The sequence below is a fragment of the Janthinobacterium sp. GW823-FHT06H09 genome, assembly GCF_058794735.1.
Genome location: NZ_JBXAHC010000007.1, coordinates 225,775 through 335,979 on the forward strand (window position 1 = coordinate 225,775; position 110,205 = coordinate 335,979).

Sequence of the window (110,205 nt, forward strand, 5' to 3'; positions counted from 1 at the left end):
CGCGCCGACAGGTCGAGCATCTGGTCGTTGATGTAGGCGCTGCGCCCCACCTGGTCGTAGCTGAGGGGACCATGCTTGATGATGGTGGCGCCGCCGCCGGCGCCGCGGCGCGTCAGGGCGCGCACTCTTGCCTCCAGTTCCGACAGGGCGAACGGCTTGGCCATATAATCATCGGCACCGAGGTCGAGGCCATTCACGCGTTGTTCGATGGAATCGGCGGCCGTCAGGATCAGCACGGGCAGCAGCGAGGCGCGCGCGCGCAGGCGGCGCAGCACTTCCAGGCCGGACATCTTCGGCAGGCCCAGGTCGAGGATCAGCAGGTCGAATTCCTGGGTGGACAGGGCCGTATCGGCTTCCTGCCCATTTTTGACGCAGTCGATGGCATAGCCCGACTGGCGCAGCGAACGGGTCAGGCCATCGGCCAGTACGCTGTCATCTTCGGCAAGTAAAATACGCATGGTGAGACTTCCTCGGCTTGCGGCATAGAAGCTTGTATTGTGTTTCATTTCCCGCAAGGTGGCGAGTTTTTGTGAAAAACCAGGCTTGTATTGATCTGTTTCAAAACAAATCCACGTTCCGCTTGCATTGATCACTGTTTTTTTATACAGTACTGTCTGTGTAAAGAATTTAACCCACTGGCGCTATCGCAGGCTGCACGGTTCACGTAGATGCGTCACGTGAATCCGCAACTGTAGAACGGCTGAAAGAACATATGGACGATAAAAAAGCTGTAGTACCCGCATCGGAAAAAGCCAAGGCGCTCGCCGCCGCACTGGCGCAGATCGAGAAGCAGTTTGGCAAAGGTTCGGTCATGCGCATGGATGCCAGCGCACCGATCGAAGAAGTGCAAGTCGTGTCGACCGGTTCGCTCGGCCTCGATATCGCGCTGGGCGTGGGCGGCTTGCCGCGCGGCCGCGTGGTGGAAATCTACGGTCCGGAATCGTCGGGTAAAACCACGCTGACCCTGCAAACCATCGCCGAAATGCAAAAACTGGGCGGCACTTGCGCCTTTATCGATGCCGAGCACGCGCTCGACGTCGGTTACGCGCAAAAGCTGGGCGTGAACCTGCATGAATTGCTGATCTCGCAACCGGACACGGGCGAGCAGGCACTGGAAATCTGCGACGCCCTCGTGCGTTCGGGCAGCGTCGACCTCGTCGTCATCGACTCCGTGGCCGCACTGACGCCACGCGCCGAGATCGAAGGCGACATGGGCGATTCCCTGCCAGGTTTGCAGGCGCGCCTGATGTCGCAAGCGCTGCGCAAGCTGACCGGTTCCATCAACCGCACGAATACCCTGGTCATCTTCATCAACCAGATCCGCATGAAGATCGGCGTGATGTTCGGTAGCCCTGAAACGACCACGGGCGGCAATGCGCTGAAATTCTACGCCTCCGTGCGCCTGGACATCCGCCGCACCGGCTCGATCAAGTCCGGCGATGAAGTGATCGGCAACGAAACCAAGGTCAAGGTCGTCAAGAACAAGATCGCGCCGCCGTTCAAGGAAGCGCACTTCGACATTCTGTACGGCGCCGGCACCTCGCGCGAAGGCGAAATCCTGGACCTGGGCTCGGATGCCAAGATCGTGGAAAAATCCGGTTCGTGGTACAGCTACAACGGCGAACGCATCGGCCAGGGCAAGGACAACGCCCGTGCCTTCCTGCAAGAGCGTCCGGCGCTGGCCCGCGAAATCGAAAACAAGGTCCGCGCTTCGCTGGGCGTGCGCGAACTGCCGCCGCTGGCCGCTGAAAAGCCGGAAAAAGCGGATAAGGCCGCCGACAAGGCTGCCAAGGCTGCGGAAACCAAGGCAGAGTAGGTCGGATTAGCGCGGCAAAGCCGCGCGTAATCCGACAGCACCACAGACATCAACAATGTTGTCGGATCAGACGTCAACAATGTTGTCGGATTACGGCCCAAGGGGCCTAATCCGACCTACGCATGGCTTGTTGCAAGGTGTGACCATGATCGCCGTCCCGCGCTGTTGCGCCGGGCGGCGATTGTGTTTGGGTGATGTGATCGTGGAATGAAAGACAAGGTGGGTGTATGGCCGCAGTACAACTAAGCCTGAAGGGCAGGGCGCTACGCTTTCTGTCGATGCGCGAACACAGCCGCATGGAATTGCGGCGCAAGCTGCAGCGCCATGCGCAGGAAGGCGACGACGTGGAAGCCTTGCTCGACAGCCTGGAACAAGCCAACTGGCTGTCGCAGGAGCGCTTTTCCGAGTCGCTGATCCACCGCCGCTCGGCCCGTTTCGGCAACAGCCGCATCATGGCGGAACTGCAAAGCCATGGCATCGGGGGAGAAGCGTTGCAGGAACTCAAGGCGGGCCTGGCCGAAGGGGAAGTGGCGCGCGCCTGCGAGGTGTGGCGCCGCAAGTTTGGTCAGGTGGCGCAGGATGCCGAGCAGCGCAACAAGCAGATGCGTTTTTTGATGCAGCGCGGCTTTTCGCAGCGCGCCGTGCAGGTGGCCTTGAAGGGGCTGGATCCCGACGAGGAATAGCTCATCCAGGGCTGCCCGGCCGCCACGCCGTGCCGCCAAGAACTGCGCTTTCAAACGTCGTCTGATTCCAGTATGGTGACGCCGCGCGATCGGGTATGCTGGCGCTCGAACGCTGTGCGATGCGCGCAGCACCACTGATCGTGACAGGATGCAAGATGAGCAACTGGAATGCCGGCTATGTGGCCGAAATCGCCTATACCTATGGCTATTACGAAGAATTGAACCCTCTGCGCCTGCGCCTGCCCTTGCTGGCCGCCGGCCTGGCCTTGCCGGCCAGCGGCACGGCTTGCGAGCTGGGCTTTGGCCAGGGCATCAGCGCCAACATCCATGCGGCGGCGTCCGCCACGCGCTGGCATGGCAATGATTTCAATCCGTCCCAGGCCGCCTTTGCGCAGGAGCTGGCCAACGCGGCCGACGCTGGCGCGCAGTTCACGGATGAATCGTTCGCGCAGTTTTGTTGCCGCGACGACTTGCCCGATTTCGACTTTATCTGCCTGCACGGGATCTGGAGCTGGGTTTCGGCGGAAAATCGCGCGCTCATCGTCGACTTCCTGCGGCGCAAGCTGAAGGTGGGCGGTGTCGTCTTCATCAGCTACAACACGCAGCCAGGCTGGGCCGCAATGATGCCGATGCGCGACTTGCTGGCCGAACATAGCCGCGTCATGAGCGCCCCGGGCCAGGGCGTGCTGGCCAGAGTCGCTGGCGCCATCGATTTCGTCGACAGGATGATCGCCACGCAACCGCGCTACCTGGATGCCAACCCGCAACTGGCGGACCGCTTCGAAAAACTCAAGGCGATGGATGGACATTATCTTGCCCATGAGTATTTCAATGCCGATTGGCAGCCTATGGCCTTTTCCAGCGTCGCGGCCATGCTGGGCGAGGCCAAGCTCGAGTTCGCCGCGTCCGCCAACTATACCGCTCTGGTCGACATGCTGAACCTGACGGCTGAGCACCAGCAGTTCCTGGCCGAGATACCCGATCCTATTTTTCGCGAGACGACGCGCTCCTTCCTCGTCAACGAGCAATTCCGCAGGGATTACTGGGTCAAGGGCGCACGCAGGCTGACGCCGTTCGCCCAGGCCAGTGCCTTGCGGGCCGTGCGCGTGATGCTGGCCGTGCCCCGCGACGAAGTGGTGTTGAGCGTGCATGGCGTGCTGGGCGACGCCGATATGGACGAGCGCGTCTATGCGCCCGTGCTGGACGCCATGGCTGACCATCGCGTGTACACGATAGGCGAACTGGAGCAGCAACTGGCTGGCAGCGAAGCCAGTCTGGCGGCCTTGCTGCAGATCATGCTGGTACTGGCCAGCAAGGGCAGCGTGTCTGCCGTCCAGGACGAGGCCGGCATCGCCGCTGCGCGGCCGCAGACGGCGCGCCTGAATGCACACTTGCTGGAGCAGGCGCTGGCAAGAACCGATTTGCACATCCTCGCCAGCCCCCTGACGGGCGGCGGCGTGGTTGTATCGCATTTACAACAGCTCTTCCTGTGGGCGAAACTGCAAGGTTGTCCAACGCCGCAAGACTGGGTGCGCACGACGTGGCCCTTGCTGCTGCGCCTGAAGCAGCTGATGACGAAGGATGGGCAGCCCTTGTTGACGGAAGAGGAAAACCTGGCCGAATTGTTGGCGCAGGCACAGTATTTTTCCGCGCGCATCTTGCCTGTTTTACGCGCACTGGGTGTGACTGACTGAGGCACGGTGCCGGCCAGCCTGCCGGTGCCGGCAAGCCTGCTGCCAAGTTATTTGAATTGTGAATGATCGTCATTGATTTTGCGATTTTCGTTAATGATTTGCGGCGGGCGGCACAAGCAATAAAAAATTATGTTGCGGCGCAACTAGCGCCCTGTGTGCTACACTTTTAGGGTTTTTGCGGCGCCGCAGGTGCGGTTGCTGTTCGTAGAAGCTGCGAACAGAGTGCTTTAGGCACATGGCTGCTTACTAATTATGGCCGCGCAAGCGGCATCGGTCTTATGCCCCTGTCAACTCCCGTATCCCGGCGCGCCCTACGGCACTCCCGCGTTATCGACGTCCAAGCGTATATGCGCGACGACGGCCTGTGGGATATTGACGCCCATATCACCGATATCAAAAGCTATGACGCGACCCTGGCCTCCGGCCCCCGTCCCGCCGGCGCCCCTCTGCATGACCTCCATTTACGCATTACCGTCGATCGCGCACTGACCATTGTCGAGGCCGAAGCTGCCTCCGATGCCGTGCCCTATCCCGGTTTTTGCGATACCATCGGCCCCGCTTACAGGGCGCTGATCGGATTGAATTTATTGAAGAATTTCCGCCGCGACTTGAAACAGCGCCTGGCGGGAATCGCCGGCTGTACCCATTTGACCGAACTGGCGCAAGTCTTGCCGACTGCGACGGTTCAGGCATTTGCCGGCGATGTCTGGTCGACCCGTGACGGTGCGAATGCTGACTTATCGCATGAAAAGCCGTTTCAACTCGACAAATGCCACGCCCTGCGCACCGATGGCGGGGCGGTTGCACAGTATTACCCGCGCTGGGTAGCCAAAGCGTGACCCCGGCGCTGTATTTCCTGTTTTTTTGCACCACTAACCGTATTTTTACACATCAGTATCAGAAGGGAAGCCAGCATGAAAATCCATGAGTATCAAGCCAAAGAAATCCTCCGGCAGCACGGAGTGACGGTACCACGCGGTATTCCGTGCATGTCCGTCGAAGAAGCCGTCAAGGCTGCGGAAACCCTGGGCGGCCCGGTATGGGTTGTCAAGGCGCAGATCCACGCAGGTGGCCGCGGCAAGGGCGGCGGCGTGAAAGTGGCAAAATCGATGGAACAGGTCAAGGAATACGCTGACCAGATCATGGGCATGCAGCTGATCACGCACCAGACCAGCGCCGAAGGCCAGAAAGTCAACCGCCTGCTGGTGGAAGAGGGCGCCGACATCAAGCAAGAACTGTACGTTTCGCTGGTCACCGACCGCGTTACCCAGAAAATCGTCCTGATGGCATCGTCCGAAGGCGGCATGGACATCGAAGAAGTGGCCGAGAGCCACCCTGAGAAGATCCACCACGTCACCATCGATCCGGGCGTTGGCCTGACCGATGCCCAGGCAGACGACATCGCCGCCAAGATCGGCGTGCCTGCCGGTTCCATCGCCGACGCGCGCGCCAACCTGCAAGGCCTGTACAAAGCCTACTGGGAAACCGACTGCTCGCTGGCCGAAATCAACCCGCTGATCGTCACCGGCAGCGGCAAGGTCATCGCCCTGGACGCCAAGTTCAACTTTGACCCGAACGCCCTGTTCCGTCATCCGGAAATCGTCGCCCTGCGCGATCTGGACGAAGAAGATCCAGCTGAAATCGAAGCGTCGAAATTCGACCTGGCTTACATTTCGCTCGACGGCAACATCGGTTGCCTGGTGAATGGCGCCGGCCTGGCCATGGCCACCATGGACACGATTAAACTGTTCGGCGGCGAGCCAGCCAACTTCCTGGACGTCGGCGGCGGCGCCACGGCAGAAAAAGTGACCGAAGCGTTCAAGATCATGCTGAAAAACCCAGGCCTGAAAGCCATCCTGGTGAACATTTTCGGCGGCATCATGCGTTGCGACGTGATCGCTGAAGGCGTCATCGCCGCAGTGAAAGCTGTCTCGCTGAACGTACCGCTGGTCGTGCGCATGAAGGGCACCAACGAAGACCTGGGCAAAAAGATGCTGGCCGATTCCGGTCTGCCTATCATCGCAGCCGACACCATGGAAGATGCAGCCAAGAGCGTCGTTGCCGCTGCTGCCGGTCAAGCTTAATTAAGGAATCAACATGTCCATTCTGATCAATAAAGATACCAAAGTCGTTACCCAAGGGATCACCGGCAAGACCGGCCAGTTCCACACCCGCGGATGCCGCGACTACGCGAACGGCAAAGCTGCCTTCGTGGCAGGCGTGAACCCGAAGAAAGCCGGCGAAGATTTCGAAGGCATTCCTATTTTCGCTAACGTTACCGAAGCGAAAAAAGAAACCGGCGCCAACGTTTCCGTGATCTACGTGCCGCCAGCAGGCGCGGCAGCGGCGATCTGGGAAGCTGTCGAAGCTGAAATGGATCTGGCCATTTGCATCACCGAAGGCATTCCTGTCCGCGACATGATGGCCCTGAAAGACCGCATGGCTAAAGCCAACAGCAAAACCTTGCTGCTGGGCCCTAACTGCCCAGGCCTGATCACGCCAGACGAAATCAAGATCGGCATCATGCCAGGTCACATCCACAAGAAGGGCCGTATCGGCGTCGTTTCCCGTTCGGGCACCCTGACCTATGAAGCAGTGGGTCAGCTGACCGCACTGGGCCTGGGCCAATCGTCGGCAGTCGGCATCGGCGGCGACCCGATCAACGGTCTGAAGCACATCGACATCATGAAGATGTTCAATGATGATCCAGATACCGACGCGGTCATCATGATCGGCGAAATCGGCGGTCCGGACGAAGCCAACGCGGCTTATTGGATCAAAGACAACATGAAAAAACCGGTCGTCGGCTTCATCGCTGGCGTAACGGCTCCTCCAGGCAAGCGCATGGGCCACGCCGGCGCGCTGATCTCGGGCGGTGCCGATACGGCGCAAGCCAAGCTGGAAATCATGGAAGCTTGCGGCATCACCGTGACCAAAAACCCGTCGGAAATGGCGCGTCTGCTGAAAGCCATGCTGTAATTTCAGCCTGATTCATGCAGTATAAAAAAAAGGAGCTTCGGCTCCTTTTTTTTGTCCGCAAGACAGGCCGATTCCCGCCCTGGGGCGACGGCGCTGGTCCGAATCCGCCCAAATGCGTCGCTTTTCTTTCCATGCCTGCCAACGCCGCCCCGGGGCGCCGCTGGCACGGCGCTTGCACCATGCACGGCGTGACCAACTGCACTCCGGGAGGATGCGATGCGCGCGCAAAGCGGATTTACCCTGATAGAACTGATGATCGTGGTGGCCATCGCCAGCATCCTGGCGGCCGTGGCCATTCCCCAGTACGGCGACTATACGATGCGGGCCAAGGTCAGCAACGTGCTGGCCGCTGCCGCGCCCCTGAAGACGGCCGTGGCCCTGTGCGTGCAGGAAAATGGCGGCGAGGCGGCCGCCTGCAGCACCCCCACCGAAGCCGTGCCCAGCGCCATCCCCGTGTTCAGCCCGACGCGCGAAGTGGCAGGCGCCAAGGTCCACAAGGGCAATATCGAGCTGACCCTGGCGGGCGACCTGGGCAGCGGCTTGGGCGGTCAGAAGGTGAACATGGAGTTGCAGCTCGGCACCAGCAGCCTGAGCTGGTTTAACAGCACCACCGTGACGAATGCGGCAGCCAAGGAAGCGATTACCCGCACGAATATTCCCAAGGTGGTGGCGACGCAGTAAGCGACACCTGCCGCGCCCGTGTCAGACGATTTTTTGCCGGTCCGCGATCAGCGCTTCATAGGTGAGGTTTTGCAGCAGGGTGTAGTGGGTCGGTTCCAGGTCGATGAATTGCACGCCATACGTATAGATTTCGGCCACTCCGGCGGCGTGGCCATTGGACGGCTTGCCCACGCTGACGTTCTGGATGCGGGCGCGCGTGTTGACGCGCATCTGATGCTTGTTCGGCTGCACCAGCAGGGTAAAGCTCAGTGCCACGCCTTCTTCATCGGGCGTGAGCATGCTGGGTGCCTCGATCAGCGCGCCCGAGACGCTGAGGTTGACGATGAACACGGGCACGGCCGCCACGTCGCGGTAGCTCAGCTGCGCGGGAATCTCCACCTTGACGCGCATGGCCGTGCGCAGGCTGGTGCCCTGGATGGCGTCGGGAAAGCTCAGGTGCACATAGTTGAGCGGACGGCCGAAGAGGCGCAGCACGCTGCACGCAAACGAACAGACGGTGATGCCGGAAAACACGCGGATGGTCAGCTTGTCGCCTTCGTTGAGCACGATGGAGGCGCCGTTTTCCATGGGAATCTTGACGATCAGGTACTCGTCTTTCACATAGCCGATCACGGTCGAGAAATGCTGGATCGGTTTGATGGTGCGGTGCGTGATGAACTGGATGCGTCCCCCCACCTGCAGATTCATGGCCTCGAATTCGAAGTCCTGGAGCTTGCTTTCTGCGGCGGGCGTGTTGCTTGTCATGCGATGCTCATCTGTATATGGTCGACTCGCAGTATGCATGATTTCTTGATGAAAAAGCATTCCTATCAATGAAATTCACTTTCGCATCGAAAAATATCATGGGCACGTGCCGGTGCGCGGTGCAGGCTTTACAATTGCGTCAATATTGACGAATGTAAATCTTATGCCACGCAGCTACTTCTGGACCATGTTGTTCCTGATCCTGCATCAAATCGACGCTGCCTACTGGAAAGAGTGGGAGATGTTTCACGTGCCGGGCGGCGTGCAGGGTTTTCTCGTGTTTAACCTGGCGGCGATTGCCGTGGTGCTGGCCGGTTACCGGCACGTGCTGCTGGCCACCCCGCGAGCGCCCCTGTATGCTTGTGTCTGCGCCGCGCTGGGTGTGGGGACATGCCTGATCCATACCGGCTTTGCGCTGGCAGGACTGGAACAATTCCACTTGCCCCTGTCCGTGGCCATCATCGCGTTGTGCCTGGGCTGCGCCGTCTGGCTGCTGTGCGACTTGCGCCGCATCCGGGGCCGGCTGGCGCGCCAGGCGGCATAGTTACACTTCCGCGTGCCAATCGCCCGACTTGCCGCCATGCTTTTCCAGCACGCGCACGTTGGTCATGACCATGCCCCGGTCGACGGCCTTGCACATGTCGTAGATCGTCAGCAAGCCGATCTGCACGGACGTGAGCGCTTCCATTTCCACGCCCGTCTTGCCCGTGGTGTCGACCTGGGCGCGGCAATGCACGCTGTTGGCCGCTTCATCCACGTCGAAATCGACGGTGACGCGCGTGAGGGCCAGCGGGTGGCACAGGGGAATCAGGTCGCTGGTGCGCTTGGCGCCCATGATGGCGGCGATGCGGGCGATGCCCAGCACGTCGCCTTTCTTGGCGTTGCCGGAAATGATCAAGGCCAGGGTGGCCGGCTGCATGCGGATGGTGCCGGCGGCCACGGCGTTGCGGCGCGTGTCCTCCTTGCTGCCCACGTCGACCATATGGGCTTGGCCCGTAGCGTCGAAATGGGTCAGTTCCCCGGCGGGGGCTTGCTTGTCTGCTGTTGTCATGGCGTCAAAATAGGTGAGGAACGGGGGCGCGGCAGGCCGAATCACGGCCCCATGCCACTGGCATGGCGCGTGGGAATGGGCGCCGCTAACAAGGTATGATAGCACCCGTGAATTCAAAAACTCCCCTTCCGATCGTACTTGAAAACGCCGCTGCGGCATGGCTGCGCCGCTTGCGGCGCGCATCCGTGCTGGCTGCATTGTCGCTGGCGGCGCCCTGTGCGCTGGCGCAAACCTATACGTCCGCGCCAGCGGCGCCATCTGCCGGCGCGGCGGCCAAGCCGGGAAGCGGCTGGACGCCCCTGGCCGTGCCGCCGGCGCCGAACCTGCCGAACCTGGGCGATACCTCGCGCGAAGACCTGTCGCCGGCGATGGAGCGCAAGATCGGCGAGGAAATCATGCGCGGCATCCGCGGCGACCGCGACTATCTCGATGACGCGCCCTTGCTCGAATACCTGAATACCTTCGGCAACGCCCTCGTGGCGGCGCGCCCCAGCGTGCGCGGCGAAACGAATTACGACTATTTCTTCTTTGCCGTGCGCGATCCCCAATTGAACGCGTTTGCCTTGCCGGGCGGTTTCATCGGCGTGCACTCGGCCCTGGTGCTGGCGGCGCAAACGGAGGCGGAACTGGCTTCCGTGCTGTCGCACGAGATCGGCCACGTGGCGCAGCGCCATATCGCGCGCATGCTGGGCCAGCAGCGTCAGGATGCCCTGATGCCGCTGGCCGCCATGCTGCTGGCGGCGCTCGCGTCGCGCGCGGGCGGCGACGTGGCCATGGGCGTGTTTGCCGCCGGCCAGGGCCTGGCCATCCAGCGCCAGCTCAATTTCGGCCGCGACGCCGAACGCGAGGCGGACCGCATCGGTTTCCAGATCATGGGCGAAGCCGGTTTCGACACCACCGGCATGGTGGCCTTTTTCGGCCGCATGCAGGCGGCCAGCCGTTCGTACAGCGACCTGATGCCCGCCTATCTGCAGACCCACCCGCTGACGACGGAACGCATCGCCGACATCCAGGCGCGCATCCGCGAGCAGCCGTACAAGCAGCGTGCGGACAGCCTGAGTTTCCACCTGGCCCGCGCGCGCGCGCGCGTGCTGCAGGATGAAAGCGTGCAAGGCTTGCTGAACGCCAAGGCCGTCTTCAAGACGCAGCTGGAACAGCAAAGCCGCTTCCAGGTGACGGCCGCCCATTACGGCTTGTCCTTTGTCGCCGTCAAGCAGGGCAAGCCGGCGGAGGCGCAAAAGGAACTCGATGCGGCCAATGCCGCCCTGCACCAGCCGGCCGGGCCGAATGTGCTGACGTCGGGCGGCACGCAGGGCCCCAATTCGCTGCTGGCGGCGATGGGGCTGGAAGTGCTGTTGATGCCGGCGCAAAAGAAGGAAGTGGCGCAACAGGCTTTGAAGGCGGCCGATGCGGCGCGCCAGCAGTTTCCCCTCTCGCGCGGCATTGCCCACCAATATGCGGAAGCGCTGATGGCTGCCGGCAAGCTGGAGCAAGCCACCTTGTACCTGCGTGAGCAGGTGCAGCTCTACAAGGAAGAGCCGGAACTGTACGATTTACTGGCGAAAGCCTATGCGGATCAGGGCAAGATGACCTTGCAGCATATGGCGCTGGCCGAATCCTACGTGCTGCAGGGCGCCACCATGGCCGCGCTGGACCAGCTGACGATCGCCCGCAAATCGACGGACGCGACCTTTTATGACCAGGCCGTGATCGATGCGCGCGAGCGCGAATTGCAGGAAAAGCGCCGCGAGCAGATCAAGGACCAGAAGGGATAAGCCTTATTCGGCTTGCGGCATCGGCTGGAAGTCGAAGGTTTGCGGCACGGCGTCGTAGCGCAGCGGCTGCACGGCGATCTCCTTGCCGTTATGCAATAGGGTCAGCTTGCCCCGGCGCTCTTCCAGCCACGCCAGCAAGGCCTCGTCGCTGGCCACCTGACCATCGACGTGCAGGGCGTCCAGCACTTGCGCCATGTCGCGGTCATCGACCTGCGCCACGACCTCGCCCTGGCGCAAGATCAAGACGCCGTTGTCGCACCAATACACCTGCTCGATCTGTTCCAGCGGCGCGCCCGTCTGCAAGACAAAACCGTGCCGCGGGTCGCTGCGGGCGATGTAGGGTGTCGCTTCCAGATTTACATACACGCGCTGCGGGCCGTTCTGGAAGAACCAGCAGCCGCGTTCGTCATGGCCGTAATTGCGGTTGATAAATCCCAGTAGGGCTTCGTGGGCGATCTTGTCGCCAGGCAGTTGTCGCTGTTGCGCCTGCTGGTCGCGCATGCGCCAGTGGCCGCGCGCGTCCAGGCCCAGCCAGCCGTAGCAGTGCGGTACGTTCGGCCATTTGGCCAGGGCCTGTTTGACGAGTTCATCCATGTGTAGCGTTTTCCGTGTGCGTTTGCGAACTGCCAGCGTGACAGGTTTGCGGGGCCGGCGGCGCCATGTTGCCGCCCTCAAAAAAATGGAGCAGGCGCTGCGGCAGCCAGCGTGTGCTGCCCGGCAACTTGCCTGCCGCAAAGCCGACGTGGCCGCCGTGGCGCGGATACTCGAGCGTGACCGTCGGCGCGGCGCTGCGCGGCAGGAAGCGCCCGGGCAGGAAGGGGTCGTTTTGCGCGTTCAGCACCAGGGTCGGCACCGTGATGTCCTGCAAGACGTGCTTGGCGCTGGCGCGGTGCCAGTAATCGTCGGCGTCGCGGTAGCCGTGCAGGGGCGCCGTGACGACATTGTCGAAGGCGTGCAAGTCGCGCGCGGCCAGCATGGCCTCGCGCGCGAACAGGCCGGGAAACTGTTCCAGCTTGGCCAGGCATTTCGGTTTGAGCGTGTTCAGGAACATGCGCGTGTAGAGCCGGTTCGCTCCCGATGACAGGGCCTTGCCCCCTTGCGCCAGGTCCAGCGGGGCCGACACGGCCGCCGCCGCATCGATGAAATCGGCCTGGTGCTGCGACTGGCCCAGCCAGCACAGCAGGGCATTGCCGCCCAGCGAGACGCCGGCCGCGTAAAACTTGCCTGTCGCGCGCGGGCGCAGGCGCTGCACGATCCAGTCCACTTCCTGCGCATCGCCCGAATGGTAAAAGCGGGGCGCCAGGTTCGCTTCGCCCGAGCAGCCGCGAAAATGCGGCACGGCGCCCGACCAGCCGCGCGCGGCCACCTCGGCCATCAGGGCGCGCGCGTAATGGCTGTTCGACGAGCCTTCCAGGCCGTGGAACAGCAGCACGAAGGGCTGGCCCGGCTGACCGTCGACCAGGTCGACGTCGACGAAGTCGCCGTCGGGCGCTTGCCAGCGTTCGCGGCGGAAGGCCACGGCCGGCTTGGCGAGGCACACGGCAGGATAAATCGTCTGCGCGTGGCCGCCAGGCAGCCAGAGCGGGGCGGTGTAGGGGGCGTTGTCAATAAGCGGCAAGAACATCAGTGCAGGATCTGCGTTCCCGTGGCGTCGGCCGGCGCGCCGCCCGGGGCGATGGACGCGTGGTGCAGCACGATGCGCCAGCCGCGCGGCGTTTTCACATACACATTCGTCGCCAGCAGATGCGCCGGTGCGCCGTCTTCATTGGTGACGCCTTCGATGACCGTGTGCACCGAACTCATCAGATTGTGCGTTTCATGCAGCTGCGCGGGCACGATGTGCAGGCCGCCGCCGGCCAGGATGGTTTCCCACGAGGCGCGGATGGCGGCATGGCCGATCAGGCGCGCGCCGCCCGGGTGGATGCAGACGATTTCTTCATCGTCGGCCCATAGCGCCATCAGCGCTTCGAGGTCGGCGCGGTGCAAGGCATCGTAGAACGCCGCTTCGACTTCCGCGGCGCTGCCATTGAGTTCTTTCAGACGTTTCATGACGACTCCGGGCTGAACGGTATAACTTGATGCACATAAAAACGGCGCGCTGGGGGCGCGCCGCTGGGCAGTTTAATGATGGCCGGCGCTGGCGCCTTCCTTCAGGGTGTAGGCCGTGCCGCAGTACGGGCACTTGGCGATACCGTCCTTGTTGAATTCCAGAAACACGCGCGGATGCGATGACCACAGCGGCATGGCCGGGTTAGGGCAGTGGGCTGGCAAGTCTTTACCGTCGAGTTCGACCGCTGGCTGGGTGGTTTTTGTCATCTTGTCATGCTCCGTGAGGCTGTATGGATGGAAGTCGGCTGCTGCCAAAACCACGATTTTAACGGATTCAGGCAGACAGCAAAAATCATGGCTAAAATGGCGGCTTGATCATCTTCGGCTGCGGCGCGGGTTTTCGCGGAAATATGGCGGCTGCAGCGCCACACTGACTGGATTTGCCTTGCCGGTATCACCGTTGCCGCCCTTGTCGTCTTGCACCATTGTTGTGCAGTTACCACACTCAGCCTGCCGGGGGCTCGCATGAACACCCGCGTGAACGCCGTCCCGGCCAGCAGCGATGATGCCTTGCTGAAAGATGCCTGGCGTGCCGGCCTGAACCTGGGGGCGCCCACCCTGCTGGGCATCGCCGCCTGGGGCATGGTGGTGGGTGTGGCCATGGTGAAAAGCGGCCTGACCGTGGCGCAGGCGGGCGCCATGACCCTGTTTGTCTTTGCCGGCTCGGCCCAGCTTGCATCCTTGCCCCTGCTGGCCGCGCAAGCGCCCGTGTGGGTGATCTTCGCCACGGCCCTCGTCGTCAATTTGCGTTTTGTTATCTTTTCCGTGCTGCTGGCCCCCCATTTTTCCCATCTGCCGTGGCGCCAGCGCTTCGCGCTCGGCTATGTGGCCGGTGACATTACGGTGGGCCTGTTCCTGCAGCGCTATCCGCACGAAACGCCGGACCCGGCCAAGCTGCCTTTCCTGAAAGGCTTGATCTATCCCAACTGGCTGGCCTGGCAAACCGGTTCCTTCATCGGCATCGTGCTGGGCGCCATCGTGCCGGCCGAATGGGGGCTGGGTTTTGCGGGCACGCTGGCGATCCTGTGCGTGACGGTGCCGCTCATCCTCAGCCGCGCCGCCCTGTGCGGCGTGCTGGTGGCGGGCACGGTCGCCGTGCTGGCGTTCAGCCTGCCGTATAAGCTGGGCTTGCTTGTGGCTGTGGTGGTGGGCATGGTCAGCGCCATGGCCGTGGAAGAATTGACAGAAAAGTGGACAAAACGCCATGTTTGACGGCATCGATTGGGGCAGGAGCGACGTGTGGATCGCCATCGCCGTGCTGGTGGTGGCCACGGCCGCCACGCGCAGCACCTTCTGGCTGATCGGCCACCACATCACCATTCCGCGCCGCGTGGGCGAGATGCTGCGCTATGCGCCGGCCTGCGCGCTGGCGGCCATCATTGCGCCCGACATGCTGATGGAAGGGCCGCAAGTGCACTTTGACTTGTCGAATCTGAAACTCTTGTCGGGTATTGCCGCTACGCTCTTTTTCGTGATTCGCCGCAATATGCTGCAAACCATCGTGTTCGGCATGCTGGTTTTCACGGGCTTGCGACTGTTGCATGTTTTTCAGTAAAGCAGGACAAATCGGCGATTTGGTCTGGTCATTGCGGTAAAATAGCGCATTTCCTTCCACTCGTCATCTGGATCGCCATGTCAGCTGTTTTCAACTTCATCCGTCTGCAAGATTTGATCGCCCAAAATGCACTGCAAGGCAAGCGCGTATTCATCCGCGCCGACCTGAACGTTCCGCAAGATGACAGTGGCAAGATCACCGAAGATACGCGCATCCGCGCTTCGGTGCCGGCCATCCGTGCCGCCCTCGACGCTGGCGCCGCCGTCATGGTGACGTCGCACCTGGGCCGTCCGACGGAAGGCGAGTTCAAGCCGGCCGACAGCCTGGCGCCCGTGGCGGCCCGCCTGTCCGAGCTGCTGGGCCAGGAAGTTGCATTGAAACAAAACTGGGTCGACGGCGCCGGCCTGGAAAACCTGGCTGCCGGCCAGGTCGTCCTGCTGGAAAACGTGCGCGTCAACAAGGGCGAAAAGAAAAACAGCGATGAGCTGGCGCAAAAAATGGCCAAATTGTGCGATATCTACGTCAATGACGCGTTCGGCACGGCCCACCGCGCCGAAGCGTCCACGCACGGCATCGCCAAGTTCGCGCCCGTCGCCTGCGCCGGTCCGCTGCTGGCCGCCGAACTCGATGCGCTGGGCAAAGCGCTGCACGCGCCAGCCCGCCCGCTGCTGGCCATCGTTGCCGGTTCGAAAGTATCGAGCAAGCTGACCATTTTGAAAGCCCTGTCCGACAAGGTCGATAATCTGATCGTCGGCGGCGGCATCGCCAATACCTTCATGAAAGCCGTTGGCTTGAACGTCGGCAAGTCGCTGGTGGAAGCGGAGCTCGTCGACGAAGCGAAAGCCATCATCGACATCATGGCCAAGCGCGGCGCGCAAGTGCCGATTCCCGTCGATGTCGTGTGCGCCAAGGAGTTTTCGCCGACAGCCGCCGCCACCGTCAAGGACGTGGCCGACGTGGCGGATGACGACATGATCCTCGATATCGGCCCGAAAACGGCAGCCCTGCTGGCGCAGCAGATCGCCGCCGCCGGCACCATCGTGTGGAACGGCCCCGTGGGCGTGTTCGAATTCGACCAGTTCGGCAACGGCACCAAGACCCTGGCCCTGGCGATTGCCGAGTCGAAAGCATTTTCGATCGCCGGCGGTGGCGATACTCTGGCGGCGATTGCCAAATACGATATTACGGATAAAATCAGCTATATCTCGACGGGCGGCGGCGCTTTCCTGGAGTTCCTGGAGGGCAAGACATTGCCTGCCGTGGAAATGCTCATGCAACGCGCCGGCTAAGACGGAGCGTTCAGCAGTTCAGTACCAAGCGCAGCCTGACCGCTGCGCTTTTACCTTGCCGGCGGCTGTCTCAAACCGGCCTTGCTCACCTTCGCTCGCGCACAAGGATTCCTATGCCACGTGGTACAAAAATCGTAGCAACAATCGGCCCCGCCTCCACCGACTTCGATATCCTGGTCAAAATGATACGTGCGGGCGTCGACGTGGTGCGCTTGAATTTTTCCCACGGCAAGGCGCAGGACCATATCGACCGCGCCGCGCTGGTGCGTCTGGCGGCGGCCGAGTGTGGCCGCGAAGTGGCCATCATGGCCGATATGCAAGGGCCGAAGATTCGTGTCGGCAAGTTTGAAAACACGCGCATTCAGCTCGAAGCGGGCGAGCGCTTCATCCTCGACGCCAAGTGGGGAGAAAACGGCGAGCTGGGCAACCAGGAACGGGTCGGCCTCGACTACAAGGCCTTGCCGCGCGACTTGCACAAGGGCGACGTGCTGCTGCTGAACGATGGCCTCATCGTGCTGATCGTCGAGCGCATCCACGGCAGCGAAATCCACACCACCGTGAAAATCGGCGGCGAGTTGTCGAACAACAAGGGCATCAACCGCCAGGGCGGCGGCCTGTCCGCGCCGGCCCTGACGGCCAAGGATATGGAAGATATCAAGACGGCCATGAGTTTCCAGGCCGACTATCTCGCCATTTCCTTCCCGAAATGCGCGACCGACATGGAAATGGCGCGCCAGCTGGCCAATATCGCCGGCGAACCGTACCACCACAAGCCGATGATGATCGCCAAGATCGAGCGGGCGGAAGCCATTCCCGCGCTGCAGGAAATCCTGGACGCTTCCGACGGCATCATGGTGGCGCGCGGCGATTTGGCCGTCGAGGTGGGCAATGCGGCCGTGCCGGCCTTGCAGAAGCGCATGATCAAGATGGCGCGCGCGTCGAACAAATTAGCCATTACTGCCACGCAGATGATGGAATCGATGATCGTCAACGCCGTGCCCACGCGCGCCGAAGTGTCCGATGTGGCCAATGCCGTGTTGGACGGCACGGATGCCGTCATGACGTCGGCCGAGACGGCCTCGGGCAAGTACCCGATCGAGACGGTGGAAATGATGGCCGCCATCTGCGTCGAAGCGGAACAGTCCGAATACAACAAGCTCGATGCCGACTTCCTCAACGTCACGTTTACCCGCATCGACCAGTCGATCGCCTACGGCGCGCTGTTTACAGCCCACCACCTGCGCGTGAAAGCCATCGTGGCGCTGACGGAATCGGGTTCCACCGCCTTGTGGATGAGCCGCCACAGTATCGATACGCCGATCTATGCGCTCACGCCGAGCGTCACGACTTTGCGCAAAGCCGCGCTGTACCGCAATGTTCGGGCGTATCATCTGATGCAGAACGCTCCCAGCGCGCAGGTGCTGAAGCAGGCGGAAGAGCTGCTGGTGGCGCAGGGCATCGTCAAAAAGGGCGACATGATCGTCGTCACCTGGGGCGAGCCGATGGGCCAGGTGGGCGGTACGAATGCATTAAAGATTGTGACAGTCGGCGAATTTGAATAAGGCCCAAGAATTCAGGCGCCGGCGCGGTTATTGACCACCGCGAAGCGCCGCAACGGTTTCTATTGTTATCTGGAGTATTACCATGTCTCTCGTATCCATGCGTCAACTGCTGGACCATGCCGCCGAAAACGGCTATGGCATTCCTGCTTTCAACGTCAACAACCTGGAACAAGTGCAAGCCATCATGGCTGCCGCCGATGCGCTCAACAGCCCGGTGATCATGCAGGCGTCCGCCGGCGCGCGCAAGTACGCCGGTGAAGCGTTCCTGCGCCACCTGATCGACGCCGCCGTCGAAGCGTATCCGCACATCCCGGTCGTCATGCACCAGGATCACGGCCAGTCGCCGGCCGTCTGCATGGCCGCCATCCGCTCGGGTTTTACTTCCGTGATGATGGACGGTTCGCTGGAAGCGGACGGCAAGTCGGTCGCGTCGTACGAATACAACGTGGAAGTGTCGCGTGAAGTGGTGAAATTCTCGCACGCCATCGGCGTGACGGTGGAAGCGGAACTGGGCGTGCTCGGTTCGCTGGAAACCATGAAGGGCGACAAGGAAGACGGCCATGGCGCCGACGGCACCATGACGCGCGAGCAACTGCTGACGGACGTGGCGCAAGCGGCCGACTTCGTGCAGCGCACCCAGTGCGACGCCCTGGCGATCGCCATCGGCACCTCGCACGGCGCCTACAAATTCACGCGCAAGCCGACGGGCGACATCCTGGCCATCGACCGCATCAAGGAGATCCACGCGCGCATCCCGAACACCCACCTGGTGATGCACGGTTCCTCGTCGGTGCCGCAGGAATTGCTGGCCATCATCCGCGAATTTGGCGGCGACATGAAGGAAACCTACGGCGTGCCAGTCGAAGAAATCCAGGAAGGCATCCGTCACGGCGTGCGCAAGATTAACATCGACACCGATATCCGCCTGGCGATGACGGCCGCGATCCGCAAGTACCTGTTCGAGAACCCGTCGAAATTCGACCCGCGCGACTTCCTGAAGCCAGCCCGCACCGCCGCCGAGCAAATCGTGCGCGCGCGCATGCAGGCTTTCGGCTGCGAAGGCCAGGCGTCGAAAATCAAGGTCATCACGATGGAAAAAATGGCCGAGCGCTACAAGGCCGGCGAGCTGTCGCAAATTGTGAAGTAAAATTCTGTCTGGAACGGGCCGGAAGCAATGCTCCGTGCCCGATTTTCTCGACCGGCGGGCGCCTTCCCTGCCTGCCGGTTTCGTTTCATCCAACTATTCCCCCGCTATGAACAGCCTCTATCAGACTTCCATCCATTCCCTGCCATTGCTGGGCCACGGCAAGGTCCGCGACAATTACGCCGTTGGCGACGACAAGATCCTGATCGTCACCACGGACCGCCTGTCGGCCTTCGATGTCGTCATGAATGAGCCTATCCCCGGCAAGGGCAAGGTCCTCAACCAGATGAGCGATTTCTGGTTCGAGAAACTGGGCCATATCGTGCCGAACCACCTGACCGGCGTGGCGCCGGAGTCCGTGGTGGCGCCCGAGGAAGTAGAGCAAGTCAAGGGCCGCGCCGTCGTGGCCAAGCGCTTGAAGCCCATCATGGTCGAGGCAGTCGTGCGCGGCTACATCATCGGTTCGGGCTGGAAAGATTACCAGGACACGGGCAGCATCTGCGGCATCAAGCTGCCAGCTGGCTTGCAACAGGCGGAAAAGCTGCCGGAACCGATCTTCACCCCGGCGGCCAAGGCCGAACTGGGCGAGCATGACGAAAACATCAGCTTTGCGGAAATGGAAGAGCGCATCGGCGCGGAACTGGCCGCCAAGATGCGCGACGTCGCCATTGCCCTGTACAAGACGGCCGCCGAGTACGCGGCCACGCGCGGCATCATCATCGCCGACACCAAGTTCGAATTCGGCCTGGACGACAACGGCGTCATGCATCTGATGGATGAAGTGCTGACGGCCGACTCCTCGCGCTTCTGGCCAGCGGACTCGTATCAGCCTGGCATTTCGCCGCCGTCGTTCGACAAGCAATTCGTGCGCGACTACCTGGAAACACTGACCTGGGGCAAGACCGCACCGGCGCCCGCGTTGCCGGCCGACGTCATTGAAAAAACCCAGGCCAAGTACTTTGAAGCCATCGAACGCCTGACGGGCGAGAAGCTGAAGGCCTGAGATGAGCGAGCAGAATAAGCCGCTGGTCGGCGTCATCATGGGTTCGTCTTCGGACTGGGACGTGATGCAGAACGCGGTCGCCATCCTGAAACAGTTTGGCGTGCCGTACGAAGCGCAAGTCATTTCCGCGCACCGCATGCCCGACGAGATGTATGCGTATGCGAAAAGCGCACGCGCGCGCGGCTTGCGCGCCATCATCGCCGGCGCCGGCGGTGCGGCCCACCTGCCTGGCATGGTGGCCGCCATGACCATCGTGCCCGTGCTGGGCGTGCCCGTGCCATCGAAGTATTTGCGCGGCGAAGATTCCATGCTGTCGATCCTGCAAATGCCCAAGGGCGTGCCCGTGGCCACCTTCGCCATCGGCGAAGCGGGCGCGGCGAATGCGGCGCTGACGGCGGTGGCGATGCTTGCCGCCAACGACGACGCCCTGGCCGAGCAGCTGGAAGCCTTCCGTGCCACGCAAACGGCCGCCGCCAAGGCCATGGTCTTGCCTGAATAATGTGCTTGAAAAATAATGAATAGTAAATCGACTTCCCCATTGCTGCCCGCCGCCAATCCACCGGCATGGCTGGGCGTGATGGGCGGCGGCCAGCTCGGCCGCATGTTTGCCCAGGCCGCCCAGAGCATGGGCTACCAAGTGGCCGTGCTGGAACCATCGGACGCCTGCCCTGCGGGGCAGGTGGCGCAGCGCCTGGTCAATGCCGGCTACAGCGATGCGGCCGGCCTCGACGCCCTGGCCGCGCAGTGTCTGGCCGTCACCACGGAATTCGAGAACGTGCCGGCCGACAGCCTGTCGCGCCTGGCCGAACGCGTGTTTGTGGCGCCCAACGCCCACGGCGTGTCGGTGGCGCAAGATCGCATCGCGGAAAAGCGTTTCTTTGTCGCCTGCGCCCCGAAATCGGGCGTGCTGCCGGCGCCGCATACGGTGATCGCCACGCAGCTGGACATCGACGGCATCGCCGACGACTTGCTGCCAGGCATTTTGAAAACCGTGCGTATGGGCTATGACGGCAAGGGCCAGTTCCGCGTGCGCACGCGCGACGAGGTGCGCGCCGCCTTCGCGGAAATGGGCGAGGTAACTTGCCTGTTGGAAAAGATGCTGCCGCTGGCGTATGAAGTGTCCGTGCTGACGGCGCGCGGCGTGGACGGCGCATCGGTCGTGTATCCGATCGCCGAAAACGTGCACCGCGACGGCGTGCTGTTTACTACCACGGTGCCGGGCCCGAACGTGTCGGACGACTGCGCCGCCATGGCGCAGCGGGCGGCGCAGGCGATGGTTGCCGAACTCGGCTATGTCGGCGTGCTGTGCATCGAGTTTTTCGTGCTCACCGACGGCAGCCTGGTGGTCAACGAAATGGCGCCGCGCCCGCATAACAGCGGCCACTACACGATGGATGCCTGCGTCACCAGCCAGTTCGCGCAGCAGGTGCGGGCCATGGCGCGCCTGCCGCTGGGCGACGTGCGCCAGCATTCGCCGGCCGTGATGCTCAACCTCCTCGGCGACGCCTGGTTTGCCGACGGCAGCGATGTCGCCAGCGAGCCGGCCTGGGACCGCATCCTGACCTTGCCGGGCGCGTGTCTGCACCTGTACGGCAAGGACGATCCGCGCCGTGGCCGCAAGATGGGTCACCTGACCTTCATCGCCGCCACCTTGCAAGAGGCGCAGCAGCGCCTGCGCGATGCGTGCCTGATCCTGGGAATCGCGCCGTGAGCGTGCCCGCACACGACCTGGCGGCAGCCGCTGCCGTGCTGGAAGCGGGCGGCCTCGTCGCTTTCCCGACGGAAACCGTGTACGGCCTCGGTGCCGATGCGGAAAACCCGGCCGCCGTGGCGCGCATCTATGAAGCCAAGGGCCGTCCCTCGGACCACCCCGTGATCGTGCACGTGGCGCCGGGCGCCGACCTGGCGCACTGGTCCGATGATATTCCGGTCGAGGCGGAACAGCTGGTGGCCGCCTTCTGGCCCGGTCCGCTGACCCTGATCGTCAAGCGCGCCGCGCATATCCCCGACGCCGTTTCCGGCGGCCAGGATACGGTGGGCTTGCGCTGCCCCTCGCATCCGGTGGCTATCGAACTGCTACGCACTTTCAAGGGCGGCAACGGCGGCCTGGCGGCGCCGTCGGCAAACAAGTTCGGCAACGTCAGCCCCACCACGGCGCAGCACGTGCGCGATGAATTCGCGGCGGAGCTCGACAGCGGCTTGCTGGGCCTGGTGCTCGACGGCGGGCAGAGCGACGTGGGCATCGAGTCGACCATCGTCGACCTGTCGCGCCTGGCCACGCACGGTCCCGTGTTGTTGCGTCCCGGCCATATCAGCAGCGAGCAGATCGCCGCCGTCATTGGCCGCGCACCGGCCGTGGCCGACGCGGCCGCACCGCGTGCTTCGGGCACCCTGGAATCGCACTATGCGCCACACACGCCTGTTGCGATGCAGCACAGCGACGACGTGCGCGCCACCTTGAACCGCCTGCTCAATGACGGGCGCCGCGTGGCGCTGATCCACTACTCGGATCTGCCGCCGGCCAGCGCCAGCGTGCGCCTGGCCGCCAGCCCGGAAAACTACGCACATGCGCTGTATGCCTCGCTGCGCACGATGGACCAGGTCGGCGCCGAGCTGATCCTCGTCGAAGCGCCACCGACCGGCCCCGCGTGGCTCGGCGTCAACGACCGTTTGCGGCGTGCCGCGTTCGGCTCAAGTGGTATCTTGCAGCAATTCCTGTCCGTCTGAAAAAAGCCCCGCAAGGGGCTTTTTCTTGATGCAGCGCAATAGCAATGCTTGCCACGAAACATAGTAAATCCTCCATAATTCAGCAGATCGCCCGGCCATCACAGGGCGCAGGCGGTGTTGTTATTTCGTTGATTTTTAAAGCATATTTTCTATACAAGCCTCATGAACGATGGCATATTAGTTGGGTAACGAATAGCACGCCCGTTCGTTTAGAAACCATAAAAAAGACCGAGGAGACAAAATGCATCAAACAAAATTTGCGCTGGCCGTGCTGGCTGCGGCTGTCCTTGCAGGTTGCGGCGGCGCCAGTGGCGGTGATCAAACCTTGAAAGTCAAGTACACGGCGCAGGTGTCGTTCGGCGACAGCCTGTCCGATGTCGGTTCGTATGCCGTGGGCACAGTGCTGGCGAAAGGTGGCGGCAAGTTCACCATCAATGGCGACAATACCAAGATCAATCCTGAACTGACAGGCAAGAACTGGACCGAGCACCTGGCCGCGCAATTCGGCCTGGCCGCCCCATGCGCCGCCGAGACTGGCCTGGAAGGCAATGCGGCAAAAGGCTTGTCTGTTCCACGCGTCAAGCATCCGGGCTGCTACGGCTACGCCATGGGCGGTTCGCGCGTGACCAACCCCGTCGGTCCGAACAACAAGTTGACGGGCAGCGAGCTCGGTGCCCTGACCGTGCCCGTGGTGACGCAGATCGCGAACCACCTGGCTGCTTCCGGGGGCAAGTTCAGCGGCACGGAAGCCGTTTTCGTGATGGCGGGCGGCAATGACGTGCTGTTCCAGCTCGGCGCATTGCAGGTCGGTGCGACGGCGGCCGGCAAGACGGCGGGCGCCGATGCGGGCGCCAAGGCTTTTGCCACCAATTTAACCATGGCCCTGGCCGCCGGCGCGCCCAATCCCGCCACGGCCGCCGCCTCCATCGGCGCCGCCATCCAGACGGCCAGCGCGGCGCCTGGCGCCACCTCGGCGACCATCGTCGGTGCCGCCGTGCAAGCGGCCGTGATTGCCGGCAATACGGCGGTAGGCGCGCTGGAAGTGTATGGTCCGTTGGTCACCAAGGCGCAAGCCGATGCGACGGTCACCGGCAATGCTGCCGGCGCCAAGGCCGGCGCCGATTATGCGGCGGCCCAGGGGCCGTTGCTGATTGCCGCCATGAAACAAGCGGGTACTGAACTGGTGGCGCTGGTCAAGGATCAGATCATCGCCAAGGGCGCCAACTATGTCATCGTCAACAACTTGCCGGACGTGGCCGGTACGCCATCGGGCTTGAGCAAGGATGCCAATACCAAGACGCTCATCAATGCCATGGTCAGCGCCTTCAATGGCGAACTGAGCGGTGGCCTGAGCGGCAATGCGAAAGTCTTGCTGGTCGACGTGTTTGCCGTCAGCCATGACCAGGGCGTCAACCCTGGCCCGTATGGCTTGACCAATGTCAGCGAGACGGCGTGCGACCTGACCGCACCTGGCAATATCCTGGGCAGCTCGCTGGTGTGCAATGGCTCGAACCTGAAAGCGGGCGACGTCAGCCACTACGCGTATGCCGACGATGTGCACCCTACGCCGTTCAACAACCTGTTGCTGGCCCGTTATGTGGCCAAGGACATGGTCGTGCGGGGCTGGCTGTAAGGAATCGCCGCGCCAGCCGCGTCCCGGGGACGGGGCTGGCGCCGGCAGCGACAAGACTGGATAGCCCGGCTATCCGCACATAATGATCAGGAGACAAGATGAAAAATCGTTTGAATACCGCTGTACGCGTGCTGGCCGCCGCCGCCGCGATGGCCATGGCGACGGGCGCTTCGGCGCAAAGCGCAGGCACCTGGATGGCCAAGGTCGGCCTCAACAAAATCACGCCCCACGTCGATAGTGGCGACATTTCCGCGCCGGCACTGCCGGGCACGAAGGCCGACGTCAAGGCGGATACCAAGCCCATCCTGACCTTTGCCTACATGATCACGGACAATATTTCCGCTGAAATGATCCTGGGCGTGCCGTACAAGCATGACCTGATGGGCGATGGTGCCATCAAGGGCACGGGCAAGCTGGGGACGGCGGAAGCCTTGCCGCCGACGGCCTTCATCCAGTACCGTTTCTTCCAGCCCAATGCGATGATCCGTCCTTACGTGGGCGCGGGCTTGACGTATGCATATTTCCAGAAGGAAAAAGGCTCGGGCCAGATGACGGCCTTGCTGGATCCGGGTGGAGCGCCCGTCACTTACCGCATGGATAACAAACTGGCAGGCAGCCTGGTGGTCGGCAGCACCCTGTCCTTCAACGAGCGCTGGTTTGCCGACGTGGCCGTGGTCAAGACCTTCCTGAAGACCAAGGCGAAATTCTCGACGGGGCAGACGCAGGACATCAAGCTCGATCCGCTCGCCGTGAGTGTCAGCATCGGGTATAAATTTACCCTGTAAAACAAAAAATCCGCCTCGGCGGATTTTTTTTGTCCCGCTCAGGCTGGCGGTGTATTGAACTTACCATTGTGGAAGATCAAGGGCGGCTGCGCGGCAAACGCGCATTGTTCTACTTCGCCCACGAAAATGACGTGGTCGCCTTCTGGATAGCGGCTGCGGTTGTGGCATTCGAACCAGGCCGACGCGCCTTTCAGGATGGGCTGGCCCGTGCGCGACAGTTCGTATTCGACGTCGTCGAAGGGATTCGGCGTGCGGCGTGCAAAGCGCTGCGCCAGTTCAGCCTGCTCGGCGCCCAGCACATTGATGACGTAATGCGAGTTGCCGCTGAAAATCGGCATGCTGTTCGCCACCGTGCCCAGACTCCACAGCACCAGGGGCGGCGACAGCGAGACGGAATTGAAGGAACTGGCCGTCAGACCGCGGAAACTGCCGTCGGCCAGGCGCGTCGTAATGACCGTCACGCCGGTGGCAAACTGTGACAATGCCTGCCGGAAATGTGCCGTATCGAATTCTTGCGCTGGCGCGCGGGGAGAGCGTGTGTTCATGGGTGACCTGTCTATTTGCTGACATTATGCCAAAAATCGGCCACGCCAGCGCAATCGTGGCCGGCATGCCCCTTATGTGCGGTGCATCACGCGCCGTTTCAAGCGGCACTGCAGGCCATGGCGCTTTGCGTTACAGTAATGAAATGATACGTCGCACAGGCGTTGCGGGAGGACATCATGAACCAACAGACGGAAGTGGCGGTATTCGGCGGTGGCTGTTTCTGGTGCCTCGCTGCCGTGTATGGGGAAGTGCGCGGCGTGACGCGCGTCGAGTCCGGCTACACGGGCGGCACGGTGCCCAACCCCGGATATGATCAGGTGTGCTCGGGCGAGACGGGCCACGCGGAAGTGGTGCGGCTGGAATTCGATCCCGCCGTCATCCCTTACCACGACTTGCTGGAAATCTTTTTTACCTTGCACGACCCTACCACCCTGAACCGGCAGGGCAATGATGTCGGCACGCAATTTCGCTCCGTTATCCATTATCAGTCGGCGGAGCAGGAAACCGTGGCGCGCAAGGTGCTGGCCGAGATGGCCGGCGTGTGGGATGCACCGATCGTCACGCAGCTGGCGCCGGCATCGGTCTTTTATCCGGCCGAGGATTACCACCAGAATTATGTTGAGCAGCATCCCTTGCAGGGCTACTGCGCCCTCGTTGTCGTGCCCAAGGTGGAAAAATTCCGCGCCATGTACGCCGAGCGCCTGAAGTAAGCGCCCCGCGTGGGCATCAGGATCAGGTCGCCAGCAGGGGCGCCGGCCTGGCGTCCTGCGCATACATGTAGTTGCGCGACCAGGGCAGGGTGGAGGAGCGCCGGCCCGCCTTCACGCAGACGATCTGGTACAGGCTGATCAAATCTTGCTCGAAGGCATAGGCGCAGCCGGCCAGGTAGACGTGCCAGATGCGGAAGCGCCGCTCGCCCGCCAGTGGACGGATCTGCTCGGCGTTGGCTTCGAAATTTTCCGTCCACAGGGCGCAGGTGCGCGCATAGTGGCGCCGCAGGTTTTCCACGTCCAGCACTTCCAGCCCCCCTTGCTGCATGGTTTTCAGGACATTGCCGATATGGGCCAGTTCGCCGTGCGGAAACACATATTTTTCGATGAATTCGCCGCCGCCATACGGCGTTTCGCCATTCTCCGGGTCGGTCGAGGTGATGCCGTGGTTCATCGCCATGCCGTCCGGCGCCAGCAGCTTGTTGATGATGGAAAAATAATCGGGCAAATGTTTCAAGCCCACGTGCTCGAACATGCCCACGCTGGTGATGCGGTCGAACTGGCCCGTGACGTCGCGGTAGTCTTGCAGGCGGATGTCGATCAGGTGGGCCAGGCCGGCCGCCGCCACGCGCTCGCGCGCCAGCGCGTACTGGTTTTCCGACAGGGTCACGCCCACGCAGCGGGCGCCATATTGTTGGGCGGCACGCATGACGAGCGCGCCCCAGCCGCAGCCGATGTCGAGCAGGGTCTGGCCCGGTTGCAGCTGGATTTTCTTCAGGATATGGTCGATCTTCTTGACTTGCGCCTGCGCCAGCGTTTCATCGCCGTGTTCGAAATAGGCGCAGGAATACACGAGGGCGGGGTCGAGGAATTGCTCGTAGAAGGCATTCGACACGTCGTAGTGGTAGCGGATGGCTTCGGCGTCCTTGCTCTTGTCGTGCGTAAAGCTGCGCACGATGCGGGCCAGCTTGCCTTCCGGTTTCAAGGTGTTGCGCGCCAGGGCATTACAGATGGAAATCATGTCCTGGGCCGTGCCCTGGACTTCGATATTGCCTTCCACATAGGCCGAACCCAGGTTGGCCAGCGAGGGGTTCAGCAGATAGCGGGCCGAGGCGACGGTCGGCAGGCGGATGGTGACTGTGGGCGCTTCGCTGGACAGGTCGACATGCTGGCCGTTCCACAATTCTATGCGCAGCGGCAAGGCGGTCTTGCTGCGGATACCGGCAATCCAGGACTTGAGTTGGTTTTGTACAAACAAAATAGCCTCCAATGAAGCGGCCGCTGTTGCGGCCGCAAATTGAGAAACAATGTCATTTAGTAACTTCTACCCTCATAGCCTACACCGATATTGACCAGCTTGCTTTGCGCCGCCTTGACTGTCCTGCTTATGGTTGCAAGCGTTGCATGCTCCATTGCCCGTCAGCACCGCGTGTAAACACGATGCGGTCGTGGAAGCGCGAACGGCGCCCCTGCCAGAATTCGATGCGTTCCGGCTGCAGGCGGTAGCCGCCCCAGTGGGCCGGGCGCGGCGGTGGCGCGTCGCCGACGGCGGCCGCCACGGCCTCGTAATTGCTTTCCAGCGCGGCACGGTCGGCGATAGGGGCGCTTTGCTGCGAGGCAATCGCCGACAAGCGGCTTTGCACGGGGCGCACATTGAAATACTCGTCGCTCTCGGCGGCCGTGGTTTTCACCACCGTGCCCTCGATGCGCACTTGCCGCTCCAGCTCGCCCCAGAAGAACAGCAGGGCGGCGTGCGGGTTGTGTTCGAGCTGCTGGCCCTTGTCGCTCTGGTAATTCGTGTACCAGGTAAAGCCACGCTCGTCGAACTGCTTGATCAGCACGATGCGCGAGCTGGGCTTGCCGTCGGCACTGACGGTGGACAAGCTCATGGCGTTCGGCTCCAGCACCTGGGCTTTGACGGCCTCGGCAAACCATTTCTGGAACTGGGCGATGGGATCGGCCAGCACATCCGTCTCGCTCAGGCTCGATTGCACGTAATCGGTGCGCATGGCCGCCAGCATGGCGGCCGCGTCCGGCTGGGCTGCCGTTGCGGGCGCCTCGGGAGCGATGCCGCGGCGGCGCTGCATGGCTGTGCCCAGCTGCTCCATCTGTTGCGCACTGAACAGGCGTTTGGCCATCGGTGCCAGCTGGCCCTCTTCCTTGCTCATGTGGGCCTGATAGGCGGCCACATAGTCGCGCACGCCATGGGCGGACAGTTGCACGCCCGTGCCGGCCGCGATGGCGTCCAGTTCCGGGCGCAGGGTCAGCCAGGCCTGGTCCATGCGCTGGTGGTCGGCCAGGATTTCCGGCACCAGGGTCACCAGCAGGGCCGCATCGTCGCCCGTGGCCGTGGCCTGCAGCATGGGCATCAGGTCCTGCTCTTCATCGTCATGGTGCAGATGGGCGGCTTTATTGAAATATTGCAACACCGCCTTGGCCGCCTGCTGCGCGTCCGCCGTGTTGCCATGCTGCACCAGGTGGGCCAGCAGGTTTTGCAGGGTCGTCAGTTGCTTGCGGATCTTGTCGTGGCAATGCTTGAGCACGGCGATGGGCTGGTCAAAGCCGGGAACGGAGTCGAACAGGGGAGCGGTCATGGCGAGTTCTCGTGGTGAACGGTGTGGGGGCGCGGCGACAAACGGAGCTTGTCGCTGTGTCAATTCGGCTATTTTAGAATATCCGCCAGCGCAGTGTCCGTTAAAATGGCGCCATGCATACCTCCACCAATGAACTAATTTCCATGGACTTGACCGAGATCGATTTTGAACGGCGTTTCGGCGGCATAGCCCGCCTGTACGGCGCCCCCGCTTTGGCGCGTTTTCGCGCGGCCCACGTGTGTGTGATCGGCGTGGGCGGCGTCGGTTCCTGGATCGTCGAAGCGCTGGCGCGCAGCGCCGTCGGCCGCCTGACCCTGATCGACCTCGACAATGTTGCCGAATCGAACATTAACCGCCAGATCCAGGCCATGAGCGACACCATCGGCAAGGCCAAGATCACGGCCCTGGCCGAACGCATCGAACTGATCAACCCCTTGTGCCAGGTCACGCAGGTTGAGGATTTCATCACCCCCGATAACCTGGAGCAGTTGCTGGGCGGGCGCGATTTCGACTACCTGGTCGACGCCATCGACAATGCCAAGGCGAAAGCAGCCGTGATCGCGTATTGCCGCGCGCGCAACATTCCCATGCTGACCATCGGCAGCGCGGGCGGGCAGACGGATCCGACACTGATCGCCGTGCGCGATTTGTCGAAGACGGAGCAGGAACCGCTGCTCAAGAGAGTACGCAAACTGTTGCGCACCGAATATGGTTTCCCCCGTGGCGTGAAAAACAAATTCAATGTCGATGCCGTGTTTTCCATGGAGCCGTTGAGCACGCCAGAGAGCGCGGAAGCGTGCGCCATCGATGGCAGCACGCCTGCCGGCGTCACGGGCCTCAATTGCGCCGGCTTCGGCTCCAGCGTGGTGGTGACGGCCAGCTTCGGCATGGTGGCGGCCGCCCATGCGCTGAAAAGCTTGCGCCAGGACAAACTGGCCGCCGAGCCAGTGGCGGTGCCGGACGCCGCCTAAGCCACGCCGCTTAAACCAGTTTGCGGCTGGCCACGATGCGGTAGTCGCCGCTGCTTTTCAGCGATTCCACCAGCACCAGTTCATCCGCCTGCCAGGCGATGGGCGCAAAGTCCTGGCTAGCCGGCGGCGGCGCCTGGCGCGCCAGGGTCACGTGCGGCGTAAAGCGGTCGTGCTCGAAGCGGGGCGCCAGCCCCTGTTGCGCCAGCGCGCGCATGCAGGCCGCGCGCAAGTCCAGCAGGGCCGGCGAGGGCTGCGCCAGGGCGGCCCAGGCCAGCGCCAGCTGCGTGAAGTGGCTGGCGTGGTCGAACAGCAAGGGTATGGGGTGCGCCGGCAATTGTGCCAGGATAGCCAGCAGGGCCGGCAGGTCGCTGGCCGGGTGCTGGCCCAGGAAGGCCAGGGTCAGGTGCAGCTTGTCCACGCGCACGGGTTTGCCTTGCAGGCGCGCCTGCCAGGCGGCCAGCGCCGCGCGCGTGGCCGCGTCGGGCCACAGCGCGTAAAACAGGCGGGGGCAATGGGTATCGGGCGACAAGTTTTTCCTATCGTTGCGGCGGTTTGCTATGATTGGCGTTCCCTGCCTCTTGCATTGGCAGAGATCTCACCGAAACTCACTGAAAGAATACATCATGACGCGTAGCTCCGTTTTGTTTGCCCTGATCTGCTCCGTCGCCGCGTCGCTGGCGCAGGCACAGGCGCCGGCGCCTGTTCCCGCCTCGGCCGTCTCGCTGAGCCCTGGCCCTGTCGCCGATAAATTGATTCTGATCGACAACAAGGTCGGCACGGGCAAGGAAGCGTCCGCCGGCAGCAACGTCACCGTGCACTACACGGGCTGGCTGTATCGTCCCCTGGCGAAAGATTCGCGCGGCAAGAAGTTCGACAGCTCCGTGGGCCGTGGCCCGTTCGACTTCCCGCTGGGCAAGGGCATGGTCATCAAGGGCTGGGACCAGGGCGTGGCCGGCATGAAAGTGGGCGGCAAGCGCACCCTGATCATTCCAGGCGAACTGGCTTACGGCCCGCGCGGTGCCGGCAATGGCGACATTCCGCCGAACTCGGCACTGATCTTCGACGTGGAACTGCTGGACGTTAAGTAATTGTTCAGTTTGGCGGCGGCGCATGCTCGCGCTGCCGCCAAAACGCGGTAGACTGGATTCTTCTGTAATTGCTGTGGAGACTCCCATGAACATCGCCAACGACGTCACTGAACTGATCGGCAACACCCCCCTGGTGCGCATCAACCGCATCGCCGCCGGCAGTGGGGCCACCATCCTGGCCAAACTCGAATTCTACAATCCCGCGCACAGCGTCAAGGACCGCATCGGCCTGTCCATGATCGTCGCCGCCGAAGCGGCGGGCAAGATCCATCCCGATACCGTCATCGTCGAGCCCACCAGCGGCAACACGGGCATTGCGCTGGCCATGGTCTGCGCCGCGCGCGGCTACCGCTGCACCCTCGTCATGCCCGATACCATGAGCCGCGAACGGCGCATCCTGCTGCGCGCCTACGGCGCCGAGCTGGTCCTGACGCCCGGCAGCGAAGGCATGCTGGGCGCCATCCGCAAGGCCGAGGAAATGGTGGCGGCCGACCCGCGCTATTTGATGCTGCAGCAATTTAATAATCCCGCCAACCCCGCCATCCACCGCGCCACGACGGCCGAGGAAATCTGGCGCGACACGGATGGGCAAGTGGACATCGTCGTCGCCGGCGTAGGCACGGGCGGCACGATTACCGGCATCGGCGAAGTGCTGAAGGAACGCAAGCCCGGCCTGCAAATGATTGCCGTGGAACCGGAAGCGTCGCCGATGCTGTCGAAGGGTACCAAGGGACCGCACCCGATCCAGGGCATCGGCGCCGGTTTCGTGCCGCAGATACTCAACACGGCCATCTACGACGAAATCATCTGCGTGAAGAACGACGACGCCTTCGCCACGGCGCGCCTGGCCGCCAGCGATGAAGGCTTGCTGGTCGGCATTTCGTCGGGCGCCGCCCTGTGGGCCGCCCTGCAAGTGGCGCGCCGCCCGGAAAACGCGGGCAAGACCATCGTCACCATCATCCCGTCGTTCGGCGAACGCTACCTGAGCACGGCCTTGTACGCGGGCCTGGGCGACTGACCGTTCAACAGCAGCGGCAGGTCTATGCCTTCCGCCAGCGCCCGGTTGCCGGCGTCGCCCGGGTGCAGATGGTCGCCCGAGTCGTAGGCGGGCAGCAGGCGCAGCGGATGGGCGGGGTCGCGCGCCAGTGCGTCGAAGTCGAGCACGGCGTCGAACAGGCCGCTGGCGCGTATCCACGCGTTCAGTTGCTGGCGCAGCGCATCTTTTTCTTTTTGATAATAGTCGCTCAAGGGCGTGCCGGGCAGGGCGCCTTCGAACGGCGTCACAGTGGCGCCGATGACGCGCACGCCGCGGCTGCGCACCTGGGCCACCAGCTGCGCGTAGCCGCTGCTTAATTCTTCCAGTGTCGGTCTTTGTGCCCGAGGCGCGAACGCCGTGCCGGGCCAGCTGATGTCATTGATCCCCAACAAGACGACCACCGTGCGCACGCCGGGCTGCGCCAGCACGTCGCGCTCGAAGCGGGCCAGGGCGTTCTCACCCATGCCGTCGGACAACAGCCGTCCACCGGAAATGCCCGCATTGATCACGGCCACGCCGTGCGGCGCCAGGCGTTCGGCCAGGAAATCGGGCCAGCGCGCATCGATCCCCAGGCTGGCGCTGGCGCCATCGGTGATCGAGTCGCCGAGGATGGCCACCGCTTGCGCCCCCGGCGCCGCCTCCACCTCGATGGCACTGAGCAAGAGGCGCGCCGTGGTGGTCTGCACGCCGGGCGCGTCATCGATGCGGAGGGAGCGCGTCTGGTCCTGCGGCGCGATCCACGCCGTCTCGCGGCCATCCCAGTGAAACGTGGCAGTCGCGCTGGGCTGCGGCAGGTGGACGCTCACCGTCAGGCGCGCCAGGTCCGGCACGGACAGGTTGATGGGGTCGCTGACGAGCGGCGCGCCCGGTGCCATGGTGGCCGCCGGCTGGCCGGAAAACGTCAGCGTGCGCAGGCTGCCCGCTGCGATGGCCGAACCGGAAGCGGCCAGGGCCACGGTGGCCGCGCCGATGCGCAGCGGCACCTTGCCGTAGGCATTCGACAGCACGATGCGCACGCGCGGGCCGCCCACGCTGAGGCGCGCCACCTGGCGCACGGTCTGTCCGTGCAGCACGGCGGGCACGTTGGCGGGAAGCACAAAGTCGCTGCCCCACACGGCTTGCGGGCTGGCCGTCCAGCTGGCCAGCCAGCTGGTATCGGCGTTGGCGGCCTGGACAGATACTGTGCTCAGGGCCAGGCTCAGCAGGGCGGCGGGGAGGAGGGAATATCGTTGCATGGCGGCTCGCTTTATCAAGGGGAATGTGCGCATGATGAAAGCAAAGCCATTTGTGTACTAGACTATCCCATCGAAGAACATTTATGAGTTGAATTCACAATGGCCAGACTGGAAGTGAACCGTTCCGGCGAACTGGAAGTGTTTGTGCGCGTGGTCGAGTTGGGCGGCTTTTCCGCCGCCGCGCGCGCCTGCGGCATGACGCCGTCGGCCGTCAGCAAGCTCGTGTCTCGGCTGGAAGAGCGCCTGGGCGCGCGCCTGTTGAACCGCTCCACGCGCCAGCTGCAGCTGACGGCCGAAGGCTGCGGCCTGTATGAACGGGGGATGCAGGTGCTGGCGGCGCTGGACGAGGCCGAGCGCTGCGCGGGCGTGCAGGATGTGCCGCGCGGCAAGATCAGGGTGAATGCGAACGTGCCGTTCGGCCAGCATTTTTTGCTGCCGCTGGCGCCGCTGTTTCTCGAGCGCTATCCCGAGGTGACGCTCGACATCGTGCTCACCGATGAAGTCGTCGATATCCTCGAACAACGCACGGACGTGGCCGTGCGGGCCGGTCCCCTGAAAAGTTCCAACTTGCTGGCGCGCAAGCTGGGCCAGACGCGCATGGCGATCGTGGCGGCACCAAGCTACCTGGCGCGGCGCGGCACGCCGCAGGCAGCGGCCGAGCTGGCGTCGCACAATTTGCTCGACGCCAATTACGCGCGCGCCCGCTCGGGCTGGCCGCTGCGCCTGCCCGAGGGCGACATCGTCGTGCCCGTCGTTGGCAATGCGCAGGCCAGCGATGGCGAAGCCTTGCGGCAACTGGCGCTGGCGGGACTGGGACTGGCGCGCCTGGCGGCGTTCCAGGTGCGCGCCGATATCGCGGCGGGCCGATTGCAGGCCGTGCTGGAAGCGTTCAACCCCGGCGACAGCGAAGACGTGCATGCCGTCTTCGTGGGGCAGGGCGGGCACGTGCCGCTGCGCGTGCGCGTTTTTCTCGACTTTCTGGCGCAGCATGTCGACCTGGCTTGATGCGATAGGCTGCAGGCGGACACGGCCGCGCAGTACAATATCGGACGGGCCGCAATGGTTCGGCCCGTATTGTGCCTTTGAATGGAAATATGTTCCTGGTAAAACCTGAACGCCGCCGCCTGCTGCAGGTGGGCGCAACCGTGGCTGTCATCGCGCTGGGCCTGGCCTCGCGCGCCTATCCCCAATTCCTCCCCGCCGCGCTCGGCAAGTATCCGGGCGACGCCCTGTGGGCCATGATGATCGTCTTTGCGCTGGGTATCTTCGCCACGCGCATGCGCACGTGGCAGCTGGCGCTGACTGCGCTGCTGATCTGCTTTGCCGTGGAATTCGGCCAGCTGGTCCAGACGCCCTGGCTCGTGGCGCTGCGCGCGCATCCGCTGGGGCATCTGGTGCTCGGTTCCACCTTCGGCTGGGGCGATTTGATCGCCTACACGGCGGGCGTGGCGATCGCGGCGCTGGTGGATAAAGCGGCGCTGTTCAAGCGCCGCTAGTCCCGGTTACTTGACGTTCCCTTCCGCATCGCGCAGTTCCACGGGCGCCAGTTTCAGCTTGCTCAACTGCGGCGCGATCTTCGCCTGGTCGCCCACGCCGATGACGATCAGCTTTTCCGGCTGCAGGTATTTTTTCGCCACCTGCTGCACCTGCTTGTCCGTCACACCCGCAAAGCGCTGCGGCAAGGTCGCGTAATAGTCGAGGCCCAGGCCGTAGACATACGTGTTGGCCATGCTGCTGCTGATGCTGGCATTCGTCTCGAACTGGCCCGGCAGCGACAGCACCTGCGAATTGCGCGCATTCGACAATTCCTTGGCCGTCAAGGGTTTGGCGATTATGGCGCGGATTTCCTTGAAGGTTTCCGACACGGCCGCGCCCGTCACGTCGGTGCGCACGCCGGCCGCGATCGAGAACGGTCCCGGCTGGCTGCGGTACTGGAATTGCGAGCGCACGCCATAGGTGTAGCCCTTCTCTTCGCGCAGGTTATTGCTTAGCCGACTCGTAAACAAGCCGCCCAGCGCCGCGTTCATCACTTGCAGCGGCGCATAGTCGGGTGTCGCGCGGGCCACGGCGATGGTCGACAGGCGCACGGCCGTCTGCGGCGCGCCCGGCTTGTCGACGAGGATCAGCCTGGCTTTCGTCGTGGCCGGCGCCGCCGTCACGGACGGCGCCACCGCGCCCGCCTTCCAGCTGCCGAACTTGGCTTCGGCCAGTGCCTTCAATTGCGCCGCGCCGATGTCGCCCGAGACGATCAGCGCCGCATTGTTGGGCACATAATGCTGCTGCCAGAACGCCTGCAGGTCGGCGCGGCTGGTGGCTTTCAGGGCCGCTTCCGTGCCCAGTTGGATATAGCCGTACGGATGCTGCGGGCCGTACAGGGCGGCCGCTTCCACGCGGGCCGCCACGGCCCCCGCGTTTTCGCGCTGCTGCGCCAGTTCGCCGATGCGGCTGGCGCGCTGGCGCTCCACCTCTTCTTGCGGGAATTGCGGGTGCTGGACCACGTCGGCCAGCACGTCGAGCGCTTGCGGGAAGGTGGTTTTCAGCGACGTCAGCTGGGCGAACGAGGCATCCGCGCCGGAACCCGTGCCCAGAAAAGCACCGAGTTGCGCCACGTCATCGGCGATCTGCGGCGCGCTGCGCGTACTGGTGCCTTCCTGCAGCAATTGCGCCGTGAAGCCCGCCAAGCCCGGCTGCGCCAGCGGATTGGCGCCCGAACCGCTCTTGATGACCAGCTGGCTGGAAATCAGCGGCACGGCCGGGTTGTAGTTGTGAATCACCGTCAAGCCATTGCTCAGGGTGAAGGACGTCGCTTGCGGCAGCACAATCTTTGGTGCGGGACCGGCCTTCGGCACCGCGTTGCGCCATGGCTCGTCCGCGTTGATGGCCGTGCCTGGCGCCGGCTTGACCTTGCCCTGCGCCGGCGTCGCCACTTCCGGACCCAGGTCCGGCTTGCCCGGCACGCCGTAGACGACCACGCGCGCCTGATTTTTCAGGTAGGTGTCGACGGCGCGCTGCACGCCGGCCGCCGTCACCTGGCGGTAGCGCTCGATATCCTTGCCCAGGTAGCCGGGGTCGCCCAGGTACTGGTTGTACTGGTTCATCATGTTGGCGTTGCCGCCCACTTTTTCCACCTGGCTCAGCATGGCTGTTTCGATGCTGTTGCGGGCCCGTTCGATTTCCTTCTCGCTGGGCCCCTGGGCGCGCAATTGCTCCAGCTCCGCCTGCATGGCTTGCTCGATTTCCTCGGGCTGGTGGCCGGGGCGCGCCGTCACGTCGAGGGTAAATACGGAGGTGAGGGCATTCGAGCTCTGGTTGGCGCCCACGTCCTGCGCGATCTGCTTGTCGTACACCAGCGATTTATATAAACGGCTGGACTTGCCGCCGGCCAGTATCTGCGCGGCCATCGACAGTTCCGCATCGTCCTTGGCATAGGCGGACGGCGTCAGCCAGGCCATGAAGACGCGCGGCAACTCGACCCGGTCCTGCACCACGATGCGGCGCTCCTGCGTGATGGGCGGCGTCACGACATCGGGCTTGGCCACGGCGGGGCCGCTCTTGAAGCTGCCGAAGTATTTGTTGACCAGTTCCTTGGTCTTCGCCTTGTCGATGTCGCCCGCGATCACCAGGCTGGCATTGTTGGGACCATAGTATTTGGTGAAGAATTCCTTGATGTCGGCCAGTTTCGCGTTCTGGATGTCCGCGTGCGAACCGATGACGCTGGCGTAATACGGGTGGGTCTTCGGGAACAGCTGGTGGTACAGGGCTTCCTGCACGATGCCGTAGGGCGCGTTTTCTACGCTCTGGCGGCGCTCGTTGCGCACCACGTCCTGCTGGTTCGTCAGCGCCGTCTGGTCGAGCACGTCGAGCAGATAGCCCATGCGGTCGGAATGGGCCCACAGGGCCAGTTCCAGCTGGTTCGATGGCACCGTGTCGAAATAATTGGTGCGGTCGAAATCCGTGCTGCCGTTCGAATCGGTGGCGCCCGCGCCTTCGAGCAGCTGGTCGGCCATGCCGCGCGGCACGTGCTTGGTGGCGGCAAACATCATGTGCTCGAACAGATGCGCAAAGCCCGTCAGGCCCGGCGCTTCATTCGCCGGTCCCACGTGGTACCAGATGTTGACGGCCGTGACGGGCAATTTATGGTCTTCCACGAGGATCACGTCGAGGCCGTTCGGCAAGGTGTATTTTTCGTAGGCGACATTGGGCACGGCCGTGGCTGCCGTCGCGGCGGCGGCGCCGGCGGCGTGGGCGAGCGTGAGCGGGGCGCCGTACAGCGACAGCATCAGGGCGGGAATGGCCAGCAATTTGATCGGTTTCATGCATGCTTCCAGGCTAGGGTGGGGAAGACGCTGCGGCCCGCTCGTGGCTGGCCCAGCGCGATGGTGCTACGGTCGGTGCTACGGTTGATACAGCAGGGCCGCGCCGCCCAGCACCAGCAGCGCGCAGGCGAGCGAGACGATGGCCGCCGCGCCCAGCAAACGCCATTCGCGCGGCGTAAAAAGGGGGGCAGGCCCGGGCGCTTGCGGCACGGGCCGGGGTATGGCTGCGCCCGGTTCGGGCGGCAAGCCGCCCGCCGCGCGCGCCTGCGCGGCCAGCGCCTGCGTGGCGGCGTCCAGCAGGGCCAGCTGGCGCTCGACGGTGTCCGCCAGCACCGCTTCGTTCAGCGCCACGAGGGCGAATATCGGGTCGTCGACGTCGACCTTGATGCCCGTCTTGTCGAACACGTGGCTACGCAGAGTGTGCCGGTCCATCTACCACTGCACCTTGTCGAGCTGTTCGAAGATGTCGCGGTAGACGACCTTGATGCGCTGCTTTTCCATGATGTTGAACTTGTCGTTCTGCAGCACTTCCTGCATCGTCAGGCGCGCCGTGTTCATTTTTTTCACGTCGGCGCCGAAGGTGTCGGGGTTGCGCTGGCTCAAAGTGATGCTGCCTTTTACGCGCGCGCGGTTGTCGGCATACGACTGCGATTCGACGAATTGCTTGCCGGACGCCGATTGCAGCAGGCCGAAGTGTTCGTTTTGCCACAGCACCAGCGGCACCTTCGTCGCTTGGGCCGTGGCGACAAATCCCGTGGCCGTGTCGTGCAGGGTGTCGCCGCCGCCGACGATGGTGTGGATGTACACCTTGCGGCCCGATTCTTCCAGCAGCGAAAAACAGTCGTTTTCCAGCAGGTAGCCCATCAGCGGCGAAAACGTGTTCGCGCCATTGTCGATCACGCAGTTGCCGTCCGTGTCGAGGATGTCGATCATCAGCGCGTCGAAGCGTTTCGGATCGATGTTGCGCGCATCCGTCATCACGGGCACATGCTTGACGTTCATCGCCTTGTAGCGCGAGAACGTGGCGTTTTCCTGATCGGTGTCGTAGCAGCGCAGCGGCGTGTCGTCCTTGCCGCCTATCCACTGGGCCAGCAGGGTCGAGACGAGGGTCTTGCCGATGCCACCCTTGCCCTGCAGGATGAAATGTACCGTGTTTTGCATTGCGACTACTCCAAGTTGTTGCGTCAGTGACAATCAAAGATCCGTGACAGCGGCGCTGGCGTCCGGCCAGGCCACGACTGGCATTTTTACCACAATCCTTTGCAAAGATGCCATGCGCGTACGCGAATCTGGTTATGATGTTAATCAGGATACCATTGATACAAAGCAAGTTTTGTGTGAAAAATGCACCCCCAGAGTGTGAATGAGGACGCAGTGCCGATCTCCAGTCTCGATAAAGCCGACATTGACCGTCTGAATCAGCAAGCCCTGTCCTGTCTGATCGGCAACCGCCGCCAGGCACGCCGGCTGGCGCAGATGGCGCTGGCGGCGGCGCAACGACAACAGTATGCGCGCGGCGGCGCATATGCGGAACTCAATCATTGCTGGCTGTCCTATTATGCGGGCGAAACGGAGCCGTCGTGCGAGCGTCTGCGCGACTATTTCAAGCAGACCTGCGACCTGGAAGGCGGCATGGAAGTGGCCGCCCTGCAGGGCGCGTATGCGAGCCGGCGCGGCGACTTCGCCGATGCCGAGCAGCACTTCCTGCAGGCGCGCAGCCAGGCCGCGCAGATCCCCGACTCGCTGCACAAGTTCATGCTGTACGCGCGTCTGGGCGTCGATGCCCTGAACCGTGGCGATACGCAGGACGGCCCGCGCAATTTCCTGCTGGCGCTCGACATCGCCGAGCGTTTCGGCAGCCCCGCGCACCGGGTCAACAGCCTGTCGAACCTGGCGTCGTCGCAGCATGACCTGGGCAACGATGAAGACGCCATTCCCCTGCTGGTCGAGGCGCTCGACATCATCGGCACGCAAAAGCTCAAATACCAGCAAACCATCGTTTCGGCCAACCTGGCCATGTGTTTATTAGCCACCGGCAAGCCGGCCGAGGCGCTGGCGCTGGTCGAGCCGTTTTACGAGTGGCCGGAAGAAGACCTGGCCGTGCGCGCCTTCCTGTTCTGCATCGCCGCCCATGCCGCCATCCTGCTGCGCCAGCCCGAGAAGGCCTTGCAATTGCTGCTGCGGGCCGAAGACTATGCGCGCCGGGGCCAGGACCTGGAGGAGCAGATGCATGCATGGCTGGTGCGCGGCAAGCTGGACCTGCACGCGGGCCAGACGGCGCAGGCGCTGGCATCCCTGACGCAGGCGCACAGCCTGCTGAGCTGGACGCGCAATCCGTTTCACCAGCAACAGATCCTGCGCGGCCTGGCCGACATCAATGCCCAGCTGGGCGAATGGCAAACCGCGTACGGTTTCCTGCAGCAATACCAGGCCGCGTACGAGGCCAGCAGCAAGTCGGCGCGCGCCTCGCGCAGCCTGATGCGCAATCTGGAAAAGGAAATGCACAGCCTGAAGGCCGAGCGCGACAAGGCGCTGGAGCTGCAGGCGGCGCGCGAATCGGAAAACGTCAAGCTCGAGCACCTGAACCGCGAACTGGCGCACCAGATCCTGCACGTCAATTCTTTGCAGGACAGCCTGAAGGAGCAGGCCATGCGCGACCACCTGACGGGCTTGTACAACCGCCGCCATTTCGAAACCTGCCTCAATGCCATCCTGCACGAGGCCGACGCGGATGCGCCCGTGGCCATCGCCATCATCGACCTGGATTTCTTCAAGCGCGTCAACGACACCTACGGGCATAATTTTGGCGACGAAGTGCTGATCCAGTTCGCGCGCCTGGTGGAAGGCCAGCTGCGCGGCAGCGACATGGTATGCCGCTATGGCGGCGAGGAATTCTGCCTGCTGTTGCGCGAAGCCGACAGCATCATCGCCGCGCACAAGATCGACGATATCGCCGCGCGCTACCGCCAGCTGCTGATCCAGCAGGCGCCGCACAGCTTGACGGGCTGCACCTTTTCAGCCGGCATTGCCGAATATCCGCGCCACGGCGCCGGCCGCCATGAATTGCTGATGCGCGCCGACAGCGCCCTGTACGCGGCCAAGCAGGCGGGCCGCGACCGCGCCTGCATCGCCGGCGCTACTGAATAAAACGCAGCAGTTCCCGCAAGGCGTGCGCCACCGCCTGCTCGCGCACGGCTTGCCGGTCGCCCGCGAACACCAGCCGCTGCGTCTGCACGCGCCCGTCCATGGCCCAGCCGAAGCAGACGGTGCCGACGGGCTTGCCCGGCACGCCGCCTGTGGGGCCGGCGATGCCCGTGGTCGAGACGGCCACCTGGGCTTCGCTGTGGGCCAGGGTGCCTTGCGCCATGGCGGCCGCCACTTCCTCGCTGACGGCGCCGTGTGCGGCGATCAGTTCGGCGGGCACGCCCAGCATGCTGGTCTTGGCCCCGTTGGAATAGGTGACGAAGCCCCGTTCGAACCAGGCGCTCGAGCCCGAGATGTCGGTGACGGCCTGCGCCACGCCGCCGCCCGTGCACGATTCGGCCGTGGCCAGCAGCAGGCCTTTCGCCTGCAAGGCCAGGCCGACGGCGGTGGAGAGGGGGACGAGTTCCTTGCTCATGGATGGCTCCTGTGTGCGGTGAAAATGGTGGCAAGACTGTAGCATGGCCGACGGTAAAAGAAACTTTCCCCGGTCACAGCGAAAATGCGTACACTCTTTTATACATTTGCTACCACTTCGGGCCGGCAGGCGCTCTGTCGCTGCGCCACCCTGGTGCGCATCGCTCGAACAGGCAGGCGGCATGGTGCCGCGCCTTCATATGCATTATCTTTACTCGGTTGTCATGGCAATTCTGAACTGGACCTGGTGGCGTCATCCTGGCCCCCTGCGCCGCCCTGTGCGCGGCGCTGCTCGCCGCTCCCTGCGCTGGGGCTGGCTAATGCTGCTCCTGGGCGTGCTATGCGCCGATGCGCGGGCGCAGGTGCCGGGGGAGCTGGAACGCCAGGTCAAGGCCGGATATCTGTACAAGTTTGCCGGCTATGTCGAGTGGCCCGACGGCAGCTTTGCCCGGCCCGACTCCCCGCTGGTGATCGGCGTGGCGGGCGCCGATGCGCTGGCCGAGCAGCTCGAACAGAGCGTGGCCGGGCACAGCGTCAACGGCCGCGCCGTGCAGGTGAAAAAAGTGCGCCGCGGCGACGCGCTGGCCGGACTGCACGTGCTGTACCTGGGCGCGCTGGATAAAATGGCGCTGCAGGAAATGCTGGCCGCCAGCCGTGGCCTGGCGTTGCTGACGGTGTCCGATTCGGATGAGGTCTACGCGATGGGCAGCATGATCAATTTTGTGATGGCCGAAGACAAGGTGCGCTTCGACGTGGCGCTGAAACCCGTGGCGCAGGCGCATATCCGCATCAGCGCGCGCATGCTGCTGGCCGCCTACCGCGTGCAGACGGGAGGCGCCTAGATGATACGACTGCGTTCCATCCGCCACAAGCTGATGTCGGTGGTCTTGCTGACCACCCTGGTGGCGCTCGTCATTTCGCTGGGCACCATCGTCGCCTATGACTTGCGCGCCTACCACCGCAACCTGGTGGCCGACATCAGTACCCAGGCCGAACTGCTCGGGCACATGAGTTCGGCCGCGCTGGCCTTCGACGACGAGCGCCTGGCGCTGGAAAACCTCAATCTGATGCGCATCCGCCCGCGCGTGACGGCCGGCGCCCTGTACAAGGCCGACGGCAGCCTGTTTGCCAGCTACCGCGCGAATGAACGCTTGGGCGAGCTGCCGGCGAAGGCGGGCAAGGAAGGCGTCAGCATCGCAGGCAAATCCGTCGAATTGTTCAAGCCCATCGTCGACAATGGCGAGCTGCTGGGCACCGTGTATCTGCGCGCCGATTACGAACTGGCAGGCCGCACGGCCGATTACCTGGCCATCGCGCTGGGCGTGACGGTGCTGGCGCTGCTGGTGGCCTTGCTGCTGCTGCGCCGCCTCGATTTCGTCATCACGCAGCCCATCCTCGACATCGCCGACGTGGCGCGCGAAGTGATCGAGACGGGCGACTACTCGCGCCGCGCGCGCAAGCTCAGCGTCGACGAGGTGGCGCAGCTGGTCGATTCCTTCAACAAGATGCTGGCCGAGATCGAGCTGCGCACGCAGGCGCTGGAGCGCTCGAACGGCGAGCTGGCGCGCGAGGGCGAGCAGCGCACCCAGGCGCAGCAGGAAGTCATGCGCCTGAATCAGGAGCTGGAAGTACGCGTGCACGAGCGCACGATGCAGCTGGAAATGACGAATGGCGAACTGGCCATGGCGATGGAAGAGGCGCGCAGCGCCAACTATGCCAAGTCGGCGTTTTTGTCGTCGATGAGCCATGAATTGCGCACGCCGCTCAACGCCATCCTGGGCTTCGCGCAAATCCTCAGTTCCGACCGCCTGCCGTCGACCCTGGAGCAAAAGAAGGAGTTCGCCGGGCATATCCTGAAATCGGGGCGCCACCTGCTGACCTTGATCAATGAAATCCTCGACCTGGCGAAGGTGGAATCGGGCACCGTCAGCCTGTCGCTCGAACCGGTGGGCCTGGACGCCATCTTGCAGGAGTGCCGCGACATGATCGCGCCGCTGGCCAGCCAGCGCGGCATCGGCATGACCTTTCCCGACGCTTGCCCCCTGAACGTGCTGGCCGACCGCACGCGCCTCAAGCAGATTCTGTTGAACCTGCTGTCGAATGCGCTCAAGTACAACCGCGAGCAGGGGCAGGTGGCCATCGATTGCGCGCCGCAGGCGGACGGACGGGTGCGCATCAGCGTGCGCGATACGGGCGTGGGCCTGGACGGCGAACAGGTGGCGCTGCTGTTCCAGCCCTTCAACCGGCTGGGGCAGGAGGGCGGCACGGAAGAAGGCAGCGGCATCGGCCTGGTGGTCACCAAGCGCCTGGTGGAGCTGATGGATGGCAGCATCGGCGTGAGCAGCGCGCCCGGCGAGGGCAGCACCTTCTGGATCGAGCTGCGCGTGGTCGACGCCTTGCCCGCACCCGACCTGCTGGCCTTGCCGCGGCCCGACCTGGCCGGGGCGCTGCTCGATCACAGCGCCCCCGTGACCTTGCTGTACGTGGAAGACAATCCCGCCAACCTGACCCTGGTCGAGGAAATCGTCCGCTACTGCCCGCAATTGCAGCTGCTGACGGCCACGGATGGCCGCCTGGGGGTGGAAATGGCGCGCACGCACCTGCCGCAGCTGATCCTGATGGACATCAATCTGCCGCACGTGAACGGCACGGAAGCGCTGAAGCTGCTGCGCGCCGATCCCCGCACGGCGCACATTCCCGTCATCGCCCTGACGGCCAACGCCATGCCGGGCGACGTCGAGCGCAGCATGGCGCTGGGCTTTTACCGCTACCTGACCAAGCCGATCAACCTCGATGAATTTACCGAGGCGATCAACAGCACCCTGGCCTATGTGGCGCAGCAGCGCCGGCAGAAGGGAACAGGCGCGCCATGATCAGCCAGGCCGATATCTATGCGGCGAAAATTCTCATCGTCGACGACCAGGACGTCAATTTGCGCCTGCTCGAGCATTTGCTGCAAAGCGGCGGATACACGGCCATCAGCAGCACCCTCGACGCGCGCGCCGTGGCCGGCCTGCACCAGCGGCACCAGTTCGACCTGATCATCCTCGACCTGGTGATGCCCGGCATGAGCGGCTATGAGGTGATGGATGCCTTGCGTCCGCTGGAGCGGGAAGGCTATCTGTCCGTGCTGGTGATCGCCGCCGACCCGGACGCCAAGCTGGCGGCGCTGGAAGCGGGCGCGCGCGACTTCATCAGCAAGCCCTTCGACGCGCTCGAAGTGCTCACGCGCATCCGCAACATGCTTGAGGTGCGGCTGCTGCACCGCGCCGCGCGCCACTACAACACCTTGCTCGAACGCACGGTGAGCCAGCGCACGGCCGAACTGCAGCGCTTTCGCGGCGCCATGGACGCCACCACGGACGCCATCTTCCTCGTCGACGTGCTGGGCATGACCCTGGTCGACGTCAACGACGGCGCGTGCCGCCTGCTCGGCTATGCGCGCGCCGAACTGCTGGCGCTGGCGCCCGGCAGCCTGCTGCCGTCGCCGCCGGCCCCGCCGCTGGCCGCGCTGCCGGGCGGCCCGGCCCACCTGGCCACGGAAGTGACGGAATGCGAACTGGTGCGGCGCGACCTGAGCCTGATACCCGTGGAGCTGGGCTGGCACTGGTATGCGCAGGCGCCCGTGATGGGCGGGCAGGCTGCGGGCGGCCTGCTGCTGATCGCCGTGGCGCGCGACATCAGCGAGCGGCGCCAGGCGCAGGAGCGCCTGAAGCACCTGGCCCATTACGATGGCTTGACGGGGCTGCCGAACCGCAGCCTGTTCTACCAGACCCTGGCCCAGGCCGTCGAACTGGCGCAGGAAAAAAGCTGGCGCATCGTGGTGCTGTTCATCGCGCTGGACCGTTTTAAAAGCATCAACGACACCCTGGGCGCGGCGCTGGGCGACGAACTGCTGCGCCAGTTCAGCAACCGCCTGGTCGAATGCGTGCGCCTGCGCGACACGGTGGGGCGTCTGGGCAACGACGAATTCGCGCTGATACTGACCATGAGCCGCAACCAGCAGGAAGCCGTGGCCGTGGCCAACCAGGTGCGCGAAGCCCTGCGCGCGCCGTTCGACTTGCGCGGCCACGCGGCCACCCTGACGGCCAGCATCGGCATCGCCATGTATCCGGACGACGCCACCGACCCGGAAACGCTGATCAAATACGCGAATACGGCCATGGGCGGCGCCAAGCAGGCGGGCCGCGACGGCTACCGCTTTTTCACGGCCGGCATGAACGTGCAGGTGCTGGCGCGCCTGGACCTGGAACTGGCGCTGCGCCATGCGCTCGAACACGAGCAGTTCATCCTGTATTACCAGCCGAAGGTGGATTTGCGCACGGGCCGCATCAGCGGCGTGGAAGCGCTGCTGCGCTGGCGCCGCCCCGGCTACGGCCTGGTGGCGCCGGCCGAATTCGTGCCCGTGCTGGAAGACACGGGCCTGATCGTGCGCGTGGGCGCCTGGGTGATCCAGGCCGCCTGCCGCCAGATCGCCGAGTGGCGCGACAGCGAAGTGGGCCCCGTGCACGTGGCCGTGAACGTGTCGAGCCGCCAGTTTGCCGAAGGCGACCTGGAAGGCGAAGTGACGCGCGCGCTGACACGGCACAACGTGGCGCCCGAGCTGCTGGAACTGGAACTGACGGAAACGGCGCTGATGTCGAACGCCGAGCGCACCATCGTCGTGCTGGGAAAATTGAAGAAGATCGGCGTGAAGGTGGCCATCGACGATTTCGGCACCGGTTACTCGAGCCTCGCGTATCTGCAGCGCTTCCCCATCGACAAGCTGAAAATCGACATCGCCTTCGTGCGCAACATCACCAGCAACCCGAACGACGCGGCCATCGCGCTGGCCATCGTCAGCATGGCGCACAGCCTGAAACTGAGCGTGGTGGCCGAGGGCGTGGAATCGCGCCCGCAGCTCGAATACCTGCGGCGCAACCGCTGCGACGAGATCCAGGGCTTTTATTTCAGCCGCGCCCTGCCGGCGCTGGAACTGGGGCAGATGATCGCCGCGGGCGCCGGCCTGCCGCCCGGCCACGACCCGGCCGCCCAGCCGGCGCAAACCCTGCTCATCGTCGACGACGACGTCAACGTGCTGTCGTCGCTGCACCGCCTGTTCCGTCCCGAGGGCTACCAGATCCTCACGGCCAGCACGCCGGCCGAAGGGTTTGAAATGCTGGCCCTGCACCGGGTGCACGTCATCGTCTGCGACCAGCGCATGCCCAGCATGAGCGGCACGGAATTCCTCAGCAAAGTAAAAGAGCTGTACCCGGAAACCATCCGCATCATCCTGTCCGGCTACACGGGCCTGGAAGCGGTGCTCGACTCGATCAACCGGGGCGCCATCTACCGTTTTTATACGAAGCCGTGGGACGACACCCAGCTGCGCGACAACATCCGCCTGGCCTTCCAGCACTACTGGATGGTGAACCAGCCGGGGCTGGCGCGCGTGGCGGTGCGCTAGCTCAGTCGCTGAAGTGGTCGAACGAGCTTAGTTGTAAATCCAGCGGCTGTCCGGCCGCATCCACCAGCCGCAAGCCTGCTTGCGTCTCGATGCGGCCCACGCGCGTGGCGGGCGTGCCGCAGCTGATCGCCAGTGCGGCGATGGCGTCGCGCGACGATGCGGGCGCCGTGAAGCACAGTTCATAGTCGTCGCCGCCGGCGGCCGTGTAGCGGCGGCGCAGGCCTGTTTCCTGCCGCGCCAGCACGGGGCCGGCCGGCAGGGCGTCGACGTCCAGGGTGGCGCCCACCCGCGACGTTTTCAAGATGTGACCGAGGTCGCCGACCAGGCCGTCCGAAATGTCGATGGCGGCATGCGCGAGGCCCGCTTCGGCCAGCGCGCAACCGAGCGCCACGCGCGGCGTCGGTGTGTGCATGCGTGCGCCTGCAGTGGCCAGGTCGGCTGGCGACAATTCCTGTTCCATGCGGTAGCCGGCCAGCGCCAGGCGCGCGTCGCCCAGGGTGCCGCTGACCCAGATGTCGTCGCCCGCCACGGCCGCGCTGCGGCGCAGGGCCTGGCCCGGCGCCAGTTCGCCGAACACGGTGATGCAGATATTCAGCGGACCCTTGGTGGTGTCGCCGCCGATGAGTTCGCAATCAAAGGTGTCGGCCAGCGCGAACAGGCCTTCGGCAAAGCCGGCCAGCCAGGCGCGTTCCGCTTGCGGCAGCGCCAGGGCCAACGTGAATGCCACGGGGCGCGCGCCCATGGCGGCCAGGTCGGACAGGTTCACGGCCAGGCTTTTGTGGCCGAGCATGCGGGCGTCGGCGCCGGCAAAGAAGTGCCGGTCCTCGACCAGCATGTCCGACGAGATGGCGATCTGCTTGCCGGCCGCTGGCGTCATCAGCGCGCAATCGTCGCCGATGCCCAGGGTGGCGCGGCCGGGGCGCTGGCGCACGAAATAGTGTTTGATCAGGTCGAATTCGGAAAGCGCGTCGTGTGGGGCCATGGCGTGGTCTGTTCGTTGAGTGATGGTGTGGCCCGGCTATTATAGGCTGGCCTACAATACAGGCCTTTGTCACTGCCGAGCAACTTGCCATGCCCCTTTCCGATATTCACGACTTACTGCAATCCTGGCTCGACCACGGCTGGCTGCGCGACCCGCAAGCCGTTGGCCTGGCCACCTTCGAGGCGCAGGAGCTGGTGGCGCGCGGCTTCGACGCCATCTGCGACGGTGGTCAGCTGTGCCTGTACGAGGATGAGCGCCTGTTCCGCAGGGGCAAGCGGCCCGTGCAGGCGTCGTTCAAGGCGTATCTGCAGCGCGGCCAGCTGGGCGCGAATGGCCTGGACCTCGGTTACCAGGTGCACCTGGCCGGTTTCCTGCGCGCGGCGCGGCAGCCCTTGCCCGCGTTTCGCGTGCTGCTGGAACAGGGCGGCCGCAGCGGCGCCCTGCTGTTCGACAGCGGCCTGGTGCTGCAGTTTGCCGCCAATTTGCGCGGCAAGCCCCGCCATTATTATCTGACCCTGGTCGAGGGGCACGTGGCCGACGCCCAGCTTGCGGACCGCGACAGCGATATCGACTTGCGCGCGGCCAGCGTGGGCCATGTCCAGGCCCTGTACGACAGCCGCGATCCCGCCGACCTGCGGCGCCTGGCCCGGCGCGGCAATGCAGCGCTGCGCGAGCTGGCGCAGCTGCTCGCTGCTTAGCTCTTCTTCGCCTGTGCCATGCCTTGCAGCAGCTTGGCCAGCAACTGGTCGAGCTGGCGCTGCTCGTCCGCGCTCAAGGCCGACAGCATGGCGCGCTCGTTTTCCACGTGCAGCAGCACCAGCTTTTCAATCAAGGCCAGTCCCTGGGGCGTGAGGGCCACCAGCACGCCGCGCCGGTCCGTCGGGTGCTTCTGGCGTTCGATCAGGCCGGCCGCTTCCAGCCGGTCGATGCGGTTGGTCATGCCGCCCGAGGACAGCATGGCCGCCTCGTACAGGGCCGTCGGCGTCAGCGCATACGGCGCGCCCGAGCGGCGCAATGTCGCCAGCACGTCGAATTCGCCCGGCTGCAAGCCGTGTTCGGCGAACAGGGGATTGAGCCAGTCGCGCGCCATCAACTGCGCCACCGTGCCCAGCTGTCCCACCAGCTGCATGGCGCGCGTATCCATCTGCGGCAGTTCGCGCTGCCATTGTGCGGCGGCAAATTGCGCGCGCGTGTGTTCTTGCGGGGTATCCGTCATGGTGTAGGCATGTATCTCGACATCAAGATAGATTTCTATCTTTGTGTTAAGATACTTTTCATCAAGTGATTATGTCACGCATTAAACCATGTGCCTCCCTGCGAGGCAAGGACAACTCTGCCATGCCTGTTGAACGCCCCGTATCTTCCCCGCTGCCCTCGTCCGCCCTGCTGGTGGCCGCCATCATCCTGCTGGGCCTGAATTTGCGGCCCATCCTGGCCGCCATCGGTCCCTTGCTCGACAGCATCCAGGCCAGCACGGGCCTCAGCAATGCCGACGCGGGCTTGCTGACCACCGTGCCCGTGTTCGCCATGGGCGTGTGCGCGCTGGCGGGCGCCCAGCTGCAGCGCCGCTTGGGCGTGGCGCGCGGTATTTCGCTGGGCATCGCCATCATCGCTGCCGCCTGCGCCTTGCGCTGGCCCTTGCACGGCAGCGGCGGCCTGATCGCCACGGCGGCCCTGGGCGGCCTGGGCATCGCGCTGGTGCAGGCGCTGCTGCCGGCTTTCATCAAGCGCCATTTCCCCGAACGGGCGGGCCAGTTGATGGGCTTTTATACGACGGGCATCATGGGCGGCGCGGCCATTGCCGCCGCGTCCGCCTCACCGCTGGCGCAAAGCTGGGGCTGGCAAGCGCTGCTGGCCCTGTGGGCGCTGCCCGCCGTGGCCGCCGCGCTGCTGTGGCGCCGCGCCGCCGCCTCGCGCGTGGAGGTGACCGGCGGCGCGGGCGCCAGCCTGCCCGTGGGCAGCCGCCGCGCCTGGCTGCTGATGGTGTTCTTTGGCATCGGCACGGGGGCGTACACGCTGGTGCTGGCCTGGCTGCCGCCGTTTTATACGGAACTGGGCTGGAGCGCGGCCGACAGCGGCTTGCTGCTCGGTGGCCTGACCCTGGTGGAAGTGCTGGCGGGACTGGTGATTTCCAGCATCATCCACCGCTTCCCCGACCGCCGCATCCTGTTATTGTCGGTCTTGCTGGCCGTGCTGGCCGGCCTGGCTTGCCTGATCGTGGCGCCCGCGCAGCTGGCCATTCCCGCCGTGATCCTGCTCGGCTGCGGCATCGGCGCGCTGTTTCCCCTGTCGCTGATCGTCAGCATGGACCACGTGCGTGACCCGGCGGGCGCCGGCGCCTTGCTGGGCTTCGTCCAAGGCGGCGGCTACATCATCGCCAGCAGCATGCCCTTCATCGCCGGCCTGATCCGCCAGCATTCGTCCAGCCTGGCTCAGGCGTGGATTGTGATGGCGGGCGGCGTGGTGCTGTTGCTGCTGATCGCCGTGCGCTTCGCGCCGGGGGCGCGGCTGGCCGGTGCGCGCTAGCGTGCGCCGGACGCGTATCCTGAACTGCTATATTGCGCCGACCCGTCAATTCAGGAGCCCGCCACGCATGGATATCGTCGACCACTATTTAACCGGCTTGCACCAGGCCATGCCGCCGGAGCCGCTGGCGGAGCTGGCGCTGGCCAGCGGCGCCAGCGCGGCGCAACTGGACAGTTTGCGCCAGGCCTATCCGCTGTGCCCGGACAGCCTGCTGCGCCTGCTGGGCCAGTACAACGGCACGTATTACCAGGAGTATGCGGGCGGCATGGTGCTGGTGTACATGCTGGGCTCGGACGTGTTCGAGTATCCGTATTACCTGAGTTCCGTCGAACAGATCCTGGAAGACCGGCAAGCGAACCAGCGCAGCATCGCCGATATCTACGGCCATTACCTGGACGACGACCCCGACATCGTCGACGCCCGCATCGACGCGGGCATCCAACAGGGCCAGCGCCTGTGTTTTTCGCATTGCATGAACAATGGCGGCTCCTCGCGCCTGTATGTCGATTTCACGCCCACGGCATCGGGCAAGGTGGGGCAGGTCGTGCGCTTCCTGCACGATCCCGACAACTACCAGGTCATCGCCGACAGCTTCGACGCGTATCTGCAAATGCTGATCGATGACGATTACGGCTTCCTGATCGATGACAATTTCGAATAAGCGCGCCGCGCCGCCGTCCCTGCTGCCCGCCAACCGCCGCATCGTGCTGTCCGGCGAGGATGCGCTGCGCATCCTGCGCGAGATCGAATTCCTGCTGCAGTCGCTGCAGCACATCGGCCGCCATTATTATCCCGACGGCGACGATGACGGCGCCGATGCCCTGCGCCGCGCGCAGTATTGCGCGGAGACGACGCGCTTCATCGACGAGGAGCAAGCGACGACGCGCCTGGCGCTGATGCGCCGCATCCTGTCCGCCCCATTCGACACCAGCCTGGGCGGCGACGACATGGACGATCTCGAGCGCGCCGTCGCCGCGCTGCCGCTGTGGCGTGCTCCCGGCGACTGATCACAAAAACTAATTGAAATATAAAATTTGATAGTTTTTCCTGTTGAGGACGTTTGTGCCGCCGGACGGCCTTACAATGCTAGGTTATGCGTTTTCGTGATATCAGACTGTGGCTAGCGGAAAATACCTAGCTAATTGAAAGAATCGGTCTGATAAAATCCGGAACACCCGATCGACCAAACAGGAAGGCAGCACAGCATGGATTCGTCATCTGATAAAAAAGAAGAATTGCGTCAACAATTGCGCTTGGCCGCACTCGAGTATCACGAGTGCCCGCGCCCCGGCAAAATCAGCGTGACGCCGACCAAACAACTGACCAACCAGCGCGACCTGGCACTGGCCTACTCGCCAGGCGTGGCGGCACCGTGCGAAGAAATCGTCATCGATCCGGCGAATGCCTATAAATACACGGCGCGCGGCAACCTGGTGGCCGTCATCACCAACGGCACGGCCGTGCTGGGACTGGGCAATATCGGCCCGCTGGCCGCCAAGCCGGTGATGGAAGGCAAGGGCGTGCTGTTCAAGAAATTCGCCGGCATCGACGTCTTCGACATCGAAATCAATGAATCGGATCCCGATAAACTGGTCGACATCATCGCGTCGCTGGAACCGACCTTCGGCGGCGTGAACCTGGAAGACATCAAGGCGCCCGAGTGCTTCTACATCGAGCGCCAGCTGCGCGACCGCATGAAGATTCCCGTCTTCCATGACGACCAGCACGGCACCGCCATCATCGTCGGCGCGGCCATCCTGAACGGCCTGAAAGCCGTCGGCAAGAAGATCGAGGACTGCAAGCTGGTCGTGTCGGGCGCGGGCGCCGCGGCGCTGGCCTGCCTGGACCTGATCGTCGACCTGGGCTTCCCCCTGAAAAACATCTACGTCACCGATCTGGCCGGCGTCGTCTACAAGGGCCGCGCGGAACTGATGGATCCGGACAAGGAACGCTTCGCGCAAGACACGCCGCTGCGCACCCTGGGCGAAGTCATCCCGGACGCCGACATCTTCCTCGGCGTTTCCGCCGCCGGCGTGCTGAAACAGGACATGGTGCGCAAGATGGCGCCGAACCCGCTGATCCTGGCGCTGGCCAACCCGAACCCTGAAATCCTGCCGGAAGAAGTCAAGGCCGTGCGCAGCGACGCCATCATCGCCACGGGCCGTTCGGACTATCCGAACCAGGTCAACAACGTGCTGTGCTTCCCCTACATCTTCCGCGGCGCCCTCGATTGCGGCGCCACCACCATCACGCGCGAGATGGAAATCGCCGTCGTGCACGCGATCGCCGACCTGGCGCACGCCGAGCAGTCGGACATCGTCGCCACCACCTACGGCATCAGCAACCTGTCGTTCGGCCCTGAATACCTGATCCCGATGCCCTTCGATCCGCGTTTGCTGATCAAGATCGCGCCGGCCGTGGCCAAGGCGGCCGAGGATTCCGGCGTCGCCACGCGTCCGATCAAGGACTTGCAGGCGTACGCGGACAGCCTGCAGCAATTCGTCTACCGCAGCGGCACCTTCATGAAGCCGCTGTTCCTGATGGCCAAATCCACGCCGGCCGAACTCAAGCGCATCGTCTACGCCGAAGGCGAAGAAGAGCGCGTGCTGCGCGCCGTGCAAGTGGTGGTCGATGAAAAACTGGCGCGTCCCATCCTGGTGGGCCGTCCGCCCGTGCTCGAAGCGCGCATCCAGAAGTTCGGCCTGCGTCTCAAGCAAGGCGTCGATTTCGACGTCATCAACCCGGACTTCGACGAACGCTATCGCGATTACTGGAACACGTACTACGCGATGACCAGCCGCAAGGGCGTCACCGAGGAATACGCGAAGCTGGAAATGCGCCGCCGCCACACCCTGATCGGTTCGATGATGATCCACAAGGGCGATGCCGACGGCATGATCTGCGGCACCTTCGGCACCACCCAGCTGCACCTGAAATACATCGACCAGGTGCTGGGCAAGCGCGCCGGCAGCAACGTGTATGCCGCCATGAACGTCTTGATCATGCCGGAGCGCCAGCTGGTGATGGTCGACACGCACGTCAATGAAAACCCGGACGCCGAGCAGCTGGCCGAAATCACCATCATGGCCGCCGAAGAGATGACCCGTTTCGGCCTGTCGCCGCGCGCGGCCCTGTTGTCGCACTCGAACTTCGGTTCCAGCGACAGCGCCTCGGCGCAAAAGATGCGCGCCGCCCTGGCCATCGTCAAGGAACGCGCGCCGGACCTGGAAATCGACGGCGAAATGCACGGCGATACGGCCCTCGACAGCAAGCTGCGTCAAAAAATCATGCCGAATTCGGCACTGAAGAACGACGCCAACCTGCTCGTCATGCCGAACATCGAATCGGCCAACATCGCCTACAACCTGGTCAAGACGGCGGCCGGCAACGGCATCGCCGTGGGTCCGATCCTGCTCGGCTGCGCCAAGCCCGTGCACATTCTGACGCCATCGGCCACCGTGCGCCGCATCGTCAACATGACGGCCTTGTGCGTGGTCGACGCAGTGGCCCAGCGTAAGGTCTAAGCGTTAGCTGCACATGAAAAGCCGCCCCATCCGCAAGGAGGGGCGGCTTTTTTACGTCGGTGGCACGGGCAGGGCCGTGGCGGCCGGATGGCGGCGCCGGTAATAGTGGCGGTACAGCATGATCTCGCCCCATACCAGCAGCAGCGCGACCAACGCGAACAGGGCCAGCGTGATCTTGAGCGAATTGAAATACGCGCCGGCCTGGCGCTTGATGGCGTCGATGAAAATCATCGGCACTGACTTGTCGAGTTTGCTGAAGTCGGCCTGGCGCGCCACGTCGGTGGTCAGGCGCACGGCCAGGTCGGTGCCCAGCGCGGCCAGCTCGCCCGTCGCCTGGCCACGGAAGTTGGCGCCCTTGAGCGCTTCGCCGAGCAGGCCGACCCTGGCGATCAGCTGTTCCTGCAGCACTTGGGTCAGCAGCACGCTGCCGCGGCGCAGGATGAATTCATTGATCCAGCGCGCCTTGCTGCGTTCCCAGTAGCTGCTGGACGTGGGCTGGTAATACATGCCTTGCACGAAGGGCTCGAGCAGGCTGCGCACGCTGATGGGCTGGCCCGGGGCGATCAGCTTGACCTGCTGCTCCAGGTAGACGCGCAGCGCCGGCATCTGTGCTTCGACCACCGGCTGCAGGTCGCGCTCGAGGGCCTGGTTGACCATGCGGTGTGCGCTGTGCACGGCGCCAAACCCGCCGCCGAGGAGCGGCAGTGCGAGCAGGATCAACACATAGCTGAGCTTGGCGGCCACATGCCAGGCGCGCGGACGGCGCACGAGCAGGCATTTTCTGGCCAGCTGGTAGCAGATGCCGAGCGCCAGCACAAAGCCGAGCATGCCATACAGCAGCATCGATGGCAGGGCGGTCCACAGCAGTTCACTGCCGAACGGCGCCAGGCTGCTGCCCCAATTGATCATTTGTTGCTTCATCTACATTGCCTTGATATGGAAAATCAGGCAAGTATAGCCATTGTGCAACAGAACGTGGCGCGCGGGACCTCAGTGCGCCATCAGCACGGGCAAGGTCATCTGGCGCAGCACCGTTTCCGTCACGCCGCCCAGCAGGATTTCGCGGAAGCGGGCGTGGCCGTAGCCGCCCATGACCAGCAGGTCCGCATGCACTTCGGCCGTCATGGCCAGCAGCGCCGCGCCGACGTCGCCCGTGGTGACGGCGGGGCGCACCTCGACGGGCACGCCATGGCGGCTCAGATAGGCGGCGATGTCGGCGCCCGGATGGCGGGCCGGCTGCGCGTGGCCGGCCGGCGGGTGCAGCAGGGTCAGTACCACCAGGCGCGCCGCGCGCAGCAGGGGCAGGGCGTGGCCGATGGCGCGCGTCGCTTCCATGCTGCCATCCCAGGCCACCACCACGGTGTTGTCCACTTGCGCGAATTGACCGCTGCGCGGCACGATCAGCACGGGACGGGCCGCGTTCAGCATGACGTAGGGCACCAGGTCGCTCATGGCGCCGGGCAGCGCTTCGCTGGCGTCGTGCTGGCTGAGCACCGTCAAGTCGCTGTAGCGGGCGCTGACGGCCAGGCCGCCATCCTCGTCGTCTTCGATCAGGCGCCGCTCGAGCGAAACGGCGCCCGCCTGGCGCGCCAGCGTTTCAAACTGGTCCAGCGCCTGCTCCGCCTGTCCGTGCAGGGCGGTAATTTGCGCCGCCACGGCGCCGCCGCGCATGCCGCGGTTGTTTTCCAGGGTAAAGCGCGACACGCCCGTCATGGCGGCGCCGATCAGGTGCGCCTGGTGCGTGTGCGCCAGCCGCGCCGCGATGGCGACGCGCTGCGGCGCATGGCGCGACAGGTCGGCGTGGACGAGGATGGATTTGTAAGCCATGGTGTCATTCGCTAGTCAGGGTGGCAACAAGGCTAGAACGGCAACACGGGCAAGTCCAGCATTGCCGTGCCGGCGGGCGGTTTTCTTATGCGGGGCTTGACGTGGGTCAAAAAAACACGGGCGAGGGCCTTTCGCAAGGCGATAGCCAGGAGATTGCGAGCTGTTTGATGTGCATCAAAATGCGGGGGCCGCCACCAGCCATAATGGCCTTGAACTCCTTGCCCTTCCAGTGGTCTGCATCGGCGCCGGCGCCATCTGTCCGGCACTTCCTTGTGTGACGCAACAACGCTGGCCGTGGCGGGAGTTCAATTCTCGGCGCCTTGCCTGGAGTCATGCTACATTCGCGTCCTGTTTTTCTGAAAGGATGACGATGCCTTTAGGTAATAACGGTAACAACTTCTTGCAGCACAATCAGCAAGCCTGGGATGCCCAGGCTGCACGGAACAGCCCGTGGTCGCAACCCGTCGATAGCGCCACCATCGCCGCGGCCCGTGCCGGGCAGTGGCAAATCCATCTGACGCCCGGTCCCTTGCCAGCCGGCTGGCTGGGCGAGGTGCGCGGCAAGCGCATCCTGTGCCTGGCCGGTGCCGGCGGGCAGCAGGCGCCCGTGCTGGCTGCCGCCGGCGCGCACGTCACCGTCTTCGATCTGTCTGAACAGCAACTGGCGCAAGACCGCATGGTGGCCGAACGCGACGGCTTGCAACTGGCCACCGTCCAGGGCGATATGCGCGATCTGGCCTGCTTTGCCGACGCCAGCTTCGATGTCATCATCCACCCCGTGTCGAACCAGTACGTGCCCGATATCGCCCCCGTGTGGCGCGAATGCGCGCGCGTGCTGGCCGATGGCGGCGTGCTGCTGAGCAGTTTCTTCAACCCGGCCGTCTTCATCGGCGACCGCGATCCGCAATGGGCACAGCAGGGCTTGATACGGCCACGTTTCGTGCTGCCGTATTCGGATGTGGAGGATATGGATGCCGATGCGCTGGCGGCGCGCATGGAAAAGGGCGAGGCGCTGGTGTTCGGCCACGGCCTGGACAGCCAGATCGGCGGCCAGCTGGCGGCGGGCTTCGTGCTGGCCGGTTACCACGAGGAAATGCATCCCCACCCGCGCTTTGAAATTGAAAAATTCCTGCCCAGCTTTATTGCCACGCGGGCCGTCAGGCTGGCGCGCGCGCTATAGCGATCATTAGTTGTACGGCTGCAAGTCCAGCCAGACGGCGTACGACAGGCGCTTGCCGTTCCACAGGCCGCCGCCGCGGATGACGGCGTCGCACGAGGTCAGCTGGCCTACCAGATCCATGCGGCCCAGGTTGCGGCGCAGGCGCAGGGCGTCGTTGTGCGACAGGTAGCCCACCAGCAGGCCGTCGATGAAGACGGCGATGGCCTTGTCCTGGAACGGGTTGGCATCGTCGCAGACGAGCAGGGCCAGGCATTTTTCTTCCGCGTTGCCGGGGCCGTGTTCGCCGGTCAGCCTGGCGATGGCGGGCTGGTACATCGCTTCGTTTTCCACTTCCGACGCAAAGCGCCCCTCGTCGCTCCAGTGGTGCGCCGGTGCGCCCGCAGGGATCGCCGGCACGTACTGGCGCACGGACACGAGCGGTTTGTGCAGCGGTTTGACGGGCGTGCGGCCGCTGAAGACGTAGTACAGCAGGGCGATGACGATCACGATGGCAAGCAGGTAAAGCATGGTATCTCTCTGATTTCGAAGGGGGGAGCCGGGATCGCGGGCGTGCCGCGCGGCGTTGCCGCTACTATAGCAAGTTCGCCGCCCGGTCCCGGGTAAATCTGGCCATCAGATGGCGCCGCCGGCGCAGCGTCAGCGGATCGTTCAGCACGATGGGCGAGGCGCCCGTCAAGCCCGAATAATACTGGCCGTGCCGGCGCAGGACGAAGGCATAGTCGCGCAGCGCGTGGCCGCGTGCCAGCATGCGCGCATCGCAATCGACCTCGATGGCAAAGCGCAGCCGGTGCAGCTGCCACCACAGGGGCACATTCCACGGCATGATCACGATCAAGCCGTAGGCCAGGGCCAGCAACTGCGGATCGCGCGCGGCCAGCCGGCATTGTGCGTGCGCCAGCAGCAGCGCTTGTTGTTGGGGAGGAATCAGTTGCAGCCAGACGGGCATCACGATGCGGGGCCGCAGCAGCCCCGCCACGCAGGGGCCGATGCCGCCGCTCAAGTACACTGGCGTGCCCAGCAGCGATGTTTTCTGCCAGCGGCGCTGGTGCGACAGCAGCCAGATGCTGCGTAGCGCCAGCAGCAAGAGTATGCCGCTCGATAAGGCAAACCAGCCCAGTTTCAGCTGCGCCTGCTCCGACGGCATGGCCGCCAGCACGCCGGGCAGCCACGCCAGGGGCAAGATGACGGACGCGGCGATGGCCGCCAGCCACAGCCAGCGTGTCGTGCGCCCGCGCCGTTGCCGCGCGCGCTCGGCGCGCCAGGCGGCAGCGCTCAACAGCAGCGCCAGCACCATGCAGCACAGCAGCCAGACCGGCATCGGGCGCCTAGCGCTTCAGCGCCATGCCGACGGAGGCGGGCGCCGTATGCTTGAAACCGAACTGCGCATACAGGTCTTGCGCCTGGCCATCGGCGATCAGGCTGACGTACGCGCTTTCCGGCACGTCGCTGTCGATGAACTGGCGGATTTCGCGCATGATCAGCTTGCCCAAGCCCTTGCCCTGGTGGGCCGGCAGCACGGCGATATCGACGACCTGGTAAAAACAGCCGCCATCGCCGATGACCCTGCCCATGCCGACGACCTCGTCGCCATGCAGCACTTGCACGGCAAAAAGGGAATTCGGCAAGCCCTTGGCCGCCGCCTCCGCGGTTTTCGCGCTCAGCCCGGCGGCGACGCGCAGCTGCTGATAGGTGGCGATGGAGGGAATGGCCAGGCGGGTGGTGTAGGGCGATGCGGCAGTCAAGACGGTCTCCTGTGCAATATGGATGGAATGGCCATTATAGGCGGCGAGCGCGGCCGGCGGCGGCACGCTTTATTCGCCGCGCCCTATGTCGTGCGCGGCGCTTTTGCGCTATGGTGGCGTCATTCATTTATTTGTTGAAAGCATGCCATGTCCGCAGGATTTACCGCCACCGAGTTGTCCGTCATCCATGAAGACGACGCCCTGATCACCACCCTGGCCGCGCCAGCGGGCAAAGGTGAGCCCGTCTACTTGATGCTGCAGCGCGCCGATGAATACGACGAGCAGGACGTCGCCACGGGCATGGACGAACCGTATATTGAATATGGCGGCCAGGAATTTGCGTGGTATGGCCACATGCACGCCGTGATCCTGCATCCGAACCGCCTGTCCGTGCAGATGGATGCCGAGGCCGCCATGCAGATGGATGACGACGGCCAGATCGACGTGCGTTTCAACTTGACGCCCGAGCGCTACGCCCAGCTGCAGCAGGCGCTGCGCACCACGTTCGAGGGCTGCGACTACTATCGCGAAGAACGTTGATCTGCGCGGACGGCGCCGGCCACGGCGTCGCGTATGCTCGATAGCGGGCATTGACTGGGGGAGAATAAGATGACGGTGCTGATACTCGGTTTGCTGCTGTTCCTGGGCTTGCACTCGGTACGCATCGTCGCCGACGGCTGGCGCAGCGCCCAGCTGGCGCGCCTCGGCGAAAAGCGCTGGAAGGGGCTGTACTCGCTCGTGGCGTTTGCCGGCCTGGGCCTGATCATCTGGGGTTACGCCCTGGCGCGCCAGCAGCCGCAGGTGCTGTGGACGCCGCCCATGGGCTTGCGCCACGCCAGCGGCCTGCTGATGCTGTTCTCGCTGATTTTGCTGGCGGCGGCCAATGTGCCGCGCAACCGCATCAAGACCCTGGTGCACCACCCCATGCTGCTCGGCACGCAACTCTGGGCCGTCGCGCATCTGCTGGCCAACGGCAACGTGGCCGACGTGCTGCTGTTCGGCGGCTTCCTCGTCTGGTCGTCGGTGGATCTGGTTTCCGCCGTGCAGCGCGACCGCGCGGCCGGCGTGGCATACCAGGGCGGCACCGTCCAAGGCACCCTGATCGCCATAGCCGCGGGCTGTGCACTGTGGCTGCTGCTGGCGTTCTGGCTGCACGGCGTGCTGTTTGGCGTGCGGCCGTTTGGATAAGGGGATCGAGCAAGCGAGGGAGCGTGGCCTGCGACGAGCTGAACGACAAACCGGGCGCGGCCAAGACGTTTACATAAAAACAAACATAAAAAAACCCGCAGCATCTGGCGATGGGCGGGTTTGATCAGGTACAACTAAGGTGTTCTGTGGTGCCGGGAGCCGGAATCGAACCGGCACGCTGTTTCCAGCGCGGGATTTTGAGTCCCGTGCGTCTACCTATTCCGCCATCCCGGCAACGCGAGACGCATTATCACTGATTTGTCACAATCTGGCAAGTTTTATGCTTGGCGTGCGTTTTGCCCAAGCCTGCAGAATCTGTGACGATGCCGATTCCAGCGCAAGAAGCGGAGTGCCGCGCCGGGCTTGCCGGCCTATCTTTTCCCTTTTAACCACATGAAGGGGAAGCAAATGTTACAACTGGAAAATAAGGTCGCCATCATCACGGGCGCCAGCTCGGGCATTGGCCATGCGGCGGCGCGGCTGTTTGCCCGCCATGGCGCGCGGCTGGTGCTGGTGGCGCGGCGGCGGAAGGAACTCGATGCGCTGGTGGCGCAGCTGGCGGACGGCGGCGCGCAAGCCGTGGCCTGTGCCGGCGATGTGGCCGACGCGGCATGCGCGCAAGCGGCCGTGGCGCTGGCGCTGCAACGCTTTGGCGGCCTCGATATCGCCTTCAATAATGCGGGCACCCTGGGACCCATGGGACCCACGCAGGAAGTTGCCCTGGAAGACTGGCGGGCGGCGGTCGACACCAATCTCACCAGCGCCTTCCTGGCCGCCAAATATCAGCTGCCCGCCATGGCGGCGCGCGGCGGCGGCTCGCTGATTTTTACCTCGACCTTTGTCGGTCATACGCTGGGCATGTCCGGCATGGCCGCGTATGCGGCCAGCAAGGCGGGCGTGATCGGTTTGACCAAGGCCCTGGCGGCCGAGTATGGCACGGCGGGTATCCGCGTGAATGCCCTGCTGCCGGGCGGCACCGATACGCCCATGGGGCGCGCAGTGGCGAATACACCCGAAGCGCTGGCCTTCGTGGCGGGCTTGCATGCGTTAAAACGCCTGGCTACGCCGGACGAGATCGCCCGCTCGGCGCTGTACCTGGCGTCCGATGCCTCGAGCTTCACCACCGGCACGGCGCTGCTAGCCGATGGCGGCGTGTCCATCGTGCGCGCATAAAGCACGCGCAGAAACGCCGACGGCCCGGGGATGAGCCGGGCCGTCGGTTGTGTGCGCTACATCAAGCTCAGTTTCAAGCTCAGTTGTGAACCGAGTTCAGCTGGCGCGCGATGATGTCGTGGTTGAGCCAGATGACGGGCGCTGGCGGTTCCGACATGGTGTGGAACATCAGCGGGCCCGTGCCTTCCAGCACCAGCGAGCTCAGGTGGTCGGTGATCAGTTCCTTGCGGTCCTTGTGCAGCTTGGTGATGTCGTCCGAGGTGCCGATCATGACGTCGGCCAGCTCTGGCGTGTTGTCCATCGGCCAGGCGGCGAAGTTGCGGAACTGCACGCTGGTGGCGTCGCCGTTGTAGGCGGCGATACGGTCGAGCAAGTCTTGCAGCGACACGCCGTCTTCCAGCAAGCCCTGGCAGATTTTCCACTGTTCTTCGGCCCAGGCAGCGCCGCCTTCTTTTTTCAGCGCGTCGAGCAGGGGGAACAGCGACAGTTCCACGCCGACGAAAATGTCGGACGAATTCGTGCGGATTTCCGGGCAATTGAAGACGGTCGCCTTGATGCCTTTTTCCCACGCGGCCTTGGCCACGTTTTCCAGGCGCATCTTGGCCAGGCCTTGCGTGTAGTTGCTGTAGGTTTGCCACTGGTATTTGCCGTCGATCAAGATCTCGGTGCCGTGGTAGCCGTAGGCGCTGTAGCGCACCTGGCCGCCCGTTTGCTCGATGCGGGCGCGGATGGCGGCGCTGCCGTCGATCAGGTGCTGCAGGGTGTTGGCCGTGACTTCGTCGAAGTTCATCAGGATCAATTTACCCAGGTCGCTGTCGAGCAGGGCGCGCGAAGACATGAAGCGCTCGCCGCGGCCTTTGTAGATGCGGTTGGCGATCGCCAGGAAGACCTTGACCTTTGGAATGCCGCCGGCCATGGTGTGGGCGAAATACACATTGCTGCCGTCAGGAATCAGGCTATCCAGCTCGGCCATGGCTTTGGCCACGGACGCGCTGAAGCGGGCGATGCCGGCTTCGCGGCAGCGTTCGATCTGCGCCCAGTCCAGCTTGTCTTCTTGCCAGCTTTTCAGGGTCATGTCGGCCAGCAGGGCCGTCGGCGTCGGTTCGCCGGCGGGCGCGTCGAGGTCGAAACCGGCCATCAGCGGCACATTGATGATGCGGCCGCCCAGGTTGGCTTCGGCTTCGGCCAGCTCTTCCGCGTTCAGCGGGCGCAGCGCCATGTTTTCATCGCGGCGGCCGACCGTCATGCCGACGATATTCATGCCCGCCTTGCGCGCTTCGTCCAGCAAGCCATTCACATAGCCGCGGCCGAACAGCTCGCCGAACAGCACAAAGGTGTCGCCCTTGCGGAAGATATTTTTTTGCGGGATGTCTCTCAGGGACGTGATCTCGGTCATGGTGTCAATTCATTCAAAAATTAGCAGGGCAGATGGCTGTTGCTGCTGCCCGCTGGTTCAACATAGTGTGAAATTATGCGCCATTTCAGCGGGGAAAATCTTCTTGCGAATGATTCTCGTCTGGAATGGCATCTTCTTCTTCATGCAGCTCTTATTCTTTCGCCAAGGCGTATTTTACGCTGCCCCGGCGCACAGCGCCCGCGGACTGGCCCGGCAGGCGCCGATATTACCTCAGCTTGGCCGCGCAGGTCAGTAAAATTGATCTAAAACAAATCCTGTTGTCCCGAGACCAGGCGCGAAAAATCGTCGCCGAGGAAGGGCAAGATGGCGTCCGCCACCGGCTGCAGCTGGCGCGTCAGGTAATGCTGGTAGTCGATGGGCGAGCGCTGCGTTTCCAGCGGTTCCGGCCCCGCCACCGTGATGACATAGCTGATCCAGCCGCCGTTCTGGTATTGCAATGGCCGTCCCTGCGCCAGGTTGTAGGCGTCGGCCGTGCGCGCCGCGCGCACGTGGGGCGGCACGTTGCGCTGGTAATCGTCGAGCGGGCGGCGCAATCTCTTGCGGTAGACCAATAAGGCGTCGAACTCGCCGCGCACCGTGCGCGCCACGTAGTCGCGCACATAGTCCTGGTAGGCGGCGCGCTGGAAGATGCGCAGGTACAAGGCTTGCTGGAATTGCTGCGCCAGCGGCGTCCAGTCGCTGCGCACCGTTTCCAGGCCCTTGTAGACCATCTGTTCGCTGCCGTCGGGCTTGCCGACGAGGCCCGCGTAGCGCTTCTTGCTGCCTTCTTCCGAGCCGCGGATGGTGGGCATCAGGAAACGCCGGTAATGCGTCTCGAATTCCAGTTCCAGCGCATTCTCGAGGCCGAATTCTTCGCGCAGATGGGCGTCCCACCAGGCGTTCACATGCGCCACCAGGGCGCGGCCGATCTTGCCCGCCTCTTCATCCGTATGCGCTGTTTTGAGCCACACAAACGTGGAATCCGTGTCGCCATAGATCACCTGATAACCCTGTTCGGTGATCAGTTCGCGCGTGCGGTGCATGATGTCGTGGCCGCGCAAGGTGATCGACGAAGCCAGGCGCGGATCGAAGAAGCGGCAGCCGCTCGACCCCAGCACGCCGTAAAACGCGTTCATGATGATCTTTAACGCTTGCGACAAGGGCGCGTTGCGCTCGCGCTTGGCCGTCTCGCGCCCTTGCCACACCTGTTTCACGATGGCGGGCAGGCAATGTTTTACGCGTGAAAACTGCGCGCCCCGGTAGCCGGGCACGGTATCGGCCTCGTCGCCGCCCGTGCCCACCACCAGGCCCACGGGGTCGATCAGGAAAGTGCGGATGATGGACGGGTACAGGCTTTTATAGTCGAGCACCAGCACGGAATCGTACAGGCCCGACTGCGAATCCATGACGAAGCCGCCGGGGCTGTTTTCGCCCGAGATATCGCCCAGGTTGGGCGCCACATAACCCTGCCGGTGCATCAGCGGCAAATACAAATGTTCGAAGGCGGCCACGGAGCCGCCGCTGCGGTCGGCCGCCAGGCCCGTCACGCTGGCCCGCTCCAGCAGGAAGGTCAGCAACTCGGTCTTGGCGAAGATGCGCGTGACCAGCTCGCAATCCTTGAGGTTATAACGGGCCAGCGCGGGCTTGTCTTCGCGGAACCGCCGGTCGATCTCGGCCATGCGCTGGTAGGGATTGTCGATGGATTTGCCTTCACCCAGCAAGGTCTGCGCCACGTTTTCCAGGCTGAACGAAGAAAAATTCCACGTTGCCGAGCGCAGGGCTTCGATGCCGTCGATGATCAGGCGTCCCGCGGCGGCGGCAAAGTAATGCTCTTGCTTGCCGCCATGCTCGCGCCATTCCATCACGGCGCCGCCGCGCCCCAGTTTCAACGGTACCTGGTAGCGCTCAGCGTGTTCGCGCAGCACGCGCAAGTCGAACTGCACCAGGTTCCAGCCGATGATGGCGTCCGGATCGTGCCGCTCCATCCACGTGTTCAGGCGCTCGAGGATCTGTGCGCGGCTGTCGCAGTATTCGAGGTCGAAGTCGAGTAGCTCATCGCCGCCGTTTTGCGGCCCCAGCATGTAGACCTGGCGCTGGCCGCAGCCTTCCAGGGCCAGCGAATACAGCTCGCCATGGGCCGTCGTCTCGATATCGAGCGAGGCCAGTTTCAAGCTTGGCCGGTAGCCGGGCGCCGGTTTCAGCTGCACGTCCTGCCCTGTTTCCGCGATGAACGTTACCGGCGCCGTAATGAAACGCTCCATCAGGTAGCGCTCGGGCGGGCGGATGTCCGCTTCGTACACGTCGATGCCGTGCGCGCGCAACTGCTTTTCCAGCTTCAGCAAATGCCGGTATTGCTTGCAGTACAGGCCCAGCACGGGACGGTGGTGAAAATCGCACAGCGACAGGGGACGCAGTTCGGCATGGCGCTCGCCGCGCAGCAGCTGTTGCGCTTGCTCCTGCTGCTCCATGGGGATAAAGGCGACGGCCGTCTGCACGGGCAGGCGCACGTGGCGGGGCCCGGCGTCCGTTGCCAGCCAGAAATCGACCTCCGTGCCGGCGGGCGTGTCGCGCCAGTGGCGGGTCAGAATGAAGCCCTGTTCGGGCGGGTGCTGCGCGTTGCCTGTCATGGTGCCGTGAGTGTCTGGTGTGCTGGGCTGCACATTACAGCAAGCTGACGCAGGGCGGGGGCGGTTGCGGCTATAATTTTCTGCATCGAAGACGATAACAAGAGCGCGCCGCGCCACCCACCCCGGAGACAGCATGCAAGCAATGAGTTATGTACACGGCGCCCACGAGACGCCGTTGATCGGCGAAACGATAGGCGCCTACCTGGACGGCATCGCCGAGCGCTATGGCCAGCACGATGCCCTGATCGTGGCGCACCAGAACGTGCGCTGGACGTATCTGGAATTCCAGCAGCGCGTGCACCGGCTTGCCGCCGGCCTGTTGAAACTGGGCTTGCAGCCGGGCGACCGGGTCGGCATCTGGTCGCAGAATTGCGCCGAATGGGTGCTGACGCAGTTTGCCACGGCGAAAGCCGGTTTGATCATGGTCAACATCAACCCCGCCTACCGCCGCTCCGAACTCGAATACGTGCTCGACAAGGTGCAATGCAGCGCGCTGATCCTGTCGCCCAGCTTCAAGTCCAGCGATTACCTGGCCATCGTGCAGGACGTGGTGCCGGAAATCGCCCGTTCGCGCGCCGGCGCCCTGCAGTCGCCGCGCCTGCCGCAATTGCGCCACGTCATCCGCCTGGGCGCGGCCACCACGCCGGGCATGCACAACTTCGACGCGGTGATGGACGGCATCACCGACGCCGACCTGGCGCACCTGGACGAAGTGAGCGCTGGCTTGCAGTTTGACGACGCCGTCAACATTCAGTTCACGTCCGGCACCACGGGCGCGCCGAAGGGCGCCACCTTGACGCACCACAATATCCTGAACAACGGTTTCTTCATCGGCGAAGCCATGCGCCTGACGGAACGGGACCGCTTGTGCATCCCCGTGCCCCTGTACCACTGCTTCGGCATGGTGCTGGGCAACCTGGCCTGCGTCACGCACGGCGCGGCCATGGTATTTCCCGGCGAAGGCTTCGATCCGAAAGCCGTGCTGGAAACGGTGCAGGCCGAGCGCTGCACGGGATTGCATGGCGTGCCCACCATGTTCATCGCCATCCTCGACCATCCTGACTTCAAGCAATATGACTTGTCCCGGCTGCGCACCGGCATCATGGCCGGCTCGCCTTGTCCGATGGAAGTCATGACGCGGGTCATCGAATTGATGCACATGGCGGAAATCACGATTGCGTATGGCATGACGGAAACGTCGCCCGTCAGCTTCCAGACGGCGATCGAAGACCCGCGCGAGATGCGCGTCTCGTCCATCGGAAGGGTCCACCCGCACCTGGAAGTGAAAATCATCGATGCGGAAGGCCGCATCGTGCCGCGCGGCGAAAAGGGCGAATTGCTCACGCGCGGCTATTCCGTGATGCAGGGCTACTGGGGCGACCCGGAAAAAACAGCGGAGGCCATCGACGCGGCGCGCTGGATGCACACGGGCGACCTGGCCGTCATCGACGACTACGGCTTTTGCAGCATCGTCGGCCGCTCGAAGGACATGGTGATACGCGGCGGCGAAAACATCTACCCGCGCGAAGTCGAGGAATTCCTGTACCGCCACCCGAGCGTGCTCGACGTGCAATGCGTGGGCGTGCCGGACGCCAAGTATGGTGAAGAACTGTGCGCCTGCATCATCCTGCGCCCGGGCACGCAGGCCACCAGCGAGGATATCCGCGCCTTTTGCGACGGGCAGATCGCCTATTACAAGATTCCCCGCTATGTGCGCTTCGTCGAGGAATTCCCCATGACGGTAACGGGCAAGATCCAGAAATATGTATTGCGCAAGCAGGTGGCGACGGATCTGGGGCTGAGCGCGGATTAAGTTTTTCGCCCGCCCATAAAAAAACACCGGGACGCTCGCGCGGCCCGGTGTTTTTTATTGATGCGGCGTCAAGCTCAGGCCATCGCGGCTTGCGGTGCGCGCGCTGGCGTGCGGCGGCGCATGAAGGCCAGCAAGCCCAGGCCGGCCAGCAGCATGGCGTAGGTGCCTGGCTCAGGTACGGCCGACACGTTGACCGTGTTGAAGCCGGAACCGTTCATCGCGACGTGACCACGATTGATCGAGCTGACCGAATTGGCGATCAGGGTGCCGTTCATGTCGCCCGAACCGGAGAACGCGCTGTGCGGCGCCAGGATGCTGCCGTTGATGCCGACGTTCTGCAGGTTAGTGGTGGTGGCGTTGGCGAAGTTGAACAGCGTGCGGTTGGCGAAACTGGCGAAATTGTCGAAGCCGCCGCTCATGGTGATGTCGGTGGCCGTGCCGTTGATGATGATGCTGGCCGTGCTTTTCAGCGAGGACAGGTCCAGCGTCAGGTTATGCAGGTTCGACGCATCGATGTTGAAAATATTCACGTCGGCGTTGACATTGCCGACCAGGGTCATGTTGCCGTACTGCGAGATCACGGTGCCGTTCGATTGCAGCTTGGCCACGTCGCCCGACAGGGTCGTCAGTTGCTGCTTGGCGCCCGCGAAGTCCAGGGTGGAGGCATTGCCTTTGCTGATGTTATCTTTTGGAAACCACTGTGGCGCCGTCAGGGTGGCGTTGGGGTTGCTGACGCCGTACACGGCCGAACCGCTGAGCGTGCCCCAGCCCGTGTTCAGGTTGCCGCCAGCAACGACCGAATTGACGGCGCTGCCTGGCTTTTTATTCGTGCCGACATTGTAGTTGTCCAGGTAGATATTGCCGCCAGCGGCAATGCTGCCGCCGACGCTGGTAAAACCGCTGGCGCCGCTGCTGCCGATGTTGCCAAAGATAAAGGCCGAGTAGCCATTGGCGACGCCGAGGTCGACCACGGTGGCTTGGGCCGAAGCGCTGAAGGCGAAGGCGAACAGGGCGGCGCTGATGAGCGGCAAGGTACGGGTAGCAAATAATTTCATGGACAATCTCATAGTCAATTAGGGGACGATTCGGGCGGGAAAGCAACACACCGCCATCGCGCAGCCGGCTATTATAATATAAAAAACAATGTTAGTTCAATTTAGGTAATTAACTATATTTTAAGGCAACACTTTTCCTAGGGTCAGCAATTGTCTTGCGGACATAAAAAAACCGGGGCTGGCCCGGTTTTTTGCTGTTTATCTGACGCGCTGGTACAGGCGGAAGCGTTCCACGTCATCCGTGGGGCGGCGTCCTTCCCACAGCTTGATCCAATCCGCACCGTGGTGTTCCGGCAGCTTTTCCTTGTTATCCGGAACTTTAATGCTGTCTTGCAACAAGAACACGTCGCAATGCTGTTGGCCCACATTGGCAAACGGCAGGTGGCCGTAGTAGGCGAACGAGGCGCGCTGGGCGGCGCCGACATTGCTGTTGATGCAAGTAGTGCCCGGCGGCAGGTGGACGGAAATCTGGTGCGCGACGCTGGCGTAGCTCTTGCTGTAGTTCAGCGGCGGCAGGAACAGGGTCATGATCAGCACCCAGATCAGGATCAGGCCGCCGGACGACAGCACCACGGCGCGCCACAGCACGGCTGGCTGGCGCGAGATGCGCCAGTGCACCAGCGCCACCCAGCCCGCGCTGGCGCAGGCGGCGACGAAGAAGGCCAGCAAGTCCAGTTCGGGCTTGAAACCTGGCATGAGTTTCAGGGCGTTATGCGACAGTTTTGGAGGCCAGCCCGTCAGGATGGCGAACCAGAACAGCCACAGCGCGAGGGCGCAGATGGTCAGCACCATCACGGAGAACCAGTCGATGGCGTTGATGGCGCCCCGTTTCATGGTCAGCAAGCCGAACGCGGCCATCACGGCCAGCGGCGGCAGCAGCGGCAGCAGCTGGCTCGGGTCGGGATCGGGATGGCACAGGCCCAGGATGGCCAGCATGGCGACAAAGGTCAGCGGCACGACGATGTGCAGCACGTGGTGCTGGCGGCGCCAGGCATACACGGCCCAGGCGGCGAACGGCCAGGCGGGCCAGAAGAACCAGATGCCGACACGCCAGAAGTATTGCAGGCTCTTCAGGCTGGGGGCGCTGAACTGGCGGCAATTCCATTCCATCCACGCTTGCAGCGGCGAATGGCCGTATGGCTGCAGCAGTTCGCCCGGCAGCAGCCAGGCCAGGGTCAGCGCGATGCCGATCAGGATGGCCAGCGCCAGGTGGCGCACGCTGCGCAGCAGCGGCAGGCGCAGGAAGACGGTGCACAGCAGCAAGGCGATGCTCAGCGCCGCCGGCGTGATCCAGCCGCGCGCGAGGGTCAGGCCGCCCAGCGCCAGGCCCAGCAGGGCCGCATTGCGCACGGACGGGCCTTCCACGTAGCGCACGGCGCGGTACAGCAAATAGGCCATCAGGGACACGTACAGCGCTTCGGCCGTGATGTCGTGGCTGTGCTGCAAGAGGCCCAGGCAGCCCAGGTAGATGAGCACGGCGGCATCGGCCAGGGTGCGGCCGAAGTCGTCCGGCTCGGGCTGGCCGCCGAAAGCCAGGCGCAGCGGCTGGGCGTCGTTGCGCCGGCCCAGGTTGAAGGCGGTGTACCAGACGGACAGGGTGCTGACGACGAAGATGCCGATGGTCGACATGCGCGCGCCAAAGACGTCGCCGTCGATCCAGCCGAACAGCTTGATGAAGATGGCGCCCAGCCAGAAGGCCAGCGGGCCTTCATCGAGCAGCGACAGGCCGGCGATGTTGGGCCACAGCCAGTCGTTCAGGCCGCCATGCGCCATGGTCCACATGATGCCGAAACTGGCGGCATCATCGTTCTTCCACGGTTCGCGGCCGATCAGGCCAGGCAGGATGTACAGCAGGCCGAGCGCAAACAAGGCCCATCGTGGCAGCGCGAGTGTGGCAGCGGCGGGAAGGCGGACTGGCTTCATCGATAATCGGTATCAGAATAGTGGCAAGACGCGACGAATGGCGTCGGGTATGCGCGAGTATAAAGTAAAGCGGCCAAAGACAAAAAAGGCAGCCGTGGCTGCCTTTTCTCTGGCAGCCGGAGCTGCCCTGTTTTGCCGCAAAGCGGCAAAAATCAGCCTGCTGCGACTGCGGTTTTCGAACCAACCGAACCGAACTTCTGACGGAACTTCTCGACGCGACCGGCGGTATCGACGATTTTGTGCTTGCCCGTGAAGAATGGGTGCGATTCAGCCGAAACCTCGATCTTCACCAGTGGGTATTCTTTACCGTCGTGGGTGATTTTTTCGCGGGTTTGGATGGTCGAGCGGGTAACGAATTTGAAATCGCACGACAGATCGTGGAAAACAACTTCGCGGTATTCTGGATGGGTATCGACTTTCATGGTCTTCTCTCTAGTTTGGTAGCCAAACAGCACTTCGTCGGTCGTCCTGCTTCTTGACCCGATTGCCGATCACTTGCCAGGTTTAAAATAATGCAACCGTCGATTATATAGCGCTTTCGGGGCGCAGGCAATAAAAAAGCCGCTCAATGAGCGGCTTTGCATGATCGCGTGTGCTTACGCCGGGCGCAACGTAGGTCGGATTAGCGCGCTAGCGCGTAATCCGACAACACCACCGTCTTCGCCAACAATGTTGTCGGATTACAGCCCTGCGGGCCTAATCCGACCTACGATACACGGCAGGGGAATTTAGCCGCCCCGGCGCATCATGTCGAAGAATTCGGCGTTGTTTTTGGTCGCCTTCATCTTGTCGAGAATGAACTCCATCGCCTCGATCTCGTCCATCGAGTACAGCAACTTGCGCAGGATCCAGATTTTTTGCAGCTCGTTCGGCTTGATCAGCAGTTCTTCGCGGCGGGTACCCGATTTGTTCAGGTTGATTGCCGGGTAGACGCGTTTTTCGGCCAAACGGCGTTCCAGATGCACTTCCATGTTGCCGGTACCCTTGAATTCCTCAAAGATCACGTCATCCATGCGCGAACCCGTTTCGATCAGCGCCGTGGCGATGATGGTCAGCGAGCCGCCTTCTTCGATATTGCGCGCGGCGCCGAAGAAGCGTTTTGGACGTTGCAGCGCGTTCGCGTCGACACCGCCGGTCAGGACCTTGCCCGAGGCAGGGATGACGGTGTTGTAGGCACGCGCCAGACGGGTGATCGAGTCGAGCAGGATGACCACGTCTTTTTTCATTTCGACCAGGCGCTTGGCTTTTTCCAGCACCATCTCGGCCACTTGCACGTGGCGCGTGGCCGGCTCGTCGAAGGTCGAGGCGACGACTTCGCCGCGTACCGAGCGTTGCATTTCGGTCACTTCTTCCGGACGTTCGTCGATCAGCAGCACGATCAGCGTGATGTCCGGGTGGTTGGCCGTGATCGCATGGGCGATGTGCTGCAGGATCACGGATTTGCCGGATTTCGGCGACGCCACCAGCAAGCCGCGCTGGCCTTTGCCGATCGGGGCGATCAGGTCGATGATGCGGCCGGTGATGTTTTCCTGGCCATTCATTTCACGTTCCAGGCGCAGCGGCTCGTTCGGGTGCAGCGGCGTCAGGTTTTCAAACAGGATGCGGTGTTTCGACATCTCCGGCGATTCGCCGTTGACCTTGTCGACTTTGACCAGTGCGAAATAGCGTTCGCCATCTTTCGGGGTCCGTACCTCGCCTTCGATCGAATCGCCGGTGTGCAGATTGAAGCGGCGGATTTGCGAAGGGGAGATGTAAATATCGTCGGTGGACGCCATGTAGCTGGCGTCAGGCGAGCGCAGGAAGCCGAAGCCGTCAGGCAGCACTTCCAGGGCGCCGTCGCCAAAAATCTGTTCGCCGGACTTGGCGCGTTTTTTCAGGATAGCGAACATCAGCTCCTGTTTGCGCAAGCGGGCTGCGTTGTCAATGTCAAGACCGATCGCCATCTCAAGCAGGGCGGATACGTGTAGGGCCTTTAGTTCGGATAAATGCATATGTGTTGAGTGTCCCGAGACGGGATGTAAAGGTAGGGGAGGGGACTGCGTGGCGTTGATTAATTATTGGGGAAGGCTGTGCACGAATGAGGCAAAGCCGCTTCCCGGTCTATCCAGTCAGGCGGCGCTGCGGGCGCAGCGCTGCCCATCATACATTAAATGTTGCTGTCGACGAAAGCGGTCAACTGGCCCTTGGCCATGGCGCCCACTTTTTGAGCAGCTGCAGCACCATCCTTGAACAGGATCAGGGTCGGGATGCCGCGGATGCCGAACTTGGCAGGTACCGCCTGGTTGGCGTCCACGTCCATCTTGGCGATCACGATGCGGCCGGCATATTCCTTGGCCACTTCTTCCAGGATCGGGGCGATGGCCTTGCAGGGACCGCACCATTCTGCCCAGAAGTCGACCAGTACTGGCAACTCGGATTTCAGGACGTCTGCTTCAAAAGATGCATCGCTAATGTGTTTGATATTTTCGCTCATATTTTCCTCAAATGAGGGTGGGATCAATAATGCCTGGAATTCACCATACGCTGGTTCGCCATCCATGCTTCCTGGAATGCAGTGAGAAGATGGGGGCAATGGGCACAAATTCAATGTTCTTGGAAGGTGCGACCAGAGGTATGCAGGCGGGGATGGCTGAAATAATAACCCATTTTTTCAAAGCGTGGCGATTATTGCAGAAAAACTTGAGGCATATCGCCCCTGCGCCTGCCGCCAGGGCGGCAAAGCCGCATGCCTGCTGGCTTGCGGCGCCGTGTCCCGCCTCCCGGCCTGGCTCCGCGCTCAGGCTTGCGCGCCGGCCTGACGCGCCGTGTGCTGCAGTTGCAAGTTCACCATGAGCTGCAATTCCGCGCTTTCCATCGGCTTGCGGAAGGTGCCTAATATATGCAGGCCGTTGGCCATGGCCAGGCGTTCGGCCGCCAGGCGCACGGCCGAATGCAGGCCCGACAGCAGGACTACGCCGCCGCGGAAGCCGTTTTCAGCCGCCATGCGCAAAAATTCGATGCCGTCGATGTCGGGCATGGACAGGTCGCAGATCAGCAGGTCGGGCTGGTGCTGCTTCAGGGTGGCCAGCGCCTGTTCGCTATGCGACTCGCAGCGGATGTCGAACGGGCCCATTTGCTCGAGCATGTCGCTGAGCACGTCGAGCATGAACACGTCGTCGTCCAGCAGCAATACGCGCAATGGCGCCAGGCCTGCTTCGTTGTGTTCACGGCTTGCTTGGTTTGATACAGTAGTCATCGTCCTGTCTTCCTATTGATATGCTGCATCGCTGTCGATGCCGATACCTTGCCTTAACGGAATTTGGCGGTAGCTAATCGTCATTGGCAAAGCTGGTGTTATTCATGATTTGTTCGGTAATCTGTTCCAGCAGGGGCCACAGGCGCGCGACGATGTGCCGGGCCCGCTCCGCCTCGTCGGCCGCTTCGCCCGGCGCCAGGGTTTCCAGGTTGTGGCACAGCTCGGCCAGTCCCAGGGCCCCCACGGTGCGCGCCGACGACTTGATGCGGTGTCCCAGTTCGCGCACCTGGTGCACGTCGCCGCGCGCCAGGGCCGCATCGATGTCGCCAAAGCCGTCCTGCGTCGTCTGCAGAAACTTGAAGGCGAATTTGCGCACCTTTTCCGGGTTGTAACCGAGCAGCTTGGCCAGGATCGACAGGTCGATCACCTGCGGGTCGCCCGCCAGCGTGGTCTTGAAGGCGGGCGCGGCGCGGCTGCGTGCCGGCGGCGGGGGCGTGTCGCGCGCCGGCAGCCAGCTGGCGATGGTCTGGTACATCATGGCCGGCTGGATGGGCTTGGAAATGAAATCGTCCATGCCCGCGTCCAGGCAGCGCACGCGGTCTTCGCTGGTGGCCGTGGCCGTCATGGCCAGCACGCGCAGGTGCGCCAGCTGCGGGTCGGCGCGGATGTGGCGCGTCGCCTGCAAGCCATCCATCAGCGGCATCTGCACGTCCATCAGCACGCAGTCGAACTGCGTCTGGCGCAGCAGGTCGAGCGCTTCCTCGCCATTGTTGGCCAGACAGACGGAGGCGCCCGCTTCTTCCAGCAATTCCAGTGCCACCTGCTGATTAAACGTGTTGTCTTCCACCAGCAGGATGCGCGCATGCTTGAGCGTGCGCATCACCAGGGCCGCGTCGGCGCTGGCGCGCATGGCCGCCGCCGTCTGCACCATGCTGTCGAGCATGGCGGGTGCCGCCTGGTCGGAAATGCCCAGGTTGGCCGTGAACCAGAAGGTGCTGCCGGCGCCGGGACGGCTGTCGACGCCCACGTCGCCGCCCATCAGCTGGGCCAGCTGCTTGCAGATGGCCAGGCCCAGGCCCGTGCCGCCATATTCGCGCGTGGTGGACGTGTCGGCCTGCTGGAAGGACTGGAACAGCTTGCTCATTTCATCCTGCGACAGGCCGATGCCGTGGTCGCATACTTCAAAGCGCACCAGGCAGTGCCTGGCGTCTGCCACCACCTTGCGCACCTTCACGGTGATGCTGCCCTGTTCGCTGAACTTGATTGCGTTATTGGCGTAGTTGATCAGCACTTGTCCCAGGCGCAATGGGTCGCCCACGAGCACGGCCGGTAATTGCGGGTCGATTTCAAACAGCAGTTCCAGGTTCTTGCCGGCGGCGCGCGGCGCCACTACCGTCATCAGCGTTTGCACGACGTGGTCGAAACTGAAGTTGACGCGCTCGATTTCCAGCTTGCCCGCCTCGATTTTCGAAATGTCGAGAATGTCGTCGATGATGCCCAGCAAGTGTTCGCCGGCAAAACGGATTTTTTCCAGGTAATCGCGCTGGCGCGGTTCCAGGTCCGTTTTCAGGGCCAGATAGGCCATACCGATCACGCCATTCATCGGCGTGCGGATTTCATGGCTCATGTTGGCCAGGAATTGCCCCTTCGCCAGGCTCGCTTCTTCGGCCACCTGCTTGGCCTGGTCCAGCTGCTCCGTGCGCTGCGCCACGCGCTCTTCCAGATGTTCATTGAGTTCGCGCAAGGCGCTCTCGCTGCGCTTGTGATACGTGATGTCCGTCAGGCTGGCCACCACCATGCCCACCTTGCCGTATTCATCGCGGATGGCCTCGGTATTTACGGACAGCCACGACAGGCTGCCGTCGGGCTGTTGCACGCCCATCAGCACGTCGCGCATGGCGACACCCGTCGACAGGGTGATGTGCACGGGATGGCTGCGCTGGTCGAAGGGGGAACCGTCTTCGTGGATCGCTTGCCACAGGCTGTTGCCGGCTGGACTGGCCGCCAGCATGCGCTCGGCAGCGGCATTGCTTTCCAGTATGTGGCCGTGGCTGTCCTGCACCACCAGCCCGTTCGTCACGGCGCCGAACACGGACGCCATGCGCTGGCTCGAGTTCGACAGGGCGATCGACGCCTGGCGCCGCTCCGTGATGTCGGTGATCATCGCCAGGGTGCCGCCCGGCTCGCCGTTGTCCGACTGGATGCTGGTGCTCGACAGCAAGCCCCACAGGCTCGACTGATCCTTGCGGAAGAAGCGGAAATCGACCTGATCCGGCTGGCTGGCGGCACTGCCGTGGCTGGCCAGGCGGCGCTGCATCAGCAGCTGGCTGTCGCGGTCCATGAAGTCGAGCAGGGGACGGCCCAGCATTTCCTGCACCGTGTAGCCGAGCATGTGCGCCATCTTCGGGTTGACGAAGGTGGTCTTGCCGTCCGCATCCGTCATCCAGATGCCTTCGGCGGCCGTCTGCACGATCAGGCGGTAGCGTTCGGAACTGGCGTGCAGCGCTTCCTCGGCGCGTTGCCGCTGCGTCATGTCGCGCAGCGAGACGATGGAAAATACTTGCCCGGCCATGCGCAGCGGCGACAGGCTGACCTTGGCCGGGAAGTGCGTGCCGTCGCGGCGGCGCGCCATCATCACCCGGCCCGGCAGGCTGTGCCGCGCTTGCGGGTCGCCCACGGAGTGGTTGGCCGTGCTTTCCGGTACCAATTGCTCCAACGACATGCCCGTCAATTCGGCCAGCGGATAGCCGAAGCAGCGCGCGCCGATCTGGTTGGCGTAGTGCACCTTGCCTTCGACGTCGGCCACCAGCATGGCTTCGGGCGCCGCTTCCAGCATCGAGCGCATGCGCGATTGCTCATCCTGTTTGCGTTCGCTGATATCGCAGACGATGCCGCTGGCCTGCGTGGCGGCGCCATCCGAGGCGCGTGTCAGCACGGCGCCGCGCGCCAGCAGCCAGCGCCAGTGGCCGTCGCTGTGGCGCAAGCGGAATTCGCAATTGAAGGTGCCGGGCGCCTGGCCATCCAGATGCTGGCGAAAGGCCAGGCTCAGGCGCGCGCGGTCGTCGCGGTGCACTTCGGCCAGCCACTCGTCCAGTGCATGGTCGAGCCTGGCGCTTTTGTCGCCCAGCACGTCCTGGTACTGGGGCGCGAACTGCAGCCGGTCGGCCTGTCGCCGCCAGGTCCAGCCAGCCATGGCCGCGCCGCGCAAGGCTTGCCCGGCGTCCTGTTCGGCCAGGGCATGCGCGGGCAGCAGCAGGCGGCGCAACTGTTGCCGCAGCCGCCAGGCTTGCCAGCAAGCCACTCCCGCCAGGGCGGTGGCGCTGGCGGCAGCGTAAGGCCATAGCAGTGTTGGCGCCATGCCATGTACCGCCGCCTGCACCGGCAAGGAAAGCGTCATGCCTGCCGCCAGCATCGTATGAGCGAGACGACGCAGCGCAGGGCGCCGTCGGCGTGATGCGCTGAAACTCGTGTGGCTGCAATACGACAAATGCATCCCTTTCTGGGGCATGATGGAACTGGGCTGACAGTGCATGATGCGCGCTCAAATAAACGCCTGCGGCGCTTTCTCGCGGCAACTATAGCATCGAATATTTGCTCGGGGTATTTAAGTTCTGAAACAGCCAAAACGGGATTTTTTTTGCCCCGGAATGGCTGTTTTTTTCGCGATTTGGTGAGAATCTGAGAGAAAGTCGGCGCGAAATCGTGCTACGGAATCAGCGATCTGTAGAACGCCTGATAAAACCGTAGCGAGCGGCAGCGATTTGTGGCCGAGAAGCGCAACCGTGCTTGAGCACGGTGAGCATCACAGGCCGCAAAGCGCGACGCGCAGTAGGTTTTTTCAGGTGTTCTCAGGTGAAACTTCCGGCAAACTGATATCGGTGCCCGGGATGCCACATGGTGGCGATCGAGGCGATCTTGCCGCCCGAGCGCGTCTGGCGGCGCAGGACCAGGCACGCCTGTTTCGTGTCGATGGCCAGCATTTCCGCGATGTCGCGCGGTGCCGACAGCGCTTCGATGCTGTAGGTGGCGCCTTGCAGGGGCGCGGCGGCCATCAGGTATTCGTTCGGCGTGATGCTGGAAAAATCCTGCGTCATGTAGTCGGGCGCGCACTCGGGATTGACCCAGCGGTCTTCCACCTGGATCGGCACGCCGTTTTCAAAATGCACGATCAGCGAGTGGAACAGCGGGTGTTCCGGCGGCAGGCCGAATTGCTTGGCCAGCAAATCCGAGGCTTTCGTACGTTCCAGCAATTGCAGGCTGCTGCGGTGGATATGTCCGCGCGCCCGCACTTCATCGGCGATACTCTTGATTTCCAACAAGGTCGCCTGGTATTTTTGCTGCGCCACATAGGTGCCGGAACCCTGGCGCCGCGTCAGCACCTGTTCGCTGGTCAGTTCGCGCACGGCGCGGTTGACCGTCATGCGCGAGACGCCGAATTGTTTCACGAGGGCTTGCTCGGAGGGAATCACGTCGCCTTCCTTCCAGCGTCCGGCGGCGATGCCGGCCAGCAGAAAATCCTTGATGCGCTGGAAAATGGGCGTATTTTCCTGGGTAGTATGATCGTCCAATGCGGTTTCTCCGGGGCGCGGGCAGGGCGCGCCGCCGGCTGGAGGCGCGATGGCCGATTTTAGCACCGAGCAAGGCAGGCGCCGCCAGCCTTTTTTGAATTCAAAAGCAAGCGCCGGAGTGTGGCGCGCGCGGGTGCTGGCTATGCTGGTGACTTATTATTGATTTGCACGGAGTTCGCCATGGAACACGCTTACCTGACTGACGATGAACGCTGGGACGCCCTGCAGCGGCGCGCGCCCGATGCCGACGGCGTCTTTTATTACTCGGTGCGCACGACGGGCGTGTATTGCCGCCCTTCCTGCGCGGCGCGTCCCGCCTTGCGCCGCAACGTGGCTTTTCACGCCACGTGCGAGCAGGCGGAGGCGGCCGGTTTCCGCCCCTGCCTGCGCTGCAAGCCGAACTTGCCGCCCCTGGCCCAGCGCCAGGCGGCCATCGTGGCCGACATCTGCCGTTTGATCGATGCCAGCGACGAGCTGCCCGACCTGGACGCGCTGGCGCAGGCGGCCGGCATGAGCCGCTTTCACTTTCACCGCGTCTTCAAGGCGCACACGGGCATCACGCCGAAAGCCTACGCGGCGGCGCGGCGCGGCGAGCGCCTGAAGGCCGGCTTGCAAGGCGCGGCGAACGTCACGGAAACGTTATATGCGGCCGGCTTCAATTCCAGCGGCCGTCTGTATGCCGCCACGCCCGGCTTGCTGGGCATGACGCCGGGCGCATTCCGTGCCGGCGGCAGCGGCGCCGTGATCCGCTTTGCCATCGGCGCCTGTTCGCTGGGCGCCATCCTCGTGGCCAGCACGGACAAGGGCATCTGCGCCATTTTGATCGACGACGACCCGGAACTGCTGCTGCGCGACTTGCAGGACCGCTTTCCGCAAGCCGAGCTGCGCGGCGCCGAGCCTGACTATGAACAGACGGTGGCGCAGGTGGTGGGCCTGGTCGAGGCGCCGGCGATCGGACTGGACTTGCCGCTGGACGTGCGCGGCACCGTGTTCCAGCAGCGCGTGTGGCAAGCCTTGCGCGAAATTCCCGCCGGCAGCACGGTCAGCTATGCCGAGCTGGCCCGCCGCATCGGCGCGCCGAAAGGCGCGCGCGCCGTGGCGGGCGCCTGCGCCGCCAATGCCCTGGCCGTCGCCATCCCCTGCCACAGGGTGGTGCGCAACGATGGCGCCTTGTCCGGTTACCGCTGGGGCGTGGAACGCAAGCAGGCGCTGCTGGAACGCGAGGGCGAACGGTGAGGGCGCTCGATTGGCGGCAGATCGAGGATGAGCTGAATCAATATGGCTGCGCCGTCGTGCCGGGCTTGCTCAATCCTGCGCAGTGCGCGGCGCTGGCAGCGCAGTATGACGATGCGTCGCGCTTTCGCAGCCGTGTGGTGATGCAGCGCCATGGCTTTGGACAGGGCGAGTACCAGTATTGGGCGCATCCGCTGCCCGATGTGGTGGCCGGCCTGCGCGAACAGCTGTACGGACCGCTGGCGGCGATTGCCAACCGCTGGCACGCCAGCATGGGTCTGGAGACGCGCTTTCCCTCCAGCCACGCCGATTTCCTCGCGCGCTGCCATGCGGCGGGGCAAACGCGGCCCACGCCCTTGCTGCTGCGCTACCGCGAAGGCGATTACAACTGCCTGCACCAGGACCTGTATGGCGAGCACGTGTTTCCGCTGCAACTGGCCGTGCTGCTGTCGCGCCCACAAGACGATTTCACGGGCGGCGAATTCGTGCTGACGGAGCAGCGCCCGCGCATGCAGTCGCGTGCCGAAGTCGTGCCCTTGATGCAGGGCGACGCCGTCATCTTTCCCGTGGCGCTGCGCCCCGTCAACGGCACGCGCGGCAGTTACCGCGTTAACATGCGCCATGGCGTGTCGCGCCTGCGTTCGGGCTTGCGCCATACCTTGGGCATCATTTTTCATGATGCGAGCTGAACGGTAGGTGCGGCGCTTGAGTTTCCGCAATTACATGGCATGATGGCTACTCCCTGTCACTTTTCACTGTTGCCATGTCCGCGTTGCTCCGCCTGTTGTGCCTGTTGACCATCTTCCTGCTGCCCGCAGCCCACGCGGATGAGGGCGCATCCTCGCTCGTTGCGGAAGCCGCGACCGCCATCGCGCCGTCACAGGCCGCCGCCGTCAAGACGGCGCCATTGATGTTTGCCAACCGCAAGGTATTCGTCTTCCGCGCCGCGCTGGCCGGCTATCCGCCCGATGAACGGGCCATCGGCGCGCAGCGCCGCCTGGAAAGCGTGCTGGCGAAAAACGGTCCCTTGCAGGCGAGCACGCGCATGATTCCAGAAGGCACGCAAGTGCTGCTCGATGGCGTGCAGCTGTTCGTCGTTGTGCCTGGCGACGTCAACTTGCTGGCCGGCGACACGACGGAAAGCGTGGCGAAAACGGCCGCCGGCGAGTTGAGCAAGGCCGTGTTTGACTATCGCGAACAGGGCAGTTGGCGCTACCTGGCGATCGCCGCCGCCGTGTGCGCGGTCGCCACGCTCGTGTTCTGGCTGGTGTGGATGGGCTTGACGCGTCTGTACCGCTGGGCCAAGCGCCGCAGCGGCATCCTGCTCGCTTCGCGCCTGCGCGACGTGCGCCTGAAAAATGTGCGCGTGCTCGACGCCGAACACTACATCGCCTTCGCGTATCAGTTGCTCAGCGCCGTACTGTGGGGCTTGCGCCTGATGGCCACGTATCTGTGGGCCGCCTTCGTGCTGGGCCGCCTGCCGTACACGCGTTCCTGGGGCGAAAGCCTGAGCGGCTACCTGTTCGACGTGGCGGCTGACGTCTTTCACGCCATCATCGGCGCCTTGCCGGGGCTGGTGCTGGTGTGCGTGATCTTCGCCATCGCGCGCCTGATCGCCGCCACGGCCGCCTCGCTGTTCAAGCGCGTGGAAAGCGGCGAATTGCAGATCGGCTGGCTCGACAAGGACACGGCCCTGCCCACGCGCCGCATCGCCAGCGTGGTGATCTGGCTGTTCGCGCTGGCCATGGCGTATCCGTATTTGCCCGGCTCGCACACGGCCGCTTTCCAGGGGCTGTCCGTGCTGGTCGGTTTGATGGTGTCGATCGGCGCGTCGAGCATCGTGGGCCAGGGCGCCAGCGGCCTGATCCTGATGTACACGCGCGCCCTGCGCAAGGGAGAATATGTGCGCGTGGGTGACTGCGAGGGCACGGTGGTCGAGTTGGGCATGTTCGAGACGCGCCTGCGCACGGGCCTGGGCGAGGAAGTCGCCTTGCCGAACGCCTGGGTGATGTCGCAAACGACCAAGAATTATTCGCGCGCCCAGCCCGGCGGCGGCTTCGTGCTCGACTCCACCGTCACCATCGGCTACGCCACGCCGTGGCGGCAAGTGCACGCCATGCTGGAACTGGCGGCCTCGCGCACAACGGAACTGTCGACCACGCCGAAACCGTACGTGATGCAGCTGGCCTTGCAGGATTACTATGTGCAATACCGCCTCGTCGCCTACGCCAGTGCCGAAGTCCCCCGCCAACGCGCCGAAGTGCTGAACCGCTTGCACCAGAACATCATCGACGTCTTCAACGAATTCGACGTGCAGATCACCTCGCCGCACTACATCGACGACCCGAAAGAGTCGCACGTGGTGCCGCCCGGTGAATGGTTCAGGGCGCCGGCGAAGCGGGGGGAGGAATCGATTGAGGTGGTTCCGCCCAAGTCTTGAACGCGAGGCGTGGTCTGTGCGTGACGGATGCAATGGCACGCGCTATCTTGGTTTTTCCTCGGGAGCGCAGGTATTCTTGCCATTTGTCAGCTGAATCACCTGGAATCCCCCGGCGGGTGCCGCGAGCAGGCAGAAATCTGCCGAGTAGCGCGAAGTGGGATCGGACGCGGATGGCGGCCTTCCCAGGAAGGATACGCCATACACTTTTCCCGCCACCAGCGGCGCGGCAGCGCTGCTCTCGGCCCCCTCGGGTGCCTTGCCATAGCGCACACATCCCTTGTTTGGCAGGCGATAGCTGGGATCGCCAAACGAGGCATTGGGAAACATGACCGTCCATACGTCTTTCCAGCCATTCGGCCCAGGTGTGCTGATCGTCAGCATCTTCAGGCTGACTGGTCCCCTTGATCGTTCCTCTTCGCTGGCAATTTTGAAGCAGGGAAGGCCAGCCTCCGTCATGACGGCGGCTGTGCCCATGCGCGACCACGCCGAGGCATTGATGCTCGTCAAGGTCGCCAGCAGACAAAGAATAAGGTGGCGATGATTCATGGCATGCCTTGCGTTATCGGGAAGAATTTCTGGCTGGGCACGTATCATCCATCCAGGCCTGTGTATCGCTTTTGATGACGACGAGGCGTGGCTTGGCAGAGACCTGCTGTATGAGACAGAACTTTGCCACATATCCATAGGTAGGATCGGCAGGATCGGCTGGCCTGCCATTCAGAAATACCTCGTACACCCTGCCGGTCTTCAATTCAGGCGCGGGCGCAGCGTCGGCATGAGCCGGAATATTCCCATAGGTAATGCAATTTGTTGAAGACAGCGGAATTTTCTTACTGTCCGTCATGAGAAACCCCCATATTTCCGTCGTTGGCTTGACCGTCACGTCGGACACGCTCAAGGCGCCGAGGAAGGGCTGGCCGTTGCGCCTCTCTTCCTGTTTGGAAATGCTAAAGCAGGGCACGCCATTGATCGAGGTAACTTCGGCATCGGCCATGCGTGAGCGCGCGTAGCCGTTCATACTTGAGAGCGCGAGCAGTATGAACAGCGTTGGATTGATGCTAGCGGGGCGTCGGGCAGACTTCATCGATCCAGGCCTGCATGTCGCTGTTGATGGGGATGACTTGCTGGCCGCCATCCGCCGTAGCTCTCACGCAGAATTTTCCTTGGTAACCATAGGTTGGATCGGACGGATCTTTGGGGCTGCCATTCAGGAACACATGATAAAAATGCCCGGGCATCAGTTTTTCAGCGCGCATGCCCGTCGCGCCGGTAGGCAGTTTTCCATAGCGGATGCATGTGCTGGCGCGGATGGGTAGCGGCATCTCTGGAGGCATGGAGAATCCCCATACTTCTTTTACTGGTTGCGCGGACATGTCTGAAACCATGAGTGCGCCAAGAAATGGCAGGCCATTGCGTGCCTCTTCCTTTTTTGTAATGGAGAAGCACGGCATGCCGTTGCCAGAGTGAATGAGGGCATCAGCGATGCGCGACCACGCCGAGGCATTGATAGTCGTCAGCGTGGCAAGCAGGAATAGCAGTGTGTGACGATATGGCATGGCGATCCTTGCACTATCTGATGTGCGAATGCTCCGGGCAACTATCCTGTTTCCACGCTGGCGTGTCGCTGCCAATGGCGATGATTTTTCGTTCACCAGTGGCCGTGGCTACTATGCAAAACTTTCCCATGTAGCCATAGGTAGGGTCTGCAGGATCATTTGGTCTTCCATTGAGGAAAATGCTGTAGACCCGTTCTGTGTGCAGTTCAGGGGCGGGCATGCCGTTCGCGCCTTGGGGAAGGTCACCATACCGAAGGCAGCTTTTTGACGAGAGCGGTACTTTTTTTCCACCAGTCATATAAAAACTCCACACACCAACGACGGGCTTTTCTGACAGGTTTGAAATGCTGAGTGCTCCCAGGAGTGACTGGCCGTTACGCTGTTCTTCCGTCTGCGAGATTGTGAAGCAGGGGGTGCCATTCACTGAACTGATTTCAGCATCGGCGATGCGTGATGTTGCACAGGCATGCAGACTGAGGAACATGAGCAATATGAACAGGGCATTCTGCTGCAAGGACATCATGTTTTTCCTATTTCTGAACGGGGCAGATTTCATCTATCCAGGCTTGGCTATCTCTGTCGATACGAAGAATCTTGCGCTCCCCGGAGATGCCGGTGATTAAGCAAAATTTCCCGACGTAGCCGCGAGTAGGATCTGAAGGATCGGCTGGCCTACCGTTCAGGAAGACGTCATACATGCGCCCCGTTTTCAGCGGCGGCGCTTTGGGCGGCTTGACCTCTGCCTTTGCTGGAGCAAGCCCATACAAAAGGCAGGACTTGGCATGCACAGGAATAGTTGCTGTTCCCGGTAAAAGAAAAGACCATACTTTGACTGCGGGCTTGGCGGATACATCTGTCAGTACGACCGCACTAATCTGCGGAAGCCCGTTGCGTGCTTCTTCTTGTTGCGAAATGGTGAAACAGGGAATGCCATTTTTTAGCTGTACTTCCGCGTATGCCATGCGGGAGGTGGCCGAGGCACTCATGCAGGTCATCAAGGCGAGTACCAATAGGCTCTTGTGGCAGATGGGCATTATTGGCCTTTTTGTGCTGGGGTGTTTGCCGGGCAAATTTCGTCTATCCAGGCCTGCATATCGCGTTTGATGGGAATGACCTGTTGACCACCGTTAGTTGTCGCGATGAGACAGAATTTCCCTTTGTAACCACGGGTCGAGTCAGACGGGTCATCCGGCCTGCCATTCAAGAAGACGCTGTACATCCTGCCTGTTTTCAACATCGTCGCGGCAGTCGATTCGGCTCCTGCTGGTACTTGGCCATACAAATAGCAGGTTTTTGCATGCATGGGTAGGGGCGTCGCTCCAAGGAGAATGAAGGACCAGACCTCTACAGGCGGCTTTATGGAGATATCGTAAACCATGAGTGCACCCAGCATTGGCGTTCCATTGCGGCGTTCTTCTTTTTTTGAAATGGTAAAGCATGGTATGCCTTTGAAAGCGCTAATCTCGGCTTCGGCCATGCGCGACCACGCCGAGGCATCCATGCTCGTCAAGGTCGCCAGCAGACAAAGAATAAGGTGGCGGTGATTCATGGCATGCCTTCTATGGGACAGGATTTTTGGCTGGGCACGTATCATCCATCCAGGCCTGTGTATCGCTTTTGATGACGACGAGGCGTGGCTTGGCAGAGACCTGCTGTATGAGACAGAACTTTGCCACATATCCATAGGTAGGATCGGCAGGATCGGCTGGCCTGCCATTCAGAAATACCTCGTACACCCTGCCGGTCTTCAATTCAGGCGCGGGCGCAGCGTCGGCATGAGCCGGAATATTCCCATAGGTAATGCAATTTGTTGAAGACAGCGGAATTTTCTTACTGTCCGTCATGAGAAACCCCCATATTTCCGTCGTTGGCTTGACCGTCACGTCGGACACGCTCAAGGCGCCGAGGAAGGGCTGGCCGTTGCGCCTCTCTTCCTGTTTGGAAATGCTAAAGCAGGGCACGCCATTGATCGAGGTAACTTCGGCATCGGCCATGCGTGAGCGCGCGTAGCCGTTCATACTTGAGAGCGCGAGCAGTATGAACAGCGTTGGATTGATGCTAGCGGGGCGTCGGGCAGACTTCATCGATCCAGGCCTGCATGTCGCTGTTGATGGGGATGACTTGCTGGCCGCCATCCGCCGTAGCTCTCACGCAGAATTTTCCTTGGTAACCATAGGTTGGATCGGACGGATCTTTGGGGCGGCCATTCAGAAATACGCTATAGAAATGTCCTGGAATAAGAATTTTTGGTTTAATTCCTGTAGCAGTAGGGGGCAAATCTCCATAACGAATGCACGAATCTGCATGGATTGGAATAGGCCAATCTGGAGGTACAGAGAAAGACCATACCTTCTTGACGGGTTGAACGGACAGATCGGAAACGATTAATGCCCCGAGCATTGGTGTGCCATTGCGTGCCTCCTCCTTTTTTGTAATGGAAAAGCACGGTATTCCGTTTGAAGTAGTGACGACAGCATATGCCATACGTGAAAAGGCGGATCCGTCAGGGGATATCGAATAAAGGCTCATGGTCGATATTATTACCAGGAAGATTTTTTGGACTTTTTCGATTTTTAAAGAAATCACCGAGTACCTCTTCAAAAGTTTTTTGAGAGTTCTTATATTTCTGTTGGACCATTGCTTCAGTAGAATCTAAAAATTTCAGCACAAAGTAGTCTGCAATTAAATCTCCTTGAGCTTCCATATTGTGATCGGCCAGTTTTTGATTTGCTAGCAAAATGTATGTATAGTCCAGGCCGAGACGAATGGCACCACGTATCTTTACTGGATAGTTGAGTTGATACTGCCAAATATGAACCATTTCGTGGATGAACCAATGCTTCCGATGATCATCCTCCTTTGAGAAATCCTCCCGATACTCCGACTCATGAAAATATATCTCCCCATCCGGCGTCATGGCCACGTTCTTCGGCTGTAAACCGAACCACAAATACGGTTCGCCATGCACCTTGACCTTGCCATAGTCGATCGCATCCTGGAACAGCATCCACGCCATGTCGATCTCGCCCCTGGTCAGCGGGCGAACCTTGTCCTTCACTTTCACCTGCTTGACGGACGAACCGACGTCCTTGTCGGTCGTCTTGATGCCTTCCAGCGGGACGAGCTTGACGGCTGGCGCCGCGTGTTTGGGCGCGGCGGCGCAGCATGGCGATTTGTCCGCGTGCGGCAGGAATTCGGCCTGGGTAATTTGCTCTTCCCGCTTGCTGGCGATGCGCCCCGTGCGTCCCTTCGCATCCGTCGTGCCCGTCCACGTTTCGCCATTGCTCAAGGTGAGCCGGTAGTCGGCGTGCGCCAGCGGCACCTTGTTTTGCGAGACGAATTCCAGCTGTTCGTCGTAGCCGCAGCACCAGCATTCGTCGGGCTGGCCGGCCAGGCGGTGCAGTTCGCAGCCGCTTGTCGCGTTGCGTAGGGTGGCGCCCAGCACGGGCTGGCCGTCGGCGCTGAAGGTGACGATCATGCTGTCGAAGCGCGCGCCCAGGCTTTTCTTTTGATGGGCCACGAGCTTGAAGAACACGTCGCACGCGGTGGTGCTGATGACATGGTGCCTGGCCATGGAACCTCCGCGATAAAACGCCAGCGTAGGCCAGCGGCGGCGGGGAGGTATTGACTGGGCGCAAGGCTTGGGCGCTTGCGTTAAGATGCCGGGCGTCGCAATGAAAAGATACAACGAACAGAAAGAGAACCCATGTCCAGCACCCCCCATACTCAAGCATCGCAAGCCGCCCTCAGCCTGGCTGCCGCCCTGATCGGCGACCCGTTTTACCGCGCCGTCACGGTGGCCTGCGGCGACGACGAAACGGCACGGCTGGCCATGCTGGAAGCGTATTTTGCGCTGGCGCTGACCGAGGGCGAGCAGGCGGGGCGCGTCGACCTGGCCGATGCGGTAGGCAATGGCGCCGCCATCTGGACGACGGATGCGCCGGCAGCCCAGCGTCAGGCCGCCTACGCGCAGCGCGAAGCAGCCTTGCGCGTGCTGCTGGGAGAGCAGGGCTACGCGCATTTCACGGCCATCGTCGGGAACATGGAGCACGCGCTGGCGCCGCATGGTCTGCAGGACGCGTGGTATCTGTCGATCGCCGGCATCGCCCCGGACGCACAGGGGCGGGGACTGGGTGCGTCCGTGCTGGCGCCGGGCCTGGCGGCCGTCGATGCGGCGGGCGCCGCGTGCTTCCTGGAGACCTACAACGAGCGCAGCCTGCCGTTTTATGCCCGCCTGGGCTTCGTGGTGGCAGGGCGTTATGCGGAAGCCGTCACGGGCTGCGATTACTGGCTGATGCTGCGGCAACCCACTGCTGCCTGATTGACCATTTTGCCAATTTCTATACACTCGTCTTTTCACTCATTTATTAAAAGACCTGGAGATGGAAATGCCGACCCTGCCACTGCGCCGTACCCTGCTCGTTCTCGCCTGCCTGGGCACCTTGGGCCAGGCCCATGCCGACACGGTCATCAACAATGCGAATGGCTACACGCTCGACGCGCATGGCAAGGTGGTGCGCTTCACGGCGCTGGCCTTTGACGACGCTGGAAAACTCCTTGCCGTCGGCAGCGCCGCGCAGGTGAAGCGCAAGGCGGCCAAGGGCGCCCTGCACGTCGACGTGCGGGGAAAAACCGTGTTGCCCGGCCTGATCGACGCGCACGGCCACGTGTTCGGCCTGGGGACGATCGCCAGCGGCGTGATGCTGTACGGTTCGTCGTCGCTGCCGGCCGCCGTGCAAGCCGTGGGCGACTTCGCCCGCGCGCATCCCGAGCGCAGCTGGGTCGTCGGCAGCGGCTGGAACCAGGAAATCTGGAAGCTGGGCCGCTTTCCCACGGCCGCAGAACTCGATGCGGTGGAAAGCGCGCGGCCAGTGTGGCTGCGCCGGGTCGATGGCCACGCGGGCTGGGCCAACAGCCGCGCGCTGGCGCTGGCCGGCATCACGCGCGCCACGCAAGACCCGGCCGGCGGCAAGATAGTCCGCGACGCGGATGGCAACGCCACCGGCGTGCTGGTCGACAGCGCCATGGACTTGATGGATGCCGTGCTGCCCAAGCCGGGCGACGTGGAAAACCGCGCCGCCCTCGATGGCGCGCTGGCGCAGCTGTCGCAGGCGGGCCTGACCAGCGTGCACGATGCGGGCATCGGCCAGATGCAGGACCGGCTGTTCCGCGACTACGCGGACCACGGCAAGCTGACGGTGCGCGTCTACGGCATGATTGCCGATACCACGGAAGATTTCGACGCGCTGTCGAAAAGCGGCCCATTAAAAAGCTATGCGCGCGACATGTACGCCTTGCGCGCCGTCAAACTGCTGTCCGACGGCGCCCTGGGCAGCCGCGGCGCGGCCCTGCTGGCGCCGTACAGCGACGATCCTTCCACCCGCGGCCTGCTGTTCTACAAGGACGACGCCATGCGCGCGAAAATGGAAAAAGCCATGCGCGCCGGCTACCAGGTGAACGTGCACGCCATCGGCGACGCGGGCAACCATCAAATCCTCGACGGCTACCAGGCCTTGACCGCGCAATACCATAGCGTGGGCCTGCGCCACCGCATGGAGCACGCGCAGGTGGTGCAATTATCCGACATCCCCCGTTTCAAGGCGCTGGGCATCGTGCCGTCGATGCAGCCCACGCACGCCACGTCCGACCAGAACATGGCGGAGCAGCGCGTGGGCCACGAGCGCATCAAGGGCGCGTATGCGTGGCGCACCTTCCTCAAGCAGGGTTCGCGCATCGCCTGCGGCTCCGACTTCCCCATCGAGTCGCCGAACCCGTTCGAGGGCATCCACGCGGCCGTCACGCGGCAGAACAGCGAGGGGTTCCCGGCCGGCGGCTGGTATCCGCAGCAAGCCATGACGGTCACCGAGGCGCTGCGCTGCTTCACCTTGGACGCGGCCTGGGCGGCGCACCAGGAAAAGGTCATCGGCACGCTGGAAGCGGGCAAATGGGCGGACTTCATCGTCGTCGACCAGGACCTGTTCACCGTCGAGCCCAAGGCCATCGGCAAGACGCAGGTGCTGCAGACGTGGGTGGCGGGCAAGCGCGTGTTCGAGAAAGAATGAGGGCCGGGGTCAGACCCGTCGGGTCTGACCCCAAAAGAAAATCTGTTGACTTGGTTGTATAGACAACCTATGCTGGGAGTACCAGAGCGGGCCAGGTACGCCCGCTCGCACCCTACGAGGAGACAGCATGAACAGCACAATGGACACCGATCCACGCTTTGATGCCAGCCGTACCATCCGCGCCCCGCGCGGCACGGTCATGGCTTGCAAGAGTTGGCAGGCCGAGGCGGCCTACCGCATGTTGCAAAACAACCTGGACCCGGAAGTGGCGGAAAATCCGCAGCACCTGGTCGTCTACGGCGGCATCGGCCGCGCGGCCCGCAACTGGGCCTGTTTCGACCAGATCCTCGCCTCGCTGCGCGAACTGGAAGACGACCAGACCCTCCTGATCCAGTCCGGCAAGCCGGTGGGCGTGTTCCAGACCCACGCGGACGCGCCGCGCGTGCTGATCGCCAATTCCAACCTGGTGCCGAAATGGGCGAATTGGGAACACTTCAACGAACTCGATCGCCAGGGCCTGTTCATGTACGGCCAGATGACGGCCGGCAGCTGGATTTACATCGGCACACAGGGCATCGTGCAGGGCACGTATGAAACCTTCGCCGAGGCGGGCCGCCAGCATTTCGGCGGCGACTGGGGCGGGCGCTGGATCTTGACGGCGGGCCTGGGCGGCATGGGCGGCGCGCAGCCGCTGGCCGCCACCATGGCGGGCGCCGTCTCGCTCAATATCGAATGCCAGCAAAGCAGCATCGACTTCCGCCTGCGCACGCGCTACCTGGACAAGCAGGCGGCGAGCCTGGACGAAGCTTTGGCGCTGGTGAAATATCACACCGAACGCAAGGAAGCCATTTCCATTGGCCTCCTGGGCAACGCGGCCGAAGTGCTGCCGGAACTAGTGCGCCGCGCCAAGGCGGGCGGCCTGGTGCCGGACCTGGTGACGGACCAGACGTCCGCGCACGACCTGGTCAACGGCTACCTGCCGCGCGGCTGGAGCGTGTCGGACTGGAAGGCGGCGCAGCAAGACCCGCAGCGCCACGCGCGCCTGACGGTGGCCGCCGCCGATTCCTGCGCCGCCCACGTGCAGGCCATGCTCGATTTCCACGCCATGGGCGTGCACACCGTCGATTACGGCAACAACATCCGCCAGGTGGCGTTCGACCAGGGCGTGCAGAACGCCTTCGACTTCCCCGGTTTCGTGCCCGCGTATATCCGCCCGCAATTTTGCGAAGGGCGGGGGCCGTTCCGCTGGGTGGCCCTGTCGGGCGACCCGGAAGACATCTATAAAACGGATGCGAAGATCAAGGAGCTGTTCCCGCACCACAAGCAGGTGCACCACTGGCTGGACATGGCGCGCGAACGCATCGCCTTCCAGGGCCTGCCGGCGCGCATCTGCTGGCTGGGACTGGGCGAGCGCCACATCGCCGGCCTGGCCTTCAACGAGATGGTGCGCACGGGCGAGCTGAAGGCGCCCATCGTCATCGGCCGCGACCACCTGGACACGGGTTCCGTCGCCAGCCCGAACCGCGAGACGGAAAGCATGAAGGACGGCACGGACGCCGTCTCCGACTGGCCGCTGCTCAACGCCATGCTGAACACGGCCGGCGGCGCCACCTGGGTCTCGCTGCACCATGGCGGCGGCGTGGGAATGGGGTATTCTCAGCATGCGGGCATGGTCATCGTGGCCGACGGCACGGAAGGGGCGGCGAAACGCCTGGCCCGGGTGCTGGTCAACGACAGCGGCTCGGGCGTGATGCGCCATGCCGATGCCGGCTATGAAACCGCGGCCGCCTGCGCCAAGCGCAACGGCCTGATTCTTCCAATGCTTCCTTGAGACCTTGATGCGAATGACTATGACACAGCATGCCAAAAGTTGGACCCTGAAACCGGGCGCGATGACCCTGGGCGACCTGCGCGCCGTCTGGGCCGCGCCCGCCAAACTGATCCTCGCCGCCGAGGCCTATCCCGTCATTGAGGCGTCGGCCGCCGCCGTGCAAGCCATCGTCGCCAAGGGTGATGCGGCCTACGGCATCAACACGGGCTTCGGCCTGCTCGCCAAGACGCGCATCCCCGATGAAAAACTCGAGCAATTGCAGCGCAACCTGATCCTGTCGCATTCCGTCGGCACGGGAGAGCTGCTGTCGGACGCCGTCGTGCGCCTGATCATGCTGATGAAGATCGGCAGCCTGGCGCGCGGCTTTTCCGGCGTGCGCCCGCTGATCGTTGATACCTTGATCGCCCTGTACAACGCGGGCATCATGCCGGCCATTCCCGCCAAGGGCTCCGTCGGCGCCTCGGGCGACCTGGCACCGCTGTCGCACATGACCCTGGCCATGCTGGGCGTGGGCGACGTGCGCGTCAACGGCGAATTGATGGCGGCGCCCGAAGCGCTGGCGCAGGCAGGCATCGCGCCCGTCGTGCTGGCGGCGAAAGAGGGCCTGGCGCTGATCAACGGCACGCAAGTGTCGAACGCGTTGGCGCTGCATGGCCTGTTCATGGCCGAGCGCCTGCTGGAAGCGGCCATGGTCACGGGCGCGCTGTCGCTGGACGCGGCCAAGGGCAGCGACTCGCCGTTCGACGCGCGCGTGCACGCCGTGCGGGGACAGCCGGGGCAGATACTGGCCGCGCAGATGTACCGCCAGCTGGTAGCCAACAGCGCGATCCGCGCTTCGCACCTGGAAGGCGACGAACGCGTGCAGGACCCGTACAGCCTGCGCTGCCAGCCGCAAGTCATGGGTGCCTGCCTCGATCTGATCGGCAACGTGGGCCGTACCCTGCTGATCGAAGCCAATGCCGTCACGGACAATCCGCTGATCTTCCAGGATGGCCCCAACGGGCAGGCGGAAATCGTCTCGGGCGGGAACTTCCATGCCGAGCCGGTGGCCTTTGCCGCCGACACCCTGGCGCTGGCGATCGCCGAAATCGGCGCGCTGGCCGAGCGCCGCATCGCGCTGCTGATCGACGCCACGTTGTCCGGCCTGCCACCGTTTCTCGTGCGCGACCCGGGCGTCAATTCCGGCTTCATGATCGCCCACGTGACGGCGGCCGCGCTGGCGTCGGAAAACAAGTCGCTCGCCCATCCAGCCAGCGTCGACAGCCTGCCCACGTCCGCGAACCAGGAAGACCACGTGAGCATGGCCACGTTCGCCGGGCGCCGCCTGGACGACATGGCGCACAACACGGCCGTCATCGTCGGCATCGAACTGCTGGCCGCCGCGCAGGGCATCGATTTCCACCGTCCGCTGAAAACCTCGCCGCACCTGGAACACGTGCACCACCAGCTGCGCCAGAAGGTGCCGTTCTTCGACGCCGACCGCTTCTTCGCGCCCGACATCGAGGCGGCCAAGCAGATGGTGCTGCAGGGCGAATTGAGCAGCACCTGCAAGAATTTGTTCGCCCCGCTGTACGCTTGAGCGGGCGCAAGGAGACAGGCATGGATTTCCGCTTCAACGAAGGCAGCATCCCGCTGCTCGTGTCGATGCCCCACGTGGGCACCGACATACCGGACGATATCGCCGCGCGCATGACGCCGCAGGCCCTGATCAAGGCCGACACGGACTGGCATTTGCGCGAGCTGTATGGTTTTTTGCAGGAGATGGACGCGTCGGTGCTGTCGGCGCGCTGGTCGCGCTACACCATCGACTTGAACCGCCCGCAGGAAGACACGAATCTGTACCCGGGCCAGGACACGACGGGCTTGCTGCCCAACGATACCTTCCACCGTGAGCCGCTGTACCTGGCCGGCAAGGAGCCCGATGCGGCTGACGTGCAGCGCCGGTTGCAGCGCTACTGGGCGCCGTACCACCAGCAGCTGCGCGCGGAACTGGACCGGCTGCTGCGCGTGCATGGCGCCGTGGTGCTGTGGGATGCCCATTCCATCGCCTCGCATGTGCCGCGCTTCTTCGACGGCAAGCTGCCCGACCTGAACTTCGGCACGGCCGATGGCGCCAGCTGCGATGCTGGCCTGACGTCCGCCGTGGTGGACATCGCGCGCGCGCAGGATGCATTTACAGTGGCCTTGAATGGCCGCTTCAAAGGCGGCCATATCACGCGCCATTACGGCCAGCCGGACAAGTGCGTGCATGCGATCCAGCTGGAGATGTGCCAGTGCCTGTACATGAATGAACCTGGCATGGACGAGGCGGCGCCATTCGGCTACCGGCCCGACCTGGCGGCCCGGGTGCAGCCGCTGCTGCGCCAGATGATGGAAGCGGCCGTGGCATGGGTGGCGCGTTGAGTACCTGTCTGTTCGCGCGCCACGCGCTGCTGCCGCAAGGCTGGCGCCGCGACGTGCTGCTGGAATGGGATGCGGCCGGCGACTTGACGCACGTCAAAGAGGGCGCTTCGCCGCCCGCCGGTGCCGAAGTGGCCGAGTATGTCTTGCCCGGCATGGTCAACCTGCATTCGCATGCGTTCCAGCGCGCGCTGGGCGGCATGACGGAGGTTGCGGGTGACGAGGTTAATCAGGTAGCGGACAGCTTCTGGACCTGGCGCGAGCTGATGTACCGCTTCGCGCGCCACATCACGCCGGAACAGATGGAAGCCATCGCCGCGCAGCTGTTTGCCGAATGCCTGCGCCATGGCTACACGTCCGTGTGCGAATTTCACTACCTGCAGCGCGATGCGGCTGGCGACCTGTATGCGCGTCCCGCCGAAACGGCTGAACGGGTGCTGGCGGCGGCGCGCATCAGCGGCATCGGCATGACCATGCTGCCCGTGCTGTACAGCCATGCGGGCTTCGGCGCACAGCCCCTCAAACCCGAGCAGGCGCGCTTCCGCACCGGTGCGGACGATGTCTTGCGCATCATCGAGGCGCTGGCGCCGCAGCGCGGCGGGCAGGTGGAAGTGGGCTTTGCGCCGCATTCGCTGCGCGCCGCCGGCGTGGCGCAGATCCGCGAAGTGGCGCAAGCGCTGCCCGCAGATCGCCCTATCCACATCCACATCGCCGAGCAGCAGGGCGAGGTGCGCCAGTGCCTCGACTACAGCGGCCGGCGCCCGGTGCAGTATTTGTACGACCAGGTCGACGTCGACGCGCGCTGGTGCCTCGTGCACGCCACGCATGTGCAGCCCGACGAGGTGGCGCGGATGGCCGCCAGCGGCGCCGTGGCGGGCCTGTGCCCGACGACGGAGGCGAACCTGGGCGACGGCCTTTTCCCGCTGGCCGAATTCATCGCCGCCGGCGGGCGTTTCGGCGTCGGCAGCGACAGCCACGTGTCGCAGTCGCCCGTGGAGGAATTGCGCTGGCTCGAATACGGCCAGCGCTTGCAGCGCCAGCAGCGCAATGTGGCCGCCACGCCGGAGCAGCGCCATGTGGGCGACTATCTGTGGCAGGCAGCCTTGCGGGGCGGCGCGCAGGCGGCCGGACGCAAGCTCGGTGCTTTGGCGCCGGGCTGCCGCGCCGATGTGCTGGTGCTCGACGACGCGCATGTGAACCTGTGCGGCGTGGCCATCGCCGACGTGCTGGGCAGTTTTATCTTCTGCGGCAACGACAAGCTGGTGCGCGACGTGCTGTGCGGCGGCCAGTGGCAGGTGCGCGATGGGCGCCACGTGGCGCAGGACGCCATCGCCACCGCCTACAAGCGCACCCTGGCGCAACTGAGGGCGTTCTGATGGCGACCTTCATCCCACAGGAATACCTGCGCGTCGCACCGTGGAAAAACGGCGGCGGCAGCACGACGGAAATCGCCATTTCTCCGCCGGACGCCGGTTTCGACGATTTTGACTGGCGTATCAGCCTGGCGACGATCACGGCCAGCGGGCCGTTTTCCAGCTTTCCCGGCATTGACCGCAGCCTGATGCTGGTCGATGGCGACAGCGTGCAGCTGACGCTCGACGGCACGCGCAAGGTGGTTTTGAGCGCGGCACAACCGATGCTGTGGTTTCCCGGCGAAGTGGCCGTGGTTGCGCAGGTCAAGGGGCCGACGACGGATTTCAATGTGATGACGCGGCGCGACCGCTGCCGCCATCAGCTGGAAAAAATCACGGCGCCGGGCAAGCTGGTACGGCGCAGTGCGGCGACCCTGCTGTTCGTCGCCGGCGAAGGCCACGTGCTGGCGCGCGGTGGCGAGCAGCAGTTCGCGCTGGCCCGCCATGACGCGCTGCTGCTGGACGCCGACGACGCGCCGGACTGGCGGCTCGACGCCTTGCAGCGCACGGCCGTGTTCCGCGTCGACCTGTTCATCTAGGAGAGAAAAGCGATGCAAGACTGGGATATGGTCATCCACAACGTCCACCTGGCCACCATGGAACATGGCTATGGCGAACTGCTCGACGCGGCCATCGCCGTCAAGGATGGCCGCATCGCCTGGTTCGGCCCCGGCGACGAGCTGCCGGCCAGCGGCGCGGTGCTGCACGACGGCCAGGGCTGCTGGCTCACGCCCGGCCTGATCGACTGCCATACGCACATCGTCCACGCGGGCAACCGCAGCGACGAATTCGAGGCGCGCCTGAATGGCGCCAGCTATGAAGACATCAGCCGCGCCGGCGGCGGCATCATGTCCACCGTGCGCGCCACGCGCGCGGCCAGCGACGATGAATTGCTGCGGCAAAGCCTGCCCCGCGTGCTGGCGCTGCTGGCCGAGGGCGTGACCACGCTGGAGATCAAGTCCGGCTACGGCCTCGATGCGGACAGCGAGGCGAAGATGCTGCGCGTGGCGCGCAGGATAGGCGAACAGCTGCCCGTATCCGTGCGCACCACGTTTCTTGGCGCGCACGCGCTGCCGCCCGAATACGCGGGACAGGCCGATGCGTATATCGAGCTGCTGTGCGCGCAGATGCTGCCCCGGCTGGCCGGCGATGGACTGGTTGACGCCGTCGACGCCTTTTGCGAGCGCATCGGCTTTACGCCGGCGCAAACCGAAACGGTGTTCGAGGCGGCGCAGGCGCTGGGCCTGCCCGTCAAACTGCATGCGGAGCAGCTGTCGGATTTGGGCGGGGCGGCGCTGGTGGCCCGCTACGGCGGCCTGTCGGCCGACCACCTGGAATTCCTGTCGGACGAGGGCATCGCCGCCATGGCGCGGCATGGCACGGTGGCCGTGCTGCTGCCGGGCGCCTATTATTTTTTGCGCGAAGTACAGCAACCTCCCATCTCAGATTTGCGCGCGGCCGGCGTGCCGATGGCCGTGTCCACCGATTGCAATCCGGGCACGTCGCCCATGACGTCGCTGCTGCTGGCGATGAACATGGCGTGCACCTTGTGGCGCTTGACGCCGCAGGAAGCGCTGGCCGGTGTTACGTGCCATGCGGCGCGCGCGCTGGGCTTGCAGCAGGAAACGGGCAGCCTGGCAGTGGGCAAGCGCGCCGATTTCGCCCTGTGGCGCATCGCGCGCCCGGCCGACCTGGCGTATGCGCTGGGCCTGAACCCGTGCGCGGGCGTGGTGCACGGCGGTGTCTGGCGCGCGCCGGTGGTAAGCTTGCCGGATTGATCATCCGTCCTGGAGCGCCGCGTGCGTTGTGTTTACCTGTTGTTGCTGCTTGTTTTCGGCGTCGCCGCGCCCGCACACGCCCTTGACGGCGGCACCCTGAAGGTGGGTTCGAAGCGCTTTACGGAATCGTACATCCTCGGCGAGATCATCCAGCAGAGCGCCGCGCCGCACGTCAGGGCGCAGCACCGCCAGGGCCTGGGCAACACGGCCATCGTGCTGGCCGCGCTGCAGGCAGGCAGCATCGACGTATATGCCGAATACATGGGCACCATCGCCAGCGAAATTCTCAAGCACGACAAAGCCATCGACCAGGCGCAGATGCGGCGCGAGCTGGCGGCGCTGGGGCTGGGCGTGGCCGTGCCGCTGGGCTTTAACAATACGTATGCGCTGGCCATGCGCGGCGATGAAACATCCATCACGAGCCTGGCGCAGCTGGCGCAGCACCCGGCCCTGACATTCGGCCTGTCGCATGAATTCATCGGCAGGATCGATGGCTGGCCGGGGCTGGCCGCGCGCTATGGACTGCCGCAGCGCCCGCGCGGACTCGATCACGGCATCGCCTATGAAGCGCTGGCGCAGCGCCAGGTGGATGTGATCGACATCTATTCGACGGACGCGAAGATCCGCCAGTACGGTTTGCGCGTGCTGGCTGACACGCAGCAGTATTTTCCCCGCTACGACGCCATGCTGCTGTACCGGCTCGACCTGCCGCAGCGCTTTCCCGCTGCCTGGCGAGCCTTGCAAGGCTTGCAGGGGCGCATCAGCGAGGGCGACATGATCGCCATGAATGCGGCCGTGGAAATCGACGGCAAGAGCTTTGCCGGCGTGGCGCGGCAGTGGCTGGCATCGGGCACGCGGGCGAACACACCGGCCGCCGCGCGCAGCGGCCTGCTCGATAAAATCATCGGCGACGATCTGTGGACCCTGACGCGCCAGCACCTGACGCTGGTGCTGCTGTCGGTGGCCCTGGCGTGCCTGATCGGCATTCCGCTGGGCGTGCTGGCGGCGTTTTCGGCGCCGCTGCGGCAAACCGTGCTGGCCTTCGTCGGCGTGCTGCAGACGGTGCCGTCGCTGGCCCTGCTGGCGATATTGATTCCCGTGCTGGGCATGATCGGATTGGTGCCAGCGCTGGTGGCGCTATTCGTGTACGCCTTGCTGCCCATCGTGCGCAACACGTGCACGGGCATCTTGCAGGTGCCGCAAGGCTTGCGCATGGCGGCGCTGGCGCTGGGCTTGAGCCGGCGCGACCGCCTGCTGCATGTGGACTTGCCGCTGGCCTTGCCCGTGATGCTGGCGGGCGTGAAAACGGCGGCCGTGATGAGCGTGGGCACGGCCACCATCGCCGCCTTCATCGGCGCGGGCGGCTATGGCGAACGCATCACCATCGGCCTGGCGCTGAATGACAACGACATGCTGCTGGCCGGCGCGATCCCCGCAGCCGTGCTGGCCCTGCTGACGCAAGGCCTGTTCGAACTGGTGGAGCGTTGGGCCGTGGCCGGCCGGCAGCGCTGACGGCATCACGGTTACAGCGAATGCAGTTTCGAGCGCACCGAGACGACGGCCTGGTGCAGGATGCGTTCGGCCTGGAAGTCGTTTTCGCGCTGTTCGGCGATGGCTTGCAAGTCGCGCGTGTAGCGTTCCAGGCGCGAACGCAGGTAGGCGCGGTAGATCTTCATGACGAGCGGTTTGGCAGAGACATTCATGATGTGGCTCCCGGATGCGAAATGATGCGTTCATTTTGTGTGAGCGGAATGCCGCCACTTTGCGTCATATCAAACGCCATGACCCCGTCAAATTGGCGCGTTTGACATTGCGCAATGCCCCCAACGTCGCAGATGCCACACTGAATCTTCCCTGCTCGCCTGGACATCATCAGCCGCGAGCCCTGATCCCATCAAGCATACTCAAGGAGCGTCGCATGGTCATTTTTGCCGTGGTTGCTGGCTGCATCGCCTGCCTGACAGTGTACCAAATCTATAAAAATTCGCAGGGTGGCAGTGGGGTTGCGCAACAACATATCGGCTTGCACGGCACATTGATTGAACCACGGAAATAATCAGTGTCATCCGAGCGACACTTGGTGACACTTGGTTAGCAGATTTAAGTCAAATGTAAGGCCCGGTAAGCAAATGTAAAGGTCTGCGCCATCGCAAGCGGCTGCGTTTATATTGATAACCGTTGATTGCATTCTCCCCCTCCCACTTGACAATGGGTTCACCCCGCGGTGCCGCTAGCCCGCGGGGATTTTTTTTGGGAACTTGCATTGTCAGTTCCCTCGCTACAATTCCAATCAGACCGCTTTCGGCGTGCCCGCCGACAATTGCGTCAAGGCATCGCCGGCCACGCGGCAGATGCGCCAGTCCGGCATCACGTCCGCGCCCATGCCCTGGTAGAAGTTGATCGCGTTTTCATTCCAGTCCAGCACCGACCATTCGAAACGGCCGCAATCGCGTTCGACGGCCAGTTGCGCCAGCGCCACGAGCATCTGCTTGCCATAGCCCTTGCCGCGCACCGATTGCTTCACGTACAGGTCTTCCAGGTACAGGCCCTTGCGGCACAGGAAGGTGGAAAAGTTGTGGAAGAACAGGGCGAACGTCACTACTTCACCATGTTCCTCACCGACCAGCGCTTCGCACGCGGGGTGCTTGCCGAACAGGCTGTCGTGCAGCATGGATTCCTTGGCGATCATCATGTGTTCGAGTTTTTCAAACACGGCCAGTTCATGGATCATGCCGAAGATGGCGGCCACGTCGGATGCGGTCGCGGGACGGATGGCGAGGGAGGAAGAGGTGCTCATGTTGCCTTTGCGGATGAAGTGGTGGAAAGAGAGGAAACGGCAGCCGTCTTGCGCGCGCCCGACGTCAGGGCCCATGCCACGCTGGACAGGCACAGCACCATGCCCACCCATTCGATGGGAGCGGGCCGGTAATGTTCGAACTGCACCGACAGCAGCACGGAAATGACGGGCGTGACGACGCCGATATACACGGTCTTTTGCGTGCCGATGCGCGCGATTAAAGTGAAATACGCGCTGAAGGCGATTACCGAGCCGAAGAGGGCCAGGTACAGCAATCCCATCCAGTAACTGGCGCGCGCGGGCAGCTGCCAGGACTGGCCCGTGGCGATGGCCCAGCTAGCCACCATCAAGGTGCCCCACAGCATGGTCCAGGCCATGGTCAGCATCACATTGCCCGACTGTTCGCGCACTTTCATGACGAGGGCGTTGCCTGCCGTGCTGGAGACGGTGGCCACCAGGGCCAGCATGAATCCGAGCAGGAAATGCCCGTTGCCGCCACCGAGGATGTCGTGCAGCGCCGCGCCGATGGACTGGTAAAACAGCAGCACGATACCGCAGATGGCAACGAACGCGGCGCAGCAGGTGCTCCAGGTGATCGGTGTGCCGAAGGCAATGCGGTTAAGCAAGGGCGTCCAGAACACCATCAGCGCGAACAGCACGCTGACGAGGGCCGACACCAGGTATTGCTCCGAACTATACGTACACACATAGCTGAGGGCAAACGAGGCCAGGCCCTGCAGCAGCATCCATTTTTGCGCGCGCCAGGGCAGGCGCAGGCGGTCGCCGCGCACGGCGCACCAGGCAAACAGGGTGGCGGACGCGAGACCAAAGCGGTAGACCACGGAAACGGCGGGGGCGACGTCGCCCAGCTGCAAGGTGATGGCCCAGAAGGTGGAGCCCCAGATCAGGCAGGCAATGATGAACAGGAGAGGAGAGGACATCGCGCAAGTATACGGGCATCGCGCAGCGATGGCGAGCGGGCATCGTGCAGCGATGGCGAGTGCGGTCGAGCTTGCTCGATGTGTTGCCAAGAAATACCAGGCATTGAGCCAGCGCAGTGCTTCTGAAAAATATTGAATTTATGAAAATATTTACATTAATATCAAGTAAATATTTTCCGGATTGCATCTTTGAAGGGGACCGCCATGCCAGCCTCACTGCACATCAAAGTATGGAGCGTGCTTGTATATGTCGTCGTGACTGCTGTGATTGCCATCTGGCTGCACCCTTCTGCCTTGCTCGCTGCCGGCGCATTCGGCTGAGCGCATGCGCCGGCAAGCAGATCAGTGGGTGACGCGGGTCTTGCGGCCGTCCGACAGCAGGCGCACGCGCTCGCCGGGGCGGAACAGCTCGTCTGCGTCTTGCACGATGGCGCGCATGTCGCCATTGTCCAGGCGCACGGTGATTTCCAGGCCGGGTTTGTTGGACGCGTTCGCTTCTATGCTCTTGCCGGCCATGCCGCCGGCGACGGCGCCGAGGATGCTGGCCGCAATGGCGCCCTTGCCGCCCCCGACTGTCGAGCCGGCCACGCCGCCCAGCGCCGCGCCAGCCAGCACGCCCGTGCCCGTTTCGCCCTTGTCGATGGTTACCTGGCGCACGGATTCAACCGTGCCCATGCGAACCGATTGTTCATTCTGCGCCTGGCGCGCGTTGTAGACATTTGCCGAGTTCGGTTGTACGGCGCAGCCGGCCAGGGTGGCGAGCAATGCCACTGCAATAATTGGTGCTTTCATGTAGGACTCCCTTGGACAAAAGTTGGTTGCCGATTGCGTCGACCGGCAGATGATGACTTATCATAAGGACACTTGCCTAAGATAACTAGTTGCGAATAGTAAAAATCTGTTACTGGCCTCGCGTGACCGAGTGGCCACGTGACCGCCTGCCGCTCAATACGCCAGCCGCAGGCGCCGGTACAAAAATCCCAGCACGAAGAGCGGACCCACCAGCAAAAAGCGCAAGTCGTCGAGAAACGACGGCTTCTTGCCTTCGATCTGGTGGCCGATGAACTGGCCTATCCAGGCCAGCACGAACAGCGCCAGCGACGCGGGCAGGATGGTCAGCGGCGGCATGAGCTGCAGCAGGCCCAGCATGGCGGCCAGCATCGCCAGCATGCCCGCCGCAAACGGGCGCGACAGCTTGTAGTAATAGTATAAGGCCAGGATACTGCCGAGCAGCGCCACGCTGGGATGCACGCTCCACAGCAGCCCCAGCAAGCTGAAAACGATCAGCGGCACGCACACGATGTGCACCCATTCATTGACGTGGTTGCGGTGGCTTTCGCCATACTGGGCCAGCAGGGTGTCGATGGTGCGCATGGGCGGTCTCTTGTGTGGTGTTCTGGCTGGAAATTCTACACCGGAACTCAGGCAACCGAACGCAGCGAACCGCCCGCAGAATTGTTGTATTGGAAATTATGGGCTATTATTTCCAATTGGAAATGTTTTCACTCACTGCACAGATGGAATAAAGGTATCCGTGACATTGCAAGCCAGCCACCCTGATTACCAGCGCTATTCGATGGCGTCCCTGCAACAAGCCCTGTCCGGCGCCGACGGAGCCGATGCGGCACGGCGCCAGCGCATCGAAGCGGAAATTGCCCAGCGCCAGCAGGATGACCATGCGGCAGAACAGCGCCAGTGGGCCGCGCGGCCGCAGGACAAGCCGCTCGATCCGGCCACTGCCGCGCTCAAGGAAGCAGCCGGCCCCTTTCTGCGGTCTGCGGGCTATGTGTTGCTGTTCGCATGGGTGGTGTTGCGAGTTGCGGGCTTGCTGGAAACCTTGCAGACAGGTAGCCGGACCTATGTGTTTGGCAATCTCGGTTTGCTGATCTTTGGTGCCTGCCTGGTGCGCGGCAAGCTGCGCGCGGCAGTATGGCTGCGCTGGCTGGCGGTATTCTGGATCGTGCCTGCCGTGCTGGCGATCGATTTCCTGTTTCTGCAGCCGATGTCCCTGACGGTGATGCAATTCAAGCTCGCACCCGGCTATCGTATCTGGTCGGTGCTGGAAGCCGTGCTGTCATTGTGGGTCATTCATTACCTGTATCGTCAGCTGGGTATGCCTGCCGTCATGGCCGCCTGCGATGCCAGGGGCTACAAGCGACGCGATCTGCGCATCCCTGCCATCTGCGGCCTGATCCTCGGCATGGCTGGCGTGGCTTTCCAGCTGCATGCCTCGCATGGAGATATGGCTACACAGGCGCGTGCGATCGTGGCGCAGCGCTATGGATCGGGCTACCAATACCATGTCAACGGCGTCGGCAATGCCGTCACACCGCAAGGCAGATTTCATACGGCACAGGTACTGGTGTGGGATGACAAGGGCATCATGTCTGTGCCCGTGCAATGGCCCCAGTAAAATAGACGCTGTCCCCAATCCTGCAGGATGCCGCTTTTGACCCGCTTATTGTCTGTTGAACCGGCCATGCCGGACCCGCGCAAGCGCTGTTTCGCCCCTGTCGTCGATGCCGGCACGCGCCTGCTGATACTGGGCAGCCTGCCCGGCGAAAAATCGCTGGCGCATAGCCAGTACTATGCGCACCCGCAGAACAAGTTCTGGATGCTGCTGGGCGAGGTGCTGGGCGTGGACTTGAGCAGCCTGCCCTATGAGATACGCTTGAGCACCTTGCTGGCGCACGGCGTGGGCCTGTGGGACGTGGTGGCGCAGGCGCAGCGCACGGGCAGCCTGGACAGCAATATCCGCGCCCGCGACGACAATGACCTGGTGGCCCTGGCCGCCAGCCTGCCGCGGCTGCACACGATCGCCTTCAACGGCGGCACGGCCGCCAAGCTGGGCCTCAAGGTGCTGGGTGAGCACGCGCAGCGTTACCGCATCGTCAGCTTGCCGTCGAGCAGCCCGGCGTACACGCTCGCGTATGCGCAGAAATTGCAGGCGTGGCTGTCGCTGCGTGGCCAACCGGAGCCGGCCGCGCGTTAATCGTGTTGCCGGCCTTTACGCAGGCGCGTACGGCTGCGCTTCCAGTGGTTGCCCCTTGGCATCGAATCTCAGCGCCACGGACAAGTTGGTGACGCCGATGGTGGCCAGCGCGTCGCAGATGTCGTCGACTTCGTCCTGCAGGTCGGCGGCCAGGTCCAGCGGCTTGTCGGCGCTGTGCAGCAGTGCGCCGCCCGCCGTGCTGACGTTCACGCGCAGCAGCATTTCACCGTGTTCATCGGCCGGGCCGACGACCACCGAGACGTCGCCGGCGTCCACCTTGTTTTCCGCCAAGGCATGGTTGATGCCGGACATCATCTGCAGCATCGCATATTCGCTCATGCCTTGTTCCTTGCCGCCGTGGAACAGGTCCTGGTAGAGGAAGCTCACTTCCAGCGCGTTGCCGGCTGGTGCCAGGCAGCGTTTCACCAGGTCGCCCACTTCCGTCGTCCACTGCTGGTAGCGGGCCATGCGCGCGTCAAACCAGGCGTCGAGCGCCGCTTCGTCCTTCGGTTCCGCATAGAACGGGTCGTCCACGCGCTTCAGGGCAAAGCCCAGCAGGAAGCGCAGTTCGACGGCCGTGTCCTGCGGGCCGAAAGCCGTCTCGCTCCAGCCGACGATGCTGCTTTCCAGGCCCGGCGTGGCGACGATCTTCTTGTCCGTCATCGACGAATAGGCATCGCGCACCATCTCATGCAGATGGCTATAGGTAATGCGGTCGATTTCATCGAGGTCATAGGCATGGCTCATCAATACCACCTTGGCCTTGGCGCTTTCCAGTTCTGCTTGCTGGAAACTTTTCACCAGCGCTTCGAACGCGTCCTGGTCCTGGAAACTGTCCGCTTCTTTCAGGCCGCCCGTGCTTTGCACCAGCAGGGGCACGACGAAGGCGTTGATTTCCATGGCCGGGGCGTTTTCGCGGCGGATCACGGAAATGGACGCCGCTTCCTCGATATGGCTGCGCAGATACTGGTAGGCGCCCACGTCTTCGTACTTGGAACGCTCGATGGCGTCGTACAGGATTTCATCCTTCTTTTGATTCAAGGCCTTGCGGATCAGGCGGCCGAATTCGACGGCTTGCTCGGCCAGCACCGTGCCCTGCGATTCGCTGTCTTCCTGCTCGGCCAGGTTCAGGGCCATCGTGCACAGCATGCGCGTGAGGGATTCGTCCTTGTCTTCAGGCGTGTTGGCGGATTTACGGGGGACAGGGCGCTTATTTTTGGGCATGGCGATCAACAGGTTAAGAAATACGGGTCAGGCAAACGGAAACGGGCGCCAAGGCTTTGCCTGGCGCCGGGACAGATCATACAGGCGGACGCGGCCGCCTGATACTTCAATGGTCGGTATCGAACATCTCGTGCAGCTCGTCGAGCAGGTCGGCGGCTTCTTCCTGCGACAGGCCAAGATGCTGGCATGCAAGCTCACCGCCCTTGTCCCACTCGAGCGAGGTACTGTTGCCATGGTAGCGCTGAATGCCTTTTTCGGCCAGCAGCGACAGGGCGACGAGCGAGCGGATGGCATCGTCCGTGGACGGGTCGGCCAGCACCGTGTAGTCGTGGTGGTGCAAAATCGCCCAGGAAACGTCGGAGGACAGGCCCCAGTTGCGTGCCAGCAAGCAGCCGATGGCCGCGTGGTTGGTCTGGTGGCGCGCGTCTTCCAGGGCCGTAAAACAATTGTGCGCATCGTTGGCCGCCGCCGCGTACGTGTTGACGTAGTCGGGGAAGCGGTTCATCAGCAGGGGCACGCCGATGTCGCAGAACAGGCCGAAGGTGTGGGCGATGTCGGGCGGGGCGATGCGCAGCTTGCGCGAGGTAAATACCAGGGCGCGCGCACGCTTGGCCGACACATCCCAGAAGTGGGTCAGTTCCACGCCTTCCGCTTCCAGCGCCTGGCGCGCCAGCAAGCCCGTCATCATGGCGCTGCACTGGTTAATGCCGAGAAAGTTGATGCCTTGCTCGACGGATTTGGCCTTGCGCGCGGCGCCATAGAACGGCGAATTCGCCAGTTTCAGCAGGGCGCCGGACATGCCGACATCGTCGGCGATGATGCGCGCGATGCGGCGCGGCGACGGGTCCTGTTCGGCCAGTTCGCGCTGCAGGTCGACCAGCAGGCTGGGACGCGGCGGGATACGGATGGAACGCATCAGGGCGTCAACCGGATCTTCCTGCACTACCTGCTTTTGCGCTGCCGCTCTCATCATCATTGCCTTGCCTGTGGTTATTCTGTTGCGCACTGCCGCTGCCGGCCTCGTGGGCGTCTGGTGCATTGCCCGACGATTATCGCTGTTTATGCATGGCAATAGTTCGTCTCTGCAAATTATTCTGGAAAAAATCCCCGTTTTGGCTTGCTCCATCCCCTATTTTCCACATTTTATGACGCTCCCTATCCCGATACTCATGATGGAAAAATCAAGTTTTATTTGTTTTCAAGGTGGGGCCAGGCGTGCTGCGGACAGTGCGGCAGTACAATTGCCGGATGAAAAAAATCCTCGCGGGTATCGATTTTGCGGACGATTCCAGCAGCGTGGCGCGTCAGTTGATCGGCGTGACCGTGCTGGTGGACGGCGTGGGCGGGCGCATCGTGGAAACGGAAGCGTATGACCGGCTGGACCCCGCCTCGCACACGTATGGCGGCATGACGCCGCGCAATGCGGCCATGTTCGGCCCGCCCGCGCACGCCTATGTCTACCGCTCGTACGGCATTCACTGGTGCCTGAACTTTGTGTGCCGCGAAGCGGGCCATGGCGCGGGCGTGTTGATCCGCGCCATCGAACCGCTCGTGGGACTCGATACCATGCGCGAACGGCGCGGCGTCGAGGATGCCCGGCTGCTGTGTTCGGGGCCGGGCAAGGTGTGCCAGGCGCTCGGTGTGAGCCATCTGCAGAACCGGCTGGCGCTCGATGCGCCGCCGTTCATGCTGCTGGCCCGCGAGGATGAGGTTGCGGTACGGGCGGGGCCGCGCATCGGCATTTCCAAGGCGATGGAGACGCCGTGGCGTTTCGTGCTGGCAGGCTCGCCCTACCTGAGCAAGCCGATGCGCGCGCCTGTCATCGAGTTACCTCGCTAGCCACGCCGGCGTTGGGGCGCATCCTTGGCGTTACGCATGCCGGGCTTGCCGCGCAGCGGACTGTGCAGCGCGCGCCGGTCCTGGGGTGGCGTCATGGCGGGGTCTTGAAAGGCGTCGTCGTCCGCGCCGGCGGGCGTGGCCGGCGCGGCTGGATCCAGGGTAAAGACGCTGACCGCCGCCGACAGTTTGACGGCCTGGTCCTGCAAACTGGCCGCCGCCGCTGCCGCCTGCTCCACCAGGGCCGCGTTTTGCTGCGTGACGTCATCCATTTGAGCGACGGCCTGATTTACTTCCGTGATGCCCGACGCCTGCTCGGCGCTGGCCTCTTTCACGCGCTGGATGATCTCGTTGACTTGCTGCACCGAGGCCACGATGGCGCCCATGCTGTCGCCCGCCTGCTGCACGGCCACGCTGCCGCCGTCGATGGTGGTGACGGAGGTGGCGATCAGGGTCTTGATTTCCTTGGCCGCCTGCGCCGAGCGCTGCGCCAGGGTGCGCACTTCCGACGCCACGACGGCAAAGCCCCGGCCTTGTTCGCCCGCGCGCGCCGCCTCCACCGCCGCATTCAGCGCGAGGATATTGGTCTGGAAGGAAATGCCGTCGATCACGCCGATAATATCCACGATCTGGCGCGAATTGGCGCGTATCGTCGCCATTGTCGCCACCGCCTGCTGCATCGATGCTCCCCCTTGCACGGCCAGGGTCGACGCTTGTCCCGCCAGCTCGCAAGCCAGCTGGGCATTGTCCGCATTGTTGTTGACGGCTGCCGTCAAGGTTTCCATGGCGCTCGATGTTTCTTCCAGTGAACTGGCTTGCATTTCCGTGCGCGCCGACAGGTCCAGATTGCCGGTGGCAATTTCGCGCGAGGCCGTGTCGATCGATTGCACGGCGCCCGTGATGGTGCGCAAGGTCTGGTTCAGGTGGGCGATGGTCTGGTCCAGCACGCGCGACGTGGCGGCGATTTCGTCATTGCCCGGCTTGTTGGGGGCGCTGGCCATCAGCTTGCCCGCCGCCAGGTCTTGCACGGCGTCGGCAATGCCGCGGATTTCCACCAGCATGGCGCGGCGCACCAGCATGGTCACCACGATGGAGACGAGGATCGATAGCGCCACCGTCAGCAGCAGGCTCCAGCCCAGGCTGCGGAACTCGGCGCTGGCCGTCGCGTGGGCTTGGCTGCTGAGCGTTGTTTCCAGGGCAGACAGTTGCGCCAGCTGCGTATTGAACTGGACGAATTGGGTTTCCGCCTTGAGCATGGAGTTGGTGGCGATCGACTGGTCCATCTGCGCCATTTCCATGGTTTCCAGTACGGCCTTGCGATAGCCGGCCAGGGCCGTGATGGCCGCATCGACCAGGGTGCGCTCGGCACCCGTGGCCGTGGAACGCAGCGTGCCCAGCTGGGCGCCGATGGCCGCGTGGCGCGCCTTGATCTGTTGCTCCAGCGCATCGAGGCGGGCCTTGGCGAAGCTGCCATTCGTCCATGACAGCAGCTGGTACATATTGCCATGTACGTGCTTGGCCTCGCCTAGTACGTCCGCGGCCGCCTTCAAATGCGTAATGCGTACCCGCACCATGTTTTCCAGCGAGGCATTTTGCCGCACCATGCCATACCAGGCGCCGCTCGAGCTGAGTATCAGCAACAGCAAGACCAGGGTGGGCGCCAGCAATAATTTTGGTCCGATGCGTAATTGATTGAGCATGCTTGACTCCTGGCTATGGCTGATCAAACCGCAGGCGGCGCGCGGCGTGCACGCCGCCCCTGCCTTATTTTTTGTAGATGCCCGCTTCCAGCACCACATCGTTGACGCGCAGGATGTACGTGGTCTTCGGCTCGATCTTGCCGCTGGTGGGATTCTTGTACTGGTAATCGACCCAGCCCTTGCCCTGTTTTTGCGCCAGCTCGATGATTTCACGCCGATATTTCTTGCCATTCGCGTCCGGCACATCCGTCAAATCCTTGCCGACGATGGAAGGATTGATCGGGTGGGCCAGCACGATGCCCGTCTTGATGTCGCGCATGTCCACGTACAGCGAGCCCTGCACGAAGTCCGGGTCTTTCGCCGTGATTTTCTTCATCATTTCTTCCTTGCCATGCGCCTTCATGAAGGCGGCGCCCCGTTCGGCCATGGCGATGGCGTCTTTTTCCGTTGGTTCGACCGCGGCACTGACGCTGCCGCCGGCAAATGCCAGGCACAGCAGGCTACCCGTGAATAAGCGTTTCATGAAAGCTCCTTGTGATATCGAGGGATGTGTTGCCAAGCCGTAATTTACGTCGCCGACAGTCCCATCAAATTGCGGTGGAACAAACTTAGGTGTTGCTTGTAGGCAGCATGCAACGTATCGACCGCTTGTTGATATGTAGCAATTTGGTTCTTATAGGCAAGAACTATGATGACTTTCACAGCATGCCGCGCTGGACTGGCATGGAGAGGAAAAAGCTGGAATTGGCCGATATACGGCCGATTTCATGAAAGTTGTCGCCATTTACAGGCAAGGAGCTGATCGTGTCCGCACTCATTACCGAGCCGTCTGCACCCAAGTTCAAGCCGTACACGCGGCAAACCATTCAACAGGCGCGGCAGTGGGAATGGCTGCCGGAAGAGCAGCGCGAAGCCGTGCAAGTGGTCTCGCACGTCTTGCCGTTTCGCACCAATGAATATGTGCTTGATCAGTTGATCGACTGGAACAACATCCCTGACGATCCCATCTACCGCCTCGTCTTTCCCCACCGCGACATGCTGCCGCCGGAGCAGTACGCGCACCTGCGCGACCTGGTGCTGGTGCAGCGCGACAAGGCGGCCATCGACGCCTATGTGCATGGCTTGCGCCTGGGAATGAATCCCCATCCTGCCGGGCAAATGACGCATAACGTGCCGCGGGTCAACGACGCGCCCGTGCGCGGCCTGCAGCATAAGTATGCGCAGACGGTGCTGTTTTTTCCCAGCGCGGGCCAGACCTGCCACGCGTATTGCACTTTCTGTTTTCGCTGGCCCCAGTTCGTCGGCATGGACGACATGAAGTTCGATGCGCGCGAATCAAACGAGCTGGCCGCCTACCTGAAACTGCATCCGGAAGTGACGGACGTGCTGATCACGGGCGGCGACCCGATGATCATGAACACGCGGCAACTGGCGGCCTACCTGGAGCCGCTGCTGGCACCGGGCCTGGAACACATCCAGAACATCCGCATCGGCACCAAGGCGGTGGCGTATTGGCCGCAGCGCTTTGTCTCGGACCGCGATGCGGATGACTTGATGCGCCTGTTCGAGCGCATCGTCAAGGCGGGCAAGAACCTGGCCGTGATGGGCCATTACAGCCACGCCGTTGAGTTGCGCCAGGACATCGCCCAGCAAGCCGTGAAACGCATCGTTTCCACGGGCGCCACCGTGCGCATGCAGGGGCCGCTGATCCGCCACATCAATGAAGATCCGGCAAGCTGGGCCGAACTGTGGCAGACGGGCACGCGCCTGGGAGCGATTCCGTATTACATGTTTGTGGAACGGGACACGGGCCCGCGCGGTTATTTCGAGTTGCCGCTGGCGAAGGCGCACGAAATTTTCCAGGCCGCCTACCAGATGGTGTCGGGCCTGTCGCGCACGGTGCGGGGACCGTCCATGAGCGCCTTTCCCGGCAAGATCGTCATCGACGGCATCGTCACCATCAATGGCGAAAAACTGTTTGCCCTGCAATTCTTGCAGGCACGCAACCCGGACTGGGTGCGCCGGCCGTTCTTTGCGAAATTCGATGCGGAAGCGACGTGGATGGACGATTTGAAGCCCGCGTTCGGCCACGATAAATTCTTCTTCGAGACGGATGAACCTGTGCCGCAGCTGCCGCATAAAATCATCCGCCTGGCGCAGGCTGCCTGAGCATGCACGCGGCCGGTGCGCCCGCCCGTTCCGGCGTGGCCGTGTTTTGCCTGGTATTTATGCCGTTTGCGCTCGGGCATTACCTGTCGTGCCTGTTGCGCGGCGTCAATGCCGTGCTGACGGCGGAATTGCTGGGCGCCATCGCCCTGACGCCAGCGCAGCTGGGCCTGCTGACCAGCGCCTTTTTTCTCGCCTTTGCGCTGGTGCAATTACCGGTCGGCATGGCGCTGGACCGCTACGGCCCCCGCACCGTGCAACTGTGGCTGCTGGCGCTGGCGGCCCTGG

At 63.4% G+C, this 110,205-nt stretch carries 108 protein-coding genes, 1 tRNA gene and 2 pseudogenes (2 of these 111 cut by a window edge); 58 read left to right on the forward strand and 53 right to left on the reverse strand.

What is annotated here, in order from left to right; all coding sequences use genetic code 11:
• On the reverse strand, window positions 1-458 hold the 5' portion of the coding sequence (locus AC1Q6X_RS14045; protein WP_070220391.1) for a response regulator. The gene continues 277 nt to the left of window position 1, outside the view; 458 of the gene's 735 nt are visible here — the first part of the coding sequence; the start codon lies at window positions 456-458; its stop codon lies off the left edge, out of view.
• A gap of 254 nt (window positions 459-712) precedes the next feature.
• Here AC1Q6X_RS14045 and recA point away from each other — a divergent pair, with 254 nt between their 5' ends.
• The 7 genes from recA (at window position 713) to AC1Q6X_RS14080 (ending at window position 7,853) form a co-directional block, all read left to right on the forward strand.
• Window positions 713-1,816, forward strand: a complete 1,104-nt coding sequence (gene recA / locus AC1Q6X_RS14050) for a recombinase RecA (RefSeq protein WP_070220389.1) — start codon at window positions 713-715, stop codon at window positions 1,814-1,816.
• A 227-nt stretch (window positions 1,817-2,043) separates the two neighbouring features.
• On the forward strand, window positions 2,044-2,499 hold the full coding sequence (recX, locus tag AC1Q6X_RS14055) for a recombination regulator RecX (RefSeq protein ID WP_034788658.1): 456 nt from the start codon (window positions 2,044-2,046) through the stop codon (window positions 2,497-2,499).
• A 155-nt stretch (window positions 2,500-2,654) separates the two neighbouring features.
• Window positions 2,655-4,193: a methyltransferase regulatory domain-containing protein gene (locus AC1Q6X_RS14060; RefSeq protein ID WP_492497614.1), complete on the forward strand. Its 1,539-nt coding sequence runs from the start codon at window positions 2,655-2,657 to the stop codon at window positions 4,191-4,193.
• 278 nt (window positions 4,194-4,471) lie between these two features.
• The gene (locus AC1Q6X_RS14065) at window positions 4,472-5,032 is read left to right on the forward strand and encodes a DUF2889 domain-containing protein (RefSeq protein ID WP_070220385.1); all 561 of its coding nucleotides are present in this window, start codon (window positions 4,472-4,474) and stop codon (window positions 5,030-5,032) included.
• Window positions 5,033-5,107: 75 nt separating this feature from the next.
• On the forward strand, window positions 5,108-6,277 hold the full coding sequence (sucC, locus tag AC1Q6X_RS14070) for an ADP-forming succinate--CoA ligase subunit beta (RefSeq protein ID WP_070220383.1): 1,170 nt from the start codon (window positions 5,108-5,110) through the stop codon (window positions 6,275-6,277).
• A 13-nt stretch (window positions 6,278-6,290) separates the two neighbouring features.
• The gene (gene sucD, locus AC1Q6X_RS14075) at window positions 6,291-7,172 is read left to right on the forward strand and encodes a succinate--CoA ligase subunit alpha (protein WP_034746085.1); all 882 of its coding nucleotides are present in this window, start codon (window positions 6,291-6,293) and stop codon (window positions 7,170-7,172) included.
• A gap of 216 nt (window positions 7,173-7,388) precedes the next feature.
• Window positions 7,389-7,853 (forward strand): pilin, encoded by a 465-nt coding sequence (locus tag AC1Q6X_RS14080; protein WP_492497615.1) that lies wholly within the window; start codon window positions 7,389-7,391, stop codon window positions 7,851-7,853.
• A gap of 21 nt (window positions 7,854-7,874) precedes the next feature.
• Here the strand turns inward: AC1Q6X_RS14080 and AC1Q6X_RS14085 are convergent, their stop codons facing one another.
• The gene (locus tag AC1Q6X_RS14085; RefSeq protein ID WP_070220379.1) at window positions 7,875-8,597 is read right to left on the reverse strand and encodes a flagellar brake protein; all 723 of its coding nucleotides are present in this window, start codon (window positions 8,595-8,597) and stop codon (window positions 7,875-7,877) included.
• A gap of 163 nt (window positions 8,598-8,760) precedes the next feature.
• On the opposite strand from AC1Q6X_RS14085, the gene AC1Q6X_RS14090 reads away from it, so the two are divergent.
• The gene (locus AC1Q6X_RS14090; RefSeq protein ID WP_492497616.1) at window positions 8,761-9,141 is read left to right on the forward strand and encodes a DUF6713 family protein; all 381 of its coding nucleotides are present in this window, start codon (window positions 8,761-8,763) and stop codon (window positions 9,139-9,141) included.
• On the opposite strand, the gene moaC is transcribed toward AC1Q6X_RS14090, so the two are convergent.
• The gene (moaC, locus tag AC1Q6X_RS14095; protein WP_070290912.1) at window positions 9,142-9,648 is read right to left on the reverse strand and encodes a cyclic pyranopterin monophosphate synthase MoaC; all 507 of its coding nucleotides are present in this window, start codon (window positions 9,646-9,648) and stop codon (window positions 9,142-9,144) included.
• 185 nt (window positions 9,649-9,833) lie between these two features.
• On the opposite strand from moaC, the gene AC1Q6X_RS14100 reads away from it, so the two are divergent.
• Window positions 9,834-11,423, forward strand: a complete 1,590-nt coding sequence (locus AC1Q6X_RS14100) for a M48 family metalloprotease (RefSeq protein WP_070220741.1) — start codon at window positions 9,834-9,836, stop codon at window positions 11,421-11,423.
• A gap of 3 nt (window positions 11,424-11,426) precedes the next feature.
• Here the strand turns inward: AC1Q6X_RS14100 and AC1Q6X_RS14105 are convergent, their stop codons facing one another.
• From AC1Q6X_RS14105 to AC1Q6X_RS14120, 4 genes are all read right to left on the reverse strand, one after another.
• A complete protein-coding gene (locus AC1Q6X_RS14105; RefSeq protein ID WP_492497617.1) occupies window positions 11,427-12,017 on the reverse strand; it encodes a DUF2946 family protein in 591 nt (196 codons plus the stop codon).
• Window positions 12,010-13,041 carry a YheT family hydrolase gene (locus AC1Q6X_RS14110; RefSeq protein ID WP_492497618.1) on the reverse strand — a complete coding sequence of 344 codons (1,032 nt, stop codon included), beginning with the start codon at window positions 13,039-13,041 and terminating at the stop codon, window positions 12,010-12,012. The genes AC1Q6X_RS14105 and AC1Q6X_RS14110 overlap by 8 nt, the downstream gene beginning before the upstream one ends.
• 5 nt (window positions 13,042-13,046) lie before the next feature.
• Window positions 13,047-13,472, reverse strand: coding sequence for a YybH family protein (locus AC1Q6X_RS14115; protein WP_070220368.1), 426 nt, complete (start codon window positions 13,470-13,472; stop codon window positions 13,047-13,049).
• A 72-nt stretch (window positions 13,473-13,544) separates the two neighbouring features.
• Entirely contained in the window at window positions 13,545-13,739 is a 195-nt protein-coding gene (locus tag AC1Q6X_RS14120) for a zinc-finger domain-containing protein (RefSeq protein WP_070220739.1), read from the reverse strand.
• 258 nt (window positions 13,740-13,997) lie between these two features.
• On the opposite strand from AC1Q6X_RS14120, the gene AC1Q6X_RS14125 reads away from it, so the two are divergent.
• The 11 genes from AC1Q6X_RS14125 to AC1Q6X_RS14175 all read left to right on the forward strand — a co-directional run bounded on the left by AC1Q6X_RS14125 (window position 13,998) and on the right by AC1Q6X_RS14175 (window position 25,230).
• Window positions 13,998-14,744 carry an AzlC family ABC transporter permease gene (locus AC1Q6X_RS14125; RefSeq protein WP_492497619.1) on the forward strand — a complete coding sequence of 249 codons (747 nt, stop codon included), beginning with the start codon at window positions 13,998-14,000 and terminating at the stop codon, window positions 14,742-14,744.
• On the forward strand, window positions 14,737-15,087 hold the full coding sequence (locus tag AC1Q6X_RS14130; protein WP_492497620.1) for an AzlD domain-containing protein: 351 nt from the start codon (window positions 14,737-14,739) through the stop codon (window positions 15,085-15,087). The genes AC1Q6X_RS14125 and AC1Q6X_RS14130 overlap by 8 nt, the downstream gene beginning before the upstream one ends.
• Window positions 15,088-15,164: 77 nt before the next feature.
• A complete protein-coding gene (locus AC1Q6X_RS14135; protein WP_492497621.1) occupies window positions 15,165-16,376 on the forward strand; it encodes a phosphoglycerate kinase in 1,212 nt (403 codons plus the stop codon).
• Between the two features lie 113 nt (window positions 16,377-16,489).
• Window positions 16,490-17,938: a pyruvate kinase gene (gene pyk / locus AC1Q6X_RS14140; protein WP_070220360.1), complete on the forward strand. Its 1,449-nt coding sequence runs from the start codon at window positions 16,490-16,492 to the stop codon at window positions 17,936-17,938.
• A gap of 82 nt (window positions 17,939-18,020) precedes the next feature.
• Window positions 18,021-19,085 (forward strand): class II fructose-bisphosphate aldolase, encoded by a 1,065-nt coding sequence (gene fba, locus AC1Q6X_RS14145; protein WP_010401625.1) that lies wholly within the window; start codon window positions 18,021-18,023, stop codon window positions 19,083-19,085.
• Between the two features lie 106 nt (window positions 19,086-19,191).
• Window positions 19,192-20,085, forward strand: coding sequence for a phosphoribosylaminoimidazolesuccinocarboxamide synthase (locus AC1Q6X_RS14150; protein WP_070220356.1), 894 nt, complete (start codon window positions 19,192-19,194; stop codon window positions 20,083-20,085).
• 1 nt (window position 20,086) lies between these two features.
• Window positions 20,087-20,584, forward strand: a complete 498-nt coding sequence (purE, locus tag AC1Q6X_RS14155; RefSeq protein WP_070220354.1) for a 5-(carboxyamino)imidazole ribonucleotide mutase — start codon at window positions 20,087-20,089, stop codon at window positions 20,582-20,584.
• Between the two features lie 15 nt (window positions 20,585-20,599).
• Window positions 20,600-21,796: a 5-(carboxyamino)imidazole ribonucleotide synthase gene (locus tag AC1Q6X_RS14160; protein ID WP_492497622.1), complete on the forward strand. Its 1,197-nt coding sequence runs from the start codon at window positions 20,600-20,602 to the stop codon at window positions 21,794-21,796.
• A complete protein-coding gene (locus AC1Q6X_RS14165; RefSeq protein ID WP_070220350.1) occupies window positions 21,793-22,812 on the forward strand; it encodes an L-threonylcarbamoyladenylate synthase in 1,020 nt (339 codons plus the stop codon). The genes AC1Q6X_RS14160 and AC1Q6X_RS14165 overlap by 4 nt, the downstream gene beginning before the upstream one ends.
• A gap of 241 nt (window positions 22,813-23,053) precedes the next feature.
• On the forward strand, window positions 23,054-24,445 hold the full coding sequence (locus AC1Q6X_RS14170) for an SGNH/GDSL hydrolase family protein (protein WP_492497623.1): 1,392 nt from the start codon (window positions 23,054-23,056) through the stop codon (window positions 24,443-24,445).
• Between the two features lie 98 nt (window positions 24,446-24,543).
• On the forward strand, window positions 24,544-25,230 hold the full coding sequence (locus AC1Q6X_RS14175; RefSeq protein WP_070290920.1) for an OmpW/AlkL family protein: 687 nt from the start codon (window positions 24,544-24,546) through the stop codon (window positions 25,228-25,230).
• A gap of 38 nt (window positions 25,231-25,268) precedes the next feature.
• Here AC1Q6X_RS14175 and AC1Q6X_RS14180 read toward each other — a convergent pair whose 3' ends face one another.
• Entirely contained in the window at window positions 25,269-25,775 is a 507-nt protein-coding gene (locus AC1Q6X_RS14180) for a flavin reductase family protein (protein ID WP_070290921.1), read from the reverse strand.
• A 177-nt stretch (window positions 25,776-25,952) separates the two neighbouring features.
• On the opposite strand from AC1Q6X_RS14180, the gene msrA reads away from it, so the two are divergent.
• Window positions 25,953-26,486: a peptide-methionine (S)-S-oxide reductase MsrA gene (gene msrA, locus AC1Q6X_RS14185; protein ID WP_409027747.1), complete on the forward strand. Its 534-nt coding sequence runs from the start codon at window positions 25,953-25,955 to the stop codon at window positions 26,484-26,486.
• 22 nt (window positions 26,487-26,508) lie between these two features.
• Here msrA and AC1Q6X_RS14190 read toward each other — a convergent pair whose 3' ends face one another.
• Window positions 26,509-27,744 (reverse strand): class I SAM-dependent methyltransferase, encoded by a 1,236-nt coding sequence (locus AC1Q6X_RS14190; protein WP_492497624.1) that lies wholly within the window; start codon window positions 27,742-27,744, stop codon window positions 26,509-26,511.
• A 127-nt stretch (window positions 27,745-27,871) separates the two neighbouring features.
• Window positions 27,872-29,080 carry a pyridoxamine 5'-phosphate oxidase gene (pdxH, locus tag AC1Q6X_RS14195; RefSeq protein ID WP_492497625.1) on the reverse strand — a complete coding sequence of 403 codons (1,209 nt, stop codon included), beginning with the start codon at window positions 29,078-29,080 and terminating at the stop codon, window positions 27,872-27,874.
• Between the two features lie 113 nt (window positions 29,081-29,193).
• Here pdxH and tcdA point away from each other — a divergent pair, with 113 nt between their 5' ends.
• Window positions 29,194-30,051 carry a tRNA cyclic N6-threonylcarbamoyladenosine(37) synthase TcdA gene (gene tcdA / locus AC1Q6X_RS14200; protein WP_492497626.1) on the forward strand — a complete coding sequence of 286 codons (858 nt, stop codon included), beginning with the start codon at window positions 29,194-29,196 and terminating at the stop codon, window positions 30,049-30,051.
• A 10-nt stretch (window positions 30,052-30,061) separates the two neighbouring features.
• Here tcdA and thpR read toward each other — a convergent pair whose 3' ends face one another.
• Window positions 30,062-30,580 (reverse strand): RNA 2',3'-cyclic phosphodiesterase, encoded by a 519-nt coding sequence (gene thpR, locus AC1Q6X_RS14205; RefSeq protein ID WP_492497627.1) that lies wholly within the window; start codon window positions 30,578-30,580, stop codon window positions 30,062-30,064.
• A gap of 94 nt (window positions 30,581-30,674) precedes the next feature.
• Here thpR and AC1Q6X_RS14210 point away from each other — a divergent pair, with 94 nt between their 5' ends.
• Together AC1Q6X_RS14210 and cysK are read left to right on the forward strand one after the other, a co-directional pair.
• Window positions 30,675-31,139 (forward strand): FKBP-type peptidyl-prolyl cis-trans isomerase, encoded by a 465-nt coding sequence (locus AC1Q6X_RS14210; RefSeq protein WP_034780576.1) that lies wholly within the window; start codon window positions 30,675-30,677, stop codon window positions 31,137-31,139.
• Between the two features lie 85 nt (window positions 31,140-31,224).
• The gene (gene cysK / locus AC1Q6X_RS14215; protein ID WP_492497628.1) at window positions 31,225-32,157 is read left to right on the forward strand and encodes a cysteine synthase A; all 933 of its coding nucleotides are present in this window, start codon (window positions 31,225-31,227) and stop codon (window positions 32,155-32,157) included.
• Here the strand turns inward: cysK and AC1Q6X_RS14220 are convergent.
• Window positions 32,118-33,410: an SGNH/GDSL hydrolase family protein gene (locus AC1Q6X_RS14220; protein ID WP_492497629.1), complete on the reverse strand. Its 1,293-nt coding sequence runs from the start codon at window positions 33,408-33,410 to the stop codon at window positions 32,118-32,120. The genes cysK and AC1Q6X_RS14220 overlap by 40 nt on opposite strands.
• Window positions 33,411-33,509: 99 nt before the next feature.
• On the opposite strand from AC1Q6X_RS14220, the gene AC1Q6X_RS14225 reads away from it, so the two are divergent.
• Together AC1Q6X_RS14225 and AC1Q6X_RS14230 are read left to right on the forward strand one after the other, a co-directional pair.
• Window positions 33,510-34,415: a LysR family transcriptional regulator gene (locus AC1Q6X_RS14225; protein ID WP_070220329.1), complete on the forward strand. Its 906-nt coding sequence runs from the start codon at window positions 33,510-33,512 to the stop codon at window positions 34,413-34,415.
• An 89-nt stretch (window positions 34,416-34,504) separates the two neighbouring features.
• Complete coding sequence (locus AC1Q6X_RS14230) at window positions 34,505-34,906, forward strand: ribosomal maturation YjgA family protein (RefSeq protein WP_230501879.1); 402 nt, start codon at window positions 34,505-34,507, stop codon at window positions 34,904-34,906.
• Between the two features lie 6 nt (window positions 34,907-34,912).
• Here the strand turns inward: AC1Q6X_RS14230 and AC1Q6X_RS14235 are convergent, their stop codons facing one another.
• From AC1Q6X_RS14235 to AC1Q6X_RS14245, 3 genes are all read right to left on the reverse strand, one after another.
• Window positions 34,913-37,726: a M16 family metallopeptidase gene (locus tag AC1Q6X_RS14235; RefSeq protein WP_492497630.1), complete on the reverse strand. Its 2,814-nt coding sequence runs from the start codon at window positions 37,724-37,726 to the stop codon at window positions 34,913-34,915.
• Window positions 37,727-37,804: 78 nt separating this feature from the next.
• Complete coding sequence (locus AC1Q6X_RS14240; RefSeq protein ID WP_492497631.1) at window positions 37,805-38,158, reverse strand: hypothetical protein; 354 nt, start codon at window positions 38,156-38,158, stop codon at window positions 37,805-37,807.
• Complete coding sequence (locus AC1Q6X_RS14245; protein ID WP_070220320.1) at window positions 38,159-38,887, reverse strand: P-loop NTPase family protein; 729 nt, start codon at window positions 38,885-38,887, stop codon at window positions 38,159-38,161.
• Between the two features lie 213 nt (window positions 38,888-39,100).
• Between AC1Q6X_RS14245 and AC1Q6X_RS14250 the strand changes: the two genes are divergently transcribed.
• Entirely contained in the window at window positions 39,101-40,873 is a 1,773-nt protein-coding gene (locus tag AC1Q6X_RS14250) for a GGDEF domain-containing protein (RefSeq protein WP_492497632.1), read from the forward strand.
• On the opposite strand, the gene AC1Q6X_RS14255 is transcribed toward AC1Q6X_RS14250, so the two are convergent.
• Entirely contained in the window at window positions 40,863-41,345 is a 483-nt protein-coding gene (locus AC1Q6X_RS14255; protein ID WP_230501887.1) for a CinA family protein, read from the reverse strand. The genes AC1Q6X_RS14250 and AC1Q6X_RS14255 overlap by 11 nt on opposite strands.
• A gap of 223 nt (window positions 41,346-41,568) precedes the next feature.
• Here AC1Q6X_RS14255 and AC1Q6X_RS14260 point away from each other — a divergent pair, with 223 nt between their 5' ends.
• The 3 genes from AC1Q6X_RS14260 to AC1Q6X_RS14270 are packed head-to-tail and all read left to right on the forward strand — an operon-like array spanning window position 41,569 to window position 46,790.
• On the forward strand, window positions 41,569-42,186 hold the full coding sequence (locus AC1Q6X_RS14260; RefSeq protein WP_162995783.1) for a TOL_0243 family YfiR-like periplasmic protein: 618 nt from the start codon (window positions 41,569-41,571) through the stop codon (window positions 42,184-42,186).
• Window positions 42,187-44,217 carry a sensor histidine kinase, YfiR-like protein-associated gene (locus tag AC1Q6X_RS14265; RefSeq protein WP_070220315.1) on the forward strand — a complete coding sequence of 677 codons (2,031 nt, stop codon included), beginning with the start codon at window positions 42,187-42,189 and terminating at the stop codon, window positions 44,215-44,217. It begins immediately after the preceding gene.
• A complete protein-coding gene (locus AC1Q6X_RS14270) occupies window positions 44,214-46,790 on the forward strand; it encodes an EAL domain-containing protein (protein ID WP_492497633.1) in 2,577 nt (858 codons plus the stop codon). Before AC1Q6X_RS14265 ends, AC1Q6X_RS14270 begins: the two co-directional genes overlap by 4 nt.
• A gap of 1 nt (window position 46,791) precedes the next feature.
• Here the strand turns inward: AC1Q6X_RS14270 and thiL are convergent, their stop codons facing one another.
• Window positions 46,792-47,772, reverse strand: coding sequence for a thiamine-phosphate kinase (gene thiL, locus AC1Q6X_RS14275; protein WP_492497634.1), 981 nt, complete (start codon window positions 47,770-47,772; stop codon window positions 46,792-46,794).
• Between the two features lie 89 nt (window positions 47,773-47,861).
• Between thiL and AC1Q6X_RS14280 the strand changes: the two genes are divergently transcribed.
• Complete coding sequence (locus AC1Q6X_RS14280; protein ID WP_121670538.1) at window positions 47,862-48,470, forward strand: hypothetical protein; 609 nt, start codon at window positions 47,862-47,864, stop codon at window positions 48,468-48,470.
• Here the strand turns inward: AC1Q6X_RS14280 and AC1Q6X_RS14285 are convergent.
• Complete coding sequence (locus AC1Q6X_RS14285) at window positions 48,467-48,988, reverse strand: MarR family winged helix-turn-helix transcriptional regulator (protein ID WP_492497635.1); 522 nt, start codon at window positions 48,986-48,988, stop codon at window positions 48,467-48,469. The two genes, AC1Q6X_RS14280 and AC1Q6X_RS14285, sit on opposite strands and share 4 nt — an antisense overlap.
• A 122-nt stretch (window positions 48,989-49,110) precedes the next feature.
• Here AC1Q6X_RS14285 and AC1Q6X_RS14290 point away from each other — a divergent pair, with 122 nt between their 5' ends.
• From AC1Q6X_RS14290 to AC1Q6X_RS14305, 4 genes are all read left to right on the forward strand, one after another.
• A complete protein-coding gene (locus AC1Q6X_RS14290; RefSeq protein ID WP_492497636.1) occupies window positions 49,111-50,298 on the forward strand; it encodes an MFS transporter in 1,188 nt (395 codons plus the stop codon).
• A gap of 67 nt (window positions 50,299-50,365) precedes the next feature.
• Entirely contained in the window at window positions 50,366-50,959 is a 594-nt protein-coding gene (locus tag AC1Q6X_RS14295; protein ID WP_492497637.1) for an SMI1/KNR4 family protein, read from the forward strand.
• The gene (locus tag AC1Q6X_RS14300; RefSeq protein WP_218069308.1) at window positions 50,943-51,305 is read left to right on the forward strand and encodes a hypothetical protein; all 363 of its coding nucleotides are present in this window, start codon (window positions 50,943-50,945) and stop codon (window positions 51,303-51,305) included. The genes AC1Q6X_RS14295 and AC1Q6X_RS14300 overlap by 17 nt, the downstream gene beginning before the upstream one ends.
• 198 nt (window positions 51,306-51,503) lie before the next feature.
• On the forward strand, window positions 51,504-53,822 hold the full coding sequence (locus AC1Q6X_RS14305) for an NADP-dependent malic enzyme (protein WP_070220307.1): 2,319 nt from the start codon (window positions 51,504-51,506) through the stop codon (window positions 53,820-53,822).
• 51 nt (window positions 53,823-53,873) lie between these two features.
• Here AC1Q6X_RS14305 and AC1Q6X_RS14310 read toward each other — a convergent pair whose 3' ends face one another.
• Window positions 53,874-54,743 (reverse strand): hypothetical protein, encoded by an 870-nt coding sequence (locus AC1Q6X_RS14310; RefSeq protein ID WP_492497638.1) that lies wholly within the window; start codon window positions 54,741-54,743, stop codon window positions 53,874-53,876.
• Window positions 54,744-54,812: 69 nt separating this feature from the next.
• Window positions 54,813-55,649, reverse strand: coding sequence for a universal stress protein (locus AC1Q6X_RS14315; RefSeq protein ID WP_492497639.1), 837 nt, complete (start codon window positions 55,647-55,649; stop codon window positions 54,813-54,815).
• A 364-nt stretch (window positions 55,650-56,013) separates the two neighbouring features.
• On the opposite strand from AC1Q6X_RS14315, the gene AC1Q6X_RS14320 reads away from it, so the two are divergent.
• Window positions 56,014-56,829 carry a class I SAM-dependent methyltransferase gene (locus tag AC1Q6X_RS14320; RefSeq protein WP_070290941.1) on the forward strand — a complete coding sequence of 272 codons (816 nt, stop codon included), beginning with the start codon at window positions 56,014-56,016 and terminating at the stop codon, window positions 56,827-56,829.
• 6 nt (window positions 56,830-56,835) lie between these two features.
• Here the strand turns inward: AC1Q6X_RS14320 and AC1Q6X_RS14325 are convergent, their stop codons facing one another.
• From AC1Q6X_RS14325 to AC1Q6X_RS14335, 3 genes are all read right to left on the reverse strand, one after another.
• The gene (locus AC1Q6X_RS14325) at window positions 56,836-57,336 is read right to left on the reverse strand and encodes a hypothetical protein (protein ID WP_492497640.1); all 501 of its coding nucleotides are present in this window, start codon (window positions 57,334-57,336) and stop codon (window positions 56,836-56,838) included.
• Window positions 57,337-57,400: 64 nt separating this feature from the next.
• Window positions 57,401-58,147, reverse strand: coding sequence for a M56 family metallopeptidase (locus tag AC1Q6X_RS14330; RefSeq protein WP_492497641.1), 747 nt, complete (start codon window positions 58,145-58,147; stop codon window positions 57,401-57,403).
• A 7-nt stretch (window positions 58,148-58,154) separates the two neighbouring features.
• Window positions 58,155-58,571, reverse strand: coding sequence for a GNAT family N-acetyltransferase (locus AC1Q6X_RS14335; protein WP_070220730.1), 417 nt, complete (start codon window positions 58,569-58,571; stop codon window positions 58,155-58,157).
• Window positions 58,572-58,718: 147 nt separating this feature from the next.
• On the opposite strand from AC1Q6X_RS14335, the gene AC1Q6X_RS14340 reads away from it, so the two are divergent.
• Together AC1Q6X_RS14340 and AC1Q6X_RS14345 are read left to right on the forward strand one after the other, a co-directional pair.
• The gene (locus tag AC1Q6X_RS14340; protein WP_070290944.1) at window positions 58,719-59,111 is read left to right on the forward strand and encodes an Imm10 family immunity protein; all 393 of its coding nucleotides are present in this window, start codon (window positions 58,719-58,721) and stop codon (window positions 59,109-59,111) included.
• Window positions 59,112-59,180: 69 nt separating this feature from the next.
• Window positions 59,181-59,759, forward strand: coding sequence for an NnrU family protein (locus AC1Q6X_RS14345; protein ID WP_230501911.1), 579 nt, complete (start codon window positions 59,181-59,183; stop codon window positions 59,757-59,759).
• 147 nt (window positions 59,760-59,906) lie between these two features.
• Here the strand turns inward: AC1Q6X_RS14345 and AC1Q6X_RS14350 are convergent.
• A tRNA-Leu gene (locus tag AC1Q6X_RS14350) sits at window positions 59,907-59,993 on the reverse strand.
• Window positions 59,994-60,167: 174 nt separating this feature from the next.
• Between AC1Q6X_RS14350 and AC1Q6X_RS14355 the strand changes: the two genes are divergently transcribed.
• Entirely contained in the window at window positions 60,168-60,932 is a 765-nt protein-coding gene (locus AC1Q6X_RS14355; RefSeq protein WP_230501913.1) for an SDR family oxidoreductase, read from the forward strand.
• Window positions 60,933-61,011: 79 nt separating this feature from the next.
• Here the strand turns inward: AC1Q6X_RS14355 and AC1Q6X_RS14360 are convergent, their stop codons facing one another.
• Window positions 61,012-62,328, reverse strand: a complete 1,317-nt coding sequence (locus AC1Q6X_RS14360) for an enoyl ACP reductase FabMG family protein (RefSeq protein ID WP_070224195.1) — start codon at window positions 62,326-62,328, stop codon at window positions 61,012-61,014.
• Between the two features lie 263 nt (window positions 62,329-62,591).
• Window positions 62,592-64,955, reverse strand: coding sequence for a DNA polymerase II (locus tag AC1Q6X_RS14365; protein WP_492497642.1), 2,364 nt, complete (start codon window positions 64,953-64,955; stop codon window positions 62,592-62,594).
• Window positions 64,956-65,088: 133 nt separating this feature from the next.
• On the opposite strand from AC1Q6X_RS14365, the gene AC1Q6X_RS14370 reads away from it, so the two are divergent.
• The gene (locus tag AC1Q6X_RS14370; RefSeq protein WP_492497643.1) at window positions 65,089-66,768 is read left to right on the forward strand and encodes an AMP-binding protein; all 1,680 of its coding nucleotides are present in this window, start codon (window positions 65,089-65,091) and stop codon (window positions 66,766-66,768) included.
• Window positions 66,769-66,842: 74 nt separating this feature from the next.
• Here the strand turns inward: AC1Q6X_RS14370 and AC1Q6X_RS14375 are convergent.
• The 9 genes and pseudogenes from AC1Q6X_RS14375 to hutC all read right to left on the reverse strand — a co-directional run.
• A pseudogene (locus AC1Q6X_RS14375) lies at window positions 66,843-66,962 on the reverse strand (PEP-CTERM sorting domain-containing protein); the annotation flags it as partial.
• Window positions 66,963-67,007: 45 nt separating this feature from the next.
• Window positions 67,008-67,835: pseudogene (locus AC1Q6X_RS14380) on the reverse strand (choice-of-anchor A family protein); the annotation flags it as partial.
• A 186-nt stretch (window positions 67,836-68,021) separates the two neighbouring features.
• The gene (locus AC1Q6X_RS14385) at window positions 68,022-69,746 is read right to left on the reverse strand and encodes an ArnT family glycosyltransferase (protein ID WP_230501921.1); all 1,725 of its coding nucleotides are present in this window, start codon (window positions 69,744-69,746) and stop codon (window positions 68,022-68,024) included.
• A gap of 152 nt (window positions 69,747-69,898) precedes the next feature.
• Window positions 69,899-70,168, reverse strand: coding sequence for a type B 50S ribosomal protein L31 (locus tag AC1Q6X_RS14390; protein ID WP_034746247.1), 270 nt, complete (start codon window positions 70,166-70,168; stop codon window positions 69,899-69,901).
• Window positions 70,169-70,474: 306 nt separating this feature from the next.
• A complete protein-coding gene (gene rho / locus AC1Q6X_RS14395; RefSeq protein WP_034746249.1) occupies window positions 70,475-71,737 on the reverse strand; it encodes a transcription termination factor Rho in 1,263 nt (420 codons plus the stop codon).
• Window positions 71,738-71,892: 155 nt separating this feature from the next.
• A complete protein-coding gene (trxA, locus tag AC1Q6X_RS14400) occupies window positions 71,893-72,219 on the reverse strand; it encodes a thioredoxin TrxA (RefSeq protein ID WP_070224200.1) in 327 nt (108 codons plus the stop codon).
• A gap of 303 nt (window positions 72,220-72,522) precedes the next feature.
• On the reverse strand, window positions 72,523-72,981 hold the full coding sequence (locus AC1Q6X_RS14405) for a response regulator (protein ID WP_492497644.1): 459 nt from the start codon (window positions 72,979-72,981) through the stop codon (window positions 72,523-72,525).
• A gap of 73 nt (window positions 72,982-73,054) precedes the next feature.
• Window positions 73,055-76,378 (reverse strand): PAS domain-containing hybrid sensor histidine kinase/response regulator, encoded by a 3,324-nt coding sequence (locus AC1Q6X_RS14410; protein ID WP_230501924.1) that lies wholly within the window; start codon window positions 76,376-76,378, stop codon window positions 73,055-73,057.
• A 451-nt stretch (window positions 76,379-76,829) separates the two neighbouring features.
• A complete protein-coding gene (gene hutC, locus AC1Q6X_RS14415; protein ID WP_070224202.1) occupies window positions 76,830-77,549 on the reverse strand; it encodes a histidine utilization transcriptional repressor HutC in 720 nt (239 codons plus the stop codon).
• Window positions 77,550-77,729: 180 nt separating this feature from the next.
• On the opposite strand from hutC, the gene ada reads away from it, so the two are divergent.
• From ada to AC1Q6X_RS14430, 3 genes are all read left to right on the forward strand, one after another.
• Window positions 77,730-78,785: a bifunctional DNA-binding transcriptional regulator/O6-methylguanine-DNA methyltransferase Ada gene (ada, locus tag AC1Q6X_RS14420; RefSeq protein ID WP_070224302.1), complete on the forward strand. Its 1,056-nt coding sequence runs from the start codon at window positions 77,730-77,732 to the stop codon at window positions 78,783-78,785.
• A complete protein-coding gene (locus tag AC1Q6X_RS14425) occupies window positions 78,782-79,471 on the forward strand; it encodes a 2OG-Fe(II) oxygenase (protein ID WP_492497645.1) in 690 nt (229 codons plus the stop codon). The genes ada and AC1Q6X_RS14425 overlap by 4 nt, the downstream gene beginning before the upstream one ends.
• A gap of 74 nt (window positions 79,472-79,545) precedes the next feature.
• Window positions 79,546-81,222 carry a mechanosensitive ion channel family protein gene (locus AC1Q6X_RS14430; RefSeq protein ID WP_492497646.1) on the forward strand — a complete coding sequence of 559 codons (1,677 nt, stop codon included), beginning with the start codon at window positions 79,546-79,548 and terminating at the stop codon, window positions 81,220-81,222.
• A gap of 42 nt (window positions 81,223-81,264) precedes the next feature.
• Here AC1Q6X_RS14430 and AC1Q6X_RS14435 read toward each other — a convergent pair whose 3' ends face one another.
• The 9 genes from AC1Q6X_RS14435 to AC1Q6X_RS14475 all read right to left on the reverse strand — a co-directional run bounded on the left by AC1Q6X_RS14435 (window position 81,265) and on the right by AC1Q6X_RS14475 (window position 86,352).
• Window positions 81,265-81,768: a hypothetical protein gene (locus tag AC1Q6X_RS14435; RefSeq protein ID WP_121670525.1), complete on the reverse strand. Its 504-nt coding sequence runs from the start codon at window positions 81,766-81,768 to the stop codon at window positions 81,265-81,267.
• Window positions 81,769-81,781: 13 nt separating this feature from the next.
• Window positions 81,782-82,216, reverse strand: coding sequence for a hypothetical protein (locus tag AC1Q6X_RS14440; protein ID WP_492497647.1), 435 nt, complete (start codon window positions 82,214-82,216; stop codon window positions 81,782-81,784).
• 64 nt (window positions 82,217-82,280) lie between these two features.
• A complete protein-coding gene (locus tag AC1Q6X_RS14445) occupies window positions 82,281-82,778 on the reverse strand; it encodes a hypothetical protein (protein WP_492497648.1) in 498 nt (165 codons plus the stop codon).
• A 13-nt stretch (window positions 82,779-82,791) separates the two neighbouring features.
• On the reverse strand, window positions 82,792-83,301 hold the full coding sequence (locus AC1Q6X_RS14450; RefSeq protein WP_070308411.1) for a hypothetical protein: 510 nt from the start codon (window positions 83,299-83,301) through the stop codon (window positions 82,792-82,794).
• 7 nt (window positions 83,302-83,308) lie between these two features.
• Window positions 83,309-83,764, reverse strand: a complete 456-nt coding sequence (locus AC1Q6X_RS14455) for a hypothetical protein (RefSeq protein ID WP_139143574.1) — start codon at window positions 83,762-83,764, stop codon at window positions 83,309-83,311.
• A 47-nt stretch (window positions 83,765-83,811) separates the two neighbouring features.
• Window positions 83,812-84,327, reverse strand: coding sequence for a hypothetical protein (locus tag AC1Q6X_RS14460; protein ID WP_070224208.1), 516 nt, complete (start codon window positions 84,325-84,327; stop codon window positions 83,812-83,814).
• Window positions 84,328-84,337: 10 nt separating this feature from the next.
• Window positions 84,338-84,772 carry a hypothetical protein gene (locus tag AC1Q6X_RS14465; protein WP_492497649.1) on the reverse strand — a complete coding sequence of 145 codons (435 nt, stop codon included), beginning with the start codon at window positions 84,770-84,772 and terminating at the stop codon, window positions 84,338-84,340.
• 64 nt (window positions 84,773-84,836) lie between these two features.
• Window positions 84,837-85,307: a hypothetical protein gene (locus AC1Q6X_RS14470; RefSeq protein ID WP_139143573.1), complete on the reverse strand. Its 471-nt coding sequence runs from the start codon at window positions 85,305-85,307 to the stop codon at window positions 84,837-84,839.
• Window positions 85,282-86,352 carry a hypothetical protein gene (locus AC1Q6X_RS14475; RefSeq protein WP_139143572.1) on the reverse strand — a complete coding sequence of 357 codons (1,071 nt, stop codon included), beginning with the start codon at window positions 86,350-86,352 and terminating at the stop codon, window positions 85,282-85,284. The genes AC1Q6X_RS14470 and AC1Q6X_RS14475 overlap by 26 nt, the downstream gene beginning before the upstream one ends.
• A 132-nt stretch (window positions 86,353-86,484) precedes the next feature.
• Between AC1Q6X_RS14475 and AC1Q6X_RS14480 the strand changes: the two genes are divergently transcribed.
• The 9 genes from AC1Q6X_RS14480 to AC1Q6X_RS14520 all read left to right on the forward strand — a co-directional run bounded on the left by AC1Q6X_RS14480 (window position 86,485) and on the right by AC1Q6X_RS14520 (window position 97,773).
• Window positions 86,485-87,099, forward strand: a complete 615-nt coding sequence (locus AC1Q6X_RS14480; protein ID WP_492497650.1) for a GNAT family N-acetyltransferase — start codon at window positions 86,485-86,487, stop codon at window positions 87,097-87,099.
• A 67-nt stretch (window positions 87,100-87,166) separates the two neighbouring features.
• Complete coding sequence (locus tag AC1Q6X_RS14485) at window positions 87,167-88,840, forward strand: amidohydrolase (protein ID WP_492497651.1); 1,674 nt, start codon at window positions 87,167-87,169, stop codon at window positions 88,838-88,840.
• Between the two features lie 127 nt (window positions 88,841-88,967).
• Window positions 88,968-90,671 carry a urocanate hydratase gene (hutU, locus tag AC1Q6X_RS14490; protein ID WP_230501944.1) on the forward strand — a complete coding sequence of 568 codons (1,704 nt, stop codon included), beginning with the start codon at window positions 88,968-88,970 and terminating at the stop codon, window positions 90,669-90,671.
• Window positions 90,672-90,690: 19 nt separating this feature from the next.
• Window positions 90,691-92,250, forward strand: a complete 1,560-nt coding sequence (hutH, locus tag AC1Q6X_RS14495) for a histidine ammonia-lyase (RefSeq protein ID WP_492497652.1) — start codon at window positions 90,691-90,693, stop codon at window positions 92,248-92,250.
• Between the two features lie 20 nt (window positions 92,251-92,270).
• Window positions 92,271-93,074, forward strand: a complete 804-nt coding sequence (hutG, locus tag AC1Q6X_RS14500) for an N-formylglutamate deformylase (RefSeq protein WP_230501947.1) — start codon at window positions 92,271-92,273, stop codon at window positions 93,072-93,074.
• Window positions 93,059-94,447 carry a formimidoylglutamate deiminase gene (locus AC1Q6X_RS14505; RefSeq protein WP_492497653.1) on the forward strand — a complete coding sequence of 463 codons (1,389 nt, stop codon included), beginning with the start codon at window positions 93,059-93,061 and terminating at the stop codon, window positions 94,445-94,447. Before hutG ends, AC1Q6X_RS14505 begins: the two co-directional genes overlap by 16 nt.
• Window positions 94,447-95,022, forward strand: a complete 576-nt coding sequence (locus AC1Q6X_RS14510; RefSeq protein ID WP_492497654.1) for a HutD/Ves family protein — start codon at window positions 94,447-94,449, stop codon at window positions 95,020-95,022. Before AC1Q6X_RS14505 ends, AC1Q6X_RS14510 begins: the two co-directional genes overlap by 1 nt.
• A gap of 12 nt (window positions 95,023-95,034) precedes the next feature.
• Window positions 95,035-96,261: an imidazolonepropionase gene (gene hutI / locus AC1Q6X_RS14515; RefSeq protein ID WP_492497655.1), complete on the forward strand. Its 1,227-nt coding sequence runs from the start codon at window positions 95,035-95,037 to the stop codon at window positions 96,259-96,261.
• Between the two features lie 21 nt (window positions 96,262-96,282).
• Complete coding sequence (locus AC1Q6X_RS14520; protein WP_492497656.1) at window positions 96,283-97,773, forward strand: glycine betaine ABC transporter substrate-binding protein; 1,491 nt, start codon at window positions 96,283-96,285, stop codon at window positions 97,771-97,773.
• 11 nt (window positions 97,774-97,784) lie between these two features.
• Here AC1Q6X_RS14520 and AC1Q6X_RS14525 read toward each other — a convergent pair whose 3' ends face one another.
• A complete protein-coding gene (locus AC1Q6X_RS14525) occupies window positions 97,785-97,964 on the reverse strand; it encodes a hypothetical protein (RefSeq protein WP_034746290.1) in 180 nt (59 codons plus the stop codon).
• Window positions 97,965-97,978: 14 nt separating this feature from the next.
• Between AC1Q6X_RS14525 and AC1Q6X_RS14530 the strand changes: the two genes are divergently transcribed.
• Window positions 97,979-98,317, forward strand: a complete 339-nt coding sequence (locus AC1Q6X_RS14530) for a hypothetical protein (RefSeq protein ID WP_139143096.1) — start codon at window positions 97,979-97,981, stop codon at window positions 98,315-98,317.
• Between the two features lie 234 nt (window positions 98,318-98,551).
• Here AC1Q6X_RS14530 and AC1Q6X_RS14535 read toward each other — a convergent pair whose 3' ends face one another.
• From AC1Q6X_RS14535 to AC1Q6X_RS14550, 4 genes are all read right to left on the reverse strand, one after another.
• Entirely contained in the window at window positions 98,552-99,058 is a 507-nt protein-coding gene (locus AC1Q6X_RS14535; RefSeq protein WP_492497657.1) for a GNAT family N-acetyltransferase, read from the reverse strand.
• Window positions 99,055-99,999, reverse strand: a complete 945-nt coding sequence (locus AC1Q6X_RS14540) for a DMT family transporter (protein ID WP_492497658.1) — start codon at window positions 99,997-99,999, stop codon at window positions 99,055-99,057. Before AC1Q6X_RS14540 ends, AC1Q6X_RS14535 begins: the two co-directional genes overlap by 4 nt.
• A gap of 342 nt (window positions 100,000-100,341) precedes the next feature.
• The gene (locus AC1Q6X_RS14545) at window positions 100,342-100,791 is read right to left on the reverse strand and encodes an outer membrane lipoprotein (RefSeq protein WP_034780449.1); all 450 of its coding nucleotides are present in this window, start codon (window positions 100,789-100,791) and stop codon (window positions 100,342-100,344) included.
• Between the two features lie 153 nt (window positions 100,792-100,944).
• The gene (locus tag AC1Q6X_RS14550) at window positions 100,945-101,373 is read right to left on the reverse strand and encodes an Mpo1 family 2-hydroxy fatty acid dioxygenase (RefSeq protein WP_099409131.1); all 429 of its coding nucleotides are present in this window, start codon (window positions 101,371-101,373) and stop codon (window positions 100,945-100,947) included.
• On the opposite strand from AC1Q6X_RS14550, the gene AC1Q6X_RS14555 reads away from it, so the two are divergent.
• Complete coding sequence (locus AC1Q6X_RS14555) at window positions 101,372-102,412, forward strand: hypothetical protein (protein ID WP_492497659.1); 1,041 nt, start codon at window positions 101,372-101,374, stop codon at window positions 102,410-102,412. The two genes, AC1Q6X_RS14550 and AC1Q6X_RS14555, sit on opposite strands and share 2 nt — an antisense overlap.
• Window positions 102,413-102,478: 66 nt before the next feature.
• Complete coding sequence (locus AC1Q6X_RS14560) at window positions 102,479-102,991, forward strand: DNA-deoxyinosine glycosylase (protein WP_492497689.1); 513 nt, start codon at window positions 102,479-102,481, stop codon at window positions 102,989-102,991.
• Window positions 102,992-103,006: 15 nt separating this feature from the next.
• Here the strand turns inward: AC1Q6X_RS14560 and AC1Q6X_RS14565 are convergent, their stop codons facing one another.
• Together AC1Q6X_RS14565 and AC1Q6X_RS14570 are read right to left on the reverse strand one after the other, a co-directional pair.
• Complete coding sequence (locus AC1Q6X_RS14565; RefSeq protein WP_492497660.1) at window positions 103,007-104,215, reverse strand: hypothetical protein; 1,209 nt, start codon at window positions 104,213-104,215, stop codon at window positions 103,007-103,009.
• Between the two features lie 106 nt (window positions 104,216-104,321).
• Entirely contained in the window at window positions 104,322-105,188 is an 867-nt protein-coding gene (locus AC1Q6X_RS14570; RefSeq protein ID WP_070224224.1) for an HDOD domain-containing protein, read from the reverse strand.
• A 275-nt stretch (window positions 105,189-105,463) separates the two neighbouring features.
• Here AC1Q6X_RS14570 and AC1Q6X_RS14575 point away from each other — a divergent pair, with 275 nt between their 5' ends.
• Complete coding sequence (locus AC1Q6X_RS14575; RefSeq protein WP_492497661.1) at window positions 105,464-106,054, forward strand: DNA-3-methyladenine glycosylase; 591 nt, start codon at window positions 105,464-105,466, stop codon at window positions 106,052-106,054.
• Here AC1Q6X_RS14575 and AC1Q6X_RS14580 read toward each other — a convergent pair.
• Both AC1Q6X_RS14580 and AC1Q6X_RS14585 read right to left on the reverse strand, forming a co-directional pair.
• A complete protein-coding gene (locus AC1Q6X_RS14580; protein WP_492497662.1) occupies window positions 106,051-107,751 on the reverse strand; it encodes a methyl-accepting chemotaxis protein in 1,701 nt (566 codons plus the stop codon). The two genes, AC1Q6X_RS14575 and AC1Q6X_RS14580, sit on opposite strands and share 4 nt — an antisense overlap.
• A 64-nt stretch (window positions 107,752-107,815) precedes the next feature.
• On the reverse strand, window positions 107,816-108,274 hold the full coding sequence (locus AC1Q6X_RS14585; RefSeq protein ID WP_034780434.1) for a cache domain-containing protein: 459 nt from the start codon (window positions 108,272-108,274) through the stop codon (window positions 107,816-107,818).
• 281 nt (window positions 108,275-108,555) lie between these two features.
• Between AC1Q6X_RS14585 and AC1Q6X_RS14590 the strand changes: the two genes are divergently transcribed.
• Both AC1Q6X_RS14590 and AC1Q6X_RS14595 read left to right on the forward strand, forming a co-directional pair.
• Window positions 108,556-109,920: a KamA family radical SAM protein gene (locus tag AC1Q6X_RS14590; protein ID WP_492497663.1), complete on the forward strand. Its 1,365-nt coding sequence runs from the start codon at window positions 108,556-108,558 to the stop codon at window positions 109,918-109,920.
• 2 nt (window positions 109,921-109,922) lie between these two features.
• Window positions 109,923-110,205: the 5' portion of an MFS transporter gene (locus AC1Q6X_RS14595; RefSeq protein ID WP_492497664.1), read on the forward strand. The gene runs 1,067 nt beyond the window's last position; 283 of the gene's 1,350 nt are visible here — the first part of the coding sequence; the start codon lies at window positions 109,923-109,925; its stop codon lies beyond the right edge, outside the window.

What these genes read in the sequence shown, in the direction of transcription:
- recA (WP_070220389.1), top strand. Translation starts at nt 713, where the DNA reads ATGGACGATAAAAAAGCTGTAGTACCCGCATCGGAAAAAGCCAAGGCG.
- recX (WP_034788658.1), top strand. Translation starts at nt 2,044, where the DNA reads ATGGCCGCAGTACAACTAAGCCTGAAGGGCAGGGCGCTACGCTTTCTG.
- AC1Q6X_RS14060 (WP_492497614.1), top strand. Translation starts at nt 2,655, where the DNA reads ATGAGCAACTGGAATGCCGGCTATGTGGCCGAAATCGCCTATACCTAT.
- AC1Q6X_RS14065 (WP_070220385.1), top strand. Translation starts at nt 4,472, where the DNA reads ATGCCCCTGTCAACTCCCGTATCCCGGCGCGCCCTACGGCACTCCCGC.
- sucC (WP_070220383.1), top strand. Translation starts at nt 5,108, where the DNA reads ATGAAAATCCATGAGTATCAAGCCAAAGAAATCCTCCGGCAGCACGGA.
- sucD (WP_034746085.1), top strand. Translation starts at nt 6,291, where the DNA reads ATGTCCATTCTGATCAATAAAGATACCAAAGTCGTTACCCAAGGGATC.
- AC1Q6X_RS14080 (WP_492497615.1), top strand. Translation starts at nt 7,389, where the DNA reads ATGCGCGCGCAAAGCGGATTTACCCTGATAGAACTGATGATCGTGGTG.
- AC1Q6X_RS14085 (WP_070220379.1), bottom strand. Translation starts at nt 8,597, where the DNA reads ATGACAAGCAACACGCCCGCCGCAGAAAGCAAGCTCCAGGACTTCGAA.
- AC1Q6X_RS14090 (WP_492497616.1), top strand. Translation starts at nt 8,761, where the DNA reads ATGCCACGCAGCTACTTCTGGACCATGTTGTTCCTGATCCTGCATCAA.
- moaC (WP_070290912.1), bottom strand. Translation starts at nt 9,648, where the DNA reads ATGACAACAGCAGACAAGCAAGCCCCCGCCGGGGAACTGACCCATTTC.
- AC1Q6X_RS14105 (WP_492497617.1), bottom strand. Translation starts at nt 12,017, where the DNA reads ATGGATGAACTCGTCAAACAGGCCCTGGCCAAATGGCCGAACGTACCG.
- AC1Q6X_RS14115 (WP_070220368.1), bottom strand. Translation starts at nt 13,472, where the DNA reads ATGAAACGTCTGAAAGAACTCAATGGCAGCGCCGCGGAAGTCGAAGCG.
- AC1Q6X_RS14120 (WP_070220739.1), bottom strand. Translation starts at nt 13,739, where the DNA reads ATGACAAAAACCACCCAGCCAGCGGTCGAACTCGACGGTAAAGACTTG.
- AC1Q6X_RS14125 (WP_492497619.1), top strand. Translation starts at nt 13,998, where the DNA reads ATGAACACCCGCGTGAACGCCGTCCCGGCCAGCAGCGATGATGCCTTG.
- AC1Q6X_RS14130 (WP_492497620.1), top strand. Translation starts at nt 14,737, where the DNA reads ATGTTTGACGGCATCGATTGGGGCAGGAGCGACGTGTGGATCGCCATC.
- AC1Q6X_RS14135 (WP_492497621.1), top strand. Translation starts at nt 15,165, where the DNA reads ATGTCAGCTGTTTTCAACTTCATCCGTCTGCAAGATTTGATCGCCCAA.
- pyk (WP_070220360.1), top strand. Translation starts at nt 16,490, where the DNA reads ATGCCACGTGGTACAAAAATCGTAGCAACAATCGGCCCCGCCTCCACC.
- fba (WP_010401625.1), top strand. Translation starts at nt 18,021, where the DNA reads ATGTCTCTCGTATCCATGCGTCAACTGCTGGACCATGCCGCCGAAAAC.
- AC1Q6X_RS14150 (WP_070220356.1), top strand. Translation starts at nt 19,192, where the DNA reads ATGAACAGCCTCTATCAGACTTCCATCCATTCCCTGCCATTGCTGGGC.
- purE (WP_070220354.1), top strand. Translation starts at nt 20,087, where the DNA reads ATGAGCGAGCAGAATAAGCCGCTGGTCGGCGTCATCATGGGTTCGTCT.
- AC1Q6X_RS14160 (WP_492497622.1), top strand. Translation starts at nt 20,600, where the DNA reads ATGAATAGTAAATCGACTTCCCCATTGCTGCCCGCCGCCAATCCACCG.
- AC1Q6X_RS14170 (WP_492497623.1), top strand. Translation starts at nt 23,054, where the DNA reads ATGCATCAAACAAAATTTGCGCTGGCCGTGCTGGCTGCGGCTGTCCTT.
- AC1Q6X_RS14175 (WP_070290920.1), top strand. Translation starts at nt 24,544, where the DNA reads ATGAAAAATCGTTTGAATACCGCTGTACGCGTGCTGGCCGCCGCCGCC.
- AC1Q6X_RS14180 (WP_070290921.1), bottom strand. Translation starts at nt 25,775, where the DNA reads ATGAACACACGCTCTCCCCGCGCGCCAGCGCAAGAATTCGATACGGCA.
- msrA (WP_409027747.1), top strand. Translation starts at nt 25,953, where the DNA reads ATGAACCAACAGACGGAAGTGGCGGTATTCGGCGGTGGCTGTTTCTGG.
- pdxH (WP_492497625.1), bottom strand. Translation starts at nt 29,080, where the DNA reads ATGACCGCTCCCCTGTTCGACTCCGTTCCCGGCTTTGACCAGCCCATC.
- tcdA (WP_492497626.1), top strand. Translation starts at nt 29,194, where the DNA reads ATGCATACCTCCACCAATGAACTAATTTCCATGGACTTGACCGAGATC.
- AC1Q6X_RS14210 (WP_034780576.1), top strand. Translation starts at nt 30,675, where the DNA reads ATGACGCGTAGCTCCGTTTTGTTTGCCCTGATCTGCTCCGTCGCCGCG.
- cysK (WP_492497628.1), top strand. Translation starts at nt 31,225, where the DNA reads ATGAACATCGCCAACGACGTCACTGAACTGATCGGCAACACCCCCCTG.
- AC1Q6X_RS14220 (WP_492497629.1), bottom strand. Translation starts at nt 33,410, where the DNA reads ATGCAACGATATTCCCTCCTCCCCGCCGCCCTGCTGAGCCTGGCCCTG.
- AC1Q6X_RS14225 (WP_070220329.1), top strand. Translation starts at nt 33,510, where the DNA reads ATGGCCAGACTGGAAGTGAACCGTTCCGGCGAACTGGAAGTGTTTGTG.
- AC1Q6X_RS14230 (WP_230501879.1), top strand. Translation starts at nt 34,505, where the DNA reads ATGTTCCTGGTAAAACCTGAACGCCGCCGCCTGCTGCAGGTGGGCGCA.
- AC1Q6X_RS14235 (WP_492497630.1), bottom strand. Translation starts at nt 37,726, where the DNA reads ATGAAACCGATCAAATTGCTGGCCATTCCCGCCCTGATGCTGTCGCTG.
- AC1Q6X_RS14240 (WP_492497631.1), bottom strand. Translation starts at nt 38,158, where the DNA reads ATGGACCGGCACACTCTGCGTAGCCACGTGTTCGACAAGACGGGCATC.
- AC1Q6X_RS14245 (WP_070220320.1), bottom strand. Translation starts at nt 38,887, where the DNA reads ATGCAAAACACGGTACATTTCATCCTGCAGGGCAAGGGTGGCATCGGC.
- AC1Q6X_RS14255 (WP_230501887.1), bottom strand. Translation starts at nt 41,345, where the DNA reads ATGAGCAAGGAACTCGTCCCCCTCTCCACCGCCGTCGGCCTGGCCTTG.
- AC1Q6X_RS14260 (WP_162995783.1), top strand. Translation starts at nt 41,569, where the DNA reads ATGGCAATTCTGAACTGGACCTGGTGGCGTCATCCTGGCCCCCTGCGC.
- AC1Q6X_RS14265 (WP_070220315.1), top strand. Translation starts at nt 42,187, where the DNA reads ATGATACGACTGCGTTCCATCCGCCACAAGCTGATGTCGGTGGTCTTG.
- AC1Q6X_RS14270 (WP_492497633.1), top strand. Translation starts at nt 44,214, where the DNA reads ATGATCAGCCAGGCCGATATCTATGCGGCGAAAATTCTCATCGTCGAC.
- thiL (WP_492497634.1), bottom strand. Translation starts at nt 47,772, where the DNA reads ATGGCCCCACACGACGCGCTTTCCGAATTCGACCTGATCAAACACTAT.
- AC1Q6X_RS14280 (WP_121670538.1), top strand. Translation starts at nt 47,862, where the DNA reads ATGCCCCTTTCCGATATTCACGACTTACTGCAATCCTGGCTCGACCAC.
- AC1Q6X_RS14285 (WP_492497635.1), bottom strand. Translation starts at nt 48,988, where the DNA reads ATGACGGATACCCCGCAAGAACACACGCGCGCGCAATTTGCCGCCGCA.
- AC1Q6X_RS14290 (WP_492497636.1), top strand. Translation starts at nt 49,111, where the DNA reads ATGCCTGTTGAACGCCCCGTATCTTCCCCGCTGCCCTCGTCCGCCCTG.
- AC1Q6X_RS14295 (WP_492497637.1), top strand. Translation starts at nt 50,366, where the DNA reads ATGGATATCGTCGACCACTATTTAACCGGCTTGCACCAGGCCATGCCG.
- AC1Q6X_RS14300 (WP_218069308.1), top strand. Translation starts at nt 50,943, where the DNA reads ATGACAATTTCGAATAAGCGCGCCGCGCCGCCGTCCCTGCTGCCCGCC.
- AC1Q6X_RS14305 (WP_070220307.1), top strand. Translation starts at nt 51,504, where the DNA reads ATGGATTCGTCATCTGATAAAAAAGAAGAATTGCGTCAACAATTGCGC.
- AC1Q6X_RS14310 (WP_492497638.1), bottom strand. Translation starts at nt 54,743, where the DNA reads ATGAAGCAACAAATGATCAATTGGGGCAGCAGCCTGGCGCCGTTCGGC.
- AC1Q6X_RS14315 (WP_492497639.1), bottom strand. Translation starts at nt 55,649, where the DNA reads ATGGCTTACAAATCCATCCTCGTCCACGCCGACCTGTCGCGCCATGCG.
- AC1Q6X_RS14320 (WP_070290941.1), top strand. Translation starts at nt 56,014, where the DNA reads ATGACGATGCCTTTAGGTAATAACGGTAACAACTTCTTGCAGCACAAT.
- AC1Q6X_RS14325 (WP_492497640.1), bottom strand. Translation starts at nt 57,336, where the DNA reads ATGCTTTACCTGCTTGCCATCGTGATCGTCATCGCCCTGCTGTACTAC.
- AC1Q6X_RS14330 (WP_492497641.1), bottom strand. Translation starts at nt 58,147, where the DNA reads ATGCCGGTCTGGCTGCTGTGCTGCATGGTGCTGGCGCTGCTGTTGAGC.
- AC1Q6X_RS14340 (WP_070290944.1), top strand. Translation starts at nt 58,719, where the DNA reads ATGTCCGCAGGATTTACCGCCACCGAGTTGTCCGTCATCCATGAAGAC.
- AC1Q6X_RS14345 (WP_230501911.1), top strand. Translation starts at nt 59,181, where the DNA reads ATGACGGTGCTGATACTCGGTTTGCTGCTGTTCCTGGGCTTGCACTCG.
- AC1Q6X_RS14355 (WP_230501913.1), top strand. Translation starts at nt 60,168, where the DNA reads ATGTTACAACTGGAAAATAAGGTCGCCATCATCACGGGCGCCAGCTCG.
- AC1Q6X_RS14360 (WP_070224195.1), bottom strand. Translation starts at nt 62,328, where the DNA reads ATGACCGAGATCACGTCCCTGAGAGACATCCCGCAAAAAAATATCTTC.
- AC1Q6X_RS14365 (WP_492497642.1), bottom strand. Translation starts at nt 64,955, where the DNA reads ATGACAGGCAACGCGCAGCACCCGCCCGAACAGGGCTTCATTCTGACC.
- AC1Q6X_RS14370 (WP_492497643.1), top strand. Translation starts at nt 65,089, where the DNA reads ATGCAAGCAATGAGTTATGTACACGGCGCCCACGAGACGCCGTTGATC.
- AC1Q6X_RS14385 (WP_230501921.1), bottom strand. Translation starts at nt 69,746, where the DNA reads ATGAAGCCAGTCCGCCTTCCCGCCGCTGCCACACTCGCGCTGCCACGA.
- AC1Q6X_RS14390 (WP_034746247.1), bottom strand. Translation starts at nt 70,168, where the DNA reads ATGAAAGTCGATACCCATCCAGAATACCGCGAAGTTGTTTTCCACGAT.
- rho (WP_034746249.1), bottom strand. Translation starts at nt 71,737, where the DNA reads ATGCATTTATCCGAACTAAAGGCCCTACACGTATCCGCCCTGCTTGAG.
- trxA (WP_070224200.1), bottom strand. Translation starts at nt 72,219, where the DNA reads ATGAGCGAAAATATCAAACACATTAGCGATGCATCTTTTGAAGCAGAC.
- AC1Q6X_RS14405 (WP_492497644.1), bottom strand. Translation starts at nt 72,981, where the DNA reads ATGACTACTGTATCAAACCAAGCAAGCCGTGAACACAACGAAGCAGGC.
- AC1Q6X_RS14410 (WP_230501924.1), bottom strand. Translation starts at nt 76,378, where the DNA reads ATGACGCTTTCCTTGCCGGTGCAGGCGGCGGTACATGGCATGGCGCCA.
- ada (WP_070224302.1), top strand. Translation starts at nt 77,730, where the DNA reads ATGGAACACGCTTACCTGACTGACGATGAACGCTGGGACGCCCTGCAG.
- AC1Q6X_RS14430 (WP_492497646.1), top strand. Translation starts at nt 79,546, where the DNA reads ATGTCCGCGTTGCTCCGCCTGTTGTGCCTGTTGACCATCTTCCTGCTG.
- AC1Q6X_RS14435 (WP_121670525.1), bottom strand. Translation starts at nt 81,768, where the DNA reads ATGAATCATCGCCACCTTATTCTTTGTCTGCTGGCGACCTTGACGAGC.
- AC1Q6X_RS14440 (WP_492497647.1), bottom strand. Translation starts at nt 82,216, where the DNA reads ATGGCCGATGCCGAAGTTACCTCGATCAATGGCGTGCCCTGCTTTAGC.
- AC1Q6X_RS14445 (WP_492497648.1), bottom strand. Translation starts at nt 82,778, where the DNA reads ATGCCATATCGTCACACACTGCTATTCCTGCTTGCCACGCTGACGACT.
- AC1Q6X_RS14450 (WP_070308411.1), bottom strand. Translation starts at nt 83,301, where the DNA reads ATGATGTCCTTGCAGCAGAATGCCCTGTTCATATTGCTCATGTTCCTC.
- AC1Q6X_RS14455 (WP_139143574.1), bottom strand. Translation starts at nt 83,764, where the DNA reads ATGAGTGCCTCGGCCACCTCCCGCATGGCATACGCGGAAGTACAGCTA.
- AC1Q6X_RS14460 (WP_070224208.1), bottom strand. Translation starts at nt 84,327, where the DNA reads ATGAATCACCGCCACCTTATTCTTTGTCTGCTGGCGACCTTGACGAGC.
- AC1Q6X_RS14465 (WP_492497649.1), bottom strand. Translation starts at nt 84,772, where the DNA reads ATGGCCGATGCCGAAGTTACCTCGATCAATGGCGTGCCCTGCTTTAGC.
- AC1Q6X_RS14470 (WP_139143573.1), bottom strand. Translation starts at nt 85,307, where the DNA reads ATGAGCCTTTATTCGATATCCCCTGACGGATCCGCCTTTTCACGTATG.
- AC1Q6X_RS14475 (WP_139143572.1), bottom strand. Translation starts at nt 86,352, where the DNA reads ATGGCCAGGCACCATGTCATCAGCACCACCGCGTGCGACGTGTTCTTC.
- AC1Q6X_RS14480 (WP_492497650.1), top strand. Translation starts at nt 86,485, where the DNA reads ATGTCCAGCACCCCCCATACTCAAGCATCGCAAGCCGCCCTCAGCCTG.
- AC1Q6X_RS14485 (WP_492497651.1), top strand. Translation starts at nt 87,167, where the DNA reads ATGCCGACCCTGCCACTGCGCCGTACCCTGCTCGTTCTCGCCTGCCTG.
- hutU (WP_230501944.1), top strand. Translation starts at nt 88,968, where the DNA reads ATGAACAGCACAATGGACACCGATCCACGCTTTGATGCCAGCCGTACC.
- hutH (WP_492497652.1), top strand. Translation starts at nt 90,691, where the DNA reads ATGACACAGCATGCCAAAAGTTGGACCCTGAAACCGGGCGCGATGACC.
- hutG (WP_230501947.1), top strand. Translation starts at nt 92,271, where the DNA reads ATGGATTTCCGCTTCAACGAAGGCAGCATCCCGCTGCTCGTGTCGATG.
- AC1Q6X_RS14505 (WP_492497653.1), top strand. Translation starts at nt 93,059, where the DNA reads ATGGGTGGCGCGTTGAGTACCTGTCTGTTCGCGCGCCACGCGCTGCTG.
- AC1Q6X_RS14510 (WP_492497654.1), top strand. Translation starts at nt 94,447, where the DNA reads ATGGCGACCTTCATCCCACAGGAATACCTGCGCGTCGCACCGTGGAAA.
- hutI (WP_492497655.1), top strand. Translation starts at nt 95,035, where the DNA reads ATGCAAGACTGGGATATGGTCATCCACAACGTCCACCTGGCCACCATG.
- AC1Q6X_RS14525 (WP_034746290.1), bottom strand. Translation starts at nt 97,964, where the DNA reads ATGAATGTCTCTGCCAAACCGCTCGTCATGAAGATCTACCGCGCCTAC.
- AC1Q6X_RS14530 (WP_139143096.1), top strand. Translation starts at nt 97,979, where the DNA reads ATGCGAAATGATGCGTTCATTTTGTGTGAGCGGAATGCCGCCACTTTG.
- AC1Q6X_RS14535 (WP_492497657.1), bottom strand. Translation starts at nt 99,058, where the DNA reads ATGAGCACCTCTTCCTCCCTCGCCATCCGTCCCGCGACCGCATCCGAC.
- AC1Q6X_RS14540 (WP_492497658.1), bottom strand. Translation starts at nt 99,999, where the DNA reads ATGTCCTCTCCTCTCCTGTTCATCATTGCCTGCCTGATCTGGGGCTCC.
- AC1Q6X_RS14545 (WP_034780449.1), bottom strand. Translation starts at nt 100,791, where the DNA reads ATGAAAGCACCAATTATTGCAGTGGCATTGCTCGCCACCCTGGCCGGC.
- AC1Q6X_RS14555 (WP_492497659.1), top strand. Translation starts at nt 101,372, where the DNA reads ATGGGCGGTCTCTTGTGTGGTGTTCTGGCTGGAAATTCTACACCGGAA.
- AC1Q6X_RS14550 (WP_099409131.1), bottom strand. Translation starts at nt 101,373, where the DNA reads ATGCGCACCATCGACACCCTGCTGGCCCAGTATGGCGAAAGCCACCGC.
- AC1Q6X_RS14560 (WP_492497689.1), top strand. Translation starts at nt 102,479, where the DNA reads ATGCCGGACCCGCGCAAGCGCTGTTTCGCCCCTGTCGTCGATGCCGGC.
- AC1Q6X_RS14565 (WP_492497660.1), bottom strand. Translation starts at nt 104,215, where the DNA reads ATGCCCAAAAATAAGCGCCCTGTCCCCCGTAAATCCGCCAACACGCCT.
- AC1Q6X_RS14570 (WP_070224224.1), bottom strand. Translation starts at nt 105,188, where the DNA reads ATGATGAGAGCGGCAGCGCAAAAGCAGGTAGTGCAGGAAGATCCGGTT.
- AC1Q6X_RS14575 (WP_492497661.1), top strand. Translation starts at nt 105,464, where the DNA reads ATGAAAAAAATCCTCGCGGGTATCGATTTTGCGGACGATTCCAGCAGC.
- AC1Q6X_RS14580 (WP_492497662.1), bottom strand. Translation starts at nt 107,751, where the DNA reads ATGCTCAATCAATTACGCATCGGACCAAAATTATTGCTGGCGCCCACC.
- AC1Q6X_RS14585 (WP_034780434.1), bottom strand. Translation starts at nt 108,274, where the DNA reads ATGAAACGCTTATTCACGGGTAGCCTGCTGTGCCTGGCATTTGCCGGC.